Source organism: Paenibacillus sp. J22R160 (assembly GCF_059692135.1).
Genome location: NZ_JCAUAU010000007.1, coordinates 57,672 through 169,290 on the forward strand (window position 1 = coordinate 57,672; position 111,619 = coordinate 169,290).

116 protein-coding genes, 1 pseudogene and 1 riboswitch (1 of these 118 running past the window's edge) are annotated in these 111,619 nt (G+C 48.7%); of the genes and pseudogenes, 71 read left to right on the top strand and 46 right to left on the bottom strand.

Annotated features, from left to right (window positions below; translation table 11 throughout):
* Positions 1-6 precede the first annotated feature (6 nt).
* Complete coding sequence (locus AC58UW_RS17075) at positions 7-816, bottom strand: MBL fold metallo-hydrolase (protein ID WP_497421826.1); 810 nt, start codon at positions 814-816, stop codon at positions 7-9.
* A 203-nt stretch (positions 817-1,019) separates the two neighbouring features.
* On the opposite strand from AC58UW_RS17075, the gene AC58UW_RS17080 reads away from it, so the two are divergent.
* Entirely contained in the window at positions 1,020-2,318 is a 1,299-nt protein-coding gene (locus AC58UW_RS17080; RefSeq protein WP_497421827.1) for an NCS2 family permease, read from the top strand.
* A 42-nt stretch (positions 2,319-2,360) separates the two neighbouring features.
* On the opposite strand, the gene AC58UW_RS17085 is transcribed toward AC58UW_RS17080, so the two are convergent.
* A complete protein-coding gene (locus AC58UW_RS17085; protein WP_497421828.1) occupies positions 2,361-3,164 on the bottom strand; it encodes a hypothetical protein in 804 nt (267 codons plus the stop codon).
* 229 nt (positions 3,165-3,393) lie between these two features.
* On the opposite strand from AC58UW_RS17085, the gene AC58UW_RS17090 reads away from it, so the two are divergent.
* The 3 genes from AC58UW_RS17090 to AC58UW_RS17100 all read left to right on the top strand — a co-directional run bounded on the left by AC58UW_RS17090 (position 3,394) and on the right by AC58UW_RS17100 (position 4,904).
* Positions 3,394-4,155 carry a GTP pyrophosphokinase gene (locus AC58UW_RS17090; RefSeq protein ID WP_497422021.1) on the top strand — a complete coding sequence of 254 codons (762 nt, stop codon included), beginning with the start codon at positions 3,394-3,396 and terminating at the stop codon, positions 4,153-4,155.
* Positions 4,156-4,239: 84 nt separating this feature from the next.
* Positions 4,240-4,467, top strand: coding sequence for a DNA-binding protein (locus AC58UW_RS17095; protein ID WP_477498136.1), 228 nt, complete (start codon positions 4,240-4,242; stop codon positions 4,465-4,467).
* Positions 4,464-4,904, top strand: a complete 441-nt coding sequence (locus AC58UW_RS17100) for a DUF6526 family protein (protein ID WP_497421829.1) — start codon at positions 4,464-4,466, stop codon at positions 4,902-4,904. The genes AC58UW_RS17095 and AC58UW_RS17100 overlap by 4 nt, the downstream gene beginning before the upstream one ends.
* 182 nt (positions 4,905-5,086) lie before the next feature.
* Here AC58UW_RS17100 and AC58UW_RS17105 read toward each other — a convergent pair whose 3' ends face one another.
* The 6 genes from AC58UW_RS17105 to AC58UW_RS17130 all read right to left on the bottom strand — a co-directional run bounded on the left by AC58UW_RS17105 (position 5,087) and on the right by AC58UW_RS17130 (position 10,063).
* Positions 5,087-6,028 (bottom strand): FecCD family ABC transporter permease, encoded by a 942-nt coding sequence (locus AC58UW_RS17105; RefSeq protein WP_497422022.1) that lies wholly within the window; start codon positions 6,026-6,028, stop codon positions 5,087-5,089.
* A 50-nt stretch (positions 6,029-6,078) separates the two neighbouring features.
* The gene (locus AC58UW_RS17110) at positions 6,079-7,092 is read right to left on the bottom strand and encodes a FecCD family ABC transporter permease (protein ID WP_497421830.1); all 1,014 of its coding nucleotides are present in this window, start codon (positions 7,090-7,092) and stop codon (positions 6,079-6,081) included.
* Between the two features lie 4 nt (positions 7,093-7,096).
* The gene (locus AC58UW_RS17115) at positions 7,097-8,074 is read right to left on the bottom strand and encodes an ABC transporter substrate-binding protein (protein ID WP_497421831.1); all 978 of its coding nucleotides are present in this window, start codon (positions 8,072-8,074) and stop codon (positions 7,097-7,099) included.
* A gap of 108 nt (positions 8,075-8,182) precedes the next feature.
* Positions 8,183-8,980, bottom strand: coding sequence for an AraC family transcriptional regulator (locus AC58UW_RS17120; RefSeq protein WP_497421832.1), 798 nt, complete (start codon positions 8,978-8,980; stop codon positions 8,183-8,185).
* A gap of 457 nt (positions 8,981-9,437) precedes the next feature.
* Positions 9,438-9,716, bottom strand: a complete 279-nt coding sequence (locus tag AC58UW_RS17125; RefSeq protein WP_497374215.1) for a hypothetical protein — start codon at positions 9,714-9,716, stop codon at positions 9,438-9,440.
* Positions 9,717-9,952: 236 nt separating this feature from the next.
* Positions 9,953-10,063, bottom strand: coding sequence for a hypothetical protein (locus tag AC58UW_RS17130; protein WP_497421833.1), 111 nt, complete (start codon positions 10,061-10,063; stop codon positions 9,953-9,955).
* A gap of 113 nt (positions 10,064-10,176) precedes the next feature.
* On the opposite strand from AC58UW_RS17130, the gene AC58UW_RS17135 reads away from it, so the two are divergent.
* From AC58UW_RS17135 to lepB, 4 genes are all read left to right on the top strand, one after another.
* A complete protein-coding gene (locus tag AC58UW_RS17135) occupies positions 10,177-10,572 on the top strand; it encodes a hypothetical protein (protein WP_497421834.1) in 396 nt (131 codons plus the stop codon).
* Positions 10,573-10,807: 235 nt separating this feature from the next.
* Positions 10,808-11,005: a hypothetical protein gene (locus tag AC58UW_RS17140; protein WP_497421835.1), complete on the top strand. Its 198-nt coding sequence runs from the start codon at positions 10,808-10,810 to the stop codon at positions 11,003-11,005.
* Between the two features lie 21 nt (positions 11,006-11,026).
* The gene (locus AC58UW_RS17145; RefSeq protein WP_497421836.1) at positions 11,027-11,251 is read left to right on the top strand and encodes a hypothetical protein; all 225 of its coding nucleotides are present in this window, start codon (positions 11,027-11,029) and stop codon (positions 11,249-11,251) included.
* Positions 11,252-11,347: 96 nt separating this feature from the next.
* Positions 11,348-11,908 carry a signal peptidase I gene (gene lepB / locus AC58UW_RS17150; protein ID WP_497421837.1) on the top strand — a complete coding sequence of 187 codons (561 nt, stop codon included), beginning with the start codon at positions 11,348-11,350 and terminating at the stop codon, positions 11,906-11,908.
* A 60-nt stretch (positions 11,909-11,968) separates the two neighbouring features.
* On the opposite strand, the gene AC58UW_RS17155 is transcribed toward lepB, so the two are convergent.
* Complete coding sequence (locus tag AC58UW_RS17155; RefSeq protein WP_497421838.1) at positions 11,969-12,610, bottom strand: response regulator; 642 nt, start codon at positions 12,608-12,610, stop codon at positions 11,969-11,971.
* 158 nt (positions 12,611-12,768) lie between these two features.
* On the opposite strand from AC58UW_RS17155, the gene AC58UW_RS17160 reads away from it, so the two are divergent.
* The 4 genes from AC58UW_RS17160 to pdaA all read left to right on the top strand — a co-directional run bounded on the left by AC58UW_RS17160 (position 12,769) and on the right by pdaA (position 16,767).
* Entirely contained in the window at positions 12,769-14,322 is a 1,554-nt protein-coding gene (locus AC58UW_RS17160) for a sensor histidine kinase (protein ID WP_497421839.1), read from the top strand.
* Positions 14,315-14,743 (top strand): response regulator, encoded by a 429-nt coding sequence (locus AC58UW_RS17165; protein WP_497421840.1) that lies wholly within the window; start codon positions 14,315-14,317, stop codon positions 14,741-14,743. The genes AC58UW_RS17160 and AC58UW_RS17165 overlap by 8 nt, the downstream gene beginning before the upstream one ends.
* Entirely contained in the window at positions 14,740-15,858 is a 1,119-nt protein-coding gene (locus tag AC58UW_RS17170) for an HD-GYP domain-containing protein (protein ID WP_497421841.1), read from the top strand. The genes AC58UW_RS17165 and AC58UW_RS17170 overlap by 4 nt, the downstream gene beginning before the upstream one ends.
* Before the next feature lie 174 nt (positions 15,859-16,032).
* The gene (gene pdaA, locus AC58UW_RS17175; protein WP_497422023.1) at positions 16,033-16,767 is read left to right on the top strand and encodes a delta-lactam-biosynthetic de-N-acetylase; all 735 of its coding nucleotides are present in this window, start codon (positions 16,033-16,035) and stop codon (positions 16,765-16,767) included.
* Positions 16,768-16,848: 81 nt separating this feature from the next.
* Here pdaA and AC58UW_RS17180 read toward each other — a convergent pair whose 3' ends face one another.
* Positions 16,849-17,775 (bottom strand): peptidyl-prolyl cis-trans isomerase, encoded by a 927-nt coding sequence (locus AC58UW_RS17180; protein WP_497421842.1) that lies wholly within the window; start codon positions 17,773-17,775, stop codon positions 16,849-16,851.
* A gap of 267 nt (positions 17,776-18,042) precedes the next feature.
* Between AC58UW_RS17180 and trxB the strand changes: the two genes are divergently transcribed.
* From trxB to tpx, 3 genes are read left to right on the top strand one after another with little or no spacing between them, the layout of a single operon-like run.
* Complete coding sequence (gene trxB / locus AC58UW_RS17185) at positions 18,043-18,987, top strand: thioredoxin-disulfide reductase (protein WP_497421843.1); 945 nt, start codon at positions 18,043-18,045, stop codon at positions 18,985-18,987.
* A gap of 45 nt (positions 18,988-19,032) precedes the next feature.
* Positions 19,033-19,344, top strand: a complete 312-nt coding sequence (gene trxA / locus AC58UW_RS17190) for a thioredoxin (RefSeq protein ID WP_497421844.1) — start codon at positions 19,033-19,035, stop codon at positions 19,342-19,344.
* 58 nt (positions 19,345-19,402) lie between these two features.
* Positions 19,403-19,927: a thiol peroxidase gene (gene tpx / locus AC58UW_RS17195; RefSeq protein WP_497421845.1), complete on the top strand. Its 525-nt coding sequence runs from the start codon at positions 19,403-19,405 to the stop codon at positions 19,925-19,927.
* A 44-nt stretch (positions 19,928-19,971) separates the two neighbouring features.
* Here tpx and AC58UW_RS17200 read toward each other — a convergent pair whose 3' ends face one another.
* Both AC58UW_RS17200 and AC58UW_RS17205 read right to left on the bottom strand, forming a co-directional pair.
* Positions 19,972-20,874 carry a manganese catalase family protein gene (locus AC58UW_RS17200; protein ID WP_497421846.1) on the bottom strand — a complete coding sequence of 301 codons (903 nt, stop codon included), beginning with the start codon at positions 20,872-20,874 and terminating at the stop codon, positions 19,972-19,974.
* Between the two features lie 75 nt (positions 20,875-20,949).
* Entirely contained in the window at positions 20,950-23,259 is a 2,310-nt protein-coding gene (locus AC58UW_RS17205) for a UvrD-helicase domain-containing protein (RefSeq protein ID WP_497421847.1), read from the bottom strand.
* Between the two features lie 78 nt (positions 23,260-23,337).
* Between AC58UW_RS17205 and AC58UW_RS17210 the strand changes: the two genes are divergently transcribed.
* Entirely contained in the window at positions 23,338-24,240 is a 903-nt protein-coding gene (locus AC58UW_RS17210; protein ID WP_497421848.1) for a YihY/virulence factor BrkB family protein, read from the top strand.
* A 419-nt stretch (positions 24,241-24,659) separates the two neighbouring features.
* Here AC58UW_RS17210 and uvsE read toward each other — a convergent pair whose 3' ends face one another.
* A complete protein-coding gene (gene uvsE, locus AC58UW_RS17215) occupies positions 24,660-25,616 on the bottom strand; it encodes a UV DNA damage repair endonuclease UvsE (protein ID WP_497421849.1) in 957 nt (318 codons plus the stop codon).
* A 252-nt stretch (positions 25,617-25,868) separates the two neighbouring features.
* Positions 25,869-27,281, bottom strand: a complete 1,413-nt coding sequence (gene pyk / locus AC58UW_RS17220; protein ID WP_497421850.1) for a pyruvate kinase — start codon at positions 27,279-27,281, stop codon at positions 25,869-25,871.
* Between the two features lie 119 nt (positions 27,282-27,400).
* On the opposite strand from pyk, the gene AC58UW_RS17225 reads away from it, so the two are divergent.
* Positions 27,401-28,183, top strand: a complete 783-nt coding sequence (locus AC58UW_RS17225; protein WP_497421851.1) for an AraC family transcriptional regulator — start codon at positions 27,401-27,403, stop codon at positions 28,181-28,183.
* Between the two features lie 34 nt (positions 28,184-28,217).
* On the opposite strand, the gene AC58UW_RS17230 is transcribed toward AC58UW_RS17225, so the two are convergent.
* Positions 28,218-28,949, bottom strand: coding sequence for a DUF3105 domain-containing protein (locus AC58UW_RS17230; RefSeq protein ID WP_497421852.1), 732 nt, complete (start codon positions 28,947-28,949; stop codon positions 28,218-28,220).
* Positions 28,950-29,134: 185 nt separating this feature from the next.
* Between AC58UW_RS17230 and AC58UW_RS17235 the strand changes: the two genes are divergently transcribed.
* The 4 genes from AC58UW_RS17235 to AC58UW_RS17250 all read left to right on the top strand — a co-directional run bounded on the left by AC58UW_RS17235 (position 29,135) and on the right by AC58UW_RS17250 (position 33,713).
* Entirely contained in the window at positions 29,135-30,580 is a 1,446-nt protein-coding gene (locus tag AC58UW_RS17235) for a methyl-accepting chemotaxis protein (RefSeq protein ID WP_497421853.1), read from the top strand.
* A 52-nt stretch (positions 30,581-30,632) separates the two neighbouring features.
* Positions 30,633-30,742, top strand: a riboswitch (TPP riboswitch).
* 100 nt (positions 30,743-30,842) lie between these two features.
* A complete protein-coding gene (locus tag AC58UW_RS17240) occupies positions 30,843-31,439 on the top strand; it encodes an ECF transporter S component (protein WP_497421854.1) in 597 nt (198 codons plus the stop codon).
* Positions 31,426-32,925 carry an ABC transporter ATP-binding protein gene (locus AC58UW_RS17245; RefSeq protein WP_497421855.1) on the top strand — a complete coding sequence of 500 codons (1,500 nt, stop codon included), beginning with the start codon at positions 31,426-31,428 and terminating at the stop codon, positions 32,923-32,925. Before AC58UW_RS17240 ends, AC58UW_RS17245 begins: the two co-directional genes overlap by 14 nt.
* The gene (locus tag AC58UW_RS17250; protein ID WP_497421856.1) at positions 32,916-33,713 is read left to right on the top strand and encodes an energy-coupling factor transporter transmembrane component T family protein; all 798 of its coding nucleotides are present in this window, start codon (positions 32,916-32,918) and stop codon (positions 33,711-33,713) included. Before AC58UW_RS17245 ends, AC58UW_RS17250 begins: the two co-directional genes overlap by 10 nt.
* Before the next feature lie 16 nt (positions 33,714-33,729).
* Here AC58UW_RS17250 and AC58UW_RS17255 read toward each other — a convergent pair whose 3' ends face one another.
* The gene (locus tag AC58UW_RS17255) at positions 33,730-34,215 is read right to left on the bottom strand and encodes a YuzC family spore coat inner layer protein (RefSeq protein WP_497421857.1); all 486 of its coding nucleotides are present in this window, start codon (positions 34,213-34,215) and stop codon (positions 33,730-33,732) included.
* 153 nt (positions 34,216-34,368) lie between these two features.
* Positions 34,369-35,973, bottom strand: a complete 1,605-nt coding sequence (locus tag AC58UW_RS17260; RefSeq protein WP_497421858.1) for an S-layer homology domain-containing protein — start codon at positions 35,971-35,973, stop codon at positions 34,369-34,371.
* Between the two features lie 318 nt (positions 35,974-36,291).
* On the opposite strand from AC58UW_RS17260, the gene AC58UW_RS17265 reads away from it, so the two are divergent.
* Positions 36,292-36,867: a nitroreductase family protein gene (locus tag AC58UW_RS17265; protein ID WP_497421859.1), complete on the top strand. Its 576-nt coding sequence runs from the start codon at positions 36,292-36,294 to the stop codon at positions 36,865-36,867.
* A 248-nt stretch (positions 36,868-37,115) separates the two neighbouring features.
* Here AC58UW_RS17265 and AC58UW_RS17270 read toward each other — a convergent pair whose 3' ends face one another.
* The 5 genes from AC58UW_RS17270 to AC58UW_RS17290 all read right to left on the bottom strand — a co-directional run bounded on the left by AC58UW_RS17270 (position 37,116) and on the right by AC58UW_RS17290 (position 43,128).
* Positions 37,116-38,027 carry a pseudouridine-5'-phosphate glycosidase gene (locus AC58UW_RS17270; RefSeq protein ID WP_497421860.1) on the bottom strand — a complete coding sequence of 304 codons (912 nt, stop codon included), beginning with the start codon at positions 38,025-38,027 and terminating at the stop codon, positions 37,116-37,118.
* Positions 38,024-39,148 carry a carbohydrate kinase gene (locus AC58UW_RS17275; protein ID WP_497421861.1) on the bottom strand — a complete coding sequence of 375 codons (1,125 nt, stop codon included), beginning with the start codon at positions 39,146-39,148 and terminating at the stop codon, positions 38,024-38,026. Before AC58UW_RS17275 ends, AC58UW_RS17270 begins: the two co-directional genes overlap by 4 nt.
* 145 nt (positions 39,149-39,293) lie before the next feature.
* Positions 39,294-39,683, bottom strand: a complete 390-nt coding sequence (locus AC58UW_RS17280; RefSeq protein WP_497421862.1) for a hypothetical protein — start codon at positions 39,681-39,683, stop codon at positions 39,294-39,296.
* 102 nt (positions 39,684-39,785) lie between these two features.
* Positions 39,786-40,403: a PH domain-containing protein gene (locus AC58UW_RS17285; RefSeq protein ID WP_497421863.1), complete on the bottom strand. Its 618-nt coding sequence runs from the start codon at positions 40,401-40,403 to the stop codon at positions 39,786-39,788.
* A 133-nt stretch (positions 40,404-40,536) separates the two neighbouring features.
* Entirely contained in the window at positions 40,537-43,128 is a 2,592-nt protein-coding gene (locus tag AC58UW_RS17290; protein ID WP_497421864.1) for an Ig-like domain-containing protein, read from the bottom strand.
* A 268-nt stretch (positions 43,129-43,396) separates the two neighbouring features.
* On the opposite strand from AC58UW_RS17290, the gene AC58UW_RS17295 reads away from it, so the two are divergent.
* On the top strand, positions 43,397-45,133 hold the full coding sequence (locus tag AC58UW_RS17295; protein WP_497421865.1) for a methyl-accepting chemotaxis protein: 1,737 nt from the start codon (positions 43,397-43,399) through the stop codon (positions 45,131-45,133).
* Positions 45,134-45,193: 60 nt separating this feature from the next.
* Here AC58UW_RS17295 and AC58UW_RS17300 read toward each other — a convergent pair whose 3' ends face one another.
* A complete protein-coding gene (locus AC58UW_RS17300; protein WP_497421866.1) occupies positions 45,194-46,483 on the bottom strand; it encodes a glycosyl hydrolase family 18 protein in 1,290 nt (429 codons plus the stop codon).
* A gap of 188 nt (positions 46,484-46,671) precedes the next feature.
* Between AC58UW_RS17300 and AC58UW_RS17305 the strand changes: the two genes are divergently transcribed.
* The 7 genes and pseudogenes from AC58UW_RS17305 to AC58UW_RS17335 all read left to right on the top strand — a co-directional run bounded on the left by AC58UW_RS17305 (position 46,672) and on the right by AC58UW_RS17335 (position 49,669).
* The gene (locus AC58UW_RS17305) at positions 46,672-47,445 is read left to right on the top strand and encodes a hypothetical protein (protein ID WP_497421867.1); all 774 of its coding nucleotides are present in this window, start codon (positions 46,672-46,674) and stop codon (positions 47,443-47,445) included.
* A 10-nt stretch (positions 47,446-47,455) separates the two neighbouring features.
* Positions 47,456-47,911: a hypothetical protein gene (locus tag AC58UW_RS17310; protein ID WP_497421868.1), complete on the top strand. Its 456-nt coding sequence runs from the start codon at positions 47,456-47,458 to the stop codon at positions 47,909-47,911.
* A 110-nt stretch (positions 47,912-48,021) separates the two neighbouring features.
* Positions 48,022-48,231 (top strand): annotated as a pseudogene (locus AC58UW_RS17315) (YiaA/YiaB family inner membrane protein); the annotation flags it as partial.
* Positions 48,232-48,270: 39 nt separating this feature from the next.
* The gene (locus AC58UW_RS17320) at positions 48,271-48,474 is read left to right on the top strand and encodes a YiaA/YiaB family inner membrane protein (RefSeq protein ID WP_497422024.1); all 204 of its coding nucleotides are present in this window, start codon (positions 48,271-48,273) and stop codon (positions 48,472-48,474) included.
* 92 nt (positions 48,475-48,566) lie between these two features.
* A complete protein-coding gene (locus tag AC58UW_RS17325) occupies positions 48,567-49,046 on the top strand; it encodes a CBO0543 family protein (protein WP_497421869.1) in 480 nt (159 codons plus the stop codon).
* A gap of 10 nt (positions 49,047-49,056) precedes the next feature.
* Complete coding sequence (locus AC58UW_RS17330; protein WP_497421870.1) at positions 49,057-49,551, top strand: CBO0543 family protein; 495 nt, start codon at positions 49,057-49,059, stop codon at positions 49,549-49,551.
* Entirely contained in the window at positions 49,538-49,669 is a 132-nt protein-coding gene (locus AC58UW_RS17335) for a hypothetical protein (protein WP_497421871.1), read from the top strand. The genes AC58UW_RS17330 and AC58UW_RS17335 overlap by 14 nt, the downstream gene beginning before the upstream one ends.
* A gap of 1,561 nt (positions 49,670-51,230) precedes the next feature.
* On the opposite strand, the gene xylA is transcribed toward AC58UW_RS17335, so the two are convergent.
* A complete protein-coding gene (gene xylA, locus AC58UW_RS17340) occupies positions 51,231-52,550 on the bottom strand; it encodes a xylose isomerase (protein ID WP_497421872.1) in 1,320 nt (439 codons plus the stop codon).
* A gap of 153 nt (positions 52,551-52,703) precedes the next feature.
* Here xylA and AC58UW_RS17345 point away from each other — a divergent pair, with 153 nt between their 5' ends.
* The 3 genes from AC58UW_RS17345 to AC58UW_RS17355 all read left to right on the top strand — a co-directional run bounded on the left by AC58UW_RS17345 (position 52,704) and on the right by AC58UW_RS17355 (position 55,078).
* Positions 52,704-53,882: an ROK family protein gene (locus AC58UW_RS17345; protein WP_497421873.1), complete on the top strand. Its 1,179-nt coding sequence runs from the start codon at positions 52,704-52,706 to the stop codon at positions 53,880-53,882.
* A 94-nt stretch (positions 53,883-53,976) separates the two neighbouring features.
* Entirely contained in the window at positions 53,977-54,513 is a 537-nt protein-coding gene (locus AC58UW_RS17350) for a hypothetical protein (protein ID WP_497421874.1), read from the top strand.
* 58 nt (positions 54,514-54,571) lie between these two features.
* On the top strand, positions 54,572-55,078 hold the full coding sequence (locus AC58UW_RS17355; RefSeq protein WP_497421875.1) for a Crp/Fnr family transcriptional regulator: 507 nt from the start codon (positions 54,572-54,574) through the stop codon (positions 55,076-55,078).
* Here the strand turns inward: AC58UW_RS17355 and hmpA are convergent.
* Complete coding sequence (gene hmpA / locus AC58UW_RS17360; protein ID WP_497421876.1) at positions 55,073-56,287, bottom strand: NO-inducible flavohemoprotein; 1,215 nt, start codon at positions 56,285-56,287, stop codon at positions 55,073-55,075. The two genes, AC58UW_RS17355 and hmpA, sit on opposite strands and share 6 nt — an antisense overlap.
* Before the next feature lie 490 nt (positions 56,288-56,777).
* On the opposite strand from hmpA, the gene AC58UW_RS17365 reads away from it, so the two are divergent.
* Both AC58UW_RS17365 and AC58UW_RS17370 read left to right on the top strand, forming a co-directional pair.
* A complete protein-coding gene (locus tag AC58UW_RS17365) occupies positions 56,778-58,433 on the top strand; it encodes a beta/alpha barrel domain-containing protein (protein ID WP_497421877.1) in 1,656 nt (551 codons plus the stop codon).
* 21 nt (positions 58,434-58,454) lie between these two features.
* Positions 58,455-59,189 carry a metallophosphoesterase family protein gene (locus AC58UW_RS17370; RefSeq protein ID WP_497421878.1) on the top strand — a complete coding sequence of 245 codons (735 nt, stop codon included), beginning with the start codon at positions 58,455-58,457 and terminating at the stop codon, positions 59,187-59,189.
* A gap of 244 nt (positions 59,190-59,433) precedes the next feature.
* Here the strand turns inward: AC58UW_RS17370 and AC58UW_RS17375 are convergent, their stop codons facing one another.
* On the bottom strand, positions 59,434-60,069 hold the full coding sequence (locus tag AC58UW_RS17375; RefSeq protein ID WP_497421879.1) for an FMN-dependent NADH-azoreductase: 636 nt from the start codon (positions 60,067-60,069) through the stop codon (positions 59,434-59,436).
* A 247-nt stretch (positions 60,070-60,316) separates the two neighbouring features.
* Between AC58UW_RS17375 and AC58UW_RS17380 the strand changes: the two genes are divergently transcribed.
* The 5 genes from AC58UW_RS17380 (at position 60,317) to AC58UW_RS17400 (ending at position 65,235) form a co-directional block, all read left to right on the top strand.
* Positions 60,317-61,351, top strand: coding sequence for an agmatine deiminase family protein (locus tag AC58UW_RS17380; RefSeq protein WP_497421880.1), 1,035 nt, complete (start codon positions 60,317-60,319; stop codon positions 61,349-61,351).
* A gap of 6 nt (positions 61,352-61,357) precedes the next feature.
* Positions 61,358-62,233 carry an N-carbamoylputrescine amidase gene (aguB, locus tag AC58UW_RS17385; RefSeq protein WP_497421881.1) on the top strand — a complete coding sequence of 292 codons (876 nt, stop codon included), beginning with the start codon at positions 61,358-61,360 and terminating at the stop codon, positions 62,231-62,233.
* 3 nt (positions 62,234-62,236) lie between these two features.
* Positions 62,237-62,857 (top strand): LysE/ArgO family amino acid transporter, encoded by a 621-nt coding sequence (locus AC58UW_RS17390; protein WP_497421882.1) that lies wholly within the window; start codon positions 62,237-62,239, stop codon positions 62,855-62,857.
* A gap of 88 nt (positions 62,858-62,945) precedes the next feature.
* The gene (locus AC58UW_RS17395) at positions 62,946-63,371 is read left to right on the top strand and encodes a YkvA family protein (RefSeq protein ID WP_497421883.1); all 426 of its coding nucleotides are present in this window, start codon (positions 62,946-62,948) and stop codon (positions 63,369-63,371) included.
* Between the two features lie 346 nt (positions 63,372-63,717).
* Positions 63,718-65,235 carry a malate:quinone oxidoreductase gene (locus AC58UW_RS17400; RefSeq protein ID WP_497421884.1) on the top strand — a complete coding sequence of 506 codons (1,518 nt, stop codon included), beginning with the start codon at positions 63,718-63,720 and terminating at the stop codon, positions 65,233-65,235.
* A 615-nt stretch (positions 65,236-65,850) separates the two neighbouring features.
* Here the strand turns inward: AC58UW_RS17400 and AC58UW_RS17405 are convergent.
* Complete coding sequence (locus AC58UW_RS17405; protein ID WP_497421885.1) at positions 65,851-66,921, bottom strand: branched-chain amino acid aminotransferase; 1,071 nt, start codon at positions 66,919-66,921, stop codon at positions 65,851-65,853.
* Between the two features lie 128 nt (positions 66,922-67,049).
* Between AC58UW_RS17405 and AC58UW_RS17410 the strand changes: the two genes are divergently transcribed.
* Together AC58UW_RS17410 and AC58UW_RS17415 are read left to right on the top strand one after the other, a co-directional pair.
* Positions 67,050-67,946 (top strand): LysR family transcriptional regulator, encoded by an 897-nt coding sequence (locus tag AC58UW_RS17410; RefSeq protein WP_497421886.1) that lies wholly within the window; start codon positions 67,050-67,052, stop codon positions 67,944-67,946.
* A 32-nt stretch (positions 67,947-67,978) separates the two neighbouring features.
* Positions 67,979-68,995, top strand: a complete 1,017-nt coding sequence (locus AC58UW_RS17415; RefSeq protein WP_497421887.1) for a TRM11 family SAM-dependent methyltransferase — start codon at positions 67,979-67,981, stop codon at positions 68,993-68,995.
* Here AC58UW_RS17415 and AC58UW_RS17420 read toward each other — a convergent pair.
* Together AC58UW_RS17420 and AC58UW_RS17425 are read right to left on the bottom strand one after the other, a co-directional pair.
* Positions 68,992-69,600, bottom strand: a complete 609-nt coding sequence (locus AC58UW_RS17420; RefSeq protein ID WP_497421888.1) for a DUF3298 and DUF4163 domain-containing protein — start codon at positions 69,598-69,600, stop codon at positions 68,992-68,994. The genes AC58UW_RS17415 and AC58UW_RS17420 overlap by 4 nt on opposite strands.
* A 176-nt stretch (positions 69,601-69,776) precedes the next feature.
* The gene (locus tag AC58UW_RS17425) at positions 69,777-69,935 is read right to left on the bottom strand and encodes a hypothetical protein (RefSeq protein ID WP_497421889.1); all 159 of its coding nucleotides are present in this window, start codon (positions 69,933-69,935) and stop codon (positions 69,777-69,779) included.
* A 196-nt stretch (positions 69,936-70,131) separates the two neighbouring features.
* Here AC58UW_RS17425 and AC58UW_RS17430 point away from each other — a divergent pair, with 196 nt between their 5' ends.
* Positions 70,132-70,701 carry a pyridoxamine 5'-phosphate oxidase family protein gene (locus AC58UW_RS17430; RefSeq protein ID WP_497421890.1) on the top strand — a complete coding sequence of 190 codons (570 nt, stop codon included), beginning with the start codon at positions 70,132-70,134 and terminating at the stop codon, positions 70,699-70,701.
* A gap of 11 nt (positions 70,702-70,712) precedes the next feature.
* On the opposite strand, the gene AC58UW_RS17435 is transcribed toward AC58UW_RS17430, so the two are convergent.
* A complete protein-coding gene (locus AC58UW_RS17435; protein WP_497421891.1) occupies positions 70,713-71,105 on the bottom strand; it encodes an acyl-CoA thioesterase in 393 nt (130 codons plus the stop codon).
* A gap of 206 nt (positions 71,106-71,311) precedes the next feature.
* On the opposite strand from AC58UW_RS17435, the gene fumC reads away from it, so the two are divergent.
* Positions 71,312-72,697, top strand: a complete 1,386-nt coding sequence (gene fumC / locus AC58UW_RS17440; protein WP_497421892.1) for a class II fumarate hydratase — start codon at positions 71,312-71,314, stop codon at positions 72,695-72,697.
* A 78-nt stretch (positions 72,698-72,775) separates the two neighbouring features.
* On the opposite strand, the gene AC58UW_RS17445 is transcribed toward fumC, so the two are convergent.
* A complete protein-coding gene (locus tag AC58UW_RS17445; RefSeq protein ID WP_497421893.1) occupies positions 72,776-73,189 on the bottom strand; it encodes a hypothetical protein in 414 nt (137 codons plus the stop codon).
* A 35-nt stretch (positions 73,190-73,224) separates the two neighbouring features.
* Positions 73,225-73,728 (bottom strand): YtxH domain-containing protein, encoded by a 504-nt coding sequence (locus tag AC58UW_RS17450; RefSeq protein ID WP_497421894.1) that lies wholly within the window; start codon positions 73,726-73,728, stop codon positions 73,225-73,227.
* A 225-nt stretch (positions 73,729-73,953) separates the two neighbouring features.
* On the opposite strand from AC58UW_RS17450, the gene AC58UW_RS17455 reads away from it, so the two are divergent.
* The 6 genes from AC58UW_RS17455 to rsbW (AC58UW_RS17480) all read left to right on the top strand — a co-directional run bounded on the left by AC58UW_RS17455 (position 73,954) and on the right by rsbW (AC58UW_RS17480) (position 80,364).
* Entirely contained in the window at positions 73,954-75,093 is a 1,140-nt protein-coding gene (locus AC58UW_RS17455; RefSeq protein WP_497421895.1) for a SpoIIE family protein phosphatase, read from the top strand.
* A 137-nt stretch (positions 75,094-75,230) separates the two neighbouring features.
* Positions 75,231-77,132 (top strand): 1,4-alpha-glucan branching protein GlgB, encoded by a 1,902-nt coding sequence (gene glgB / locus AC58UW_RS17460; protein ID WP_497421896.1) that lies wholly within the window; start codon positions 75,231-75,233, stop codon positions 77,130-77,132.
* 7 nt (positions 77,133-77,139) lie between these two features.
* Positions 77,140-78,333 (top strand): glucose-1-phosphate adenylyltransferase, encoded by a 1,194-nt coding sequence (locus tag AC58UW_RS17465; protein WP_497421897.1) that lies wholly within the window; start codon positions 77,140-77,142, stop codon positions 78,331-78,333.
* A gap of 50 nt (positions 78,334-78,383) precedes the next feature.
* The gene (gene glgD / locus AC58UW_RS17470) at positions 78,384-79,478 is read left to right on the top strand and encodes a glucose-1-phosphate adenylyltransferase subunit GlgD (protein WP_497421898.1); all 1,095 of its coding nucleotides are present in this window, start codon (positions 78,384-78,386) and stop codon (positions 79,476-79,478) included.
* A 140-nt stretch (positions 79,479-79,618) separates the two neighbouring features.
* Positions 79,619-79,951, top strand: coding sequence for an STAS domain-containing protein (locus AC58UW_RS17475; RefSeq protein ID WP_497421899.1), 333 nt, complete (start codon positions 79,619-79,621; stop codon positions 79,949-79,951).
* Positions 79,948-80,364: an anti-sigma B factor RsbW gene (gene rsbW, locus AC58UW_RS17480; protein WP_497421900.1), complete on the top strand. Its 417-nt coding sequence runs from the start codon at positions 79,948-79,950 to the stop codon at positions 80,362-80,364. Before AC58UW_RS17475 ends, rsbW (AC58UW_RS17480) begins: the two co-directional genes overlap by 4 nt.
* Before the next feature lie 305 nt (positions 80,365-80,669).
* Here the strand turns inward: rsbW (AC58UW_RS17480) and AC58UW_RS17485 are convergent, their stop codons facing one another.
* Positions 80,670-81,128, bottom strand: a complete 459-nt coding sequence (locus AC58UW_RS17485; protein ID WP_497421901.1) for a Dps family protein — start codon at positions 81,126-81,128, stop codon at positions 80,670-80,672.
* A gap of 185 nt (positions 81,129-81,313) precedes the next feature.
* Between AC58UW_RS17485 and AC58UW_RS17490 the strand changes: the two genes are divergently transcribed.
* From AC58UW_RS17490 to AC58UW_RS17535, 10 genes are all read left to right on the top strand, one after another.
* Positions 81,314-81,769 carry a DUF948 domain-containing protein gene (locus AC58UW_RS17490; protein WP_497421902.1) on the top strand — a complete coding sequence of 152 codons (456 nt, stop codon included), beginning with the start codon at positions 81,314-81,316 and terminating at the stop codon, positions 81,767-81,769.
* 15 nt (positions 81,770-81,784) lie between these two features.
* Positions 81,785-82,153 (top strand): STAS domain-containing protein, encoded by a 369-nt coding sequence (locus tag AC58UW_RS17495; protein ID WP_497421903.1) that lies wholly within the window; start codon positions 81,785-81,787, stop codon positions 82,151-82,153.
* Positions 82,150-82,608: an anti-sigma B factor RsbW gene (gene rsbW, locus AC58UW_RS17500; protein ID WP_497421904.1), complete on the top strand. Its 459-nt coding sequence runs from the start codon at positions 82,150-82,152 to the stop codon at positions 82,606-82,608. The genes AC58UW_RS17495 and rsbW (AC58UW_RS17500) overlap by 4 nt, the downstream gene beginning before the upstream one ends.
* Positions 82,605-83,372, top strand: coding sequence for a sigma-70 family RNA polymerase sigma factor (locus AC58UW_RS17505; RefSeq protein WP_497421905.1), 768 nt, complete (start codon positions 82,605-82,607; stop codon positions 83,370-83,372). Before rsbW (AC58UW_RS17500) ends, AC58UW_RS17505 begins: the two co-directional genes overlap by 4 nt.
* Positions 83,373-83,385: 13 nt before the next feature.
* A complete protein-coding gene (locus AC58UW_RS17510) occupies positions 83,386-84,201 on the top strand; it encodes a PPK2 family polyphosphate kinase (RefSeq protein WP_497421906.1) in 816 nt (271 codons plus the stop codon).
* A gap of 94 nt (positions 84,202-84,295) precedes the next feature.
* Positions 84,296-87,091: a CHASE3 domain-containing protein gene (locus AC58UW_RS17515; RefSeq protein ID WP_497421907.1), complete on the top strand. Its 2,796-nt coding sequence runs from the start codon at positions 84,296-84,298 to the stop codon at positions 87,089-87,091.
* Between the two features lie 5 nt (positions 87,092-87,096).
* Positions 87,097-87,954 carry a CheR family methyltransferase gene (locus tag AC58UW_RS17520; protein WP_497422025.1) on the top strand — a complete coding sequence of 286 codons (858 nt, stop codon included), beginning with the start codon at positions 87,097-87,099 and terminating at the stop codon, positions 87,952-87,954.
* A 200-nt stretch (positions 87,955-88,154) separates the two neighbouring features.
* Positions 88,155-88,688, top strand: a complete 534-nt coding sequence (locus tag AC58UW_RS17525) for a DUF1003 domain-containing protein (RefSeq protein WP_497421908.1) — start codon at positions 88,155-88,157, stop codon at positions 88,686-88,688.
* A gap of 81 nt (positions 88,689-88,769) precedes the next feature.
* Positions 88,770-88,934 (top strand): DUF1328 domain-containing protein, encoded by a 165-nt coding sequence (locus tag AC58UW_RS17530; RefSeq protein WP_497421909.1) that lies wholly within the window; start codon positions 88,770-88,772, stop codon positions 88,932-88,934.
* Positions 88,935-89,012: 78 nt separating this feature from the next.
* Positions 89,013-89,393, top strand: coding sequence for a YflT domain-containing protein (locus AC58UW_RS17535; RefSeq protein ID WP_497421910.1), 381 nt, complete (start codon positions 89,013-89,015; stop codon positions 89,391-89,393).
* A gap of 127 nt (positions 89,394-89,520) precedes the next feature.
* On the opposite strand, the gene AC58UW_RS17540 is transcribed toward AC58UW_RS17535, so the two are convergent.
* The 4 genes from AC58UW_RS17540 to AC58UW_RS17555 form a co-directional block, all read right to left on the bottom strand.
* The gene (locus AC58UW_RS17540) at positions 89,521-89,721 is read right to left on the bottom strand and encodes a cold-shock protein (RefSeq protein ID WP_161406717.1); all 201 of its coding nucleotides are present in this window, start codon (positions 89,719-89,721) and stop codon (positions 89,521-89,523) included.
* 71 nt (positions 89,722-89,792) lie between these two features.
* Positions 89,793-89,993 carry a cold-shock protein gene (locus AC58UW_RS17545; RefSeq protein ID WP_028555458.1) on the bottom strand — a complete coding sequence of 67 codons (201 nt, stop codon included), beginning with the start codon at positions 89,991-89,993 and terminating at the stop codon, positions 89,793-89,795.
* A gap of 738 nt (positions 89,994-90,731) precedes the next feature.
* A complete protein-coding gene (locus tag AC58UW_RS17550) occupies positions 90,732-91,064 on the bottom strand; it encodes a hypothetical protein (RefSeq protein ID WP_497421911.1) in 333 nt (110 codons plus the stop codon).
* A 117-nt stretch (positions 91,065-91,181) separates the two neighbouring features.
* Positions 91,182-92,741, bottom strand: coding sequence for a copper amine oxidase N-terminal domain-containing protein (locus AC58UW_RS17555; RefSeq protein ID WP_497421912.1), 1,560 nt, complete (start codon positions 92,739-92,741; stop codon positions 91,182-91,184).
* Between the two features lie 186 nt (positions 92,742-92,927).
* Between AC58UW_RS17555 and AC58UW_RS17560 the strand changes: the two genes are divergently transcribed.
* From AC58UW_RS17560 to AC58UW_RS17570, 3 genes are all read left to right on the top strand, one after another.
* Positions 92,928-93,455: an NfeD family membrane protein gene (locus tag AC58UW_RS17560; protein ID WP_497421913.1), complete on the top strand. Its 528-nt coding sequence runs from the start codon at positions 92,928-92,930 to the stop codon at positions 93,453-93,455.
* 39 nt (positions 93,456-93,494) lie between these two features.
* Positions 93,495-94,940, top strand: coding sequence for a flotillin family protein (locus tag AC58UW_RS17565; RefSeq protein WP_497421914.1), 1,446 nt, complete (start codon positions 93,495-93,497; stop codon positions 94,938-94,940).
* A gap of 111 nt (positions 94,941-95,051) precedes the next feature.
* Positions 95,052-96,569, top strand: coding sequence for an HD domain-containing phosphohydrolase (locus AC58UW_RS17570; RefSeq protein WP_497421915.1), 1,518 nt, complete (start codon positions 95,052-95,054; stop codon positions 96,567-96,569).
* A 79-nt stretch (positions 96,570-96,648) separates the two neighbouring features.
* On the opposite strand, the gene AC58UW_RS17575 is transcribed toward AC58UW_RS17570, so the two are convergent.
* From AC58UW_RS17575 to AC58UW_RS17585, 3 genes are all read right to left on the bottom strand, one after another.
* The gene (locus AC58UW_RS17575; protein WP_497421916.1) at positions 96,649-98,034 is read right to left on the bottom strand and encodes a MerR family transcriptional regulator; all 1,386 of its coding nucleotides are present in this window, start codon (positions 98,032-98,034) and stop codon (positions 96,649-96,651) included.
* Positions 98,035-98,172: 138 nt separating this feature from the next.
* On the bottom strand, positions 98,173-99,462 hold the full coding sequence (locus AC58UW_RS17580; protein WP_497421917.1) for a hypothetical protein: 1,290 nt from the start codon (positions 99,460-99,462) through the stop codon (positions 98,173-98,175).
* Positions 99,449-100,015, bottom strand: a complete 567-nt coding sequence (locus AC58UW_RS17585) for an RNA polymerase sigma factor (protein WP_145667779.1) — start codon at positions 100,013-100,015, stop codon at positions 99,449-99,451. Before AC58UW_RS17585 ends, AC58UW_RS17580 begins: the two co-directional genes overlap by 14 nt.
* A gap of 298 nt (positions 100,016-100,313) precedes the next feature.
* Here AC58UW_RS17585 and AC58UW_RS17590 point away from each other — a divergent pair, with 298 nt between their 5' ends.
* The 5 genes from AC58UW_RS17590 (at position 100,314) to AC58UW_RS17610 (ending at position 104,080) form a co-directional block, all read left to right on the top strand.
* Positions 100,314-100,763 carry a hypothetical protein gene (locus AC58UW_RS17590; protein ID WP_497421918.1) on the top strand — a complete coding sequence of 150 codons (450 nt, stop codon included), beginning with the start codon at positions 100,314-100,316 and terminating at the stop codon, positions 100,761-100,763.
* 246 nt (positions 100,764-101,009) lie between these two features.
* Positions 101,010-102,239 carry an S-layer homology domain-containing protein gene (locus tag AC58UW_RS17595; protein ID WP_497421919.1) on the top strand — a complete coding sequence of 410 codons (1,230 nt, stop codon included), beginning with the start codon at positions 101,010-101,012 and terminating at the stop codon, positions 102,237-102,239.
* A 140-nt stretch (positions 102,240-102,379) separates the two neighbouring features.
* The gene (gene araD / locus AC58UW_RS17600) at positions 102,380-103,069 is read left to right on the top strand and encodes an L-ribulose-5-phosphate 4-epimerase (protein WP_497421920.1); all 690 of its coding nucleotides are present in this window, start codon (positions 102,380-102,382) and stop codon (positions 103,067-103,069) included.
* A gap of 185 nt (positions 103,070-103,254) precedes the next feature.
* On the top strand, positions 103,255-103,485 hold the full coding sequence (locus AC58UW_RS17605) for a hypothetical protein (protein ID WP_497421921.1): 231 nt from the start codon (positions 103,255-103,257) through the stop codon (positions 103,483-103,485).
* Positions 103,486-103,588: 103 nt separating this feature from the next.
* A complete protein-coding gene (locus AC58UW_RS17610; RefSeq protein WP_497421922.1) occupies positions 103,589-104,080 on the top strand; it encodes a GAF domain-containing protein in 492 nt (163 codons plus the stop codon).
* On the opposite strand, the gene AC58UW_RS17615 is transcribed toward AC58UW_RS17610, so the two are convergent.
* The 4 genes from AC58UW_RS17615 to AC58UW_RS17630 form a co-directional block, all read right to left on the bottom strand.
* Positions 104,073-104,522 (bottom strand): PilZ domain-containing protein, encoded by a 450-nt coding sequence (locus AC58UW_RS17615; protein ID WP_497421923.1) that lies wholly within the window; start codon positions 104,520-104,522, stop codon positions 104,073-104,075. The two genes, AC58UW_RS17610 and AC58UW_RS17615, sit on opposite strands and share 8 nt — an antisense overlap.
* An 81-nt stretch (positions 104,523-104,603) precedes the next feature.
* The gene (locus tag AC58UW_RS17620) at positions 104,604-105,692 is read right to left on the bottom strand and encodes a polysaccharide deacetylase family protein (protein WP_497421924.1); all 1,089 of its coding nucleotides are present in this window, start codon (positions 105,690-105,692) and stop codon (positions 104,604-104,606) included.
* Between the two features lie 118 nt (positions 105,693-105,810).
* Positions 105,811-106,452 (bottom strand): thiamine diphosphokinase, encoded by a 642-nt coding sequence (locus AC58UW_RS17625; RefSeq protein ID WP_497421925.1) that lies wholly within the window; start codon positions 106,450-106,452, stop codon positions 105,811-105,813.
* 89 nt (positions 106,453-106,541) lie between these two features.
* Complete coding sequence (locus tag AC58UW_RS17630) at positions 106,542-106,775, bottom strand: hypothetical protein (protein ID WP_497421926.1); 234 nt, start codon at positions 106,773-106,775, stop codon at positions 106,542-106,544.
* Positions 106,776-106,921: 146 nt separating this feature from the next.
* On the opposite strand from AC58UW_RS17630, the gene AC58UW_RS17635 reads away from it, so the two are divergent.
* Positions 106,922-107,656 carry a DUF554 domain-containing protein gene (locus tag AC58UW_RS17635; protein WP_497421927.1) on the top strand — a complete coding sequence of 245 codons (735 nt, stop codon included), beginning with the start codon at positions 106,922-106,924 and terminating at the stop codon, positions 107,654-107,656.
* Here AC58UW_RS17635 and AC58UW_RS17640 read toward each other — a convergent pair.
* Positions 107,653-108,354, bottom strand: a complete 702-nt coding sequence (locus AC58UW_RS17640) for a response regulator (protein WP_497421928.1) — start codon at positions 108,352-108,354, stop codon at positions 107,653-107,655. The genes AC58UW_RS17635 and AC58UW_RS17640 overlap by 4 nt on opposite strands.
* 319 nt (positions 108,355-108,673) lie before the next feature.
* Between AC58UW_RS17640 and AC58UW_RS17645 the strand changes: the two genes are divergently transcribed.
* Positions 108,674-109,603 (top strand): diguanylate cyclase domain-containing protein, encoded by a 930-nt coding sequence (locus AC58UW_RS17645; protein WP_497421929.1) that lies wholly within the window; start codon positions 108,674-108,676, stop codon positions 109,601-109,603.
* A 153-nt stretch (positions 109,604-109,756) separates the two neighbouring features.
* Complete coding sequence (locus AC58UW_RS17650; protein WP_497422026.1) at positions 109,757-111,391, top strand: S-layer homology domain-containing protein; 1,635 nt, start codon at positions 109,757-109,759, stop codon at positions 111,389-111,391.
* Between the two features lie 56 nt (positions 111,392-111,447).
* On the opposite strand, the gene AC58UW_RS17655 is transcribed toward AC58UW_RS17650, so the two are convergent.
* Positions 111,448-111,619, bottom strand: partial view of a spore germination protein GerPE gene (locus tag AC58UW_RS17655; RefSeq protein WP_497421930.1) — the final stretch only. It continues 290 nt past the right edge of the window; 172 of the gene's 462 nt are visible here — the last part of the coding sequence; its start codon lies beyond the right edge, outside the window; it ends in the stop codon at positions 111,448-111,450.

Genomic DNA, 111,619 nt, shown 5'->3' on the forward strand with positions numbered 1-111,619 from the left:
TTCCCGCTACACCTCCACAATCAAGCCGTCATAAGCAACCTCAATCCCATGAGGTTGAAAAATCTCAACTAAATCCTCATGCAAAAGCCCGGCATTGTGAGAGAAATGCGTCACGTAAACTTTTGCTCCCGGCTTCAATGCTCCGACTTCATCCATCCATGTTTTCGTTTCGAGTACGGCATCCACGTTCATATGATTGTTTCTGTGCCCGACTCGGCCTGTTGTGCATTCCAGAATGACTAGATCGAATTGCTTATCCTTCAACCAAGCCCACGTTTCATCTGGAAACCATCCGCTGTCGTTGCCATACAAGACCGTTTTTCCATTTTTTTCGATGGAATAGAGTAAGCATGTTTCAAGAGGATCGTGATCCGCCAGCAGCGGAACGATCGTGGCCGTTTGCGTCTGGACTTGCTGAAACGGGATCACACGGTGGAAGTTATAGTTGTGCTCCAGTCCATTCAGCGCTTGAAAAATGAGGCGTAAAGGAAGATCATGCCCGTAAACATGCATAGTATCCTCGCCTGATTGGGCATAACCTTTTGCGCGAATGGCCATATCCTCAGCGTATAGATGATCAGAGTGCGAATGGGTGATGAGCAAATCTTTCACACTGTTCATATCGAGTCCATACTGAAGTGAGTGCATCAAGGTATCGGGCGGGAAATCGACCTTCAAGTCATGGTCAAACATGACGGAGGTGCGGGAGCGAATGTTTTTCCCTCCGCGCTCGCGGGCTTGTTTGCAGGTGGGGCATTGGCAGAAGAGCGAGGGTATGCCCTCATAAGCCGCTGTTCCCAGAAAATGAACCTTCATGGATGAATCCTCCTTAGCGCGTAGACACTGTTGTTTCATGAACATTTAATGTTGTTTATTGTACAAATGTTGTTGAATTCTTGTTGTTTAGTGCCAATTGTATCCCCGCCTGGCAGCGCTGTCAATGGAGAAAAATGATTGCTAAGGTCCCAAACAAAGGGAAGAATAAAAAAACAAATCCCGGTGGTTGGAGGTAATCAGCAATGAACACGTTATTTAAGTTGAAAGAACGGGGCACAACGGTCCCAACGGAAATCATGGCGGGGGTCACGACGTTTTTGACGATGGTCTATATTGTGATTGTGAATCCAGGGATTCTAAATAAAGCAGGGATGGACTTCCATGGGGTGTTCATTGCAACAGTGCTGGCTAGCATTGTGGCGACGCTGATTATGGGGCTTTTTGCGAATTACCCGATCGTGCTTGCGCCTGGTATGGGGCTGAATGCGTATTTTGCCTTTAGCGTCGTGGGCGGAAGCGGTGTGAGCTGGCAAACTGCGCTTGGCGCTGTTTTTGTCGCAGGGGCCTTATTCATCGTGCTATCGTTGACTTCCTTCCGATATATGCTGCTGGACGCAATTCCCACAAGCTTGAAGCATGCCATTACTGCGGGTATCGGCTTGTTCATCACATTTATCGGCTTACAAAATGCGAAAGTCATCATAGCTTCCCCCGCAACGCTGCTAACATTAGGTGATCTTAGAGAACCCATGACGGCGTTGACGATCGTTGGCCTTATCGCTTCGCTGATCCTAATGGCTTACCAGGTGCGTGGCTTTTTGTTCTTCGGCATGTTGATTACTGCTATACTTGCTTGGTTTTCGGGATTGTTGACGATGCCGGAGACGTTCATTTCAGCGCCGACAGGGCTTTCAGCGACGGCTTTTCAACTAGATATCAGCGGTGTTTTTTCGGGCGGCATGTATGCTGTCATTTTTACATTTTTGTTGATTACGTTGTTTGATACAACGGGAACGATGCTTGGGGTCGCCGAGCAGGCAGGGCTTCTCAAGGACAATAAATTTCCGCGTTCAAGAGGCGCATTGCTGGCCGATGCGATAGGTACCTCGACGGGGGCTTTGCTTGGAACGAGCCCGACTTCCGCATATATTGAATCCAGTTCTGGCGTTGCTGTTGGCGGGAGAACGGGGCTGACGGCGATCACGGTGTGCGTATTGCTAGCCTTAACGTTGTTTTTCTCGCCAATCGTAGCTGTACTTGCCAGCATTCCGGCCATTACCGCTCCTGCCCTAATCATTGTAGGTTTCCTAATGATGAATGTGCTGCGCAAAATAGAGTGGCAGGATTTGGAGGAAGCCTTTCCAGCTTTTCTAATCGTGGTGCTGATGCCCTTGACCTATAGTATCGCAACAGGAATTGGCATCGGATTTATCGTATATCCGGTATTGAAGCTGCTCCGCGGAAAACGCAGCGATGTGCATCCGATTTTTTATCTATTTGCGGTGCTGTTCTTTATTCAGATTGTGTTTTTCAATCATTGAGTTTTACTGAGTTTTCAAAAACAAAATGTAACAGAGGACGCCCTAGCCGGTGTCTTTTTTAATAGCAGCTAGTTTATCGCGGACGGAGGTCTCCAGCTTATAGATTCGCTGTTTCTCCTCATTGATCTGACGCAGGAGGGAAACCATGGAGCTGAGGGTGCTTTGGACCCCTATCGCATCTCCTTTTTTGGCGCTCTTTTTAAAAGCGCTCCATAACGGGGACAAGCTTTTGCGAGACGAATTCACAGCGCTCATTTTTGCTTTAATCTGCACGTTAGTCGGATCGATGTCTTCGAGACGGCCACGCATGTTCTTCGTTGATTTGGAGGCCTTATCCTTGGCAGCTTGGTAGGCTTTCTCCTTCGATTGAATGTCTGCGCGCGCAAGTTGGGCAGGAACTTTCAATGCTGTAGCCTGCAGGCGCAGCAGAGTGTTCAAGCTTTTAATTTTGAGCGGCCGTACCTCTTCAATTTGTTTATTAATTGCGGTGTAACGGGATAATAATGGTTTGTAACGCTCTTTCGTTCGCAGAACATCCTCTTCAAGCTTGGCTAATTGGGCGGCATCGATTGCTTTCGACTGTTTGCCTAGTGCTGCTAATGCTTCTTTATTTTGGTTGTGCTGCAACGTAATCGAATGATCCCACTCTTGTTCTTGCTTCTGAAGGGTGAGCAGCTCGTCCTGCAAAGAGTGGATACGATTGGCCTGAGATTGACTCGAAGCGGCTAGCGTTTTGTCCAAGAGTCCAGCAGTGAAGTTGAATGGAGCTGCCGCTGATGCCTGCCCGGAATGGGCTGAGAATAGGACCAAAGCGGCGAGAAGCGAAGTGAATATTTTCAGATACAAGCCTCCTTAACTTTCGAGGAAATACAAAAAAGCACCAGCAAGAAAAGGACTAAGCCTTATCCTGCGGGTGCTTCCCAAAGTAAGTATTTACTCGAAATGTGATAGCTGTACTATATCAAGCGACCTTGCAAAGTGTCAATACGAACGCCAAATTTGCTCAGGGGCCATTCGTACTTTACACTAGGTAAGACTGGTAAAATAACCACGACCAAAGGATGGAACTGCCATGATGAATCAACTTTCTATGAATGATTTAAGACGATTTAAGCACGAAATTACGAGATTTATGATGACTTACAAATTCGCGCTAGATGCCATGGAAACCCGCGTAGAAATCTTAGTGCAGGAATTCGAGATGCTGCATGAATATAACCCCATCGAGCATACCAAGTCCCGCTTGAAGTCGCCGGAGAGTATTTTTCATAAGCTCAGCAGGAAGGGAGGAGACATGTCTTTTGAAGGGATTAAAGCCTGTGTGAAGGATATTGCCGGCATGCGGATTACATGCTCATTTGTCTCCGACATCTATGCCATCTCCAATATGCTCAAAAACCAAAGCGACTTGAAGGTGCTGGGTGAGAAAGATTACATCAAGCATCCGAAACCGAATGGCTATCAAAGTCTTCATCTGCTGGTGGAAGTGCCGGTGCATCTGACGGATCGCCAGGAAAGTGTGTGCATCGAAGTTCAAATTCGTACAATTGCGATGGACTTTTGGGCCAGCTTGGAGCATAAAATATTTTATAAGTTCAATGAAGGCAATCAAGCTGTGCCTGCGCGATTGTTGGAGGAGCTTAAACAAGCGGCCGTCGCTGCATCTGCGCTGGATCTGCAAATGGAACGCCTGCATGCGGAAATCGAAGAGATCAAAGAAGAGCAGACGTCCGACATCTTGGCCAGCGACGCGCTCAATAAGATTGTCATTAACAACCAGCAGTTTGCGCTGCCACAGGCGTTGCTTGAGCTTTTAAATGATGATGACGGCAGGTAAGATTACATCCTACAAATGGATGCGGTGTCTGAGCACTTCTGTGTTATAATTAAAGGATTGGAACAGAAGGGTGTTGCTTCGGACATGCAGGTATTTGAAGATTGGAATCAAAAAGTGAAATCAACGTTTAACGCGACTAGTAATGAAGTTGTATTAACGGTGATGGAAGCCGGGAAATCGTTAGGTCTCACGAAAGATCAGATGAAGCAATATGTAGACAAAAACAATTTAACCAAGGTGCCCATTATGAGGAGTGTTCATCGCTACTTGCTATTGAAAAGCGAAATTGATGAGATTGTGGGGAAATCATGAAAAAAGGCGAACAAACGTATGCGAATCACCGCAGAATGCATCCATTGTTTCACTTTGTATTCTCTTTGCTAGCGTTAGCTCTATTGGTTACGTCGATCATAGAGCTAATTAGATCCGTGCAATTAGGGGATCGCTTGCTGCCCTCGTTTCTTTTTCTACTCATTTCTATCATTGTGGTCATTGTATTCGTGCTGATTCGTTCCTATCCGTTGAAAGCTCAGGATCGCGCAATTCGTGCAGAAGAGAACCTCAGACACTATGTGCTGACCCAAAAGCTGCTGGATTCGAGACTAACGGTTGGTCAAATTGCTGCTCTGCGCTTTGCCTCTGACGAAGAGTTTCCTGCTCTGTGTGAGAAGGCGGCCGACGGGCAATGGTCGTCTGATACGATTAAGAAATCCATCAAGAGCTGGAGAAGCGACGATTATCGCATTTAGTTGTAAGTGAGAGACATATCCCTGAGGGGTGTGTCTTTTTTTGTTGAAAAATATCTATTTGGATAGAAAAATAGTTATTCGCGAAGTATGATGCGCGTGATTGCAGAACGGCTGCGCGGTTTGAATAAAAAGCGAAGGGGCTTCCCAGCATGGTCATTATTTGACATTCTGGGAGAGCCCCTTTATTTGTTGCGCAGACGTTCCTTGCGCAGCAGGTAAATAAAATATGGCGCGCCGATCACGGCCGTCATGATCCCTACAGGCACTTCGCGCGGGAGGATGATGATGCGGCCAAGCAGGTCGCCTAGCAGCATCAAATCCGCGCCGACGACAGCCGCCAGCGGGATCAGCCACTGGTGCCGGCTGCCGACGAGGCTGCGCGCGATGTGCGGAGCGATCAGGCCGATGAAGCCGATCGCGCCCACGGCCGACACGGAGATGCCGGCGAGTGCAACGGCAAGCAGCAGCAGCAGGAAGCGCTGCTTCGCGACGTTGAGACCCAGCGAGGCGGTGATGTCGTCGCCAAGCAGAAACACATTCAGCTTCGCAAAATTCGCCCACACGATGGGCAGGAGCACTGCGATCCACGGCAGCAGGGTATAGACATCGTGCCAGCTGCGGCTCCATAAGCTGCCGGATAGCCAGAGCAGCGCCATGTTGATATCGCTGGGGTGCCTGACAATCAAGTACTGTGTGCCGGCTTGGAACACAGTACCGATCGCTACGCCCACCAAGGCTAATGTGGAGGGGCTGAGCGTTAACCGGCGGCTGAGCAGCAGGAGCAGCAGGAAGGCCAGGAAGGCGCCGGTGAAAGCAGCAATCGGCAAGACGTAGCTTGGCGATTTGGGGAACAGAAAGATCACCGCTGCCGCCATGAAACCGGCCCCTTTGGTAATCCCCACGACGTCTGGGCTGGCCAGCGGATTTCGCACTAAGCCTTGCAGAATGACGCCGCCGACGGCTAAACCGAAGCCCGCTAGTATCGCAACTAAGACGCGGGGCAAGCGGACTTGATGCACGATGAAGTAAGACTGGCTTTGAGCATCCGTTAACCCGGACCACACTTCGCCAAACGGAATACGTACGGCGCCTACGTGGACATATAGCGCAGCTAATACAAACATGATAACCAGAGCCACGATCAGAGAGAGGGCGGATGTGTGTGTGAATCTTCTCACTTCGCACCTCCTTGCTTGCGTGCCAAGTAAATGAAATAGGGCGCGCCAATCACAGCGGTCACGATGCCGACCGGTGATTCGAATGGAAAAGCAATGAACCGGCTGAGAAAGTCGGCATAGACGAGCAAAATTCCTCCGAGCAAGGCGGTCATTGGCCCTAGAATAGGCAAGTTAGGTCCAATCATAGCGCGAGCGATGTGTGGAACTAGCAAGCAAATGAAGCCGATCGGGCCGCATAAGGCTACGGCAGAGCCGGCGAGTATGAGAACAAGCACGATACTGACGCCGCGCACGATGTTTACGCGCTGGCCTAAGCCTGCCGCGATGTCGTCATCCAGCAGCAGCAGCTTAAACGCTGGCAGCATGAGGGTGAACAGCACCATCCCGCCTATGAAGAAAGGCAGAATGATCCGCACATCCGACCACCCTGCTAGATTCAGGGAGCCGACCAGCCAGAAAATCATGGTGTCCGTGGCATGCTGATTCATAATGATGAAGCCTTCCGTCAATGAAGACATGAGGAAGTGGATAGTGATTCCGGCTAGTGCCAGACGCACATACTGCTGGCGTCCTGAGCCTGCTAACGACCAGATTAGCAGCGCGCTTAGGGCAGCTCCGACAAAGGCAAAGCCAATAAGTCCGAAGTTTCCGAAATGGGGCAAAGCGACAAGCCCGATCACAACGGCTAACGCCGCACCGGCATTAATTCCGAATATATGCGGGGACGCCAGCGGGTTTTTGGTTGTGAGCTGGGTCAACATGCCGGCCAAAGCGAGCTGCATCCCAACGATACACGCCATGATGGCGCGCGGTAGACGAAGCGTTTGGATATACAGATGGGCTTTATCGCTGCCCTGATAAGTTACTGCTTCGAACAAAGTGCGCCAGGAGACATAGGCTTGCCCCCACTTCAAGTTGCAAATCACGCCGATCAGCATCACGAGAACAGCGGCAGAAAATAGGAAGAGCAGAGGCCATTTCTGGCTCTGCTTCTCAGTTATAGGCTTCATTGGACTATTGCCCCAAATTCTTCACGACATCATCAAGAATCTTCTCGGATCCGAGGAATCCGCGCGATAGAGACCAGTCACGACGCTCTACAGTAAATACTTTTTTGTTAGCCACAGCGTCAATTTTCTGCCAAAGCGGGTTAGTTTCCCACTGCTTAACAATCGTTTCTTTCTCAGTTGGCATCAGGAACAGAACTTGCGGATTTGCTTCAACGAGCTGTTCAAGTGTAATTTGCGGATAGGCAGCAGCATTTTTTACTGGATCAGCGTAACCAAGCATCGCTAGGAAAGAACCGCTGTAAGCGTGATCCGAATGTGCGAAGAATCCTTTGGGATTCACAACAGCTGGAAGTACACGAAGGTTTGTAGCCGTTAGTTTCTTTTTCACCGTATCAACTTTAGCTTGGTGCTCAGCCAGACGTTTCTTGGCTTCATCTTCTTTACCAACAGCTTTGGCGATAATGTCAACGTTCTTCAACATTTGATTGTAGTCGGCTTGGAAATCATCCAATACAAGAACTGGTGCAATACCTTTTAGCTGAGCAATAGCATTCTTATGCTTGTTGATGTCCGCGATGATTAAATCTGGTTTCAAGGAGGAAATCAGTTCAATGTTCGGCTCGTAACGGGAACCTACGGACTTGTAGGTTTTGAGTTGGGCTTTGACAGAGTCCATCAAAAGATCCGGGCTGTCATCATCCGCAACACCCACTGGCTGTACGCCTAGTGTGACAAGGATGTCAGTGAATCCGAACTCCATAGCAACGATGCGCTCTGGTTTCTTTGGCAGTTCAATTGTTCCAGTAGCATCTTGCACAGTGATTTTACCGCCTGCTTGCGCGGCAGGCTGCCCGCTGGCTGCAGCCGGCGTAGTGGATGCTGCTGCAGATTCGGTATTCGTCGATTTGCCGCAAGCCGCAAGGCTTAGTGCAAATACGGTGATCAGTGCGATCAGGCTAAAACGTGTAAAATAGTGTTTCATTTGTTGACTCCCCCATGACAATGATTATTATTCTCATTTGAAATAATACGCTCAATTTCCGCGTAAGGACATGTCTAATTTGCATAATCGGCATGTCTAATTATTAGATTAATCTTGGTTAGCGACAAATTCCGACGGGGAGGTGCCGGTCTTCTTTTTGAATACTTTGCTGAAATGGAAATAGTCGATGAATCCGACACGTCCTGCCACTTCTTTGGCGAGTAGATCGGTGTGAAGAAACATTTGCTTCGCCTTCTCAATACGCAGGGTGTACAAGTAATTCATCATCGTCATCCCGGTTTGTTTTTTGAATAGAACCGTAAAATAGCCAACACTCATGCCTGCTCGTCTAGCCAGCATTGGGAGCGAAAGCTCCAACATGTAGTGCTCGTTCATATAGGAAAGGATTTCCTCGATGGATTCGCTAGATGACTTCTTGTCCTGAGTTAAATGGGATTCATATAAATAAATAAAAAGAATACGCTCCAGCATCATGCGCTTTCGAATCGTTTGAGCCGCAATTTCCTCTTCCGACAGAGGATGGATGTCCTCCGTCGTCCGTAGCAGCTCGTCGAGCATATAGTGGATTTTGATTTCACTTAAAGTAGTGAGCGGGCCGTGCAGGGACCACGGGTAACCGTCAGGGATCATCCGGTAGGTGATGACGATGTATTCAGCGGTTTTGGTTTTGGGGACCTGAATGGCGTAGGGACCATGCTCGGGATGGCAAGCATAAGCTTGCGAACAAACCAGTGGTTCCTGGTTACTCTGATGCAGCGTTATATGGCCTCGACGAACAATAATAAGCTGGTACATGCCAGCTGGACATCCAAGCGTAAGGGAGGTGCTGCAAGTCTCGATCTGCTCAATGAGCGGGACGAGGGGAATAAGCTGCTGAAAATTCATAGTCGGAATCCTTCCAATCCTAGTCATGCTTTTCTTTTGATAGTGACACAGAAAGGGGCTTGCAACAAGTGGAGAAAATGTGCAATTGTGCTTGGAGGGCGAGCTCCTCGACACACTCTCGAAAGGATGAGTTTAGGGGAGTGGAACATTTGCGGGAACTATGATCCGCTATTCGGGAGATCTGCGGCGCCTCAGCGAGAGTGAGAGAACTATGGTCCGCTATTTCGTCAATTCTGTCGACAATGTTAGCTATTGAGGGTAAATAGAGCACTGTAGTTCCGTCTGAACCATGAAAATGGATGATTTCATGTAAATAGCGGCCTGTAGTTCCCCATCGCAAAACAAATTAGGCGAAATTCCCTGATTACGCTCAAATGAAAAAGGCCATCCCAAAAGTAGAACATTCTACTTTCGAGACAGCCCTCTTGCCAAGCTGCTGGCGTGAGTTGCGCTCTGATTATAATGCGTAGACGCTTCTCATAATAATTTCGGGCAGTTCGGCTTGCTGAGCGTAGTACTGCTCAGGCGTGATACTGCCGCTGGATAGGCGCTCATCGAGCTGTTCTATGAGCTCGGCGAGCTGGAGATCGATTACTTTTTGGACATCGACCTTATTTGCTTCAGCGATGTCGGCCAGTGACAGCCCATTATATTGGGCATTGTAGATGTCTTCCTCGGAAGCTAGCCCAAGAACGTGGAGCAGGTCATATTTTGCAGCTATAAATTGTTTTTTCATCATCGATACCACCGTACATAGGTTATAGTCCAGCTGCTTGAACAGCTGGAGGCTTGTGTTCCCAAAGGGTCCTGCTCCAGTATATGCAGGAGTTCGCAATATGGCTTGGGGACTTACCTTATTACACAGGTTGGGCATGATTGAATCACGGAAAAAAACAAAAAAGAGCTATCCCACAATCTTGCAAGCAAGATCGCCTTGGGACAGCTCTTTGTGATGTTTTCCTGGTCCTTTTCTTAGCCCTGCCAAGCACCTATTATGATACCGCTAACGAGGTAGGCAACCAGATGGTAGCCGACGGTGATGAAGTACAGCGGGAGCTTGGCATTTTCGAATAAGTAATTCATGCCGATTTTCAGAGAGATACTTAGGCCGATAAGTAGGCCGACTGCGAGTCCTGTTAGCTGTAACGACGTACTCCAATGCCATTGACACGAAAAAAGGAAGCATTGCAGCTGACATGCCTGGCGAGTATGACAAAGTCGTAAATGATACTAACAACTTTAACAATGGCATTATCGATGCTCTTGGGTTTGTCGGTAAACTAGACATCACCCACGATGTAAACGAGCAAGGTAACAAATCCTTGAAAGCTTTGGAAAGCGATGTTGCTACTACGCAAACGCAAGCAGCGGCAACATTGACTACCAAAATTGAAACGACAAAAGCGGAACTGAATAATTTGCTGAGCCAAGAAAGAACGGCAGCATCACAAGAAATTAAAGATAACTTAACTGCTAAAATTGCAGCTAAATTAACAGAACTTCAAAAGCTTGCTGATGACCTGGAAGCAGCTAATATAAAACAATTACGAACAAAGGCGACGCTCTTGAAGCTTCTGGTAAAACAGCTCTAGAGAACATCGTACTTAACGGTTTGAAATAATAAAATGCCTTAAGCGGACTGGCCCCGGCTTCGAGGCCTTACGCTTACTTTGAGATGAGGGAGGAATGAAGATGAAGAGGAGAAATGAGAAGAAACGCAAGGTGAAATAATCCAAGCAGGTTGTCGCAGCCGGAATTGTTTCTTTAACTGTCGTTCTCACGGTATCCGCCGGAATTTCTTATGCGGATATGGATATTGCTGGTGCCATGGCTTCTTGGTTCAACAAGAAAACCGAGCAAGTCATCCGAGGCTTGGATCAATCCATGAAATCAGAGACTGATGCGCAGAAGGAATTGTTAAAGAAAGAATTGCAGCTTCGACTTGAAGCCTCTACTAGAAACCTTGAATCCTTCACAGATGCGCAGAAGCGTCTTCACTTACAGGCACTTGAGCAGCATGCATAAAGTCTGCTTGCCGCCACCGATGTGAAAACTGAGCAGGATCGCACTCAGATTTTGAATAAGCTGCAGGCCATTCTCGACAGCGCCAAGGGTGCCATGGACACATTAGCAGCCAGCTATGTGCCACCAGCTATCGTGTTCACACAGAGCCCGTGTCATTTTGGTACCGCCGCCGCCAATCGAACCCGTATTACCGCCTGTGACGCCACCTGCGATACCACTTACTTCTCCACCGCCGACGGTCATTAAGGATGTATATGGGCAGCAATCAGACGCGAGTGTAAGTCATGTCACGTACAATCAATCATAATTTAGCGAGAAAGCTAGTAAGGGTGGGAAAGCATCATGACAGACGAGATTTTGGAACGTAAGAAGTCAGTAGCGACTAAGCAAAAGAGTGAATTCTGGGGTTGGGTTCGATTCATTTTACTACTCTCACTAGCCTTTATATTGATTAATAACATGATAGGGCTTACGAGGGTTTCAGGTAATTCCATGAATCCGACGCTGGAAAGCGGCAATATTTTGCTAATGAATAAAGTATCGCTATTTTTTAAAACGCCGAAGTACGGCGATGTGGTGGTTATCAAGGATGAACGGTTAGGATTCAGCATTATTAAACGTGTCATTGCCGTCCAAGGCGATCGCGTATTCATTCGGGATGGCGTCATATATGTCAACGAAGCACCGCTACCTGAGCTGTATACAGCCGGCAAGTCGGAAAATATGGACGTACAGACGATTCCAAACGGCCGCCTGTTCGTAGTTGGAGACAATCGGAACCTGGGTGAGAGTAAGGATAGCCGTGATCCCTCGCTGGGTCCTGTACACATCAAAGATGTGAAAGGTTATGCGGTCTTCTCCTTGCTGCCGATGCATCAAATTGCTGAGCCTCTTGACCTGTAAAGCCAAAAAAGATCCGGCGGGTTATCCTTATCCCGACGGATCTTTTTTATGTGCGGGCAATTAGCGCTGCATTTCGAATTGAACCAAACCTTTGGATAAGGCGTATAAGGCGGCTTGCGTCCGATCCGCTAGTTCTAACTTGGCTAGCACCTGACTCACGTGCTTTTTGACGGTGAACTCTGTGATGTAGAGGGCGTTTGCGATCTCTTTGTTGGAGCGGCCCTTACCGAGCGACATTAGGACTTCAAGTTCTTTGGAGGTCAGTTCAGAAAGCTCCTGCTTTTCCCTGCCCGATTTATGATCCATGATGGATCCCATCAACACCGGATCGTAATACTTACGACCGCGAGCTACAACTTCAATGCTGTACAACAAGTCCTCTGGAAACGCTTCCTTTAGACAGACGCCTTCGATCTCCAGGGACTGTGCGAGCTGAAGCTCACTTTGAGTTATCGATGAGGTTAAGATTATATATTTACAAGCATGTCCGGCCTTGCGTGCCTCTTGAATAAAATCGATTCCGTTCTCATTGCCTAAATTCAAATCTACGAGCACAAGATCGGGTTTTGTCTGATCCAGAAGCCGTAGAGCCTCCTTCGCATTCGCAGCTTCCCCAACAATCTTCATGGATTGACCAGATGAAACAATGGTGCAAATGCCTTTGCGAACAAGCGGGTGGTCATCAAGGATAATCATATTCATCGATCGGGTTCCCTCCAAAATGATGCGATCTATGATATACTGAAACTAGGTACAATACCCTAGTTCTTATTACCTATAATTGTAGGCGACTGATTCATTGTATAACAAAAATAGTCGAAAGACCATTAAGAATTCATAAAGTTTAGGAGTATTTCAGCATGATTTTATCCGTCAAATCGGGCTTGTATGTATTTTTTGGAGGCAGATGGGTGCTGCTGTTGATGGGGCTCTTAATTTATACCAAATCGGGGAACGTAACACCGGGATTGCTGCTTGCTGCGGTTCTTTTTCATACGGCTTACAGTCTGTTATTTCTATTTAAAATGGAAAAAAAAGCGGTAATTGCGGCATCTGTTGTTGATATTGGCTTCGGGGTTTATCTGCTTTGGTTAACAGGGGGGTTGTCCTCACCGTTCCTAATTTACTGTTTTACCGGGCTTTTAATGGTTAAGCGGTTTATGACTTGGAGTAGGTTTTATCCAATCTCGTTCTGCTATGCGCTTCTCCTTCCAATGATCTTTGCTGTGACTTCTGAGGGGGCTGCGTTCATGTATCTCCTGGACCATTTTGATTACAGCTTTATTATGCTGGCTTACTTCAGTTTGGTAAGTTGTGCACACTACACCATACAAGTCGTGCGTAGACAATACCGCAAACTAGTGATGATATATTCCTCTCGCTTTATGGCACGGCAGCCGAGGAAGCAAGGAAGTATTTCTTATTTAGAAGGGCTGCTCAAGAAAATTTTGGATGAACGTGAAGTCATTCTCTGTATGGAAAGTAATCGACAGAACGAGAAAGCACAGAGCTGGAAGCATACTTATTTCACAAACTATATGAAGCAGAACGCATCACTGAACAGTCAGAGGATGTACGCCAAATTGCCATCTCCGACAGGTGAATTAGAATCCTGGTACATCCAGACACTGCTCGACCGCAGCGGGAAATCTTATGGTTGGCTGCTGGTGAAGGCGGAGAGAAACGAATTATCTATTCTGCACAAAATGTATATCCAATTCATGCTTATGAGGTTGGAAGCCATTCATTTCAGCGATGAAGAGCTGCTGGAAGCAGAAGAAGCAGCGGTCGCGATTGAGCGCGGTACGATTGCTCAGAACATTCATGACGGCATCACACAAGAGTTGTTTTTCATCTCCATTCAGCTGTTTCAGTTGAAAAATGCACTACCCGCGAATGCGCGCGAAGAAATGCTCCCTTACGTCACCGAGATCGAGAAGAAGGTGAAAGAAAGCCACCGCAATATCCGACAATTCATTATTGAACTTAAGGATGAAAAGAGAGCTTTTAATCTCCACTACGCGATTGAAAAACTGTTGCAGCGTATTACAGAACATACAGGAGTGAAGCCGATTTTTGAACATATTGGTTGGGTTTCGCAGGAACAGGTGGATATCGAAGGTGCGATCTATCACCTGGTGGAGGAAGCAGCCAATAACGTCATCAAACATGCTAAAGCGAAGCATCTTCACGTGACGATTGAAGTTACGAGTGTGCAATGGACGGTTATGATTAAGGATGATGGAATCGGAATGAAAACAGTGGATATGCATCAAGAGGGAAGGTTTGGCATAGGCGGCATGGAAAGCCGGATCAGAGCCTTGAACGGAAGCATTTCATTCCAATCAGAGGAGGCGGAGGGAACAACAGTTACTGCATTTATACCGCGCGAAAGGAGTATAGCTTATGTATAAAGTCATTATTGCGGATGACAGTCCCATTGTAAGGGCAGGTCTTCAGATCCTGCTGGATAGCTGCGGCGTTTATGCCGTAACAGGCGAGGCTACCAATGGCACTGAAGCTATTGAGCAGTCCTTGTCCCTGGTGCCGGATCTACTATTGACAGATCTCAAGATGCCAGGTATACCGATCATTGAAGGGGCGAAGGCGCTGAAGAGCATACACCCGGAAATGAAAATCGTGATTCTAACCGCATTTGATGAAAGTGAGGATATTTATCGTGCTTTTCAAGCAGGTGTGGACGGCTATCTAATGAAGGATACGAGCCCTGAGGTCATATTGTCTACCATTGACGAGGTCATGAAAGGATTATCTTATTTCCAAAGCAAAGAGTATGGAACCTATCCCGCCTCAAAAAGGAGTTCGCTCATATGAACTTGCAGCGCCTCGAGAATCAGCCTATCGATCAACTGATGATGTTCATTATCGCAAGCATGGCTTCTGTATGCACGATTAGCGGAATGCTCTATTGGCTCGTTATCAGAGACTCGGAATCTTATCTTTATATGGTAACCTCGCTCACCGTGTCGCTTTTCACTTGGGGAATTCTCGTCATTCAAAAGAACCTGCCCAAAGAAAATGTGTATACGAAGCTCATATCTCCGATCATTATCTTCGTAGTTGTGGTTGTGAGTACGCTGTACAACCCTTTATCCTTGTGGCACATGTGGGTGGCGATTGCCTTTTGCCCTATCCTCCTTAGTTTGCTGGTAGATTCCAAAATATATGTATACGGCTGCCTTCTTATTATGATGTACGTCGTGCTGCTCACTATATTCGGGCCAACCTCTGTTATAGTTGGAGACATTTCACCAATTATTGCGGCAATAACCAGAGGTGTATATACGTTTGGCAGTGCAATTTTGGGCGGTATTATTCTTATTTCGCGTAATCAGCATAAAAAGCGTGTCGAAGCTTTGGCATTCCAGCAGCAAAAACAGCAGGTGATTAACCTTCTGCAAAGTTTCATTCCCGTTGGAGAACGGAAAACCCAAACGTCGCGGAAAGAAATTGTAGAAATGAGCATGCTGCTCAAATCGCTGGTGAAGGCTTATGGAGGCTTGCGCGTGCAGGAGTGGGAGATTGATCTGCTGTCGCTTCTGCATTTTGTTAGCAGGGTCAAACTTCCGGATTATATGTTCGAAAAGGAAGGGAAATTGTCCGAATTCGAATTCGAGGTCGTTCAGGAGCACTGCTATATGGCGAAGGAATTATGTGAAGGCATCGCGGATTTTGGGGAGGTAGAGAAGGCTTTCCTGTACCATCATGAAAAAGTGGACGGCACCGGCTACCCGTATCGGCTTGCAGGGGACCAGATCCCGCTGCTGTCGCAGATGCTTGGATTAGTGGAGGTATTCCTGGCGTTAACGACGCCGCGTTCCTACAGGCAAGAGATGTCCCAGTTGGAAGCGTATGCAGAAATTCAGAAGTTTGTAGGGCATTCGTTCCGCGCGGATATCGTGGAGGTCTTCGGGAAAGTGATCGATTGAGCCGAATAGCTCAGAGGTGACCAACATCCAATATTAACCTGCTAGAAGCACGCCTACTCTGGTCTTTCCTGTGGAATATTAGTAACAGTCTATGAAGGCTCTACTCAACCACAAAAGGCAAGGAGTGAATCTGCACCCGTGAATTACATCCGTATCCTTACCGTCGTGATTGCGATGCTGCTCGGACAGGCCGCGCTCGTATCCGCTGATGGATCTTATCACTTCGGCTTCAAGAAGAGCGCCAACGGACAGCGTCCCTCCATTGATGAAGAAGGCTTCAAGAATCTGTTGAAGCAGCATGGGGCTATTTTTACAGGCGATCTAGCGGTCAAAGAATTGTACCTGACGTTCGATAATGGGTATGAGCAGGGGTATACCGGCAGAATTTTGGATGTGCTAAAAGAAAAGCAAGTGCCAGCCATCTTTTTTGTGACTGGCCATTACATCAAAACCGAGCCAGAACTGCTTAAGCGCATGGCGCAAGAGGGGCACTTGATTGGCAACCATTCTTGGAGCCACCCGGATATGAGCCAAATTTCCGCTGAGCGTATCAAGAAAGAGCTCGACCAAGTGAGAGACGGCGTGAGCGCCGTCACAGGGCAGAAGGAGATGCATTATTTGCGCACGCCGCGAGGCATTTTCAACGGCCAGTCGCTAGCCGTCAGCCAGCAGCTTGGCTACACGAACGTGTTCTGGTCCATTGCGTACCGCGACTGGGAGCCCAAGCAGCAGAAGGGTTGGGAGTATGCGTACCGAAATGTGATGGCGCAGCTGCACCCTGGCGCGGTGATTTTGCTGCATGCCGTATCCAAAGATAACACGGAGGCTCTCGCCAAAATCATTGACGATGCCAGAAGTCAGGGCTATCAGTTCAAGAGCTTGGACGAGATGAAAACTCGTACACCGTAATATGAAAAAGGATGCCCTCAGGGCATCCTTTTTTGGTGCTATTCGTGGGAGGCAGCCGCCTCTGGCTCCCACGCTAATTCTTTAAGCTCCTGCACTCTTGCTCAAATAGTTCTCAACCGTTGACTGCGATTTCTTATCCTGCAGCCACGTAGTCGAGAGGGAAGCCAGTTTCTGAGTGGTGATCGCTGACTTAATCTCCTCTTTCTTCTCCTCCATAGTCGGGGTAGAAGCTGCTTTGTGGTCCGTTACTTTAATGATGTCGTAGCCTGTGCCTGTCTTAACGGCGCCGCTGGTTTCGCCCGCTTTTAAAGCAAAAGCCGCGGTGTCGAAAGCTTCGTCCATGTTGCCGCTAGAGATGTAACCAAGAGAACCAGCATTGTCTTTGGTTGCCGTGTCTAAAGATTTGCTTTTGGCTATCGCGGCAAAGTCTCCGCCATTTTTCAAATCAGCAACAATCGCATCCGCCTCTTCTTTCGTCGCGACGGAGATGTGAGAGGCCTGAACTTGCTCCGGAACCTTCAAGGTTTCGAGGTTTTCATCATAATATTTTTTGATCTCATCGTCTGTAATCGTGATTTGAGGCGTTAATATCTTTTTCAAGAGCACTTGCGATTTCATGCTTTTCTTGAGATCGTCGATTGTCATGCCGTAAGAAGTAAGTGCTTGCTCGAACTCAGCGTCAGAGCCATAGGAGCCTTTTACATTGGCAATTTCTTTCTCAATATCTTCATCGGTGACGGTCATGCCTGCTTTTTGACCTTCTTGATTAATAAGCTCCTCCGAAATCATAGAATCAAGAGTCTGCTGACCGCCACTGGCAAGCATGGCTTGATATAACTGGTCAGAGTTGATGCTGACACCATTGACCTTGGCAACGGGCTCTGCCGCCCCCGCCTTCCCTACTTGCTTAGTTGGTGGGTAGAAGGCGATATATGCGATAAGGCAGATCAGCAAGAGTGCTGATACCCATTTCCATGTACGATTTGACCGTAGCTGTGTAGTATTCATAATTGCTCCCTTCAGAATGTGTCTCTGGATGACATGCTCCTATTATGCCTATTGAATCTGAAGCCCAGATGAAGCCTAACTGAAAGTTTCATGAAGGCTTAGCCGGTTTCTGGAAGTAGAAAGGATCATACCTCATTTTAAATTGTGCACAAATTAATTGTTGACAAAGTTAAGTGGACTTGATATGATTCTCTCATAAGGTTTGCATCAAATTAATTCGCTAACAAAACAATGGAAGGCAATAGTCCACAAGAAGGAGGCATTCCTATGCATCACAAAGCGATTATTATCGGAACGGGCCCAGCCGGATTAACGGCTGCCATATATTTAGCTAGAGCGAGCATCGAGCCGCTCGTCATCGAGGGCATACAGCCTGGCGGTCAATTAACAACGACAACAGAAGTAGATAACTTTCCTGGTTTCCCAGACGGTATTATGGGTCCTGAGCTCATGGACAACATGAAGAAGCAGGCGCTGCGCTTCGGCGCTAAGATCCAATCGGGGCGTGTGACAGAGGTGGATATGTCGAAACGGCCATTCACTTTATTTCTTGAAGGTGGAGGTCAATTGACCGCAGATTCCATCATTATTTCTACTGGCGCTTCAGCTAAAAAGTTAGGTATCCCTGGGGAGTCCGAGAATATCGGAAAAGGCGTCAGCACTTGTGCAACGTGTGACGGATTTTTCTTCAGGAATAAGAAGATTATCGTGATTGGCGGCGGGGATACCGCGATGGAAGAAGCACAATTTCTGACCAGATTCGCTTCTGAAGTCCGCGTTGTGCATCGCCGTGATGATCTGAAGGCATCGAAAATCATGCAGGATCACGCTCGCACCAATGATAAAGTGGCTTGGAGCCTGAATCGCACACCGCTTGAAGTGGAAGCCGGACCTTTAGGGGTAAAAGGGCTTAAAGTACGAAACAACGAAACAGGCGAGGAAGAGTTGCTTGAGGCAGACGGCATTTTCCTTGCTATCGGGCATACGCCGAATACAGGTTTCTTAGGCGGCCAATTGCCAACTGATGAACTCGGTTATCTGGAGGTCATTCCGGGAACTTCCAAAACGGCTATACCAGGTGTATTTGCCTGCGGCGACGTACAAGATCACATTTACCGACAAGCCATTACATCAGCAGGCAGCGGTGCTATGGCGGCACTCGATGCTGAACGATATATTTCAGAACTGTTTGCGCAAGTAAGCGGCAAATAACCATCAAATAACCATCAAATACTTAAATTCTAGGAGGAATCAGCCATGTCAGTTAACCAAATTTCCGATGCAACATTTCAAAGTGAAACAAGCAGTGGGACCGTACTCGTCGATTTCTGGGCGCCGTGGTGCGGCCCTTGTAAAATGATCGCTCCGATCTTGGATGAACTCTCATCGGAGGTTGGCGATAAAGCCAAAATCGTAAAAATTAACGTGGACGACAATCCGGAGTCCACTGCTAAATATAACGTAATGAGCATTCCAACTTTGCTAGTTTTCAAAGACGGGCAAGTGGTGGATCAGCTAGTAGGCGTGCAACCAAAAGAGAAACTTAAAGCTGTAATTGAGCAAGCATAATAACCTGTTTCCAGCTTCAAAACATACAAACTACATTAATCATTCAGGAGGCACTACAATGACACAAGTACAAGAGCGCACAGGAGTAGCAACAGTTGGAGGAAATCCAGTAACCCTGCTAGGGCCGGAGATTAAAGTTGGCGATCAAGCACCTGATTTCAAGGTGAATAAGGATCTTATGACAGAAGTGAGTTTGTCGGATTTTGCCGGTAAAATTAAGTTGATTTCCGTTGTTCCTTCCGTGGACACAGCCACTTGCGATGCGCAGACGCGCCGATTCAATGTGGAAGCTGATAAACTTGGGGATGACGTTGCGATCCTGACGATTTCAGTAGACCTTCCTTTTGCACAAAGTCGTTTCTGCGGAGCTGCCGGGATTGATAAAGTCGTTACACTTTCCGATTACAAACATCGTGACTTCGGCAAGGCGTATGGTGTATTGATTAAAGAGATTCAGCTGGATCAACGGGCAATCTTCCTTGTAGATGCTAACAACACAGTTCGCTATGTTGAATATTTAACTGAAATGAAAGAGCATCCGAATTACGATGCGGCACTTCAAGCGTTGAGAGAGCTTGTATAAATAACAAAAGGACGAAGCGGGATCATTCCTGCTTCGTCCTTTTTTTATACGTGAATGCCGGCTGACTGCTGGAGTCTAGCGGCAATTTTCATGAAATCCTCTGGGAAAATGCCTGGGGCGAACTCTTCCGGCGTATCGGCGTAATCTGGAATCGGACCGCCTTCCGGAATACCTTCCTTGACGATCAATTCGCCGCCATCCTCGGGATGGGCGCCTTTCCAGATCTGCTCCAGGTCCCTATAGTCCTCGTCGCTGAAACGATACAGAACCCGGTGAACCCCTTTTTCCTCATACTTGCGTGTTTCATTGAAAGCTTTGTTGTCCAGGCTCGGAATCGGTATCAGCTTGGTCACATCCGCGCCGGTAGCTACTTCAAGCGCCTTGGCGTAAGCTACAACGTGTACGCCTCCTCGAACCAGCAAATAGCCGATCATGGCGCGGGCGACGGGGTGACTCGTCATCTCGTAGACACGCATCTTGTGCGTGCGCGCTCCGCACTCCAAGAAGAAGTTATGCAGCAAATCTAGAATGAGATTGCCGCTGTTAAAGACATTCTCCCCGGTCCAAGCCTTGCCCATGGAGTCCATGGGGAGCGCATTTTGACCGGCAAAGATGAAATGCTGCGTATTGCGCACATCCTTAGCAGCCCCCAAAGGTGTTGAATCGGGGTCACCGGGCTTCGTTGAACCGGCTAAGCATAGATTAATCGCGTGGGTAACGAGCTCGACATGGCCGAATTCTTCAGCCGTAATGCTTGAAATGAGGTCATAAAAAGGCTTCAGCTTTGTCTTGTTTTTGAAATTAAACGACTGAAACATGTAATTGTTCAGCGTGGACATTTCGCCGAATTTACCGCCAAGCAGCTCCTGGACAGCGGCAGCTGCGTTCGGATCGGCTGTCGTCGGCTGCGGCAGTTCAATGGCTAAGCGATTAAATCTTTTGATCATAAGGATCCCCCTCCAACTGGTCAGATACGGATGTATTCTAACCAAGCTGGCGGCAAATCATGCAGCCGCCGTATGCTAGCGGGCGAGCGGGACGAGCCTGCTGCCCTTGACCATGGCCCCGCCGCACAAGGGGCACGCCTTCGCCGTTAGCCGCGCTTCCTGCGGCGAAGAAATGCGCGACCAGGCCTTGCAGCCGGCCTGGCCGCAAACCCACGCCGCGACCGACTCCGTCGCGGCTTGTTTAGGAGCAGCCGTCCGTGGCGCGGCTGCCTTAGTCGGAGCAGCCGCCGCAGGCTTGCGGCTGTCAGCCCCGTCCGCGCCAGGGAACGCGGACAGCAGGAAGCGGGAAGGCTCCGCCTTCTTCCCGCGGTAATACGCCGGCGAGCTGATGAGCAGCTCGGCCTTGGCTCTTGTGACGGCGACGTACGCGAGTCGCCGTTCTTCTTCTAGTGCGGCGGCGGTTTTGTCGCGCGGGGTGATACCTGCCAACTGAACATCGTTCAGCTGGTTCGCTTCCAGTGCCGAGCTATGCGGCATGTTGCCCTCAATGGCACAGAGCAAGTAGACCACCTTGAACTCGAGGCCTTTCGATTTGTGAATCGTCATGAGCGAAATTCGGTTCGCAGCATGGTCTTTTTGCAGTGCGCTCATTTCCGTGCGTTTTTCTGCGACTTCATGGATAAAATAAAGAAACTGCTCCACCGAGTCGAAACGCTTGGCAGAGGACTCCAGCTCGTCCAGCGTCTCCTTCAGCATTTCACGGTGATGCGTAAGCTTGCTGCGCTTATTGGTCTCTAGGAAAGTATCATAGAAGTCTTTGCGGATCGCTTGGATGGCTGCGAGCGGCTTCATTTCGGCGAGCGACTTGATGAGACGGATGCGGCTTTTGAGCTTTTCTTTCTGAAAATCCTTCAGCTGCGGCAAGCCCAAGAGGTGGATCAGTGGCCACTTTTTAGCCTGAATCGCCTCCTGTTCTTGAATAATCCGCATGCCTTGGTCACGCCCTATATATAATGAAGGTAGGACACCCTCTATCGCTTCAAAATTGCGGCGCTCATGAGCAATCCGAAGATGATCGATAATCGGCTTCACGATCCACTGTTCATAGAAAGAATCGCTGCTGCCATAGTCGACAAAAGGCAAATTATGCAGGATCAACTGCTCAATAATGGCCCTGCTGTTGCTCTGCGTCCGGTACAGAATGGCAAAATCCCCATACGCACAGCCACCTTCGGCGACTTTGACCCGAATATCGTTGATCAGCCAATCCGCTTCATCGTCACTGCTGGCCGGCCTTACATACAGCGGTTTCGTTTCACTTTGTTTGGTGGCGAGCAGTGTCTTATTTTTGCGTTGGACGTTATGTTGAATGATGGCATTGCCCAGCCCAACGATGCTTGAGGTGGATCGATAGTTAATATCGAGGGTGACCGTTGTCGCTGTGGGATACTGCTCATGAAATTGTAGAATAAATTCATTCCGAGCTCCGTTAAACGAATAAATGGTCTGGTCATCATCGCCGACGACCATCAAATTTTGATGATTTCGAGCCATCATTTTAATAATCTCATACTGCACAGTGTTCGTATCCTGAAATTCATCGACGCTGATGTAAGAAAATTTCCGCTCCAGCGAGCGCAGGATATCGCCATTGTCTTTCAGCAGCTGGTACGCAAGGATCAAGATATCGTCAAAATCGATCTTCATCTGCTCCATTTTCCACTGTTCATATTGCAGATAAATTCGCTTCATCTCCTGATCTTCTTCCGTATCTTCGGGAAGGTCGCTGACGTCGATCAGCTGCATTTTGTAGGAGGAAAGGATGGAGATGAGAACCTCGGGCTGGTAGGTATCCTGAAGTCCCATGCTCAGCATGATGCGTTTGAAAACAATCTGCTGATAACGGCCGTCGCTCAGAATCTCCTGATTGAATCCGTTCATCCGCAGCAATCGGAGGCAAAAGGCATGGAACGTCCTCACTTGCATTGAGTGGGTGATACTTGTATCTAAGCCAGGCAGGGAAGCGAGGCGCTCCCGCATTTCTTCGGCGGCCTTTTTCGAAAAAGTAATCAGCAGCACATTCGACGGATGCACCCGGTGGACGCGCAGCAAATAAGCGACTCGGCATACCAGCACCGTTGTTTTCCCAGAACCTGCTCCCGCTAATGTGAGAAGAGGGCCTTTGAAATGGCGCACAGCCTGTACCTGGGCTTCATTCAATAAAATGCGATGTTGTTCCAAATCACGGAAAAAATAAGCATCCCGATCCTCGTCGGGTACAAAATCCGAGCTATTCGTTAACCGTGCCATCTGCGCATGGGGAACCTTGCGCTCAGTGGCTGGTTTAGAGCTTATTGGAGTAGGGTAAATAGAAAGAGAGTTCATTGGTAATCACCTGTTCCTTGCAGGACTGAACTACCTATTTTATCACAATTCTTGAGCAATGAAAGGATAACTCCGCTGATGGTTATATCTAACTTGAAATTGCTCTGGCACCAATTCCAAAAGCACGATGCTACGGGGCTGGCTGCGCAGTGTGCCTACTATTTCCTGCTGTCGCTGTTCCCGTTTCTGCTCTTTATTCTGAGTTTGCTCGGGTACTTGCCATTCTCATCTGATGATGTGGTGACGCTGATCAGGGACTACATACCGGGCGCCGTCTCCAGCTGGCTTGAGGATACCTTAAGCAATCTGCTCGATGTAAAAAGAGGAGGGACGTTGTCCTTCGGGATCATCCTCGCCTTAGTGAGCGCTAGCGCGGCGATGAACGCCATCGTGATTGCCGTGAACAAAGCCTACGGCTTGCCGGAACGCAAGAGCTTTATTCACTCGCGTTTTCTGGCTGTTATGCTGACGCTGGGCATGCTTATTGTGATTGCTTCTGCGCTGCTTCTGAGTGTATTTGGTCATTGGATAGGGGACTGGGTACAAGCGCATGTCCATCTGGCTTCAACGAAGGTTGACATTTGGAACAATCTTCGCTGGGTTGTGAACTTCATCATCTTGTTCATTGTTTTTACAGGCATTTATTACATAGCTCCGAACACCTGTCTGACGTGTAAAAGTGTGCTGCCCGGCGCCTTATTCGCCTCCCTTGGCTGGCAAGGGACTGGGCTGGGCTTCTCCTTCTACGTGAATAATTTTACGAATTATAGCGCCACTTACGGCAGTGTCGGAGGGATTATCGTCCTTATGACGTGGTTCTATATTTCCGCGCTGCTCATTATTATCGGCGGAGAGATCAACGCCTTGAAGCATGTGAAGATGCAGGAGCAGATTCATACGGTTTCGTTGGATAAGCAGGATATGATGGATAAGCTGGATGGAGATGAGGGGAAGGATGAGCAGGATAGGATTATGCGGTGAAATATCCCCCGCTCAGCTTTCAAGAGCGCGCAGTTCCTGCGGCATTCAAGGCTGAAGCTCCACTTCGCTCTGCCGCGCCCCCACCCTCGCCGCCCCCGCCTCACCCGCTAAAATAACTGGAAAATCTCCCGTTAATCAGAGCCTCGGCGGCTAGAAAAAGGGGATAACTGGAGAAACTGCCTCTAAATCGTCGATGGAGAGGCAAATTTGGTGGATTTGGAGTAATTAGCGTTAGAAATTCCATCTACTTGCGCTAAATAGGATCAGGCGAGGAAAATAGCGGTAGTAATCGGCGTTAATACTAGTAAACAATCTATTTAGCAGCCCAGCCCCACTGGGCCAAAGCCTCACTTTCATAAAAAGACGGCAGAACCAAGCGGAACCCGCTTAGTCCTACCGTCTTTCTCTCACTTCCACCTCTACCACTCCAAAATGCCGCCATCAATCCGCTTAATGCCGCGGATCTTGCCCAGCTGCTCCGCCAGCTGGAACAAGGAAAGATCCTTCATCTTCGCCTCAATCATGACGTCAACACGGTCGAGTCCTGCTTCCTTGCAGCTTTTGAGAAAAGCAACCAGCTGCTCCGGCTCAATGTAGTCAGCGTGGGAGCGAAACTCCTTCGTATCTTTGGGAGACTTGGGAGAAGAGACATGGATTTTCATGGGGATATCGCCCCATGTTTTCGCGATCTGTGGGAGCAGCTCCTGAGGCGTGGCCTCCGAAGGATTGCACCAATCATGATGCAAATCCAACATGCAGGGACGCTGCAGCCTTTGGCTCACGGCGAGGGTTTCCTCGAGCGTGTAGGTTTTATCGTCATTTTCAAAAGTGAGCCGCCGCATGATAGACTCGGGCACCTCGGGGATCTTCGCAAACAGCCGCTCTGTCGCGGCTGTCTTGTCTCCGTACACGCCTCCGACGTGGATGTTGATGATGGCCGATTCATCAAGTCCCATCCCATCGAGAATCGCGGCATGATAGCGCAAATCTTGAATCGCTGCCGCTACGACCGCGTCGCTCCCGTTCAGCAGCGTGAACTGGTTGGGATGCATGCTGAGGCGAATGTCCTGGGCCTTCGCGAAGTCGCCGAGCTTCTTGAGCTCGTCTTTATATTCGCCGGCCACATCAATTTGCACATCAGGATGAGTGGCTAGTGGGATGAGCGACGAAGAGAGACGAAACAAGCGAACCCCATGTGCAGCATTGTAAAAAAGGATGCGCTGCGTTGCTTCAAGATTTTTGCGTCCGATATCAATCGCACGCTGAATGGCTTCCTCACGGGGACGCTGGGAGAACAGCTTGTAAGTGAATGTTGAGCTGGGGGTATTATTAAAAATCGCAAGCGCGATCGATACGAATCCGAGTCGGATAATCATGGGGCCTCCCGTTAAAAGTGCAAGATAAAGTTATTGTTAATGTGCCCCCTAACTGAGGGTTTAAGGCATTAAAAGTAAGAAAAGACACCTAAAAGGTGTCTTCATCTCTATCCGATTTAAATTTATCTATTTTATCTATTTCATCTATTTAATCTCTCTGATCCTTTTGTGATTTCTCTGATCTCTGCGTGGATCTCTCTATTGTATCCGATCTATCCGGTTTTCTCCAAACTACCCTCAAACCAAACCGCCTTAAACCCGCTCAACCTTCAAGAGGTTCGTAGTCCCTGATTTCCCTACAGGAACACCTGCGGAAACGACAGTAAGATCGCCCTTTTTCACATAGCCGAGCGTTTCAGCATGCCCGATAGCCGAACGAATCATCGCATCGGTCGAATCGCAGAACTCGCCATGGATCGGGATTACGCCCTGTACCATGCTAAGCAGATTGATCGCGTACTCGTTGGATGTCACCGCGATAATCGGTGCTTCCGGACGATACTTAGCGATCATCCGTGCAGTGAAGCCGCTCTCTGTCGGTGTCAGAATCGCTGCAGCTTTCAGCTTATTCGCGGAAGATACAACCGCTTGGCACAGCACTTCCGTCACTTCGTTGTTCGATTGCAGCTGTGCGTCGATCAAGGAGCTGCGCTCCATGGTTTGCTCAACGCGCTCGGCAATTGTCGCCATCATCGTCACGGACTCGATGGGATACTTGCCTGCAGCGGTCTCGCCGGACAGCATGACCATGTCACTGCCGTCAAGTACGGCGTTCGCGACATCGCTCACTTCCGCACGCGTCGGACGCGGGTTACGCTGCATGGAATCGAGCATTTGCGTTGCTGTAATAACCGGCTTGCCGGCTAGATTACAGGCACGGATCATATCTTTTTGCGCGATCGGCACTTCCTCGGTAGGGATTTCTACCCCAAGATCGCCACGCGCAACCATGATGCCGTCGGAGGCCTCGAGAATAGAAGCGAAGTTCGTCATGCCTTCTTCGTTCTCAATTTTCGAGATAATTGGCGTATTGCCTGCTCCATACTGCTCGAGAATTCCGCGAACTTCCTGAACATCATTTCCGTTACGGACGAAGGACATCGCGACAATGGAGATATTTTCTTCAACACCGAATTTAATGTGCATCACGTCACGCTCGGTTACACCCGGCAGAGAGGTGCGTACACCTGGCAAGTTCACACCTTTGCGCTGCTTCAGAACGCTTTGGTTCAAGACGCTGCAGATCACTTCTGTGCCATCGATGGATTCAACACGAAGCTCAATGGAGCCGTCATCAATGAGAACGAGATTGCCTGGCTTAACGTCCTGCGGGAGACCTGGGTAATTCACGGAAACACGGCTGCCGTCGCCAATGATTTGTTCAGTCGTCAAGACGATGCGATCGCCGGTTTTCAAATCATAAGAAGCATCTTTCAATTGTCCGATGCGGATTTCCGGTCCTTTGATATCCATCAGAATCGGAACGACAACACCCAACTCCTGAGCCGCTTGACGTACGCGCTGAATGCGTCCGCGGTGCTCATCCAAATCGCCATGAGCCATATTGAGTCGAGCTACGCTCATACCGGAGCGAATGAGTTCCTTCAGAGTCGGGATCGAATCGCAAGCAGGTCCCATGGTGCAAATGATTTTCGTTTTACGCATTGTTAAGGACTTCCTTTCGTAGTGGACGAATCAATTTTGGCTTCATTATATGCCTTTTTTCGACAAAACTCTATGAATTATAGTATGCTATATGAAATATAGTATTCAGGCGGTGGAAAATGAAGGTGACGAGTTACACGTTTGATAAAAGCAGCAATTGGTACGGGGAATCGCAGGAGGGTTGCCAGGATTGGACGCTTGTACTTGTTACTTACGGCCGCTGTGTGTATTGGATCGAGGAAAAGAAGCAAGTGCTGGAGAAGGGGCAGTGGCTGCTCATACCGAGCAGTATTCCCTTTTATGGACGAAGTGTTCCAACCATGCTGCACGAAAAATATGTCGTTCAATTTGATCCAGGAACCGTTCAAGCCTCTTTCCCGCTTTTCAAACTCTCCAGAGCCGCAAGTCGAATCACAAGTAAATACGAACTGATTCTCGACCGGCTGCGACACATCCATCAGCAATGGCAAGACAAACAGCCCTATTATCAGACGCTGTGTGAAGCGCTGCTAACAGAGCTGTTCGTTTATTTGCATAGAGAGTGGGATCAGGAGGCTGTCACGAGTGCTACACTCCAACTGGTTGAGCATATGAAGAGCTACATCCAGAACCACTACCGGGAGCATGTCACCAAGGAGGAGTTGGGTGCTTGCATTAATAGATCGCCGAATTACGCGGCGACACTTTTCAGCAGAGTGACCGGCCAGACGATCAGTGAATGCGTGCATGCAGCCAGGATCAAAACCGCCGTATACATGCTTAGGCATTCGGCATTGACAGTGACGGAAATATCCGATTTCATCGGGTACAATGACCCGTCTTATTTTTATCGCGTGTTCAAAAGGTTGACTGGACTTGTACCGACTGACTTGGTCTCTGACCGCGAAACCGTCCGTAAATAGCGTGGGTCAGCCTTCGATGACACAGCTCTCATCGTTACATTGTTCCTCCGCCACGACGCACTTCAGGCGGGATCTTCTCAGGACCTTTATCAATATTCTGGTAAATAAACGTACCGACACTGGCTTCATCAAATTTTGGTAGCTGCATCGTTTTCGTCCAAGCGGTTACGACAACCTCTTTATCGCTGGGCACATCTGGATTAGATACAGCTAACACACCAGCGCCAGCTTTCTTGAAGCGACTTAAATAATCGAGCCGGTCCTTCAACTCTTGAGGCGCATCTGGATGGTAATAGATAATGATGTCGCCGTGCTCCAAATTATGGACAAGCATCGCATACGTCGGTCTTTCTTTGTAAAAGCCGAATTTCAAGTCATGCGGACTGTGCGTGCCTGAGGTTGGAATTTTCATCTCGTAGGTCAGCATGCCCTCATCGTGGCCGCGGCCGTAATCTTTATCCGTAGTAACCTGGATCGGCGCATTATAATTAAGTTTTTCTACGCTGTATGTGTTGGATGAGGACTGGATCAGAGAAGTACCCACAGAGCAGACTGCCAAAATTATAAGGGTATGGGAGAGAATCAGCCATGTTTTGCGTTTTTTTTGCAGAGCTTGCTTCTCTGCTTTTTTCAGCTTGCTTGTGTTCGCTTTGTTCGTTTTAGCGGCTATCACGTAGCCGATGATGGCCAAAATGAAAAGGGCTGCCCCTATATAAAGCAAAATAGCAATAAGATCTGGTCCGTTCTGCATGGTGGAATTGTCCATTGATATGAGCTCCTTTATGTTTATAATCCGTCTTACACTACATATTGTAGTTTCGATAGAGACAAGAAGTCAAATTTTTTGTAAAGATCCCGTTTTCATCATGAGAAAAGGAGGATTTTCCCATGGTAATGTTGAATCATGTAATAAAATGTCTATTTTTGTAGAATAAAAGGAGGAGCGACCAAATGACAGCACAGATGCTAGAATTACATAAAAGAAACGGCTTGATGGTAAAGCTATTGTGGGCATGTTTGGTGTTAGGAATGGGGGCTTCCTATAGATCGATGGGAGTAGTGACGACCCTACTGGCTTTCGGAGCGCCTATCGCGGTAATATGCACGTTTCTTATCTGGAAAAAAATCGGGATCAAATACACGAAGTATATCATTGCGATAGGCCTTAATGTGATCTCCTATTTCTTTATGGCGCATAGTACCGCTTTGTCTGGCATGCTTATCTTATATTTAAGTTTAGCGCTCACCTCCTTGTATATGGATTATAGGCCGATGCTGCTCAATGGTGTGCTCGGAATCATTAATTTGAACTATTTCTGCTCCACATTGTCAGGTCCAATTGACTATATTGCACTCAATGCTTTTTATGTGCTCACAATTATTACGCTTATTGGTCAAGGTCAGATCGGGAGTAGACTATTGAGCCGTGTAGCCCAGAGCGCTCGGGAGTCCGAGGTGTCACGCATGAAGACGGAAGAGGTTCTGACAGGGGTACGCACGACAACAGAAGCGCTGGGAACTTCTAGTAATACGCTTCATGAAAATGCATCCGTTACTGGCAGAATCACAGAAGAAGTCGTCGCGGCTTTTCAAGAGATTTCCATCGGTATTGAATCTCAAGCAACTTCCATTACAGACATCACAACGGCAATCCAAGAAGTGAATGAGACCGTAGAGATGACCTCTTCCGCATCGGACACAATGAGCAGCAGATCTCGGGATACAGCCCGCATGACGAATGAAGGCAAGAGTCAAATGGAAGATCTGACGCATAAAATCAAGGATATAACCGTGATCGTATCGGAAACGTCGAACATCATGAATGAAGTAAACGAAGAAAATGTGAAAATTGGAAATATCGTGACAACGATCGCTGATATCGCTAATCAAACGAATCTTCTATCGCTCAATGCTTCCATCGAGGCTGCAAGAGCTGGGGAACATGGTAAAGGTTTTGCAGTGGTTGCTGGTGAAATTCGGAAGCTTGCGATGAACGCACACGTAGCTTCGACGGATATTTCAGAGATTCTGGGCTCCATTCAACAAAAGGTGGAAACAGCTGTCGAGAAAGTGGCCATCGGTAAAATAGCGGTAGAATCGGGCAAAAAATCAGCGGAAAGCGTTGAACAATTATTCGAGGTCATTCATACGAATACAGCTGAAGTTATGGAGCAAGCAGAGAATTTGCAGCGCATGAATCAGCAATTACAATTGTCGTCCCAGAAGGTTGCCGAGGAAATGACATCTGTCGCAGCGATAACCGAAGAGTCCGCTGCTTCTGTGCAGCAAGTGCTAGCTAGCGCGGAAGTACAGCAGAAACGGGTGGAGGATATTGTAGAGAGCATCCGCCAGTTGTACGGATTAACGCTGGATTTAAAGCTTTTGATTGAAAAATAATTTCGCAAAGGCATTGCCAAATATCGGTTAATCCGATACAGTTAAGCCAAATGAATAGCAACACGGGTGCTTGATGAAGTCAGGCTGAGATAGTGGCCCTATGCCACTGACCGTTAATCTGATCTGGGTAATGCCAGCGTAGAGAATTGGAGTGCCTTTCTGCACTAATTTTATGCCTGCCGCATCCCGGTAGGCTTTTTTTGTCGTGTTCGCCTATCTCATTTGACAAATTGTATCCAAGAAAAAGGAGTGGGAAGAAGAGATGGCACAAAAAGAAACAGGAGCAAAAGGATTAAAATTGACGGATATATTGGTCACGATCGTGATCGCAGCGGTATTTGGGGTGATTTATCGCATATGGGGTCCGATATATGAGTTGATAAAACCGATCGGTCTGCACGCCGAGCAGTTAAGCTACGGTATGTGGTTCATGGCGGCCACATTTGCTTTTCTCGTAATTCGGAAGCCAGGAGTCGCATTATTGGCGGAAGTTGCAGCCGCGACGATTGAAGCGCTTTTTGGAGGAACATGGGGGGCATCGACACTTGTGTACGGCATTCTTCAAGGACTTGGCGCAGAGCTGATTTTCGCGCTTTTCCTGTATCGTCGGACTAATGTGAGTGTAACCGTTCTAGCGTCCCTCGCATCCGCAGCACTTTCCCTGCCCATAGATAAATACTATGGCTACATTGATCAGCTATCATTCTGGAATTTTTGCTTATTTATTGGGCTTCGACTCGTTGGTTCTGCTATTATCGCTGGCATATTCGCCTTTTATTTGGCTAAGGCATTGGCTCGCACTGGGGTACTTAACTTGGTTCGTCCCGTTTCGAAGAAAGATTACGATGCACTGGGGTAAAGCGAATGAACGAAGAATCGGCGTTACCAATCTGCGCTTAAAATACCCCGGTGACGAGGCTCCCCTGTTATTTCAAGGGGTATCCTTTTCCGTGATGCCGGGGGAAAAGGTGCTGCTGCTCGGGCCAAGCGGCTGCGGCAAATCGACGCTGCTGCAAGTGCTGAGCGGGATCGTCCCCAATATTATCGAGATTCCGCTTAAGGCGGATAAGCTTCTCACGCCAAGCCGCTGGGGGTATGTGTTTCAAGACCCGGATGCTCAGTTCTGCATGCCGTATGTGGATGAGGAGATTGCTTTCGTATTGGAAAATAGACAGGTCCCCCGTGAGGAAATGCCGGTTCGCATCGCGCATTATCTGAGGATGGTGGGGTTGCAGTTAGAAGATGCTCATACCTTAATCAGCCAACTGTCGCAGGGGATGAAGCAGCGGTTGGCGATTGCAAGCGTCCTCGCTTTGGAGCCGGAAGTGCTTTTTCTAGATGAGCCTACGGCGTTATTGGATGAAGGGGGGACTGGGCTTGTTTGGGAGACGATCCGGTCCATTGGCGCTGACATGACCTTAATCATTGTCGAGCATAAAATCAGTGGTATTCTCGATCTCATCGATCGTCTGATTGTCCTCTCTCCAGATGGCGAGATACTGGCTGACGGCTCACCACAAGTCGTCTTTGAAAGCTACAAAAAGCAGCTTGCCGACTATGGCATTTGGTATCCTGGCGTCTGGGACGACAGTCACATGGGACGCTTAAGCAGGAGTAATGCGGTTGTGGACGCTGATGCAGGAAATCGGCAGCCGATCATGTCCTTTCGCGATTTTACCGGGTTTCGCGGCGGAGAGATCAAGACCTCTGTGGATAACTTGAGCGTTTATCCAGGTGACTGGATCACGATCACCGGTGCTAACGGCGCTGGCAAAAGCTCGCTCCTACTCGCCATTATGAGGCTTATCCCAACCAAGGGCAGCTGCTGGATCGAGGGAGTGAAGGGCAGCCAAATCGAACATCTCGCTGAGCAAGTCGGCTTTGTGTTCCAGAACCCCGAATTCCAATTCGTGACGAATTCAGTGGAGGAAGAGCTGCTCTACTCCTTGCCGGAGACGGAGGAGGGGAAGGACACGCAGCAGGCCGCTCTGGAGGAGCTGCTGCGGCAGTACGATCTGCTCGCGCTGCGCAAGCGGCACCCGTTCCAGCTCTCGATGGGCCAGAAGCGCCGCTTAAGCGTAGCTTCTGCGACGGTTCGCAGCCCTCGTATCCTGCTGCTGGATGAGCCCACCTTCGGGCTCGACGCACGCGGTACGATGCGCATGCTGGGGCAGCTGGAACGGCTGCGCGCAGGCGGGACAGTCATCGTGATGGTGACGCACGATGAGGAGATCGTCAAACGCTGCGCCACGCGCGTTTGGCAGGTTGAAGCCGGCTGTGTGAAGGAACAGTCTGCGACTTTCGCAGCACACGCCAAGGAAGGAGCGCCGATGGTATGCAAATAACGTTCACGTACCGTGAAACTTGGCTGCATCGGGTCAATCCGGGAGTGAAGCTTGTCCTGTCGCTGCTTCTGTTTGTTCTTGTTGTATTCACGCATAATCTGAATACAATGATGTATTTAACAGCGGGCGCGCTGGTGCCGCTGTTCGTATATTCAGGCCAGCCGCTGCGGCGTCTGCTGCTGTATGCTTCGCCGTTCCTGCTCATCTTTCTCTCCTCTGCGGCGGGAATGATGATGTTCGGCAATGGAGAGACGGAGTGGTTTCGCCTCGGGTTCATCCGAATCACGGAAGAAAGCTTCTACCGCGGTCTGCATCTGGGCTTCCGGGGCCTGCAGGTCGCGGCAGTCGGCTTGCTATTCAGCTTGACGACGCGGCCGGTTGCCCTGTTTTATACGCTGATGCAGCAATGGAAGGTGGCGCCGAAGTACGCCTACAGCTTCCTTGCCGCTCTGCGTATGCTGCCGCTTATGCTGGAGGAATTCCAAACGCTGCGGTATGCGCTTAAGGTGCGGGGCAGGAAGCGGAGACGCAACTGGCTGACAGGTTGGTATACGACAATGCGCATGTATGCTATTCCGCTCCTTGCGCAGAGCATCCGCCGCGCTCACCGAACAGCCGTGGCCATGGAAGCGAAACGTTTTTCTAGTCACACCAAACGAACCTATTACTATCAATCCAGCTACTCCAAATTAGATATTTATTATCTGGTTTACTGGTTTCTACTTGTTGTATTCGCGCATTGGGTGGGGACGGCATGGCCGATTTGGGATGCTCTTGACGTCCGGTAGACGGAAGTGGACTAAGCTATTGCCCCCATTTGAGCGACAATGTAACCTCGCAGCAAGGTATGTCATTCGTTTGGGGATCAATAGTAAACTTAATGGAGCTTGGTGAGTAACTGGTCACAACAACCGATTTGCAGCCGAAGGAGTGGACAATACGATCCACTTCTTTTTGATTTCCCTGCTGGGCATGCGTCATTAACTCGCGAGCGATGGCCGGTTCAGCCAGCTTTTGAATGACGAGTGAAGCGTCCTTAAGCAGATGCTGAGAAGACGCAACCGAGTTGGAAAGCATTTTAGAATCGACGTTTGGATAATCACGGGGGATGTTCGTATTCGAATATAAATTGGGGTAATGCTGCTCCCAACCTGCCCAAACTTCCGACTGATCAAGATCAAGATGCTCATAGTGGCCATAAGGTCGCTGATAAGGGGAAGCAGGAGAAACAGTCGTGGAATGAGGATATAAAAGCTGTTGATGAAAGTAATAAACAGGGTAGTTGTACATGGGACGGGCCCCTTTACTTGAGAATTGAGCTTGCGTGCGCTTTAGCAATATATGTGGAATAGGCACGTTGGTGCATCAGCGGCATTGGACGCAAAAAGGGCCACCCTCAAGTAGATTAACTACTTAGGGCAGCCCTTTCGTCTGTTGATATAATTATTTGCGCGTCAAAGTAACGAAGCTTGTTGCTTTTTGGCCGGATGGAGTTACAGCCGTTACTTCAAAAGATGCTACATTACCTTCAACTTGAATTTTACCGTCAGCATCTACCTTTACAGTACCTACAGGGTCAGTTCCATTACCTTGTACATCGTTGGTAATAAAAAGTGTGCCCAGCGCAAAGTTATAATCCGCAATCTCCGTATTTTCATATGTGATGCCATAATTGTCTGTCAGGGAAAGATCCATATCGATAAATGGATTAATCACAGCTTTGGCAACGCCGTTATCATCCTTCATTTCTTTACTAATGGAAGTTTCGCCTGCTTTAATTTCTGTTGCATTAACAGCGTCGCTAGTAACAGTCACCGTTACGTGCAGTTGTTTGGGATCGTCGTTACCAATTTGAACAGTTACACTGATATCTGCTGTTCCTGCCTTGTTTCCGATTACGTATGCGTGATGGTCATCTGAAACGGCAACTTTCGCAACGCTAGTGTTAGAAGAGAACACAGATTTTACAATACCTGGCATAGCTATAATGTCACCGCTAGCGTCTTTAACTTGAATTTTAATTTCTTTAGCAAATTTGCTTAGTGTTGGATCTTCAGCAGTTGCCTGATTGATCGAACCTGTTGCCGTACTTGTTAATCCGCTATCGATTACGGAAGCCAACGTGTAATTGCCAACAATTGAAATATTGCCAGTGTCAGTTGCAGCTACGCTGAAGCTTCCAGATGCCGTTTTAATCGTAGAAGCGTCTAGTCCGCCAAGTGTTACGGTGTAATCTCCTGCTGGAAGCGCAGCGTCAACAACAATGGTAGCTGTAAGGCCATCTGCCGACCATGTCGTTTTTGCTGGAACTGTAGTAGTGGCATTTTTTAGTGTGAATGTTGCTTTGGTTGTGTCCACTTTTTTATTCAGAGAAACTGTGACTTGTTTATTGTCGGATGAAGCTTGAACTTTTGTAATCGAAATGAGTGTTTGGTTGTCAAAAGCTTGCTGCGCCGCGTAAGAGCTTTGAACGAGGTCAGCGCGGTTAGCTGCTTGATCTCCGGATTTTCCAGAAGGATGAATACCTAGCTCTGTTGCCTGTTTCACGGCATCCGTATACCAAGGTGTACCTGTTACGGACACTTTTTTACCTAATCCTTTAAGAAGCAAGGTGTCGAGCTGACCTGCAGTTACGGAGTCACCAGGGACGAAAGTTGTATCGGTAACACCGTCAATAAGGCCGGCTTTTTTCGCAGCTTCGATGTAAGGAATTGCCCAACCGTTAGCGGAATCATCTGCATGAACGTCAGTAAAGCTGGACACCTTAACTGAAGTATCTACTTTAATGTCATAAATGAGCGTTGCTACTTTTGCAAATTGTGCACGAGTCATATTTTGCGTGATGCCGAACGTGTTGTCGGATACGCCTTCGAATATATCGGACGCCAGCATAGCATCGATTTTGGCTTTTAATGAAGCGTCGATCGTAGCCAAGTCGGTGAAATCAGCACTAGTTTTGCCAGCAGCAGAAGCAGGGTGAGTTAGCGCAGCGGAAGTGAACAAAGAGAAAGCCATAGCAGCTGTTGCGATCATTGTTAGTTTTTTCATGTAGTACCTCCTAGGATTTAAATTCAATATGAAGTTATGAATCTAGCAAGCAATCGTGCGTCGTTCTGTTGCTATAACTATAGCTTGCCTGATAGCCCATGTCATTGTCAAATTCTTGGCAGTTGAGGTGGTAGAGTGCTAATAGGGATATTAAAGAGGGCTCGGCGAACATCATTCGTTAGGAGTCCTTTCTTTGTTGCTTCTTGCCTTAAATTTTTGAACAACCAGTATGTTTGCTGTTGCAGAATCTTTCATGTCACAATAGACTTAGAATAAGAATAAAATGAAGTGTAATTCACAGAGTGGAGTGGGAGAAACATGGACATAAAAGAAGCAATCCGCAATCGCCGGAGTATCGGGAAAGTCAAACAGGACCCTGTTGACAAAGCGCTGATTGAAGAGATATTGGAAGCAGGCACTTGGGCACCAAACCATGGCCATACCGAACCGTGGAGGTTTTGGGTGATGACAGGTGAAGGTCGCGGACTGCTAGGGAAGGGCTATGCGGAGGTAGCGGCGTCTGAAGCCGATCCGGCATTGACTGAGGAAGAGTTGGCTGTGCTGAAAGGCGCTCAGGCGAAAAAAGCATTTCGCGCCCCAGTGGTCATTGCCGTGGCGATAACACCTTCGACACAAGCCGTTGTGCCGGAGATTGAAGAATACGCAGCTGCACATGCCGCTGTCCAAAATATGCTCCTGACCGCGCACGCGCTTGGTCTGGGAGCGATCTGGCGGACGGGAGCGCCGACCTATCATCCGAAGATGCGCGAAGCTTTCAGCCTCGGCGCGAAAGAGGAGCTTGTCGGCTTCGTCTATCTCGGCTACCCGGACATGGCTCCGCCGAAAGCAGCGCGTACCCCATTCGCGGGAAAAACGCTTTGGGTCAGCGAGTAGCGTTCGCTGAAAATAACTGCAAAAAGTGCAGCAAATTCCACGTGTTTGTGCGACTTGAGAGGGAATCATGTCATTCATACATCAAATTTTCGGGTTAAAGCCCTGCACGGGGCGATTTGACGGAATTAGATGTAGGTTTTACATGATTTGGCCTTGAGTCGCTGGCACGGGCTGAATTTGCTGCACTTTTTGCATGTAGAAACCCCTCCATTCCCACAATTATCTTGGGAATGGAGGGGTTAGGTCTTTTAGTTCTTTAGCGCAACCGCGACCTTCGCGGCGGTTGCGGCATTGTGGTACACCAGCGCGATATTCGTCTCCAGGCTGCGGCCTTCGGTCAGCTGCTTGATGCGCGCTAGCAGGAAAGGCGTGACCTTCTTGCCGGTCACGTTCTGATCTTTGGCTTCAGCAAGCGCCTGCTGGATGAAGCTTTCGATCTCGACATGGTCCATGGCGGATTCCGCAGGGACCGGATTGGCGATGATGGCGCCGCCGACAAGGCCCAGCTCCCACTTCGTGCGGAGCATGGCCGCGATGCCTGCTGCCTCATCGAGGCGGAAGTCTACGCCGTAGCCGCTTTCGCGAGCGTAGAAGGACGGGAACTCGCTCGTCTTGTAACCAACCACGGGAACGCCGTGGGTTTCCAAATATTCGAGCGTAAGGCCAATATCGAGAATGGACTTCACGCCTGCGCAGACAACGGCAACGTTCGTCTGCGCCAGTTCAGTCAAGTCGGCGGAGACGTCCATCGTCACTTCGCCTTCTCGGTGAACGCCGCCAATGCCGCCGGTAGCGAACACTTCAATGCCCGCCAGCGCAGCGCCGATCATTGTGGCTGCGACGGTTGTCGCGCCGATTTGGCCCGACGAGAGGATGTAGGGGAAGTCGCGGCGGCTGACTTTTTCCACATGAGGATTCGTTGCGAAAGCTTCGAGCTCCTGCTCGTTCAAGCCGATCTTGATCTTACCGTCCATAATCCCAATTGTAGCCGGAACGGCACCGTGATCGCGGATGATTTGTTCGACCTTTTTGGCCATTTCTATGTTTTGCGGGTAAGGCATACCGTGAGAAATGATCGTGGTTTCTAAAGCCACGACTGGTTTATTGTTCGCCAAAGCCTCTTTAACTTCATCAGTAAACGTTAGGTAAGTTGTATTCATAAGGGGGATTCGTCTCCTTTGGTCAGGTGAAGTAAGGTTTGTTGCAATCGTTCTTCCGTCAGCTCGCTTGCGACAGATTGATCGGTTTGCAGCGTTATATGGGAAGCAGCGAGTCCGTAAAGGCAGGATTCCATATAGGTGGCTTGCCGCATGACCCCGTAAGCAATACCGGCGACAAAAGCATCGCCTGCGCCCGTGACCTCCACGACTTTGGTCGGAAGGGGCGGGACAAGCCGCTCGCCTTCCTCGCCGGCATACATCACGCCTTGACTGCCGAGCGTTAGGAAGACGTGACGGACGCCGCGTGCGCGGATTGCTCCTGCAATCATGCTGTAATCGCTGCTGTTGCTGCTGTTGTTGCCGGCCGCGATACCTGCCAGCTGACAAGCTTCCTCCAAATTGGGGAAAATCGCCGTTACCCCATGCAGCTCTTGCGGAAGCCTTTTGGCTTTTTCCGAAGATACGGGATCGATAAATAACGGGAGGTTTTCTTCCCTGCACCGATCAATCAGTTCGCCAAGAGTCTCAGCAGGTAAATTCGTATCTGCAATAATAAGCTTGGCAGAAGCCACATGCGGCCATTTGTCCCGGAGCAGGGCAGGTGTACATTTATCGTAGATGTCCATATTTGCAAAAGCGAGAAACATCTCGCCTGTCGCGTCGAGCAGTGCCGTGTACGTCCCGGTGTTTTCACCCTGGAGTACAATAGCTTGACTGACGTCAACGCCACGTTTCCGCGTTTCTTCTAACACCCATTGGCCGGCTTTGTCATCGCCAACAACCGTGACCAGCGCCGCCTCGCAAGCTAGTCCCGCCAGCGTCTGGGCGATATTGCGCGCAACGCCGCCGCAGGACTCTGTCACGGTGACTGGATTCGAAGAGGCCAGGCGAATGGCTTGCTTGCTAGTCGCTTTGCTATCTAGGTTCGCCCCGCCGATACACATGACCGTACTCTCATCCGATGTCACATAAGCTCGCCCGCGGATCGTCCCTTTCTTGGTTAGGGCAGCGATGTAGCCGGCGACAGCCGACCTTGAAATACCGATGATGCTGGCCATTTCATGCTGGGAGATGAATGGATTTTGACGAATGAGCGCTAGAATTTGCTGTTCACGATCCATGAAATGGCTCCTTTCGATCGTTGACTATCTTTAGTTTATAATAGCAGCGGACAAATGTCCAACAGTAAAACAATTGTTTGCGATGCGTTCGCAAAATGAAAAGGAGCCTGCTTCCCGAAACCGGAAACAGTGCTCCTTTAATCGCTTATTCTGAATGCGAAGACTCCGAACGGCTTCGGATGCCCAGCAGCCCTAGCAGTCCCAACAGGCCGACATAACTCCATCCGCCCCAGCCTTTTTTAGCGTCTTCCTGCGTTTGAACCATTAAAGCTTTCATCGAGGTTGGCGGTGTAAGTCCATATGCCGCGGCATGTTGATTCATATCCGTAGTCATATGCAGCCTTGCATCTGCGCCAGGCATACCGAATGGATTTGTCTGATAAAAAGTGGGTGAACCTTGCTTGGCCGCCTCCCAGCTTTCAGGGCTAGAGATCACTTGCTGATTATGAGGATGCTTACGGTATTGATGCGCTCCAAGCAGGACGGTAATGCATAGAAAAGAAATTAAAGCTAGTTTCATAAATCGGGGAAACATGTTCCATACCTCCAAGCACTTCTTGAATAGTGGTCTGTAAATGCAGGTATGGTTATATTCCCCTATGAACGAAAACTTATGTATCAATAAATTAGGACAATTTTATTGATTAATGAATTTCTCAAAAACGAAACCGAAATCCTTCACTTTATACTGCTTATGCGTGCTTACGAGCCAGTCGAAGGCATTTTGGTTTACCTGCTTGAATTCCTCGGAAAGCTTCTGTCCCTCGGTTTTCGTCGTACGGTTTAGTGTGGAGGAAGCGAGCTCGATGCTTTGCTTCGCATAGTCAAGGAAATGCTCATTTTCCTGCGTGATGTCCGAAATCTTAATCAGAGCTTTATACAGGTCTTTCAGTTCTTCAACATGCTTTTTGTGCACATCAATCGAGAAAATGACGGAACCCAGCACGAATTTAATCTCCACATCGAGATCCACCGTGCCTGCTGTTTCCAGGGAAACTTGGGAAATAGCATATTTGCTGTAAGGGTAGCGGTGCAGCACACGTTTCTTGCTAACGGCGCTTGTGCCGTCGAGATGAATTAAGGCTTGGTTCGTGAAACAGTATTCATCTGTTTTGGATTTAATCAAAAAGAAAATCTTCTCGTTATCCTCATGCAGAACGTAATCATCGCTATCTACCTTATCGTAATTTTCAGGCTTAATCACTGAACCTACATCACTTAACCCCAGAATGTCAGCTGCTACTCTACCGAACATAATATCAATCCTCTCCTGAGCAAATAATTACTTAATAAGTATAGTATAAATTATGGAATTCAGGCGAGTGTTATAACTTAAAAAAGGGCTACCTTTGAGTAGAAGCATCTACTTGAGGAGCCCTTTGTTTTATTTACTTGGTAACTGTCACTTGAACCGTTGTTCTCATGTTAGAATATGTCACCGTAATTCTCGCAGTTCCTTTGCCGGTTGCTTTGATGATGCCGTCTTTCACATCCGCGATCATGATATTCGACGATGTCCACAAAGCTGGCTTCGTGACATCCTCTTCGGATCCGTCCGTGTATGTGGCTAGAGCTTCAATTTTGGCTGTGCTGCCTTCTTGGAGCTCGACTTTGACAACATCGGTTTTCAAATATTTCAACGAGTCGATTTCCACTGGAATGGCGACCATTTTGCCGCCGAAGGATCCTGTGATCGTCGTTTTACCTGAAGCTGTAGGTGTGAAAAGTCCATTTGTAACGGTACCCAGCTTATAGGAACTTACTTTCCATGTCGCCGATTCCGTGACATCTTTGGTTGTGCCGTTCGACAGCGTCGCGGTCAACTTGATTTGGACTTGATCGCCTCGTTTTGTCACGATGAAAGTCTTATCTGCAACGAGACCTGCAACTACACCGATTTCAACTGGGATGGAAATGTTTTTGCCGCCATAAGTTGCTGTGATGGTTGCTTTCCCTCGTGATACCGGGGTTACAACCCCTTTGGAAACTAACACAATCGCGCTGTTGCTTGTTTTCCACTCTGCCTCATTGGTAACAGTATGCGGTGCGCCCGAAGAGTCCGTAGCCGTCAGAACGATAGTACGTGTTTCATTCATGTCAAAGACTAGATTAGCTACATTCGCAGTAAGATCACTTGCCATATCGACTTGAACGGGAACAGTCACTGTTTTGTTGTCTAGCTGAGCTGTCAATGTAGCTTCTCCAGAAGCGATAGCCTTCACTACTCCGCCGTCAACCGTCGCGGATTTCACATTGCTGCTGGTCCAGATTACGTCGGAGGAAACATCTTTCTTCGTTTCATCTGTATAAAGAGCTTCGGCTGTCAAAGTAACCGAGTCGCCTTTTTTCAAAATCAGTTTTTCTTGGCTGACCTTAAGGCTCTTCAGAACGCCTACAGATACTTGAATGACTGCTGTGCGGGTTCCATATTTCGCCGTCAAAGTCGCTGCGCCGGTTGCAAGACCGAAGATTTCACCATTACGTGCTTCGGCAACATCCTTGGAGCTGCTTGTCCACTCGGCTTTATTCGTGACATCGACTTCGCGACCGTCTTTGAAAGAGGCCATCAATGCGATTTTATCGGAACCGCCGATTTGTAAATTAACGGTTTTTTTGGTTGGTTTGATGACCGTAGGGATATCGACTTCCACTTTGGTGGTCGTTGTTTTGCCACCGTATTTCGCCGTTATTGTCGCAACACCGGCTTTGTAAGTCGTGATTTTTCCTTTGGTGACGAAAGCAACATTCTCATCATCCACGCTCCATTCAGCACTTTGTGTAACTTCTGCGCTTGTGCCGTCGGCATACGTAGCATGAAGGACTAGGAGCTGTTCTTGTCCTGTTTGCAAGGAAACAAGATCCGTATCTACAACCAATCGGCGCGGAACTTCAACGTCTACATTGGCCTCAACGGCTTTATCCCCGTATTTCGCATAAATTTTCGCTTCGCCGATCGCGATCGCAGAGAGCTTACCTTTTGAAACTTGGACGATATCCTCGTCACTGGACGCCCACTCGGCGCGATCCGTGATATCTTCCGTTTTGCCATCGGCATATGTAGCGGTTAACTTCAATTCACCTGTAGTATTTTTTTTCAGAAGCATATTCTGCTTATCTAATTCAAGTTTAAGGGTGCTATCTACGTCAACGGTGATTTTCGTAGATTTAGTGCCGTAAGTTGCCGTTAAGTTGGCCGTTCCCACACTATAGCCCGTAACCTTGCCTTTGATAGCGTCAGCGACAGTGGCTTTATCTGTTGTCCAAACAACTTTCTCTGAGACATCAGCAATGTCGCCGTTCGGATAAGTAGCCATAATTTTAATAGTAGCTGTTCCGTTCAGCAGCAAGGATACGCTTGCGCTCTCAGCGTCAATGCGTCGAACAACCTCAACATCGACAGGCAGGGTGAGTGATTGATTCATATATTTGACGGTTACCGTTGCGCTTCCGGGATTTTGCCCCTTAACCAAACCGTTGGTAACCGTAACGATGGAGCTTGTATCGACCGTATAGTCTGCTTTATTCGTCACATTCTCGGATGTGCCGTCATCGTAATAGGCGGTAATTAATAGCTGTTCTGTGGCATTAAGACGCAGCTCGAGAGAGCGTTTGTCTGTCGTTAACGATTTTACTTTTTTGCTTACCGTGACATTGACGATTTCGGTTTTACCCATGTAAGTAGCGGTAATAACGGCTTTTCCTTCTTTTTTGGCGGTCACTACACCTGCATAGACGGAAGCAACATCTGTTGTGCCGGAATTCCAATCCGTTTTGACCGTTGCATTCTCGGTAGATCCACTTACGAAAATAGCGGTTGCTGTTAGATTCGCAGTATCCCCAACTTGCAAAGCAAGCTCATTCTTGTTCAGGACGAGTTTGGAAATCTCATCAGCGGCAAAGGCGTTTCCTGCGACTAAAGATTGACTGGCTAAAATGAAGATGAATACCAAGGATAACCACTTGCTGTGTCTGAACCTCACGTTAATAATCCCTCCGATATCGTTCCGTAATAAGTTATGAATAAAAAACTGGGAACCTATTTAGTATCGGATATTAAGGGGACGAAATGAATAGCTGTCACAATATCTACCGAATTTTAACCTTGGGATGATAAATATAGCTTCTTTTTTCATAAACCAACAAAAAACAATTAATTAAAATAAAATAAATAAAATTTAGTCGTGTTTATTGTTTACTTTTTGAATGACCTGTATATTAAAAGCAGATTACTCATGGGGAGATGAGAAAGTGAAGAAGATCAGGTTTATGAACATCGTTGGAAATTTAAAAATTAGCATGAAAATATTGGCGTTGAATGTGTTGGCTGTCGTATTCCTCATCGTCCTGACGGTGACGAGCTTCTTTTTTCTCAGTGATATCAACAAAAAAGCGGAAAAAATGTACGAAAGCGATTATTTGCCAACAACTTGGATTAATGAAGTGGAGAGCAACGTTCATACCATGAATGATAGGCTCCTGGAACATATCTTAACGCCGGACAGCCACTACAAGGACGTCTTGGATAATGAGATTAACAAAACTCGCGTTAAAACAAATCAGTTATTGAAAGATTATGAAGTTTCCCTGGAGGGGGAACCCGTAGGGACATTATGGATGTCTAAGTTAAAGGCGGCATTAGTTGCCTATGAGGAAGATCAGCAAAAAGTGGAGGCTCTGTCGGCATCAGGGAAGACACAAGAGGCTTATCAGTACTATAAAACACGTATCAAAAGCAAGATGGAAGACATCCACGGTTATGTGGAGAGCTTGCTGAATGACCGGCTGGAAACCTCGGAGACATTAAACAAAGAGCGTAATCAGCAATATCAGCGTCTGATCTGGATATTGATTGTGTCCTCGATTTGCGCGATCGGCATCTTTTATGTGATAGGCAGATGGCTGTCTAGGCTCATTGTCAGACCGCTGCATGCTATGCAGAAGCTCATGGCCGAAGCGGAAGCAGGTAATCTTTCTATGTCTTTAGATCGTGTTGTTTCGAATGATGAAGTTGGCAATTTACAACGCTCGTTCCAATCCATGCTAGTCAGCTTGCGGGCATTCATCGGGAATGTTCAGCAAGGGGCGCATGTCCTCACACAGCAGGCTGAGCAGTTCGCCAGCAATGCCGAGCAAAGCAAGCTGGCTGCGGAAACGATTGCTGTTTCAACAGACTCCTTGTCGCAAGGCATCCAAGAGCAAGTAGCGATTGTTACAGAGACGTTATTTACCATTCAGGTTGTGAAATCGGAGATGGCTGCTATTAGCGGAGACAGCCGTGATATGGCGCAGCTGGCAGAATCGGCAGCAGATGTATCATTAGCCGGAATGGAAGCTGTTGAGAGAATGAGGGAACGGATTGGGCTCGTTTCCGATAAAGTTTCGGCGGCAGGGACCATTGCGAACGAACTGCGCTACAGCTGTGGCCAAATAAGCTCCATCATTCGCGTTATCACGGAGATTGCGAAGCAAACTAACTTGTTGGCCCTGAATGCTGCTATTGAAGCTGCCAGAGCGGGGGATGCAGGCAAAGGATTCAGCATTGTAGCGGGAGAGGTACAGAAACTGTCCGGACAAACGAATGAGGCGGCGAAACAAATTGCAAGTCTTCTGCATGAGATTGAGGGCAAAGCAGGGGATGTGGACATGGCAATGAGTCAAGGTATGAAGCTGACGGAAGACGGTGTGATCGCTTCGCAGCAAGTGAATGATTCGCTATTGTCGATGAAAGAAGCATTTGGCGGGGTCTTAATGAAAGTGGAAGATGTAAGCACAGCGATCGTTCAAGTAACATCCCGCAGCGACGAAGTCGTCACGCATATGGAGCGCGTTACGGAGTCAGCGAATATAGGAGCGGCTGCGAGCCAGGATTCAGCAGCTGCCAACCAAGAGCAGCTCGCTATGATGGAGGAGTTCTCCACCTCCTCTAGGATGTTGTCCAACATGGCAGGGCAGCTGCAAGAAGCGGTTGACCGCTTCCGTGTGTAAATAAGTTTAAGGATAGAGTCGTCAGCAGCCTTCTGACACTCTATCCTTTTTTTATGTTCGTTAACCACGTTTGACGACTTTGAAATTTTCCTCCAGCAGCAGCCAGTTTTGAGGGAATCTAAGCCCTAGCTTCCAGTAACTGATGCCACGCAAGCCAAGCTCTTTCAGCAAACGGAACTTTGCCTGAATGGAGCGGGCATCCTCAAACCAGACCGTATGCTCTTTGCCAGCATCATCCCAATAATTGAAGTGAGGAGCCTGCGCTGTATAATCGTATAAAATTTGCGCGTTGTATTTGCGAGCCAAATCAATCGCGGCTTGCGGGGAGACAGCTTTGGCGAACGGGCCGCCTTTTACGAAGGGCAGGGTCCAGTCATAGCCGTACAGGTTTTGACCCATCATCACCTTAGACGCTGGCATTTCACTGATGGCATACTCGAGTACTTTGCGCACGGGACCAATGGGGGAGACCGCCATAGGGGGACCGCCGCTGTAGCCCCACTCGTACGTCATAATCACGACGAAATCTGCGATTTGGCCATGCGCCCTGTAGTCGTGAGCGGAGTACCACTCTCCAGCTTGGGCTGCGCTTGTTTTGGGCGCGAGGGCTGTGGACATCAGGTAGCCTTCTTGATGAATTTGACCAGCCGCTTTCCGCAGGAAGCGGTTGTAGGCATCACGATCATCCGGATATAGATGCTCAATATCAAAATGAATATCCTTGAAGCCGAGCTCCTTAGCCGTGGATAGGATGGTTTGGAGCAAGCGGTTCTGAACGGTCTCGTCCGTGAGAATAATATGCCCGAGCTCTGCGCTGAACTGATCATTCTCCAGGTTGGTCACAACCATCATCAAGGTAGCCCTATTCTGCGAAGCGATTCCCCCAAGATCGTCGAGAGGTGGAGGCTGCAAGGTGCCATCTCGCTTAATGCGGAAGGAGAAGGGGGCTAAGTAGGTAAGATGTGGAGCTGCTTCCTTAGCGGCTTGAATCAGGGCAGGTGACACTTCGTTCCCCCGTGATTCCAAGTAGGCATTTACTTCGGCCTGCGTGCGGGGAGTTGGCGGGATATATAGTCGGAAGCCAACAGGCAATGGCCGATACAGAGTGAGTCCATTGATAGATGCGAGCTCGTGGAGGTCAAGACCGAGCTTATGGGCAATCGAATAGAGGCTTTCGTTGGGCTGCACCCAATAGTACGAGCCTACGATTGGAATGACCAATGCCTGTCCGATGACCAGTGATTGGCTGGGCGTCATCTCATTGGCTGTTGCAATCGTATCCACGGACACACCGTATGTTTGCGAAATGCGATATAACGTCTGTCCTCTTTGGACAACGTGGATTTGCATGGGGATTCCTCGCTTTCTTTTGTAAGCAAGGAACCATATCCGAGCCTACTTTTTTCTTTATCATATTCCGAGTGAGGCAGGTGGGTGTATGTCTATAAGCAAACAATTGTCGAAAACGGATGCATATCTTGCTCACTAGCGAAGATAATAGAATAACTGGAAACTTATTCTTCATAAGGATGCTGCACATGCCACAGAAACCACGCCGTCAAATTGCGTTCGTCAGTTTATTAGGCATTACCCAGCTGCACTTGCGGAATCCCTATATCATTGCTTGGTGGTCTGCTGCTTTTCCAGGCTTTGGACATTTACTGCTATCCAAGTATTTTCGCGGATTTATGCTGATTGGTTGGGAGATGCTGATTAACAGCCAGATGCACCTGAATGAAGCTATTGTGTATACCTTTACAGGACAATTCGAGAGGGCCAATGAGGTGTTAAACATTCGGTGGATGTCCCTTTATGCTCCTGTTTATTTATTTTCTATCTATGATACTTATCGCACGGCTGTGGATATGAACCATCAATATTTGCTTGCCAGGCGGGAAAACGCACCGATTGAACCCTTCAAAATGTCTGGAATGGAAATAAACTATCTGGACAAACGCTCCCCTTGGTTAGCGATTGTCTGGTCCCTGCTGATGCCGGGAATGGGGCAGCTCTATACCCATCGTATTATTAATGCTTTCTTTGTTCTCGGGAACTGGATCCTTGTATCTTATTGGTCTCATTTGCTTGAAGGAATTCATTATCTCCTATATTGGGATCTATCTAGAGCGGGCAGCGTTCTTCATATGCATTGGATTCTCTTTCTGCCTTCCATTTATGGGTTCGCCGTTTACGATGCGTACATTAATACGGTTGAGTACAACAAGCTATTTGATCATGAACAGGCCGTCATGTTAAAAAATGGCTATCAGCCTGGGCAATTTTCATTTCCTAAATCACCGCTTCGAAAATGAGGAGGATACCATGCATGTCATAGCGTCATTTGAACATTCAATTTATTTGGAGTTGGCGATAACGGCTGTTGAAGAAGCGGGTATTCTCAAGGAAAATATTTATGCGGTTCCGCTTCAGGAAAGACCAAGCAAGAAAAGGATGTTCGACAGCATCCATGGATCTGACGGCGTTAGTTTATTTGATGCAGGCGCGGCATTGGCTACAGCCTTCACGGTCATAGGCTCCACTTATGGGTTTGTGTTAAAAGGAGGAGCGATTCTTTGGGGGCTTATTGGCGCGGCTGTGGGGTTCATGTTAGGGCTCCTTATTGATATTTTGCATAAAAAGAAGAAAGGTGTGAAGAATCCAGCACCGGGCAAGAAGACCGAAGTGGTCGTCCTCGTCAACTGTACCAAGGAGGAGGCTAAGTATATCCAGACGATGTTTTGGGAGCATATGGCGCTAGGTGTGGCTGTCTGCGATTGATGGGTACTATTGGTAAATAGTACTATTTGGAATGTTTCCATTCTCCTATAATAAGTATCAAGAGCAAGATACTAATTGGTTGCAGCGGCAACAACAGGAGGATTTCAGAGATGACATTCAACACGCGGAAACGGAATACAACAGCATTTACTTTTATGGCCTGGGCATCTTTTATCGGCGCTTTTTTGGCCATGTTTATCGGTATATATACGTTAGAGGAATCACTTAGTGTAAAAGGTTATTTTGCGGTATGCGCCTTATTCCTGACGATGTCGGCGTTTGTGTTGCAAAAGGTCATCCGCGATAATTTAGAAGACAGCTACGATTCCAGGAAACGCAACACATCGGCTTTCACCTTCTTGGCCTGGAGCTCCTTCGCACTTGCGCTGTTGGGCATGTTCATCGGCATCATTAATCTCGAGCAACTGCTTTCTGTAAAAGGGTATTACGCAGTTAAGGCCTTATTCCTTACCATGTCTTCCTTCGTGCTCCAAAAAACAGTGCGTGACAACAACAACGATGCGCCGCTGCAACCTGCAGAAAAGATGATCGAAGAGCTGTAAGTTGAAGCTCTTCTTTATTTATCTCGGGGATAATTGGAAGCAATTCGGGCATATTGGGAATTAGGAGATTTCATGCAGAAAGGCTGAGAACCATGACAGTAGAACGGGTTATTTTGATCATCGTTTGGATCGTTTGTCTCATTATCATACCGATCAAAATACCGAAACATCGAACTCGGGAGGCCGTTCTGTTATTCCTATTTACGCAGATGATCACTTGGATCATGAGCTTGCTGTTAGTCGAATGGCAGGCCATTGAGAATCCAGTTCGCGAATTTCCGATTGCCTCGGGGAGCAACTTCACCAATAATTATCTCTTTTTCCCGCTGGTTTCAACACTGTTTTCACTATATTATCCAAGTCGGAAGTCGAGTGCAAACAGGTTTTTTTATCATCTTCGTGTCGTCTTGTTCTTGGCGATCTATTTAATGTTAATTTCCAGCTATACAGAAATTCTGAAATATGTGCATTTCAATATTGTCCTTCATGTGGTTCTCTTATGGCTGGTCTTGAATGCGGTAAGAAGGTATGCGGAATGGTTTTTTCAAAGGAAGATACAGAAGGAAAGGTAGAACGACGGGTATGAATGTTAAGGTAGACTATCTCATTATCTTAGCTGTGTGGGCGATTTCTGCCATTGGAATGCTCCTTGTGCCCAAACGCTACCGTCGTAAAGCGCATGTTGCTTTTCTATTTCAGCAGTTTTTAAACTGGATTCTAGGTCTTATCGTTGTGGAACACAAGTGGCTGGAATATCCGGTAAGAGAGCTTCAGCGCAATTATTCGAGTCTAACGTTTGAATTTATCGGGTACCCGATCATTGCCGTTTATTTGAATATTTATTATCCGAAGGTGAAGAAGGGATGGGCTCGCTTTTTCTTCGTGCTGGCCTTTCCGACAGCGATTACGGTGATTGAAGTTATCCTTGAAACGCAAACCCAGGTGATCAAATATCATGCTTGGAGCTGGTATTGGACTTTTATTAGCATATGGGTGACTTTGCTGCTTTCGCTTGTGTTTAATCGTTGGTTTTTTGGGCGCGTTGATGGGGCGGGACAACCGGATGTCCCGCGTTGAAGTGTGCTCGACGCTCGAAAAGTCTGCGTTAACGCTGGAAAACAAGCTTAATTACTGCGTGGAAGTCCCGCATCAAGGCAAACAATTCTCCTCGCTAACGGCGGAGTCTCGCCTGTAGTAATGGCTGGCTAGCCCGCCCGCCTATGTTGCACTTTCTACAACCATTTGGCTACTATTGCGAGGCTTGAGTAAGCTACATTGCACTTTCTGCAACCATTTGCCCTCAAAAGTCAAGTTTGAGCACAAATCCGGTGATTTCATTGCACTTTGTACAATGAAGGCTAGGGAATGCCGCGTAAACCCTAATTATGTTGTACAAAGTACAACATAGAGGAAATTGAGCACTAAATACAAGTTTAACTGTCACGGGAAGCCACCGCTCCCGCCGTGATTTCCCGCTGTAACGTTGTTTTTCAGCGCTAAAGTGCGCTCAACGCTCGAAAAGTCTGCGTTAACGCTGTAAAACAAGCTTAACTACTGTGTGGAAGTCCCGCATCAAGCCAAACAATTCTCCGCCAACGGCGGAGTCTCGCCTGTAGCAATGGCTGGCTAGCCCGCCTATGTTGCACTTCTACATCCATTTGGCTACTATTGCGAGGCTTGAGTAAGCTACATTGCACTTTGTGCAACCATTTGCCCTCAAAAGCCAAGTTTGAGCACAAATCCGGTGATTTCATTGCACTTTGTACAATGAAGGCTAGGGAATGCCGCGTAAACCCCTAATTATGTTGCACAAAGTACAACATAGAGGAAATTGAAGCACTAAAAAACAAGATTAACTGTCGCGGGAAGCCCGCTCCCGGACGGTGTAAAATTGTTCATGTACCAAGATTTGGAGCCTAGCCAGGCAGCAAAAAAGTAGGGTATTCTCGGGATTGCGACACCACCAAGAAAGGAACCCTACTCATGCCTACTATACAACAAACAATGCTTTCCGATCTATTTGAAAATCTTGTCACTGCTCCCGCTGTGATTTCCCGCTGTAACGTTATTTTTCAGCGCTAAAGTGCGCTTAACGCTCGAAATGTCTGTGTTAACGCTGTAAAACAAGCTTAACTACTGCGTGGAAGTCCCACATCAAGCCAAACAATTCTCCGCCAACAGCGGAGTCTCGCCTGTAGCAATGGCTAGCTAGCCCGCCTATGTTGCACTTTCTACAACCATTTGGCTACTATTGCGAGGCTTGAGTAAGCTACATTGCACTTTCTGCAACCATTTGCCCTCAAAAGTCAAGTTTGAGAACAAATCCGGTGATTTCATTGCACTTTGTACAATGAAGGCTAGGGAATGCCGCGTAAACCCTAATTATGTTGTACAAAGTACAACATAGAGGAAATTGAAGCACTAAAACCAAGATTAACTGTCACGGGGCCCGCATCCGCCATGCCTCCTCGCTGTAACGTTGTTTTTCAGCGCTAAAGTGCGCTTAACGCTCGAAAAGTCTGCGTTAACGCTGTAAAACAAGCTTAACTACTGCGTGGAAGTCCCGCATCAAGCCAAACAATTCTCCGCCAACGGCGGAGTCTCGCCTGTTACAAAGGCCCAGCCCGCCTATGTTGCACTTTCCGCCTTGCAGGAGCATAGAGCAGACAAAAAAACTGCCCCCCAGGTCATTTCTGACCCTAGGAGACAGTCTAATGCTTACCCGGCGCGAGCACCGCCCATCCAGGTAAAGGTAATTATGAGTTAATGAGGTACTGATTAACCGTAGCCTTAATTAATTCCAAACGGCCGGATTGGTTCACAATGTTGTGGCTGTTCTCCAGCGCGTATGCTTCCAGTGTTTTGAAGTTTGCTTTGCCGGAAACGATATCCGCGCCGATGCCGGATTTAAAGGAAGCGTAGCGCGTGTCAAGGATGTTATCGAACACGCGGTCCTCGATCATTTTGGCAGCGACTTGCAAGCCGCGCGCAAAGGAATCCATACCCGCGATGTGAGCATACACCACATCAATAGGCTCGAAGGACGTACGGCGAACCTTGGCGTCGAAGTTCACGCCGCCTCTGCCGATTCCGCCTTCGTTAAGAAGGATTTCGTACATCGCGAGCGTTGTCGCGTACAGGTCTGTCGGGAACTCGTCAGTATCCCAGCCGAGCAATAGATCGCCTTGGTTCGCATCGATGGAACCAAGAACGCCGTTAATGCGCGCAACGCGAAGCTCATGCTCGAAAGTGTGACCAGCCAGCGTAGCATGGTTAGCTTCCAGGTTTAATTTGAAATACGGAAGCAGATCGTATTTTTGCAAGAATGAAAGCGTTGTAGCCGCATCGAAATCGTACTGATGCTTGGAAGGCTCTTTCGGCTTAGGCTCGATCAGGAATTGGCCTGTGTAGCCGATTTCTTTGGCATAATCAACCGCCATGTGCAAGAAGCGGGCAAGGTTGTCGAGCTCCAGACCCAGATCCGTGTTCAGCAGTGTTTCATAACCTTCACGACCGCCCCAGAAAACATAGTTCTCAGAGCCGAGTTCTTTGGCATGATCCAAAGCTTTTTTCACTTGTGCAGCAGCATAAGCAAAAACATCAGCATTGTTAGTCGTAGCAGCACCATGCACGAAACGCGGGTTCGTGAACATGTTCGCTGTGTTCCACAGCAATTTTTTGCCTGTAGCTTGCATTTTGTCTTTGATTAGACCTACGATCTCGTCCAGGTATTGATTCGTTTCTTGCAGCGTGCTGCCTTCTGGTGCGATGTCGCGGTCATGGAAAGCGAAGTAGTCAACATCAAGAATGTTCAGCAGTTCGAAGCATGCGTCAACGCGCGCTTTAGCCAGCTCAAGGCCAGAATACTGATCCCAAGCGCGAACGGCTGTGCCGCTGCCGAACGGGTCAGAGCCATTAGCAGAGAAGGAGTGCCAGTAAGCGATTGCAAAACGCATATGTTCACGCATGGTTTTGCCAAGAATCACTTGGTCAGGGTTATAAAATTTAAATGCCAGCGGGTTCGCCGATGTGCGGCCTTCGTATTTAATTTGTTGGATGTTATCAAAGTAGCTCATGAATTCAGCCTCCAAAAATGAGTTTATAAATGCTTATGCAGTCATCATAGCATCATTCGCAAAGTTTGTAAATTCATTAAACAAACTTAGTTAGTGCGTGAGGATGTCATTCGTGTTAAAATCAGTTCAATTACAGCGGTGTGGGGGCTAGTTATGAAACAAACAGGCGATTTGAATTTAGTGAAAAAAATAAATAAATCCATCGTGCTGCACCATATTCGCACGGATTCGCCCATATCCCGCGCACGGATCGCGGAGATTACAGGGCTTACGAAGGCGACAGTATCCAGCCTAGTGAACGAGTTGATCGAAAGCAGCCTAGTCGATGAAATCGGCGCCGGCGAGTCTAGCGGCGGGCGTAAACCGATGATGCTGCTGTTTAATGGGACGGCAGGATATGCCATCGGCGTCGATCTGGGCGTCCATGATATACTGGCTGTTTTGACAGACTTAACGGGCAAGGTGATCATCGAAAAAAGAATACAGCATGACAACGCGTCCGTTGAGGCTGTCATTCAGCTTCTGAAGACAACGATCCGCGAGTTGATCGACAGTGCGCCGGAGAGCACTTATGGCATCATCGGCATCGGCATTGGCGTACCGGGCATATGCGATGATGACGGCAATTTGCTGTTCGCGCCTAACTTAAGTTGGGAGAATGTGCCTCTGCAAAAGGATATCGAGGAAGCGTTCAACATCCCAGTTGTTATTGATAATGAAGCGAATGCAGGAGCTGTAGGAGAGAAACAGTTCGGAGCGGGGAAAGACACAGCGAACCTGGTGTATATCTCTATCGGGATCGGAATCGGCGCCGGCATCATCATTAAGGGAGAGCTGTACCGGGGAGCGACCGGATTCTCCGGAGAGATCGGGCACATTTCGATCCAGCACGACGGGCCGAAGTGCCGCTGCGGCAGCTTAGGCTGCTGGGAGCTGTATGCCTCCGAACATGCGCTGCTTGAGCAAGCCCGCCTAGAGATCGGGGAGCCCGCCGCCCAGCTAGATATGCTGCTGAGCAAGGCCGAAGCTGGAGATCAGAAGGTCATCGCTCTGTTCGAGCGGCTTGGCTATTACCTCGGAGTTGGTGTCGTTAACATCATTAACAGTTATAATCCCGAGTTCATCATTCTCGGAGGCCGGTTGGCCGGAGCCGAGAAGTGGCTAATGAAGCCGATGCTCCAACTATTGGAGAAACGCTCCTTGCCGCTTCCGCGGAAGCTGCTGAACGTGCAGTTCTCCCAGCTTAGCGACCGTTCGACGGTTCTAGGTGCTGCGTCGTTTGCAGTAGCGAAGTTTTTTGCTTCAACGACGGTTTCTATAGATGGGAATTAGTCATTAACGTGGTTAATAATGAATGAGATATAAGAAATTGCATTTGACCCTCTATCCGATCTTTTGTAAAATAAGAAGGGTTTTGAAGCGTCTTATGACTCACAATAAAGGACGGAAATCAACGATGCTTTTGCGATCGCTCGTCGTTTGCTGCTATTTAATGGGTGCTTATTGGGCATCTTATCATTTTCCATCGCTCCGGATGGTCTTTTATCCAACGCTCGGTGCTTTCAGCTTCTTATTCATGCATCGTGTGGATCAAATTAAAGATGTCGGGCGAATTACGATGGGGGCGATTATTGCGGTTACCCTTGGAAGCGTGATGTACAGCATTAGTCACGGCACGCTCTCGTTTTTTCTTACGGCCATTATTACGATTTCACTTATTCAAGTTTTAAAATGGAACGCAGCTCCGATCTTGTCGGTGTCTTTCATTCCTTTTTTCGCACATACGACTTCGATTTGGGCTCTGCCCTCGGCCGTTTTCGTTTCACTGATTGGGCTAATCATGTTTGTGTGGCTCATTGGCAAAGTCGAGCAAGTGCCGGTCATCTCCAAATGGTCGGAATCCTTCTCGCAGTTCCTCAGCAAACTGACGCCAACGCCAACGGCTATAAAAAAAGAACTTTAAACAAAAAGCGACCAGCCTAAGAACGGCTGTCGCTTTTTCTCGTAGAGGAGACGGAAGGATGAAACTGCACAAAGGAGAGACGCTGTTTCGCCAAGGGGAATCAGGGAGCTTGTACCGGCTCAAGAGCGGACTGCTCAAAATTGTCCGTGTACACGAAGACGGCCATGCCACACTCGTCAATATTATTGTGCCAGAGGAGACGATTCCTCACCATTCTCTGATTAGCCCCAAGCCTTATTATGGGACGGCGGTCGCACTGGTAGCTAGTGAAATTGAAACCTTTCCTTCTGAGGAATGGTACCGTGAGCTGGATGACAATCCTGAACGCTTTCGCATCATTGCGCAGCAGCTGCAAGAGAAGCTAAGGATGATGCAGCAGCGCATTGATCAATTGACCGAAGTAACACCGACGGTGAAGTTGCAAAAGCTAGAGCAGTGGATGCACAGTTATCTAGGTACCACGGTTTTAACTGATGTGCTAACGCAAGAAGAGATCGGCCAATTAATCGGGCTGCGGAGGGAAACTGTGAACCGGCTCCTACGGGAGAAAGTTGTGAAATTATAAGCTTCCGGCAGGACCGAAGAACTCAAAGTGTCGATCCTCTTCAGGAATCCCCCACTCACGCAGGGCGCTGTTTACAGCTTTCATGAAAGGAACAGGACCGCAGAAATAGAAGCTTGCCTCGGACGCAGGCACAACGCTTTGAAGCCAGTCCAGACGAATATGACCTTCTTTATGAAAAGAGTTCTCTGCCCGATCCGAAGCTGTTGGCTTATCGTAGCACCAATAATAGCTCAGCGCTTGATGCTGTAAGGCCAGCTCCTCAATATGCCCCTTGAAGGCATGATGCTGACTATTCCGAGCAGCATGAATGAACGTCACTTGGCGCTCGGGATTCGTGGCGGCTAGTGTTTGCAGCATGCTAACCATCGGTGTCAATCCCACTCCGCCGCTGATGAGCACGACAGGACGGGTATCTTGCTGATCCAAGGTGAAATCTCCAGCTGGCGCTGAGAGCAGCACACTATCGCCTTCCTTTGTCTCTTTATGCAGGAAGATTGAAGCTTTCCCGGCAGGTCGGTCTGTCATCAAATCTTCGCGCTTCACTGAAATCCGGTAATAAGGCTTACCTGGAGCGTCCGAGAGGCTGTACTGGCGGATATGGGTGTACGCATCGCCAGGAATCTCAAGCTTGACGCTGATATATTGCCCCGGTTCAAATGTCGGGAGTGGAGTCCCGTCCTCAGGCATAAGATAGAAGGAAGTAATCACATCGCTTTCCTTCACCTTCCTAGCAATTCGAAAACGTTTAAAGTCCGACCAGCCGCCCATTTGAGTTTCTGTTTGGTGATACATATCTGCTTCCACTCCGATAAAAGCATCAGCGATGAGGCCATAGGCTTCGCCCCAAGCTTGAAGAATCTCTGGCGTAGCCGCATCTCCAAGCACCTCTTGAATGGCGGCAAGGAGATGCTGGCCGACAATCGGGTAATGCTCCGGCTTCACCCCAAGACTGCGGTGTTTATGAGAAATCTGTTTCACAACGGGCAAAATGGCTTCAAGCCGGTCAATATGCAGCGCAGCCGCGTAAACCGCATTGGCCAAAGCCGTTTGCTGTCTGCCTTGTTTTTGATTAGCATGGTTAAATATGTTGAGCAATTCGGGGTGTGAAGTGAATAACATTTCATAGAAACGTTTCGTAATGGACGTACCATGTATTTCTAATACAGGAACTGTGGATTTAATGATCTCGATGGACTGTTGACTTAGCATAGGGAATCGCCTCACTTCAGAGAGTTTTGGTGGTTATGAGGTAAGTATATGAAAAAGCAAATGGCTGAGCTGTGATTGTAATCACATGAAAAGACAACAATCTGTGTCTGTATTCATTTCAATCTTTTTCGCGTTATACTAGAAATGAACAAATTTCCATATCATTATAAGAGACAGGAGCGCATAGATGCCTGACTGGTCTTATCATTCGATATTTAAGCCACTTTTGTTTCGTTTGCCATCCAAGATCGCTAGGGACTTCACTTTACAGACGATGGGCGCGTTAAGCCGCATGCCGGGCGGTACTTTTGTCATCAAAACGATGGGACATTTCGAGCAGTCGGCCGTGCTGAAAGACGAAATCGCCGGGGTGCCCATTTCGTGCCCCGTCGGCTTGAGCGGAGCGCTCGATCCAGAGGGCACCGCGCACAAAGCGCTGGCCCAGCTCGGGATCGGCTTCATCGAGCTCGGCCCCGTCACGGTGCGCGAGGTGCGCTGCGGCGCGCCTATCGAGCGCGTCCCCGAGCAGCAAGCCATCGTGTACCCCGATGGCTACGCCAACGCTGGCGCAGAGGCTATCGCCCAGCGGCTGCGCAAGGGCACGGGGCATCGCCTGCCGCACTTCGTGCGGCTCCGGCCGATGCCGGGCAGCACGCCGCGCGAAGCGCTGCTTCAGCAGCAGGAGCTGCTGGAGAAGCTGTCGCCGTACGCGGCGGGCTTCTACATCGATGGCCTCGCCGAAGGCTGGCCGCCGGACGAAGCTGTGGCGTACCTCCGCGAGGTACGCCAGTTAGCAGCAGCAGCGGGCAAGCCTGCGCTGCTGTATGTGCCGCCGCAGCTGCCCGAAGGGATGCTGCGGGAGCTCACCGCCCAGCTGGCGAGCTGGAGCGGGGTCGTCGTCGGCGAAGCGCTGCGCGAGGAGGACAGCCGCCGCATCTGCGTAGGCGGCCGTGCTGTCCTCAGCGCACAGCTGAGCCTGGTTCGCCGGCTCCGCGCAGCTGGGGCGGCTACGATCGTTGCGGCTGGCGCTGTCAGCCAGCCGCAGGATGCTCTAGAGCTGCTGTCCGCAGGCGCGAATAGCGTGCAGCTGCACAGCGGACTGGTGTACGCCGGGCCAGGGTTGCCAAAGCGAATAAACGAAGCGATTCTTTATGAGCGCATTCGTGAAACCGAGGAGCCGGAGCCGCCGTCGTTCTGGGCGAATTGGGGCTGGATGAGCCTGCTCGGTATTGGCATGATGATTGGCGGTGTGCTGGCTTGGCTGATCGCCTCAACCAGCGTGCTTCTGCCTTATGATGAAACCTTCCTTGGCGTGAGCCGAAGTGTCATAAATCGATTTAATGGGCATATTATACATTTCATGTCCCATGACCGTATTACCTTAGCGGGGACAATGATCTCACTAGGCATCTTTTATTACCAACTTGCTGCACATGGTTTGAGGTTAGGCTCGCACTGGGCTCGCACCGCGCTCCTTGCCTCATGTACGGTAGGCTTTAGCAGCTTTTTCCTCTATCTCGGCTACGGCTATTTCGATCCGCTGCATGCCATCGCGGCCGCCGTGCTGCTTCCCATGCTGCTGCTAACCTTGCGCGGGTTGAAGGATTATCCCTCGCGGAAGCCGCCTGGCTTACGGAATGACGCCGTCTGGCGCAGAGCCCAGTGGGGGCAATGCTGCTTTGTCGTGCTTGGATTTGGTCTGGGGATTGGCGGGCTGATTATTGCTTTCGTTGGGGTCACCCAAGTGTTCGTACCGACCGATTTAGCGTATCTCGGTGTAACCGCTCAGATTCTTGCAGATTGGAATGAGCATCTTATTCCGCTTATTGCGCATGACAGGGCAGGTTTTGGGGGCGCATTATTTTCATTGGCTGTAGCGATTGCAGGTTCGGCCCTCTGGGGAGTGAACCAAGGCGAAAGCTGGCTGTGGTGGACATTTCTGTGGGGTGGAGTACCAGGCTTTACAGCGGGGTTACTGGTCCATTTTCATATTGGCTATACAGATTTCATTCATTTGCTTCCTGTTTACATAGCTGTGCTGTTGTATGCGTTTGGTCTATACCTGATGTACCCTTATTTGGTTTGGAGGGCAGGTAAAGAGGCGGAAGTGCCAGTGACAGCAAAACCAACAGAGGAAACATTTTAACCTAAAGGCAGGTGCAGCTTGATGGAGAAACTAGCCCTTATTTCAGATATCCATGGCAATATGCCTGCATATGAAGCGGTCATGCACGATATTCAGGAACGGAATGTGACACAAATCATTTGTCTCGGCGATCTCGTCGGCAAAGGACCGCATTCGGAACAGGCCGTGGATCGTGTACGGGAAACCTGCGACGTGGTTATCAAAGGGAATTGGGATGATTTCATCGGAAACAATACGACGGACCCTATTTTACTTTGGCAGCAGGAACGGCTGGGGAAAGAAAGGACGACGTATTTGAAAGGGCTGCCTTTTTCCTATGAATTTTGGATGAGCGGTAAGTTCGTGAGATTGTTCCACGCTTCACCAAGGAGCGTCTACGAACGCATCCAGCCTTGGGATTCTATGGAAAGCCGCTTGTCGATGTTCGAATCCTCTGAAGCTTGCGGAGATCCTAGGGAAGCGGACGTGGCAGGTTACGCCGATGTCCACAATGCTTTTCTGCAAATTCTCAAGGGTCGGATGCTTTTCAATACAGGCAGTGTAGGCAATCCGCTAGATATGACGCAGGCATCCTATGTCCTCTTGGAAGGTCATTATCACAGCAAACAGCCTGGTACATTTAATCTTCAACATGTAAGGATTCCCTACGATATTGATCTTGCTGTACAGCATGCCAAGGATGAGCAGATGCTTGATGCCGATGCTTATATTCTAGAGTTGCGAACGGGGCAATACCGGGGCCGTAAAAAAACATAAACCAAAAAGCTAAGCAAACCGTACACCGGTTTACTTAGCTTATTTTGTAATGAGGGAACTATGGTCCTCTATTTCCATGAAAAGCACAGTTTCCACAGGTAAGGGGAACTGCGTTCCTCTATTCCGCTAAATTTATCTGAAAAAAGCACAATCGAGGATAAATAAGAGTCTGTAGTTCCGCTCAGAGAGGAAACTGCTTGTTTTCCTCCAGATAGAGGACTCCAGTTCCCCGAGTGAAAAAGCGCTAGAAGCTCTTAGCCAATTCCTTCGCACGAGCAATCGCCTCTTCTTTAATTTGCTGCGCTTTGTCAGCATACTGGTTGTGTCCCTCCACGAAAAGCCCTTGGAAGTCAGTAATTCCAAAGAAGGACATAATGATGCCAAGATAACGATGACCCGACTCCATAGCTGCCGCTGGACCTTCGGAATACACACCGCCTCGGGCTTGGATGTGCAGGGCTTTTTTGTCTGGCAGCAAGCCAACGGGTCCACTTTCCGTATATTTGAAGGTTTTGCCTGCTGTACACAGCGAGTCGAGATAGGCTTTCATGATTGGAGGAAAGGAAAAGTTCCACATCGGAGTCACGAAAACGTATTTATCCGCAGCGACAAACTGGTCGGTTAATTCGCCGAGCCGAGCCACCTTGGATTGTTCGTCTTTGCTAAGCGATGAAAATTCTCCTCCACTCCTTAGTTTTCCCCATCCGCTGAACACATCAGCGTCAATGTGAGGTACCGAGATTTTGTATAGATCGATTGGAATCACTTCGTCGTTAGGATGAGCCTCCCGATAAGCATCGATAAAGGCTTTCCCTACAGCCATACTGTAGGAAGTCTGATGATCGTGAGGGTGTGCGGTGATGTGTAAAATAGTTGCCAAGTTGGGTCATCCTCCTAATGTGTTGTGAGCTGTTCAAGCCTTTTTAATGTTCATTAATCGGAAGTAAACTATACAAAGTTAATTTTGGATAAAGTTTAGTTTGGAGGAGCCTTGCTTGCATGACGTTCTCAAAATTGTAAACCTCTGTACATTGAGTGGAGGCTTTATTTGTTATATGATGAAAGACGGTGCTTTTTGGTCTTCAAATTCGTATATAAATTTTATATAAAGTGAGATGGATGAATGGATGAAACCTAAGGATTTACTCTATAAAATGCCCGCAGAGTGGACAACACATGAACGCACATTCATTTCATGGCCTGTTCAAGCTTCGATGGTGTACCCGGAAGATCATGCTGTTGTTACCAAAGGCTATGCAGATTTGGTCAAAGCCATCGCGGAATTCGAGCCAGTGACGGTCATTGTTAACCCAGCAGAAGCAGAGCAAGTCAAGGCGATGTTTACTGAGCCTAACGTTGATTTCCTGACGATTGAGCATAATGATGCATGGTTCCGTGATAATGGCCCTACCTTTTTGCTGAACGAGCAGCAGGAGATCGCCGCGGTTAATTGGAAGTTCAACGCGTGGGGCGGCAAATATGCGCCTTGGGATCTGGATGATAACGTCGCTCCACAAATTTTGGAGCATCATGGGGTGAAGCGTTTTGACGCTCCGCTAGTGATGGAGGGCGGCTCCATTCATGTCGATGGAGAAGGTACGCTTTTGACGACAGAAGAATGCTTGCTTAATACGAACCGTAATCCGGAACTCAGTCGTGAAGCGATTGAAGAGCTCGTTAAGAACTTCGTGAATATCGAGAAAATCATCTGGCTGAACAAAGGACTCGACGGCGACGAAACGGACGGTCATGTCGACAACATCGCCTGCTTTGCTGCTCCTGGCAAGGTCATTTTGCAAGTATGTAACGACCCTTCCGATGCCAATTATGCGATCACACAGGAAAATCTAGAGATTTTGCGCAATGCGACAGATGCCAAAGGGCGTTCCTTCGAGATTATCCAAATTGAACAGCCACCAATCACATTTTTTGAAGAGCAGCGTTTAACGCTAAGCTATTTGAACTTTTATTTTGTAAATGGCGGCATCATTTTGCCGGTGTTCGGAGGGACAGCAGAGGAGACGGATCGCCGAGCAGAAGAAGTGCTGAGCGCGGCATTTCCGGATCGCCGAATTCGCAAAATCAACGGCATGTCCATTATCAAAGAGGGCGGCAACGTTCACTGCACAACGCAGCAAATGCCAGCCAGCCAGAAAGGGTGATGCATCGTGAGAAACGTCAAAGTAGCAGCGACACAAATGAGCTGTTCCACAAACATAGATGAAAACATTCGCAAAGCTGAGGCATTGGTTCGCCAAGCGGCTGCGAAGGGCGCGCAAATCATTTTGATTCAAGAACTTTTTGAGACGCCATACTTCTGCCAAAAAGAAAAATCCGATTACTACGTGTACGCTACGGAGTTGGAGAACAATAAAGCAATCAATCATTTCCGCGAGATTGCCAAAGAGCTTGGGGTCGTGCTGCCGATTTCTTTTTATGAGAAAAAGAATTATGCACGCTACAACTCGCTAGCTGTAATTGACGCCGATGGTCAAGTGCTCGGTACTTACCGCAAAAGCCATATCCCGGACGGTCCGGGGTATGAAGAAAAGTTCTATTTCAATCCTGGCGACACCGGCTTCAAAGTGTGGAAAACCCGTTACGCCAAAATCGGCGTAGGCGTTTGTTGGGATCAGTGGTACCCGGAAGCTGCAAGAGTGATGGCTTTGATGGGCGCGGAGCTGCTGTTCTACCCAACGGCAATCGGCTCTGAGCCGCAGGATGGCTCCATTGATTCGAAAGATCACTGGCAAATGTGTATGCGCGGACACGCCGCGTCGAACTTGATGCCGGTTATTGCTTCGAATCGTATCGGCAAAGAAGTGGATGAAGATTCCAGCATCGACTTCTATGGGTCCTCCTTCATTGCCGGACCGCAAGGCAACATGATTGAGGAAGCAGGCCGCACGGAAGAAACGGTGCTTGTCGCCGAATTCGACCTGGATCAGTTGGAAATTCAACGGATCGAGTGGGGCATTTTCCGCGACCGTCGTCCGGATCTTTACAAAAAAATTGCTACCTACGATGGAGATCAGGTGCTGTAATTTATGCTCATTCCATTATTGAAAGGTATTTTACTTGGGCTCTCGATCGCGGCGCCGGTCGGACCCATTGGTATTTTGTGCATTCGAAGAACAATCGCCTTGGGCCGCTTGCATGGCTTTTTGTCAGGGCTGGGTGCTGCGACAGCGGACGCTTTCTACGGCTTTATCGCGGGATTCGGGCTGACATTGGTTACCAGTTTTCTCCTTGACCAAAAAGTGCTGCTGCAAGCAGTAGGCGGTTTATTCCTGATCTACTTGGGTGTGCAAACCTTTCGATCCCGGCCTGCTACAGAAGCGGCCAAAGCTTCAGGCGGCACGCTGCTCAAATCGTATGCGTCGACCCTCATGCTCACCATCACCAACCCGATGACCATCATGTCCTTTCTCGGCGCTTTTGCAGGTTTAGGCATGGGGGGCGCGCAAACTGGCATGGCTGCGGCCATCGCCTTGGTGGTTGGCGTATTCGCCGGCTCCGCCTTGTGGTGGCTGGCGCTGAGCTTCGTGATCGGGATGTTTCGCGATCGCATCCATGTTTCCGTCTATCGCTGGATTAACCGGATATCGGGTGTCACTTTAACCATATTCGGCCTTGTAGCCATTATCGGGCTGCTCCTTGAGGGGTAGCCTTTTATGTTGCGCGTATGAGAGGGTGTCATTTCGCTCATAGCCATCGATAGTGGTATAATGGAGATAAGAATGGAGTGATCGCGAAATGGACGCTTCTAAATATCAAAAGTATTTTAACCCGGACGATTTCTGGTCCAAGCTGAAAAAAGGCGCAAAAAAGGCAGGAAGCAAAGCGATCTACAGCGGCTTGCTGCTTTATTATGCGGTTGAGAGCCCCAGAACGCCGCTAAAAGCTAAAGTACAAATCTACGGGACACTTGGCTATCTCATTCTGCCGCTGGATCTTATTCCAGATTTGCTGCCGATTGTTGGCTATGTCGATGATTTGAGCGCGCTTGGATTAGCCCTCGCCGTTGTCGCGAAGAACATTGACGACGACGTGAAACTCAAGGCTAAGAACAAGCTGAGGGATTTTTTCGGGGATGAAGCTGTGAAATCTAAGGATATCATTGATATTGACGGGAAACTGGTAGTTGATCAGGAAATGAAAGAAGCACCTGAGCAGTTGTAGGAGTTCATGTCGATCTAAACAGAAAGTGCCCCGCAGTCAATTACTGTGGGGCCAAATACTATCATTTACTTCCATGCAAGTTGTAAAGATAGGCACAACTGGTTTGGAAATTGCTTTCGTGGAAGCTTATTAGCGCTATGCAAGTATTATCCTGCAAGGCTTCTTGCCCTTTCTTCTTGTCGTACAGCTTATAACTATCATATAATAGTTAAATAAATATTTTATAAATAGGATTAGTTTTGATCCAGAAAAGATGTGTGACTAGCTTGCTCCCTGGCTTGCTGTAGCGTCTTACCAAGAACGCCTACATCCTTTCTGCAAATCTTAGGGTATAAGGACGGTTAAAATGAGCAACAGACAAATTAAAACAGATGTTATCTTAATTGGTGCCGGAATCATGAGTGCGACCTTGGGGTCACTGTTGAAAGAGTTAGTGCCGGAATGGGAAATTACAGTGATTGAGAAGCTCGCAAGCGCTGGAGAGGAAAGCTCTAACGAATGGAATAACGCGGGAACGGGACATTCTTCATTATGTGAGCTTAACTACACCGTCGAACAGCCCGACGGATCCATAGATATCAGCAAAGCTATCAAAACGAATGAAGAGTTTCAGGTTTCCAAACAGTTCTGGTCTTATCTGGTCAATAGCAACCTGATCCGTAATCCGCAGGACTTTATCGCACCGCTGCCTCATATGAGTCTAGTACAAGGGGCGCAAAATGTTGAATTTTTGAAAAAGCGCTTTGAAGCACTGACAAGCAATCCATTGTTTCAAGGGATGGAATTTTCCGATGACCCGGCTAAATTAACGGAATGGATTCCACTTATTATGAAAGACAGAGAATTGAATGAACCCATTGCGGCAACAAGAATTGAATCAGGCACTGATGTCAACTTTGGCGCGTTAACGCGTAACTTGTTTGCTCACCTAAAGGGTCAAAACGTCGATATCAAGTACAAACATAGCGTGGATGATATGAAACGTACGAACGACGGCTCTTGGGAGTTGAAAGTGCGGAACCTCGATAGTGGTAACGTTGATCACCATACAGCGAAATTTGTCTTTATCGGCGCAGGCGGCGGAAGTCTGCATTTGCTGCAGAAATCCGGTATTCCAGAAGGAAGAGGGATCGGCGGATTCCCGGTAAGCGGCATATTCATGGTGTGTCAGAAACCGGAAATTGTAAATCAGCATTTTGCAAAAGTATACGGCAAAGCGCCGGTGGGTGCTCCTCCGATGTCGGTTCCGCATCTGGACACTAGATTTATCGATAAGAAAAAATCATTGTTCTTTGGACCGTTTGCCGGCTTCTCACCGAAGTTTTTGAAAACCGGGTCCATGTTTGACTTAATTACTTCTGTAAAAACGGATAACCTCGTAACGATGCTTGCGGCAGGCAGCAAAAACATGTCATTAACCAAATACCTGATCAAGGAAGTTATGTTATCCAAAGAGCAGCGCATGGAGGCTTTGCGTGAGTTTGTCCCGAACGCCCAAAGCGAAGATTGGGATTTAGTCGTCGCTGGCCAGCGCGTACAAGTTATCAAAGATACGGCTGCAGGCAAAGGAACGCTTCAATTTGGTACGGAGCTTGTTAGTGCCGCTGACGGTTCAATAGCTGCATTGCTAGGCGCTTCTCCAGGGGCATCTACGGCGGTTTCCGTTATGCTTGATCTAATCAAAAAGTGCTTCCCGCAACAGGTAAAAGCGTGGGAACCGAAAATTAAAGAAATGATTCCTTCATTTGGCGTGTCGCTATTGAAAAACCCTGAGCTTATCAAACAAATTGATTCTTCAACAGCGCGGGCGCTTGGTCTAGTTGAGAACTTGCCATTGCAGGTAGCAAGCCGCACAGTTTCATAAAGTGACTTAGGGGTTAAGCAGAAGCTTGACCCTTATTTTATTTTTCTTGATACAGGTCATTAATTGACCCAATGCTTGCCGATGTATGGAAATTAGCAGCCTTGCTATTGCAAGAGCAGGAAAATCTACCTCTAATCTACGCTGATCCGGCCCGAGGAATGCAATAGCAGGAGAACCTCCTGCTAAATCGTCCATAACGGGCGGAATCTGCTGGATCTGCTCGGATTAGCTGGAGCAATTCCAGTTATTTACCTAAATGCTGCCAAGATGCGGAAATAGCAGGAGTAATCGGCGTTAATTTTAGGGAAACGATTCATTCGGTAGTTCACAAGCTAGCAACGTGTTCTCCTACAACCAGCAAGTTCCTTGAGATAAAGCTTTAGCGGAATTCTCGCTAAGTTTATTGAAATTTGTTATTGGTTAGTGAGGTGGAAGTTGGCTATATGGTGGGTGAATAGTGCGTCTGGATGGTGCTGGATGGGAAAGTAGCTAACTCGAAACCATGGCGGAATGCTATCCGTAAGGGTTAATATTTGTTTCTGCTGGGAGAACGATAAAAAGAACCTTTCAAACCACCTAAGTGGAAAGAAAGGTTCTTCAATATGTCCGGTATGTTTAGCAAGTGACCATCCAACCGTGCGTATCCGCGATACGGCCATATTGGATGCCTGTAATCGTGTCGTAAAGCTTATGGACGAGCTCCCCGATCTCGCCATTGTTAATGACCATCGGAGTGCCCTGCCACAGCAGGCTGCCAATAGGCGAGACGACGGCGGCTGTGCCGGTACCGAAAGCCTCTTCCAGCGTGCCATTTTCATACGCTTTCACGATTTCGTCGATGGAGATTCTCCGCTCCGTGACGGGGATGCCCCAATCGTTCAGCAAGTGGATAATGCTTTTGCGGGTAATGCCCTCCAAGATAGAGCCGCTGAGGCTTGGTGTCACAACTTCCCCGCCAATTTTGAAAAAGACGTTCATGCTGCCGACTTCCTCCAAGCTCTTCTTGTCGATAGCGTCCAGCCACAGCACCTGCGCGCAGTCATGCTCCTTGGCGAGCACTTGCGCCTTCAAGCTAGCTGCGTAGTTTCCTGCAGCTTTGGCGCCGCCAGTACCGCCGTGAACAGCTCTAGCGTAGTGGCTCTCTACGAGGATTTTGACGGGGTGAAGCCCTTCCTCATAGTAAGCGCCAACCGGCGACATAATGACAACGAAGGAGTAACGGGAAGAAGGGCGCACGCCTAAGCCAGCCTCGGTAGCAATTACGAAGGGGCGAATATAGAGGGACGCGCCTTGCTTGCTCGGTACCCAGTCGGCATCGATACGAACGAGCTCCCGAATGGCGTTCACGATGAAGGTCTCATCGATCGGGGGCATGTTAAGCCGTTCACTGGAACGATTAAGCCGTTGGGCATTTTGGTCGGGACGGAAAATTTGAATCTCGCCGCTTTCGGTCCGAAACGCTTTTAACCCTTCAAAAACAGCTTGCCCATAATGAAAAATCATCGCGGCAGGGTCATAAGACAGCGGGGCATAAGGAATGATCCGAGGATCATGCCAGCCTTGTCCTTCCTCATAGTCCAGTACAAGCATATGGTCTGTGAAGAGGCGCCCAAATCCTAAGTCTTCCTGGATGCCTGGTTTTGTTTTGAGGTGCGGATTGCGTTCAAATCGAATTTGTCCATACATAGCAAGTAACCACCTTTCGTTTACGATCTTAACCGTTATTCTATACTATAGAAAAATAACAATCATTGATCAATTGTGAAATTTCAATTACGATCATAGTTAATCGCTATGAACGGGGGCTTATGAGGATGGATTATCGGTTATTGGCCTATTTTTTGGCCGTTTGCGAAGAACTGCATTTCACGAAAGCCGCCGAGAAGCTGGGAATCAGCCAGCCGACGTTAAGCCAGCAAATTCGCGCCTTAGAGCAGCGGATCGGTTCACCCCTTTTTCAGCGCATCGGCAAGAAGGTTTACGTAACAGAGGCGGGAGAAATCCTGCTTAAGCACAGCCGGAATATTTTCCATGAGCTGGAGCAAGCGCAGGCTGCATTCGATGAGATTCAAGGCATGCAGCGGGGCCGGCTGCGTATTGGCTGCTCCGGCAATCATCTGCTGACGGCTACGATTATGGCATTTCATGCCGAGTATCCGAAAATAGAGCTGTCGGTAGCCGAGCTTGCCACCGAAGAGACGATAGAAGGGCTGCTGAATAATCAGCTGGACCTAGGCGTTGTTTTTTTGCCGGAGGAGGATGAACAGCTTATTCGCATTCCCTTGTATAAGGAAAAACTGCTGCTAGTCGTCTCGAAAGATCACCCGTTGTCCGGCGCCGAGGCGATCCGGCTTGAGGATCTCGTACAGCTTCCTGTAGCTATGCTGCCGAAGAAATTCTACGTCCGGCATATAATAGAGGCATGCTGCGAGCAAGCGGATTTGCTATGTAAGCCGGTGTTGGAGTTGTCCACGCTGGAATCTTTGCTGCAAATGGCTAGAAATAATGTGTGCGGCGCGGTTTTGCCCGGCTCCTATGTAGCAAGCATTCAGAGCAGCGAGATCCGCTGCGTTCCGATTATAAATCCTGTGCCGCAAAAGGACGTTGGCATCGTATATCGCAAGGACATGTTCCTGTGCCAGACGACCAAAACCTTCATGAAGCAGGTCACGCAGCAATTTCTAAGCGATAGCAAAGACTTTACTGCCTAACACAGATTCACATGTACAAATGAGGGATACTTATGGAACATATCTATATTTACGCCTGCCATGAAGACGAGCAGGCGCTATGTCAGTTAGAGCTGCGCACCTTACTGGGCGCAGGAACCGAGCTCGGCGCGGGCTACGCCGTCAGCCCGCGCAAGGTGGAACCGAGCCGCAGCCCGTTCCTGAAGCTGCGGCTGGATGTGGTGTGCGAGGCCGGCAGCCTGCCGGAGCTGGCCTCGCAGGTCCAGACGTTGACCGTGCGCGGGTCAACGTTCAAGGCCACGTTCGCGGAGACGGACACGCCGGTCAGCTATGACCGGCGGCGGGACGTCGAACGCGAACTAGGCCGGCATCTCCGCGGCAAAGCCGAGATGCGGAAACCGGAGCAGTGGTTCGCCGTGACGCAGCTGGGAGGCCGCTGGTTGTTCGGCGACTGCTCCTACGGCGAAGCCGTCTGGCTTCTGCATCAACAGAAGCCGCAGAACTATTCCACCGCCCTGAGTACGCGCGTAGCGCGGGCGGTGGTGAACATCGCCGTGCCCGTCATAGAGGGCACGCGGGTCATTGACCCGTGCTGCGGCATCGGCACGGTGCTGGTGGAAGCGATGTCGATGGGCATCGACATCGTCGGCAATGACATGAACCCGCTGGCGGTGCGCGGCGCGCGGGTGAATCTGGCCCACTTCGGCATGCCGAATGTGGTCACGCTCGCAGACATGCGGTCGCTGGGCTTGCCAGCGACTTTCCCTGCCTCTGCGGCTCCTGCCACCGTCGCCCCTGTCCCTGCCGCCACTGCCACCGCTGCCCCCACTAGCAGCGCGCAGAGCCGCTATGACGCGCTGATCCTCGACATGCCGTACAACCTATGCTCGAAGCTGCCGGAGGACGAGCAGCTGCAAATGCTGCAGTCAGCTCGCCGCTTGGCGCAGCGTGCAGTCATTATTACGACGGAGCAGATCGATCCGCTCATCGAGCAGGCGGGCTTTCACATAGCAGAGCGCTGCGCAGTCAACAAAGGGAAGTTCAGCCGGCAAATTATCGTCTGCATTTAGCTAAACATTTTACCCAGCGGGCCATCTTCGGCAATGATGTCTTGAATGGCATACACAGAGATAGGAAAATAAAGAAAACCGTACACATAGGCTGCCAACTCATAGACTTGAAAATAGATGACGAGCGATTTATCGGCAATATAGAAATCCTGATCTGGGCGAATTTCTTTAAAATCAACCAGCAGCGGAATATCCCGCAGTTTAATTTCAGCTGTAATCATCTCGCTTAGCTTGGCGACATAATCGCTGCCCGGTTTAAATAAATCTTTGAGCGCATAAGTCTTACCGGTTTCTGTATTGAAAGTTAAGGCGTTTTGAATCGTGAGGCCATGAGCGCCGCCGGAAAATGCATAATTCCATAAGGTTAGGCTAAGCACACCGCGCTGATTGTTTTTCAGTTCATAGTAAGCGGTAACGTCTGTCTTGGGATTTTTCGGATAGCCTTGCTCGCGAAGCTGCTTATTAACGGCATTAACAATCGCTACGTTCATAGCGTGCTCCGCCGTGTAAGGCGTGTGATGAATAACGGCGGGGTATAACAGTTTTAATTTGTCCCGAAGCAGCTGATACGTTTGTATACCTACGGGGTGATCTAATCCGTCCATGCTTAACATCCATCCCTAACGTTTTTGATACAATTTATTCTGCGGATGGGCGTTTGGTTCATGGGGACGGAGGTGGAAGGGCTAGTCCTGCTAGATAAAAAGAGCTCTCCCAAGGTCTAGATTGACCTCTCGGGAAAGCTCTTTTTGTGTTTGTCTCATGTAAAAATAGCGGTGTACTACTCTTCAGAGGACGTATCCTCGTTGGTATTAGCCGTTGAGCTTTGCAATTGGGAGCTTAGCTCCTCCAGCTGCTGCTGTGCTTCGCTGTCCTCCGCATTGGCCTGAGCCGCATTGATGGCATGGCTTACCACATCATTTTGATTGTTCGTTGACATGAACACTCACCTCCTCATTTTTCTACCAGCTAAGTATGTCTCCAAGCTTCCTGAATTATACAAATAATTTCCAAGTTTTTTTATAATGTCTAGCGGGAGGCCATAGGTAATAACTATAAAGCATGTCTAAGAAATGTATTTCACAAATAGAGTAAGGAGGAGCATAATAGAAGAAAATGGAAGGGTGGAGTGCGCAATGGGGAAATCATTTGAGGCTATGCTGCCAGAGCATGAGGCGTTTATTGCAAAGCAGCACATCTTTTTCGTAGGATCGGCCCCGCTGTCGGGGGAAGGGCATGTGAATTTATCGCCCAAAGGTCATGACGTTCTGCGTATTATTAATGCGAATGAAGTGGCTTATTTGGACTTAACGGGAAGCGGGAATGAAACGAGTGCGCATCTCGAAGAGAATGGACGAATTACGGTGATGTTCACGGCATTCGAAGGGCCGCCGATGATTTTGCGCTTATATGGGCAGGGGCGCGTCATTCTGCCGGAAACCCCGGAGTGGGAGGCGTTAGCCCCCATGTTCACGATGCTGCCAGGTGCCCGGCAAATCATCACTGTAAAAGTCCATGAGGTGAAGACCTCCTGCGGCTACAGTGTTCCCTTTTACAATTATGAGGGAGAGCGCAATACGCTGCAGAAATGGGCTGTGACCAAAGGCGAGGACGGTCTGCTGGCCTATTGGCAGGAGAAAAACATGATCAGCATGGACGGCATGCCGACGCCGCTTGGGGCAAAGTTATCCACAAGCAACCATTAACGGATTCTTTGTCAGCTAAAATGTTTCCGCAGCGCTTCGGGCGCTTCCACGCTTTTGCGTGTTGAGCTATCCATCGTAACGCTGGTTACCAGAGCATCTACGCATAGTTCACCATGCTCGTTATAAATTTCTTGCTTCAGCACGTAGCTGGAGCGTCCCATTTTATCCGGGCGGCAGGTTATGGTGAGGTGTTCACCTTGCTTGCATTCTTTTTTGTAATTAATGTTGATGTTCACCGTTACGGTTTGAATGCCCATCGAGCCAAAGGTCTCGTAGGACAGCTGGGAAAGCTCGTACCATTCCTCACGGCCCCATTCCAGATACTCCAAATATTTAGCATTGTTAACGTGGCCGTTCACATCGATTTCCGTTGAGCGGACGATGATATCAAGTCTGGATTCCATGCGTGAGAGCTCCTTTGTATACCCTTGTCCAGGGCAAGTGTTTTGTTAGTTATCCTTGATTATAGCTCGGTTGCTGGGGAGAAAACCAGTTTATGGCTCATAGCGTTCCATCATTGGGGCAAACTATGCTTCATGTGTTTGATGCTAGTCATTGGCTGGTTAACAGAAGGTATTGGCGGTCAGCGCCTACAAAGGAGGAAGTTTGGATGGAGCAGCAATTTCGGATTGAACGAGATACAATGGGAGAAATCAGAGTACCTGTGGATAAGTTGTGGGGGGCTCAGACGCAGCGCAGTTTTGAGAATTTTAAAATTGGGACCGAGCGGATGCCGGAGCGGTTAATAGGGGCTTTTGCCTTGTTGAAAAAAGCGGCCGCTATTGTCAACCGTGAGCTTGGCGGGTTAACCCCGGGGAAAGCAGAGGCCATTTCGCAGGCGGCGGACGAAATCGTGCAAGGCCGATGGAGCGGCGAGTTCCCGCTCGTTGTCTGGCAGACCGGCAGCGGCACGCAGTCGAACATGAACGTCAATGAGGTGATTGCGCATCGCGGCAGCGAATTGCTCGGGGATGGGGCGCGCATCCATCCCAATGATGACGTGAATCGTTCACAGAGCTCGAACGATACGTTCCCGACCGCGATGCACGTTGCCGGCGTTCTCGCGGTGGAGCAAGAGCTTCTGCCTGCGCTCGAGCTTTTGCAGGCAACGCTGCGCAGCAAGATGGAGGCATACGCCTCCATCGTCAAAATCGGCCGCACCCACCTGCAGGACGCAACCCCGCTGACGCTGGGGCAGGAGATCAGCGGCTGGTGGGCGATGCTGGAGCAGAGCGCGCGCATGGTGCGCAGCAGCGTCGATACGATGCGCGAACTGGCCATTGGCGGCACCGCGGTGGGCACCGGGCTGAACGCGCATCCAGAGTTCGGCGCTAAGGTAGCCGAAGAGCTCTCGCGCGAGACGGGCACGAGCTTCGTCACGGCCGCGAACAAGTTTCATGCGCTGACCAGCCATGATCAGATCGTTTACGCTCACGGCGCGCTGAAGGCGCTCGCGGCGAACTTAATGAAGATAGCCAACGATGTGCGGTGGCTATCGAGCGGTCCACGCTGCGGGATCGGTGAAATCACGATCCCAGAGAACGAGCCCGGCTCTTCGATTATGCCGGGCAAGGTCAACCCGACCCAGAGCGAAGCGATGACGATGGTCGTGTGCCAAGTGATGGGCAACGATGCGGCCATCGGCTTCGCCGCCAGCCAGGGCAATTTCGAGCTGAACGTGTTCAAGCCCGTGATCATCCACAACTTCCTGCAGTCCGTGCGGTTGTTGGCGGATAGCATGCGCTCGTTCAACGACAACTGCCTCGTGGGGATGGAGCCGAATCGCGAAGTGATTCAGCGCAATCTCGAGCAGTCGCTCATGCTGGTTACCGCGCTCAACCCGTATATCGGGTATGAGAAAGCGGCCAGCATTGCGAAGCAAGCCCACAAGGAAGGGCTGACGTTGAAGGAGTCAGCGGTGCGCAGCGGCTACTTGACGGCGGAGCAGTTTGACACCTATGTGCGGCCGGAGGACATGGTGCAGCCGAGGGCGTGACGCCCATTCGGGCGAAGGAGTCCCCATCCTCTGCACGCAAAAAGGTTGGACAGGATGAATATCCTGCCCAACCTTTTTTTATTGAATCGGATCCGGGACCAAATTCTTCTCGATCAACTCGCTGTTGGTCTTCATGTGTTTCATTTCATTGCCGAGCTTCTTGATCTCTTCCAAATCCTGGGCCATGGAGCTGTTGTTGGCTTCCTCCAAGGTTTTACCCGAGGGACCGTTGCACAGCCGTTCTAATTCAATTAGCTTGTCCAGGGCGGCCCGCCGGACTTCCAACGGTACGAATTTATGGTCCGGAAAGTCAGCCTCATGGAAGTGCACGGTGGTATTTCCAAGCTCGGAGGTGAGCATTATCAATGTAAGCGGATAGGAGGCTGCTGTAGCCTCACTATAAATATTGTATTGATAGACGGCCTTCTCCGTATATTTCACACGTTCTAAACCTAGATCGGTTAGCTGTCGATGCAGCATGCCTTTATCCATTTCAAACCACTCCTTTCAAAAGGTGGCTAACGAGTTTAGTGCCGATTGTTCGAGTACTCGGGTTTAGTCGACTGCATAGGCTGGGCAATTTCCTGCACCTTGGTACTAGCTTTTTCGGCGATGTCTCTTGTTCTCTCACTTGCTTTCTCGCCAATGTCCCTTGCTTTCTCACTAGTTTGCTCGCTGATGTCCCTAGCTCGCTCACCAAACTCGCGTGCTTTCTCACTTGCCTTCTCACCAAACTCCTGTACCCTAGCGCCAGCCATTTCGGCCAAGTCCTGCGTTTTATCGCTTAGCTTTTCCGCCATCTCTTCGGTTTTGTCACCGGTTTTAGCGGCCATTTCCTTTGTCTTCTCTCCAAGAGCTGAAGCGAACTGGGTTGTTTTATCATATAAATTTCGATAGGTCGTTGTGAGGTTGTCTCGCAGCTCTGCTCCCTTTTTCGGGGCTAATAACAATGAGGCTACAGCGCCTACCGCACCACCGATTACTAGGCCTAACAATAGTCCGCTTCTGTTTGTTTCGACTGTTTCACTCATGAGTCATCTCTCCTTCGATTGGGGTATAGTGGGTCATGCCTTATACTAGGTTGTAACCCTATTCCATCGTTTTGAAACAGGTAGGGGGATTTTTATGCGGGGCTGTCCGCTGGTAATGATTGAAATTTTTGCATGCGGGTAGTAAGTAGGGAAGCTCTTTGTTTTTGAACTATGGTACACTAGGTGAGGGTTCCAGTTAACTTTTACCCGAAAGGGGTTAGGACGATGAGCATTGTCATTGTGGACGATAACGCGACAAATTTACTAATTATCGAAAAAATTCTGCTTAAAGCCGGATACCCGGATCTCCAAATGGTTTCCTCGGCGAAAGAGCTGTATCAGTTATTAGATATGCATTCACCCAGCCCGGCGGAGGTGCCGGTAGATTTGATTCTGATGGATATGATGATGCCGGAGATCGATGGCGTAGAGGCCTGTCGTACGATTCAAGCGGATGAGAGGCTGCGGGATATTCCGATTATTTTCGTGACGGCGATGGGGGATTCCAATAAACTCGCAGAGGCTTTGGATGCTGGAGCGCTTGATTATGTGATGAAGCCGATTAATAAGGTGGAGCTGCTCGCCCGAATCCGATCGACGCTCCGTTTGAAATATGAGAAGGATTGGCATAAAGAGCGGGATAAGCGGATTAAATATGAGCTGGATTTGGCGAAACAGGTTCAGCGAAGCGTGCTCAGCAGCCCCATAGAGAGGGAGGATATCCGAATTTCTGCGGTCTATAAGCCGTCGTCGGAATTAGCAGGGGACTTCTACGCGTGGTATCCGATTGGACCGAATCGGTATGGGGTTATTTTGCTGGATATGATGGGGCACGGGATTTCGTCTTCCCTGGTGTGTATGTACATTTACTCGGCTTTGAAGGATACCATTACGCACATTTGCGATCCAGAGCGTGTGATGCGCGAGCTGAACGGACGAATGAATCAGCTGCATCAATCGGACAGTTTGATCAATTATTATTTTACGGCGATCTACATCGTGTTAGATACGGAAGAACGGACGATTGAGTATGTGAATGCGGGGCACCCGGCAGGCATTGCGATGTTGGACGGCGAGGTGAAGCTGTTAACGGATGGCTGCTGTGCCATTGGTTTTTTTGAAGGAATTGAAGTAACGAAAGGCGTCATTCATTATGAGCAAGAAGCGCGTATTGTTTTATTCACAGACGGTCTATCGGAATGGCTGGATGATGAGGAACAAGATGGTATCGCGAAAATACGGCAAGGTCTGCAGTCTTCTGTCAGCGCTCACGACCCAGAGGAGCTCGTAGAGCGCATCTATCCGCATGACAAAAGCGGGGCTCCACAGGACGACATGTGCCTGGTCATGATAAGCATTTCGTAATTGGCACTCATTGATAGAAAATGGATACATGCACGAGTTCGTCCCGAAATTGGGCAACTTGTGCATTTTTTGTTTCAATAGGCGCAAATGGGGGTAATAGCAGGTATGAAATCAATCGATGGCGGGGAGGAAAATGGATGACTACGATGACCTCAGGAGCCAGTTCAGATGCTTTATATTTGTTGCATGAGGGTACGCAGTATCAGAGTTACCGGTTTCTGGGCTCTCACGTGGAGGAAAGAGAGGCTGTGAGGGGTGTCCATTTTGCCGTTTGGGCGCCTAATGCGAAGCAAGTGAACGTATCGGGCAGCTTCAACGGTTGGGATGGCCGGAATCACGGGATGGCGAAGTCAGATGGCGTGTGGACACTTTTTATCCCCGAGCTGCAGGAAGGTACTTTATACAAATATGAAATCATTACATCAAATGATGATTGTTATTTGAAGTCAGACCCCTACGCGTTTTCATCCGAACTTAGACCGGGAACCGCTTCCATTGTGACTTCTTTGGAAGGTTACGCCTGGCAGGATGAAGATTGGCTTGCAAGGAAGACTTCGCACCAATTTTTGCAGCAGCCGCTTCTGATCTATGAAGTGCATCTGGGCAGCTGGAGGCGCAAAGAGGACGGCGGCTTCTACAGTTACGGGGAATTGGCCGACGAGTTAGTCGACTACGTCGTGGAACATGGCTTTACGCATATCGAGCTTATGCCGCTTATGGAGCATCCGCTCGATAAATCCTGGGGCTATCAGATAACGGGCTATTACTCGGTGACGAGCCGTTTCGGTACACCGCAAGAGTTCATGTATTTGGTTGATCGCTGCCATCAGAGGGGGATCGGCGTCATTATGGATTGGGTTCCGGCGCATTTCTGCAAAGACGCTCACGGCTTATCCCGATTCGACGGAGCACCGCTTTATGAATATGCGGACGGCCGTAAAGGCGATCATCCGACGTGGGGGACCCATGTTTTCGATTATGGAAAGCCAGAAGTGCATAGCTTTTTAATCTCCAATGCTTTGTTTTGGATGGATGTTTATCATATTGACGGCTTGCGTGTCGATGCGGTGTACAGTATGCTGACGCTGAATTTCGACAGGCCGGAGGAAGACCGCATCACGAATGCCGAGGGTGGCGAGGAAAACTTGGAGGGCATTGCTTTTCTCCAAAAGCTGAATGCCGTCATATTCGCCAGATACCCGAACGCCTTGATGGTGGCGGAGGATTCCAGCTCATTCCCGGGAGTAACGAAACCGGTTGAATTGGGAGGACTAGGCTTTAATTACAAGTGGAACCTAAGCTTTACGTGGAACACACTCGACTATATGAAGAAGAATCAAGAGGAACGCAGCGCAGTGGAGCCGCAATTGACGGAATCGCTGCAGCAGGCGTGGAACGAGAATTATATCCTCCCCTACGCGCATGACGAGATGGCTAATTCTGATAAATCCCTGCTAGGTAAAATGTCGGGAAGCGACAGTTGGCAGCGATTCGCCAATCTGCGTGTACTGTACGCCTATCTGATCGGGCATCCGGGCAAAAAGCTCCTGTTCATGGGCAACGAATTCGGTCAGGAGCAGGACTGGGACTCGGAAGCGGCACTCACGTGGGACGTGCTGCAGGATCATGAACATGAACAGTTTCAACATTTTGTGAAAACCTTGAATCATTTTTACATATCGGAGAAGGCTCTATGGGAGCGGGATTATGATCCTGATGGGTTTGAAGGGATTGACTTTGAGGACAGGGCTGATGGTTTGGTGCTGTTTGGCCGGAAAGGGGAGGAGGGCGAAGCTCTCATCTTGGTCTGCAACTTCAAACCTGAGACACACGAAGATTATCGCATTGGGGTTAAGGGACCAGCGCAATACCAGGAAGTATTTAACAGTGATCGCTCAGATTTCGGCGGATCGGGTGTGATTAACGAGTCTGCACGGACTGCGGAAGAGTGGGCGTGTCAGAATCAACCTTACAGTATTACGGTAACGATACCGCCGCTGGCGGCTGTCATTTTCAAAAAAAACCAAATGGAAGGATGAGACGATGATGAAAAAGCAGGAATGTGTGGCTATGCTGTTGGCAGGCGGTGAAGGTAGTAGGCTTCGTCCGTTAACGAAGTATATGGCGAAGCCGGCGGTTCATTTTGGTGCGAAGTACCGAATGATTGATTTTGCCTTAAGCAATTGCCGCAATTCAGGGATCGGTACGGTTGGTGTGCTGACGCAGTATAAGCCATCTATTCTGCATGCGCATATCGGGAGCGGGGAAGTTTGGCAAGTGGACGGTGGGAATAGCGGAAGCAGCGGCATCTCCATTCTGGAACGGCAGGTCGGGGCACCCAATGCGTATAAGGGAACGGCAGATGCGATCTATCAAAACTTAGCTTATTTGCAGGAGCATAACCCGAGTTATGTGTTAATCCTCTCTGGCGATCATATCTATAACATGGATTATCGGACGATGCTGGAACATCATCAGGCAACCGGTGCAGATGCGACGATTTCGGTTATGCCTGTGAAATGGGAGGAGACTAGTCGGTTCGGGATTGTTAGCAGAGATGAGCAGCATCGGATAACCGCTTTTACCGAAAAGCCTTTCAAATCGGCCAGTAACTTGGCTTCCATGGGGATTTACGTATTTAACTGGGAGTTCCTGAAGTCCTGTCTGGAGCAGGATGCGGATAATCCGGCTTCAAGCCATGATTTTGGTCATGACATTATTCCCGGGCTGCTGGCTGCGGGTGCGCATGTATCGGCTTATCCATTTGAAGGATACTGGAAGGATGTCGGTACGATAGAAAGCCTGTGGGAAACTCACATGGATTTACTTGGTTATTATCCAAGGCTGCAAATGAATCAGGAGGCATGGCCTGTCTGGACGGCGAAGCGTGAGCTCCCCAAAAGCGAAGTAGCGCTTGACGCGCGGGTCAATAATGCCGAAATTGGAGACGGAGTCTCTATTTACGGCAACGTCAGTCACTCGGTTCTATTCGATGGCGTGACGGTTGGCGAGCACAGCCGGGTGCTCAACAGCGTCATTATGCCCGGCGTTCAGATCGGGAGGCATGCCCTTATCCTTAATGCCATTATCGGGGAAGGATCGATTATTAAAGATGGGGCTATTGTAGGCAAGCCGGGGAATCCAGGTGTTACAGTTGTCGGTGAGAGATCCGTCATTGGCCGTCACTACCCAGCCTCCATACCTGCTAAATTGACCGGTACGCGGCTGAATTTCGTTTAATATCTCGTCTAGCTTGCCTGACCAAGCCGAATTCAGAGGAGGAATGCCATATGGAGAATGTTCTTGGCCTGATTAATCTGATGAATGAAGAAGATGACCTGTCAACACTTACTCGTGACCGTTGTGTGGGCGCAGTGCCTTTTGCCGGCCGGTACCGGTTAGCGGACTTTGCCCTTTCCAATATGAGCAATGCAGGTATTCATGAGGTTGTGGTGCTGGCGACTCCGAAGGCGGAGTCGCTGCTCCATCATATGGGTAACGGGCAGCATTATGGGTTGGAGGCGCTGCACACGCTGGCTGCTGAGCGTGGTGACCAACTTCAATTGGATAACCATTTAGCCTACTTGAAATCGAGAGCTGAGAAGTACGTTTTGCTTGCACCCAGCCGTATAATTTATCATTCTCATTATGATCACATGATCAATTACCATCTCAGCAGCGGAGCGGATATTACGGTACTCTTCAAACATTTGACGGAAGTGGACCGCCATGCGCATATTGGACATGCCTATAACTTGGAGATGAATGATCAAGGCCGCGTTGTTCGTGTTTCTCACACCTACCATGCGCTGCCGAGTCTCGCCCCGCAAAACATTGATCTGGATACGATGGTGTTGGAGCGAAAGCTGCTGATTGATCTTATTGAGATGAGCATGAAGCCCGGAAGAGACATGGATCTGAACCAAGTTATTTGGGAGCAATTAACTCAGCTTCATGTACAAGGTTATGCCAACCATGGCTACATGGCGATCATGGATTCCGTCGACAGCTACTACGCGCACAGCATGCAGCTTCTGCAGCCGCATGGATGGAGGCAGTTCATGAAGCATCAGGAGTCTGTGTATACGCGAAAAGAGGACGAGGCTGCGATCTCTTGCCATCAGCAAGCCTTGATTCGCAATGCGTTCGTCGCACCTGGCTGCCGAATAGAAGGCTACGTGGAGAACAGCATCTTGTTCCCCGGGGTTACCGTTCATCCGGGGGCACACGTTAAGAATAGCGTGATCATGCAGGATTGCATGATTCAGGCGGGCGCTTATTTGGACCGCGTTATTTTGGACAAACAGGTTGTGGTGGAGCAGGGGGCTGTGATTTGCGGTCAGTACGCCCATCCCTTTGTAGCGGAGAAGAGCGGGGTGTTGTAAGAGGAAGCTGGCCTTCATGGCCGGCTTAGTCGCATGTTCTTGAAGAGCCTGGTAAATCAGGCTTTTGGCTGTAAAGCTTGTGTAAAGCTTAGGCGCTTGTTACACTTGAAAGAGCAAATCACATAGAGGGAGTGTGGCTCATGTCAGTAGAAAAGTTCCAGGTTGATCAAGAAGAATTGGAGAAATCTATACAGCTTCATATCCGTGGTGAACTCGATTTGGCAGCAGCTTTAACGTTCCGTCATGCGCTCGAAGCAGTTGTTCATAGGACCGATAAAGCGTTAGTTCTAGACGTAGGTGAATTAACATATATCGACAGCACGGGGATTGGTATTGTGGTCTCTGCTTTGAAAATACGCGATGAGCTGAAAGCGCCTTTCGCAGTGCGCCATATTCCATCTGGTATCAAAAGGCTTTTTGACCTTACGGGCATCTCCGGATTTCTTAACGAAGGGATCGAAGGAACCGCATGAACGTCGTTCGTCTGCACATACCCGCAGCAGCGGAGTACCTGGACATCGTCAGGCTCAGTCTCTATGGAGTTGCCTCTAAGTTGGGGTTTTCCTATGAAGACATCGAGGATATGAAAGTAGCGGTTTCGGAAGCCTGCAACAATGCGGTGCTTCATGGGGAGACGTCGGCCATTCTAGGGCAAATCCAAATTAGCTATGAGTTCGGTGAAGACAGGCTGATTGTAAAAGTGAAAGATGACGGCCCTGGCTTTGATTATCAAAGTCAACAAGCGCAGTCGGAACCGCCGGCTAGCCAGACACTCAGCGAACTGCAGTCCGGAGGCCTTGGCATATACCTCATGCAAGCGTTGATGGATGAGGTGACGGTGAATACCGAGCAGGGGACGGAAGTCACGCTCGTTAAATATGTATAAAACAAAGGGGCTATCTCAAAAGGTCAAGCATGACCTGATGGAGATAGCCCCTTTGTTGGTTGTGGGAACTACGGTCCGCTATGTTCTGGTAAAACGACGCTGCCACCGGGGAATGGGAACTACGATCCTCTATTTGATTCCAATAAGCTCTGATGTGAGCTTATTGGGGGAAATAGGAGCCTGTAGTTCCGTCCGGGGCCTGAAAGCAGCCAATTTAGCTTGGATAAGGCCCTGTAGTTCCCCTTGGATCGACCCGGACTCTGCCGGGGCCAGGCCTAGGCCTAGGCTTAGGTCAACCCGGCCCCCTAGCGGCCGAGGAAAGATTCCAGCATCCAGCTGTGCTTCTCCAGCGAAGCGCGAATCCCGATCAGCATGTCAGCTGTCGGCTGATCCTTGCTCTCTTCGGCAAGCGCGATGCCCTCAGTTAGCTCCGAGCAGATCAGGGTGAAGTCGCTTGCCAGCTGCTTCACCATCTCCGTTGCGGAAGCTCCCTTGCTCGCCTCTTCGATGGAAGCAAGCTCCAGATGCTCCTGCAGGGTAGCTGTTGGCACGGCGCGCAGCGAAAGCATTCTCTCTGCGATGGCGTCCAGATGCAGCGCAGCCTCTACGTACAATTCCTCGAATTTTAGATGCAGCGTGAAGAAATTTTCGCCTTTTACATACCAGTGATAATTATGCAGCTTCATATATAGAATTGAGAAGTTCGCTACCTGCTTGTCCAACGTTTCTGTTATGGCACTTGCTTTCATTGCGGTTTTTACCATTTGAATTTCCTCCATTCGTGTTATAAGTTTGTTTCCTTGTTCCTATCTTGTCTTTACCCGGTAGGTTCCCAATTGAAACAATCGTAGAAACATCTGGAAATTGTTGAAGGGCTGTTTCATTTCTCGGCAATGCGGGTAACGATAAGTAATCAAGCAAACTAATCAAACGAACAGGGGTGATTGACATGTTAGTCGAACTTAGCGCAGTCCTTGCAGCCATTGCTTTCGTATTCCTTGTCTTCTATTTGATTCAAACCTTGAAATCACTGAAGCTATCCTTGGATCAGATCACTCTGACAATGGGGCAAATGAAGGACGAGGTCACACAGATTTCTTCCGAAGTACAGGACGTTATTCTCAATACCAATGAGATGGCTATAGATGTTCGTGCGAAGCTGGCAAAGCTGAATCATCTGTTCAGCTCAGTGAACGACGTCGGTCAAGTCGTCCACGAACTTACGTCTTCCATGAAACAATCAGCTACAGGCTTCATCGACGCGGTGAAACAAACGCGGTTGCCGAAGGATGCGCCGACGTTAAGCCGCAGATGGCAAACCATTTTGCAGGGGGCAGCAGTCTCGATGGAGATGTGGAAGAAATTTAGAGCAAAAAAGACACCTCATATGAGCAGCATGAAATAGAAGGGAGCTATCTTTGTGAACATACGTAAATTTACAGTTTATAAGCAATCGAATGGGGAAGAAAATATTATATACTTAAGCGGGGAGCTTGATTTGTCAGCAGCATCTGAGCTTGCGGCCGTCCTGGATTCTGTCGTTTCCGAGGGCGATCAGCACTTAACCTTAGACCTTAAAGAGTTACGTTATATTGACAGCACAGGGATAGGTTTAATTGTCTCGGTGCTCAAAGTAAGAGCTGCGATGGGCGCATCCTTCCGTATTCAGCATATTCCCGTCAGAATTCAGCGTTTATTTGAAATCACGGGCATTGCCCGCTATTTTGTGGACGGTGAACTGCAAATGCATAATCATGGCAGAGCAGAAAGGAAAGAAGAAATTATATGAACCCATACATCGGCCTTACGATCCCGGCACAAGCGGAATATTTGGATATTGTTCGACTTACGTTATACGGTGTAGCCTCTAAAGCGGGCTTCTCCTTTGAAGATATTGAAGACATGAAGGTTGCTGTAGCAGAAGCGTGTAATAATGCAATCCTGCATGCTTATGAGCAAGGGCAGTCAGGAACCATTGAGATTCAGTACGAGCAGCAGGACGGATTTTTGCAAATTAGCGTCAAGGATGAAGGGAATAGCTTTCATTACGTGCAAGCGGAATCCGATGCCGCTGCTCTGCATCATAAATCCATTCATGAAGCGGCGGTGGGAGGGTTAGGTTTGTTCCTCATGCAGGCTTTAATGGACGAAGTGCAGGTGTTAACGGATAGCGGCAAAGGCACTCAGGTTGTTTTGAAGAAGCAGCTAACAGGGCAGATGAATAGAAAAGAGGAAATGGTATGAATGTGAATGCATCATCCTCCAAGCCTCTATATGAGATGTATGTGAAAATGAAGATTTACAAAGAGACAGCTTGCCAAGAGACGGCTACGGCACTGCTGCTGCACTATGAACCTATCGTTCGTATGGCAGTCGGCAAGATGTCACGGAGCCGTCCTGATTTATATGAAGATCTGTTTCAAGTCGGGCAGATGTCTTTGCTGCGGCTGTTCACCCAGTACGACAGTACACTGGATACTCCTTTTGAAGCCTATGCAATGAAGAGCTTGATCGGTCACCTGAAGAACTATTTGCGTGACAAGTCATGGTACATACAGGTTCCGCGACGAATTAAGGAAAAAGGAGCTCTCGTCCAGCGTGCTTTGGATGAGCTTACCGTCAAGCTCGAACGTTCGCCGAATATCGATGAAATGGCGGCTTATTTGGAGCTGAGCACGGAAGAGACCATAGAAATTCTGGCAGGCCGTGACTATTATCATTACACCTCGCTGGATACACCGCTTAACAGTGAAGGCGACAGTGCGACGATCGGAGATATGATTGCCGGGTCGACCGACGAGTATCAATCACTGGAAAGACGAATGGATTTGGAAGAAGCGATGACCTGCTTGAAAGAGGAGGAGAGGAAAGTCATTCATCTCATCTATCAGGAAGGGCTCTCACAGCGTCAAATTGCGGATCAGCTAGGGATATCCCAGATGAGTGTTTCCCGCATTCAGAAGCGGGCAATACTAAAGTTGAAGGCAGTACTTACACCTAATCCTTAGAGGAGGCCGCCCTATGCCAAATCAGCATTTTAAATTAGAATCCGGAAAAAAATTCCGTTTAGCGAGTATCGACCCTAATGCTACAGGGGCCAAACATGAAAGGGAAGAAGCAGAAGCTGAAATGAAGCGCTTGAAAGAGCAGCTGGAAGATTTGCAAAATAAGCTGTACGCCGGGAAGAAGCAATCCGTTCTCTTTGTCATTCAGGGAATGGATTGCAGCGGTAAAGACGGCTTAGTGAAGCATGCTCTCGGAGGCTTGCATCCGCAGGGGTTTAAGGTGAACAGTTTCCGTGCGCCTACGGAAGAGGAAACTGCGCATGACTTCTTATGGCGCGCTCATCAGATTGCCCCTGCCAAAGGGATGATCGGGGCCTTCATTCGTTCGTATTACGAAGATGTGCTCATCACGAGAGTCCATAAATGGATTAGCGAGTCGGAAGTAAAGAGCAGATTCAAGCATATCAACCGCTTTGAGAAATTGTTAGAGAGCGGCGGCGTGAAAATCGTGAAGATTTTTCTCCACATCTCGAAGGATTTCCAGCTTGCCAGACTGCGGAATCGGCTGACAGACCCTACAAAGCATTGGAAATTTGACAAGAATGATTTGGTAGAGCGGGAGTCATGGGCCGAATATGAAGAAGCCTATGAAGCGGTATTTAAGCATTGCAGCTCTGAATCGGCACCATGGTACATTGTGCCGGCTAATCACCGCTGGTACCGGGATTGGGCTGTGCTGCAAATCGCCGTAGAAGCACTAGAGAGCATGAATCTAGCCTATCCGGAATCCGATCCGGGGCTTGATTTAATACTAGAAAAACTACAGGAATAGATGTAGTTTTTCTCTCTATCTCCGCATTTATGGTATAGTTAGAATAGTAGAATGTTTAACAAACGTTCTCTATGAACTGTACTAGGAGGCAGCTATGGGCAAATTTTTTCGTATGAATATACGTGCAAAAATTATAATGGGATATGTATTTATTATCATATGCTTAGGGATTGCCCTTCTCATTGTGAGCGGTCGAGTCAGCTCGCTGCAGAAGGAAGTGGATTTCGTCTCCAGCCATGATTTGGAAGCGCACGATCTTATCTATACAATACAAAAAAATATGGTCGATATGGAAACCGGCATGCGGGGCTACATCATTACAGGGGATATTCAGTATTTGGAACCCTACGATACAGCCAACAAAACATGGCTCGATAATTATAATAAACTTCTGCAGTTAGTCAGCTATAACACCTCTCAGAAGGAGAGTTTAGAGCGAATTAAGCCAACGATCCAAAGCTGGATCCGCACGGCTGGCGATAATGTGATTTTATTGAAGAAAGAAAACAAACAGGCGGCAATTGACGAATATTTTAAGCAAAACTCAGGAAAGAAACTGATGGATCAACTGCGCACACAGTTTGATTCTTTTCTAGAAGCTGAAAAGCAGCTGACGACGGATAGAGCCGAGCAGCTTGCTCAAAGCAACAAAAATCTTAAAATTATTCTTTTTACCCTTCTGGGTGTCATTTCAATTTTTGCTATAGTCGTAGCACTCATCTTATCTAACTCTATTACGAACACGATTATGCAAGTTACTAGAATGATTCGTTACATTACATCTTCCGAAGGGAATCTGGCGTCAAGAATTGAGCTGACCAGCCGTGATGAAATCAGGGAGCTGGCAGAGGCCACCAATGATATGTTGGGGGACTTGGAGAAACAAAACTGGATTCAAAGGAATATCGCCGAGGTCGCCACTTTGTATCAGGGGATTAATGATATCAGCTCTTTGGGTGGAACCTTTATAAGCAAGCTGGCGCCAATGCTTGACAGTGTATATGGGGTTGTCTACCTTCGAGAACATGTCGGGGAGGAAACTCGCTATGTGAAAATAGCAGGGTACGCGGCGTCAGGGAAGGATCCTTCCGCGGCTGTTTTTCGGTTGGGGGAAGGTTTGGTAGGTCAGTGTGCGATGGATCAGCGTATTTTCCTAATCGATAATCTGCCAGAGAATCATGTGAAACTAACGTCCGGTTTAGGTGATTCTGTCCCTCGCACCTTGCTGGTAGCGCCTATTCTTGTGGATGGCCGCACAGAGGCAGTAATCGAGTTAGCGTCTCTTCATACGTTCCAGGCTCAGCATTTGACCTTGGTTGATTCGCTGCAGGAGAAATTCGGTTCGGCTATTACGAATGTGCGCAGCCGCATGGAAGTAGAGCGATTGCTATCCGAGTCTCAGATATTGACGGAAGAGCTCCAAGCACAATCCGAGGAGCTTCAAGCTCAGTCTGAGGAGCTGCAGATGCAGCAGGAACAGCTGCGCATGACCAACGAGTTCTTAGAGGAGCAGAACCATTTCTCTGAGCAAAAGGCGTTGGAATTAAAGAAAGCGAAAGACGAGCTGGAGGATTATTCGCTTAAGCTGGAGACAAGCTCCCAGTACAAATCCGATTTTCTTGCAAATATGTCGCACGAGCTGCGGACGCCGCTGAACAGCATCATGATTTTGTCCCAGATGCTCGCGGAAAATAACGGCGATTTGCAAATGTCAGAGATTGTGGAGTACTCACGCGTGGTCAATGCCGCAGGGAAAGATCTGCTGGCGCTGATTGACGATATTCTAGATTTATCCAAAGTCGAAGCGGGCAAAATAGAGATAATGACGGACGATTTCAATGTGACCGAACTGCCGCAATTGATGAAGCTGATGTTTGCCCCGGTTGCGGAGAAAAAGGGGCTTGATTTCGACGTCATATTAGAACCGGATGTGCCATATGTCATTCAGACGGACGGTCAGCGTCTACAGCAAATCTTGAAGAACCTGCTCTCTAACGCGTTTAAATTTACCGAAAAAGGCTCCGTTATGATGAAAATAGCGCTTGCCGACCCCGTTCGTGTGAAGGAACTCCTGCACAGGGACCCGGCAGAAAAGGTGCTTGCGATCTCGATTACGGATACCGGTATCGGGATTCCCATCGACAAGCAGCAGGTCATTTTCGAAGCGTTCCGCCAGGTGGATGGCACAACAAACCGCCAATTCGGCGGAACAGGGCTTGGTTTATCGATTTGCCGCGAGTTTACGCGTCTGCTCGGAGGCTCTATTGTTGTGAAAAGCGAGGTGCACAAAGGCAGTACGTTTACGCTCTACGTGCCTAACGCGATCGAAACGGAGCAGAACAAGGAGACGCCTGATCATGACCCTCATCAGGGAGAAATTGCCGCAGCCGTTGAGGAGCGAACGATTATTTCCACGCAAGCCGTGGAGCCGAGTCCTGACGTTGCGCCGGTTGAAACGATCATCTCCGACGTGGAAATCATTCATTCGGATGCGCAATTGTTCCACGGCAAACGAGTGCTGCTCGTCGACGATGATGCGCGTAACGTTTTCGCGCTCGTTACTGCGCTGGAGACGAAGGGAGTTACCGTGGATGTGGCGGATCACGGGAAAGATGCCCTGGAGATGTTAAGCGAAGAGGACGATTACGATCTCATTTTGATGGACATCATGATGCCGGTCATGGACGGTTATGAGGCCATGCAGGCGATTCGAGGAGATCTGCACATGCGCGAGCTGCCGATCATCGCCCTTACGGCCAAAGCGATGAAAAGTGAGAAAGAGAAATGTATGGAGGCCGGCGCTTCCGACTATATCACGAAGCCGCTAAATATGGATCAGCTATTTTCGCTCATGCGTGTATGGCTAACGAAGCAGGTGAAGAAACATTGAATCATATGCCCGTGGAGGAGCCAGTTGATTTGGAGAAGCCGCCTTACGAGGATGAACGGCAAAACATTGAGATTAATCTCCTCTTAGAAGGCCTGTATCAAATGTACGGGTTTGATTTCCGCCACTATGTCCGTTCCTCCTTACGGAGGCGGATTCTTAATCGTATGAAAGCAGAGAAGCTGCCGAATGTCACCGCGCTATTGGAGAAGGTTCTGCATGAGCCTGGCTTCGTGGATCGCTTGCTGAATGACATGTCGATCCGCGTCACCGAGATGTTCCGGGATCCTAGCTTTTTCCGTGCTTTTCGTAATAGGGTCGTGCCTCAGCTTAGGCACTATCCCGAAATTCGCATCTGGCACGCTGGCTGCGCAACGGGGGAGGAAGTGTACTCCATGGCGATCCTAATGCAGGAAGAGGGACTGGCGGAGAAAACGAAGATCTACGCAACGGATATGAACGAGAAAGCGATTGACGCCGCGCAAAAAGGGGCTTTTCCGCTCAAGCAGATGCAATATTTCACTAAGAACTATTTGGATTCTGGCGGGACCAAAGCCTTCTCCGAATATTACACAACGGATCATCAGTATGCCTATTTCCAGCCGGTCATGAAGGATAACTTGATGTTTGCGCAGCACAATCTGGCAACGGACGGCTCTTTTAACGAATTCCATGTGATATTGTGCCGCAATGTCATGATCTACTTCGATCATAAGCTGCAGACACAGGTACACAGCCTGTTTCACGGGAGCTTAGTAAAGGGAGGGTATCTGGGGTTAGGCAAGAAAGAGTCCATCCTTTTCGTGCCTGAAGGTGTGCAATATGAGGAGTACGTGCCGCAGGAACGTATATACCGTAAGAAATAAAACCACTTAAGACGATGAGGGTATCGTCGTGAGTGGTTTTATTTTGTAACTGCGCCGTAGCCAGGAGCGCCGAGGCAGAGGCCACCCAACGATGAGAAACATCGTTCGAAGCTCTGCCGGTCCGCTCTACCACGCCTGTTTCGCCTGCAGCTGCGGCGGTTAAACTATGTTTATAAATCACAAGAAAGAGGGGATCCACAATGAGCACAGAAGATGATCATCTATCTCCAAATGAGCGCATGCCCGACAAACTGATTCAAGAGTTGGAAAGCGAAACGCATGCCAAGCTTAACATAGAGCAATTAACCCGGATTACCTCTATGGTTCGAGAGTATCAAGGGAATATCAAGTCGCATTTGACGCAGCAGCAGGCCAAAAAGTCGTCCTGGGCGGACCGCATTGCCGATCGTATCGCGCTTTTCGGCGGAAGCTGGACGTTCATCTTGCTGTTCGGTCTGTTTCTGGTGAGCTGGATGGCGCTCAATCTGACGCGTTTTGCCTACGATAAGCCGCCGTTCATTCTGCTCAATTTGATACTCTCCTGCATTTCAGCATTTCAAGCGCCAGTTATTCTCATGAGCCAGAATCGCCAGGCGAGTCGAGATAAGCAGGAAGCCATCCTTGATTTTGCCATTAACTATCGGGCTGAACAGGAGAATATGGAGATGAAAGAGCTGCTCGAACGGATGGATCAGAGGCTGGAGAGAATGGAGCGAGAGATTTTCAAGCAATAAAGTGTTTCATTTTAAGGCCAAGCGGTTAATAGATATCATAGCCAAGCAACACAAATTATCGATGAAAAGAGGGTGTTTCCTATGTTAGGTTGGGCCATCATGTTTCTAATCATTGCTCTCGTAGCTGGTGTATTCGGATTTTTTGGAATTGTTTCAACGGCGGTAGGAATTGCCAAAGTATTGTTCTTCGTATTCCTGATCATGTTTGTCGTATCGCTGATTTTCGGCAGACGCAGAGGCATCTAGTTCGCAACTAGTCTACATTTAGCCCACAGTAACAATCGCTTTACCCAATAAAATGAATTCGAAAGAGGAGGAATTACCATGAGTACGTACACAAGAGTGAGTGTGACAACTAATCTTCAAGAAGCACAGGAAAAAGTACAGCAACTGTACAGGGAAGGCTTTTCGAGAGAACACATTTATGTACTGACGCACAGTGCTGAAGGTACCGATTTCGTCGCGAATTATACGGGTGCAGAGCAGATTACGTTGGAGGAGGAAGGTATGCTGACGGCCATTGCGAATCTTTTCCGTTCCCGCGGCGATGAGCTTAGGGCGAAGATGAAGGCACTCGGCGTACCTGATGTAGAGGCTAGTCGTTTGGAAGGTGAGCTGGATAGAGGGAAAATCCTTGTTCTGGCGAAGCCCTCCAGTGAGTACACAGCCTATGATGAAGCAGATTTTCAACGTACGATTTTATAAAAATGGACAAGGGAGACTCCTTCGCGGGTCTCTTTTTCCTTATCATAGAGATAATAGCAAAGCCCTAATCGCCTCCATTACGGAGACAATTAGGGCTTCGGGTACTGCCGTAGGCTGCAATTACTAATTATCGCCTGCTGCTTGTGTTCGATAAGGTTGGGAGCATCTTTGAATCCTTGACCATGGCAGAATGACAAATCGGACATTCCGGACTTTCGGCGAATGAAAAGTTATCTCTCATCCAACATGAGCACTGTTCCGTGCTGCAGGTCCAAATGTTCGTTTGCTCTTCGGGCACAGGTTCCATCGATTTCTTTGAAAAGTACATATGAACTCCTCCTTGTCATAATAGACTCAGACTCAGACTCGCAAGCAGTGTATAGCAATATGTGGTAAGGACTACAGCTTGACTACATTTTCAGCTTGCGGTCCGCGGTTACCTTGAACAACTTCAAATTGTACGCGTTGGCCTTCATCCAAGCTTTTGAAACCTTCCCCCGTGATAGCGCTGAAGTGAACGAACACATCATTGCCGCCTTCCATTTCGATAAAACCAAATCCTTTTTCTGCGTTAAACCATTTTACCGTACCTGTTTCCATGTAGACATAAACCTCCAATAATTTGTTCCTGCGTATTGCTTCTGGATCATTCAGATCCTGACAGCTTGTTAACGCAGCTTTGATAATATATCCAATTAGAAGGGAGCTTATTCCAATTTCATGAAAAATTCATTTCAATCTAATTGACGCGCTGCCAAAAGTTGCAGATGGTGCTGGCGCCGTGCTCACCATTCAACGTTCCGCAGATATGATGCGCGAAGCTAGCTAGAGCCAAGGGAGTACGGCTTCACACGCACCTCGCTGAGACGAAGAACCAGGAAGCCTATTCGCTTGAAACTTTATCGGTTCGCTTGAGGTAGGGAAGGCGGCAGATTTAACTGCAGGGAAGCAGACAGACCCCAAATCATGGTTGGTAATGTCCGGCATTAAACGTCCGGTGGATTACACCATCGTGGCTGGGAAGGTCGCCGTCGAGAACGGCAGGCTTGTTGGGGAAGATGAGGAACGGCTCGCGAGGGACTACATGTAATTAACGCCGATTACTCCCGCTATTTTCATCAATTACTCCAAATTTACCCAACTAACTGGATTTTCTACCGCTATTTTCGCTAAATCCGCCCCATTCCGGCCAGCTGGCGACGATTTAGACGTAGCTTCTACCGCTAATTCATTCCCTGCCACTGTGCAGCACACATTAACGGTAGTTTTTCCCTCTATAAACTGAAAAAAGCCCGCACCTCAAGGTCTTTATAGACCAGATGAGGGCGGGCTTTCATCTTAAGCAAGCAATAAAATGACTAGCAATTCGAAGAGGACTAACGTCAAAATTTGATTGTATTGAGCAGGAGTATAAATGGGTCTATGGTGCCCGTGAGGCTGAGCATGCGGGGTAACCTGCAGATAAGCATGGTGCCCATCCACGTTCACCAGTACACCTTCATGCGTATGCCCGTCTAAGGTTGTGACGCGAATCGTACGTCCGACATGGGGGTGAAGAGCACCCATAATCATGTTCCTTTTGTGCATCATTTGATGTTGCCAGTCGGGATCTGCTTGATAAAGAACTTGGGGTCCGTGATGTCCAGGGTGTTGCGACGGATTCATATACATAGCTTTCGCTCCTTTTTCGTACGTCTGCGCGTAGCGGTAGGCTTATTGCCTAGGTTCACTACAGACTATTCAGCCGTCCGAAAAAGGTGCGTTTGCCTATGCGTTTATTCCAATGGGCTAATCGCGTTTAATTGTCACCACACGAGTCTCATCGTTGAAGGATACTTGACCGCCAAGCGACTCCGCGATGAAACGAATCGGCACGAAGGTAGATCCATTATGGAGCGTTGCAGCACTTTCCAGCTCGATGGAAGCACCGTCAACATTCGCGATCTTGCTGTCCAGTTTCAGGATAATCGTCTTACCGGATAACAAGTCTTTGATGGTGACTTCCTGCAAGTCGCCGTTCCAGCCAACCTCAGCGCCGAGCTTTTCGGAAATAAAGCGTACCGGCACCATTGTTTTATTGTCTGCGTTAATGAAAGGCTGAGGTGTATCGCTTGTTGAAACAGCCCCGCCATCTGTCAGCTTCAAGTTAACTTCCTTCTTCGTTACTTTCACATCTTCGCGAAGCAGTTTGTAGAAAGCAGACTGTTTATCCAAGTTATCCAGCACGCGGTAGATGGAGGAAGCGTCCGTTCCAACTTGTACCGCACCGCCGGAGATATCAATCGTTGCGGCTGTAACTGGCTTATTCATATCCCAAGTTTCACTTGTGAAGGAGAGTTTAAGTCCTGCAACGCCAGTGCCCTTATCCGGAAGCGGCATGTTCACCGCAAGTGTTTGCTTGCGAATGAATTTGTCAGCATCGATGTAAATATCAGCTTGCAGCGTGGATTTAGCGTCAAACAAGCCTTTAACGGGCATTACACCCTGCTCCGCATCCCCGGTGATGGCCTCTTCGAAAGAGGCTGCCGTTTTCTCCAGGAAGCCACGGATAGGATCATATACGAGTCCGACTGCTAGTTGTTTGTTGCTCAAAATCTTTAAGGCAAAGTCTGCGGAACCCGCCTTGATTTGTTCTTCAATAACAGGTGACAAAGCATCGTACAATTGGTTCAACAGCTCTTTTAATCCAGCTTCGTCTGCCAGTATATTGCTGAACAGTTTACGGAGCAGGGAGGCCAGCTCAGTGCCGTTTAGTTCAATATGTGCTTGCTGGAGGGAGAGGTCAGCGCCGTTAACTTTGTCCGTAACCGCTGAGACCGTAATGTTCGAAGGATTTGCCGTATTCGCTAAAATAAGTCCAATAATCGAAGGCTTAATCTCGGCTATTTTGTTCCCGAACTGCTCCTGAATAACGGTTGGCAGCATTTTCGTGAAGGTTGCATTCGATCCGCCTAAGAGATCATAAACAATCGGTTTTTTCGCACCTTCGATATTCAAAATAATTTTCGTGCCTTCAGCAGCAAGCTTGAATGGGATGGAGCCTTTCCCGTATGTAATTGTACCGTCTGCAGAAATCTGCTGTGCGTTCTGTGTTTTCACGTTCGTGAGCTCAACTTTTACATGTTGCAGAGCGCTGAGCGACTTCTGCTCTTCAGCTGTTAGCTTGGAGGTGTCGCCGGGCACTAGCTCGATCTGCAGAGTTCCTTTGGATTCGGAGGACTTTACGGCTGCGCTGTTTTTAATCGCCTCTGCAATGTCTAAGCCTTGCACAGCTTGGCAACCTGTCAGCGTAAGCAGCAGGAACACCATGGCGGCGGATACCCACCAAGTCATTTTCTTTTTGTACATGATCTAATCTACTCCTTAGTTTTAATAGAAATAACAAAAAGACGTCCAATAATTATACGCGATGCACGGAAGAAGGATTCGCATGTAAACGGATTATTTTTTAACCGAAACCTTTTATTACCAATTTCGTCTATATTTATTAGATGGAATATGCTTCCTGAAGGAGGCCACAAGGAGGTGACGTCTATGATGACTTTGTTTGCTGTATGTTTTTTTGTCGGCCTTGTACTTACTGTTCTTGTTACATTTTTTGGCGGCGATTTCTTTGAAGTCCACGGAGATACCGGAGGAACCCATGGTCATGGGGGACCGTCCTTTTTCAATTTGTCTTCCCTTTTAGCGAGCTTAACGGTATTCGGCGGGATGGGGTATATGCTGAATGAGGTAGGGATGACCAGCAGTTTACTCGTCCTGCTCATTGCTATTGGCGCCGGACTTTTCGTGGGCTGGTTGTTCTTCCTTTTCTATGCCAAAGTCATCTATAAGCATGATGACAGCATGAGAGAAAGCGATTTTGCGCTCAATGGACAATTAGGGAAGCTGATTGTACCTATTAACGGGAAGGGCATCGGCGAGATGGTGATTGTGATGCAGGGGACCAAACGGTCTATTAGCGCGCGATCCGAGCTTGGAGAATCGATAGCCAAAGGAGCGAGGGTGGTCATTCTTCACGTGGACAAAGGAGTTGCTACAGTAAGTCAATTTAGTGACTAGGCTTGAGGGTACTACTAACTTCCGGGAGGTTATTCGATTATGTTAACGATTTTGTATACGGTTGCTGCGATTGTGGTTGTTGTTTTCATTTTACTTACTACGATTGTTAGAGCTTATAAGAAAGTTCCGCCGAATGAGGCGATGATTGTGTTCGGTTTAGGCGGCAAACGCGTCGTACAGGGCGGGGGAACGTTCGTCATCCCAGGCTTTCAGAGCTTCAAAACGATCTCCATGATGCTCATGAGCTTCGACGTCAAGCCCGATCAGCCGATGTTCTCCCAGCAGGGGATACGACTCAAGATTGAGGCGGTTGCCCAGATCAAAATTCAAAGCGACCCAATTGCGATCGGCACGGCCTCCGAGCAATTTCTGGATCATACGCTGTTGGAACGCGAAATGATGATTCTTCATTCCGTAGAAGGACATCTGCGCGGTTTAGTAGGACAATTAACAGTGGAATCTATTCTTAAGAATCCGGATGAGTTGAACAGCAAGATGAGGGAAACGTGCTCGGAGGATTTGGATAAAATGGGGCTGAGCCTGATCTCGTTCGTCCTCAAACGTGTGGCGGATGATCAAGGTTACATTGAGAACCTTGGCGTGCCGGAAGTAGAACGCATCCGTAAAAGCGCCAGCATTGCCAGAGCTGAGGTCGAACGTGACATTCAGATCCGACAAGCCGATACGGAAAAAGAATCAGCTATTCGCAAAGCGGAAGCGCACCAACTTAAGATCGAGGCCGAAACGGTTGCATCGGCGAAAGAAGCGCAGTATCGCAAAGAGCTTAGCATGCGGGAAGCGGAGTTCAAACAGGAAACGACGAGCCGGCAGGCCGAAGCGGACTTGGCCTATGAGTTGAAGCAGAAACAGATTCAGCAATCGCTCGTGACGGAACAGGTGCGGATTAGGCAGATGGAAGCTGAAGCCAATAAGACCGTTCGGCAGATTGAAGTTGAGCTGAAGCAAAAGGAACTCGAGGCGTCCGTCATTAAGCCGGCCGAAGCGGAGAAACAGGCTGCGATTATGCGCGCCGAGGTGAGCAAGCAGCGGCAAATTCTCGAAGCCGAGGCTGATGCCGAGTCGACGAGAAAGCGCGGTGAAGCGACGGCCGAGGCGGAGCTCGCCAAAGGGAAAGCGAATGCGGAAGTCGTTCGCTTGGCAGGTCTCGCTGAAGCGGAGGCGCTGGAGAAGAAGGCGGAGGCTTACAAGCAGTACACGCAGGCGGCAGTGACAGTAGAGATTCTTCGCATTCTGCCGGAGTTAGCGGAGAAGATTGCTGCGCCGCTGAGCAACGTGGACAAAATCACGGTGATCTCCCAAGACGGCGCAACATCTGGCGTGAACAAGATTACAGGCGACATTGTCAAAATGATCGCTCAAGTGCCTGAAATTACTCAGACATTAACAGGTCAGAGTGTGACGGAGCTCGCGCGCGCCTTCCTTGGCAAGGACATTGCAGCTAATTTGAATAAGGAAACGGAATGAATCTAATTGATTGTCCTTGGCCCCTAGGGCTGAGGGCATTTTTTTATAAGCGTAAAGAGTCGAATTGCTATACAATAGGGACTAAGTTTAGAGTGAAATGAGGCATCCATCATGATTATCTACCAAAGGTTTCTGCGAGATTTGATCCGCAACTATATCATAGGCTCGGGTATTGCTGTTGTTGTGGTGGGCGGGGTCATTATTTCAACGACATTATCCATTTCGAATGCAGAATTGGTGCGTATTTTCTTCATCATGACCATTTCCCTAGGTGTAATGTTGTTGGCGGAGCTGCTGGTGTTTCGCCGGCACATGCAACCGATTCGGGCCCTGCTGGAGCAGGAGGCTCCGGACCTAACAACCATCCGGGGCGCTTATTTGCAAACGCACCGCTTTCCTGCACTCTCCGTGAAACGGATTCTGGGTCCGCATTTTCTGGGGCTATCGATTCCAGCCATGACGATGGCGTCCATCGGGATTGCGATGGGCTGGCTGTCACTGCCGGCATATTACATTGGGCTTGCCGGAATCGGTGCCGTGCTTGTGGCGAGCATGCATGCTTTGCTTGAGTTTTTCACGACATCCCAGGCGATCCGGCCGGTTCTTATACATATACGCGAGGTCGGTCAGCGCCTTTACGGCGAGGATGTCTCTTTGGATGGGCGCGTGATTGTTTCCATTCAACGTAAATTCCAGCTGAGCGCGTTCTTGATTGGAACGATGCCGCTGTTTCTATTTAGCTTAGCGACGCAAATTCGTCTTATCTCTCAGTCGTCGGATTTTACGGTGGATTACTGGAAGTGGGCGGGCATTATTTTACTGCTTGGCGTGGGGTTCTCCTCTCTTGGGGCACGCATGTTGAATAGAGATATTCAACAGCCTATCGGTGATTTGTATCGGGCGATGAAAGAAGTGCAATCCGGGGATTTGCAGGTTAGGGCTTCGGATCTATATTCGGATGAATTTTCAAGACTGGTTGCGGGCTTTAATCATATGGTCAAAGGGCTTGAAGCGCGGGAGAGCATGAATAATCAGCTGCTGCAGAGCTATTATTCCACCTTAGCTGCAGCCCTCGATGCTAGAGATGCTTATACGGCAGGGCATTCCACACGCGTCGCTCAGTACTCCCTTCTAATTGGAAAAGCTGTCGCTTTAAGCGAGCAGGAACTTGATTTACTGAACAAAACAGCGCTGCTGCATGACATAGGGAAGATTGGCGTGCGCGATGATGTGCTGCTGAAGGAAGGTCGATTGACGGAGGAGGAGTTTGAGAAAATCAAGCGGCATCCGGTGCTGGGCGAATCGATTTTGAAGCAAATAGAGCCGGCGGAGGCGATGGCGCCTTTGCTTCCAGGCGTGCGCTCGCACCATGAGCGCTATGACGGCAAGGGATATCCGGACGGCCTGAAAGGCCAGGAGATCCCGGAATTTGGGCGCATTATTGCGGTAGCTGATGCGTTCGATGCCATGACCTCCGATCGTCCCTATCGGAAGGGGATGGCTGTTGAGAAGGCGATGGCCATTCTCGCGGAAGGCAAGGGGACGCAGTGGGATCCCCGATATGCGCAGACGTTTATTGATGTTTTCATGAGCTCGAATCAGGCGAAAATGACATCCAATGTAAGCTGACCGCATGAAACAGCAAGAGCATAAATAATAGAGCCCGCTAACAGCGTGAAAGCTCTATTATTTATGCAATCAATGACGATTAATTAATGACCGGATAGCCTAAGAATTCGGCAATCTTATCAAGTAATCGTTGCTGTGCGGTCATTTTTTGAAACATGTCCTCGTATTTTTTGTTTAGATCTTCTTTCAATTCAGACTGTTTATCGTTGGTGTGTTCTATTATCGCAGTAACATTCTGAGTGAGGATTTGGATCGCGTGACGGAGTTCAATGACTTCTTCAGAAATGACATCATCTCGTTTCATGAGAGAACCTGAAGCCGCTTTCAGTTCCGTAACATCCCCGGTAATGCCTTCAAACTGCTGATTCAGTAACTGCGTTGTGGCATTGAGAATTTCACCTTTGATGTCTTGCTCGGAAGCTTCTTTTATTTGTTGCTGGATGATATGGATCACATTCTGAAGTCCTTTTATTTTAATAGAAGCACCTTCAAATTGCTTGTGCAGTAATTCAATTGTAGTAGCAACTTCACTTCGGATGTCCTGTTCAATTAGCTCAGCTATCTTGTTCACGAGAATCTGATTGACGCTGCCCAGCTCCGTTACTTCTTCCGTAAGGGCATCACATCGGTTGCCCAGTTTCTGTACTTCCTCAGAAACTCCCTCGAATTGTGGACTCAGTAGCTCCGTTGCAGCGGAAAGTATGTCACTTTTGAGGTCCGTCTCCGAAACTTCGGGTTTTGCTTGTTCTTGTTCTTTTGCAAGACTTTGGATCTCATTACGCAGTTCCGATATTTCATCCGAAACACTTTGGTATCGCGTATTCAATGCTTCAACTGTGGTTATCAAGCTTTCTTCACTACTTGTTTGTTCTGGCGTTTTTACGACCTTCTGCATGAGAGAGTGGACGATGGCACTTAGCTCTGTGAATTTATGACTTAACAGGTCGAACTGAAAGTTGGAGTGATCCATAACTGGTGATGAAGCCTTGCCAGCCGCAATTGATGCTATACTTGCCTTCTGATTGAGGTTATCTGTGTAGTCCTTTAACTTTTCTGGTGTTTTATTCGATTCTATTTTTTGCTTGAGGAGCTGCACCGAATTACGCAATTCTAATGTGTCATTACTAAACTGCGAGCTCGATTTGTTAACAGCTGGCGTAGGTAAATTGGAGCCAGAAATAGTAGGGGACACAGGAGGCGCAGACTGTATTTCTTTGGGAAGCGTGAGATCCTCCTTATCGCGCATTTCCTGTAACTGTTCTTTAATCAACCTAAGTGGCTTGTTGGCATCTTTCATTCTGGCAATGACCCGAAACATTTCGATGGCTTCTTCTGTGTACCTGAGGGATCCGTCAACAGCTACGATCGGAAGAAACTCGCGAAAGTGATTGGACCATTCTACGACAGATGCACGTGTTTTTCCAATTTTACCAGCGATTTCAGTGAGCTTATATGATCTTTTCATTGTCCTTTATCGTCATCCTTTCGGCTTAAGTTCTTTAGGCTTAGGCATTTAGCTGTAACATTGTATTCAGGACATGAAACAAATGACAATAAAAAAAAGGCCCGTTCCCAGTATCTGGTGAACGGATCCTTCACATGCTTATTCAATCGACGGCATACGCTTATCCATCTCTGGTGCTAAATATTGGCCAACCTTATCAATCCATTCCTCGACGTAATGATCTGTGGCCCACTGCGCCATGACAAGCTGCTCGCCGGGGAGCAGATCCAGCATGAGCTGCGGATCATTGCCTGGTGCCTGGCCGTAGGGATAGAACTTGAGCTTGCCGTCCTCAAAGATGACGAGCATATCGTTCATCGGCGAAGTCAGAGCGTCGGTCGCTTGCGGCCAGGAGGACTGAATCCCGTTCCAGTTGCAGCACAGATCGTCGTGGTTGACGACCTTATCGGGCAGCTCTCGCGGGAAGTCATGCAGCGCGTAGCTGTCTGGTACTGCCGCTGCGGTCGTAGCACGCGGCGTTTCAGCGACCTTGCCGACCCAGTGACCCGGTTCGCGCTGAACCGTCCAGCTTTGGCCAGAGACCTCGCCGCGTAAACTGCTGGATATACTTGCAAGCACGCCGTTGATGTTCGTGTTAGTGCCGAAGACATCGGCGATAGACACATGATTCTTGTCCACCGGTTTGTTGTAGAACTGCACGGTGTGGCCTTCTTTTAATTGCGGCAGGGTGCGGACCCAGATGCGATCCGCCTGATAGGGTGCGCCGCCTCGCAAAGTCTGTTCCGACTCGGCAATAGACACATATTGATTCCCCGCAAACAATAGGGTTTCAGTCCGATTGAGCTGCTCGTTTTCTTGATCTGGGAAAGCTTCGGGTTTCACGGGCTGATCCGCCAAATGAGCGGATAAATAGTGAAATTCATCCGATTTGGTTCGATGGACCAGCGAATCGATTTTCCAGAAGTTTTGCTTATAAGGCATGAGAATTCCTGTGCCTTCGGACGTTTTCTGCAGCTGCCCGCGAACAGGTGCGATCAGCATCGTGCGATAGGTACTATAGCGCATGGGTTTCAGTACGCGCCCTGGCTCGCTGGCAGCTTCATGCTCGGTCCTTAAGCCAATCAGCAGAGCCGTGGTAATCGGCGCAGGAGAGAGGCTTAAGGACGCTGCTGTTGCTGTGACTGCTGCATCTGTTGCAGGTGCGGCGTCACTTTGGGTATGTAGCGTATTCCAAGGGAAAAGCATGATTGCGGCCGCGATCGCACCGATGCCTACGAAGCAAAGCACGGGTTTGATCCTTGGCTTCGTTCGTTCTTTGCGCTCAACCGCTTCTTCAATGTCACGCTGAAGCTTGGTAGTAAAGCCGGGGCGCTCAAGCGGTCCTGATTCCAATTGTTTGCGTAAATCATCCGGATCAGGATTGTTCAAGAGCCTCACGCTCCTTCAATTTGACCACCTTCAGTCTGGCGTGGTGAAGCCGTGATTTAACGGTTCCCTCCGAAATATTAAGTATAGACGCCATTTCTTTCGTTGAGAGCTGATAGTGGGCATGCAAAATAAGAATTTCCCTATATTTCGGAGGCAGGGAAATTACTTTTTTCCAAATGTCACTGGCATATAATTTCTCCATGGCTTCTGTTTCAGCGGAGTTCGATGTACCTGCTGATTGAATGAAGCCAACAAGGGTAACTTTGCGCCAGAAAGCTTTGCGTAAATAGTCATAAGTTGTATTGCGTGTAATCGTAAGAAGCCAGGTTTTAACCGAAGCCTCGCCGCGGAATGTAGTAAGATTGCGATAAACTTTTAGGAAGGCATCTTGGGCAATATCATCAGCTAAATCTGAGTTGCGGCAAATGCTGAAAGCGTAATTCCAAACGTCATTTCCATAGGTCTCCATCAAATTGCGAAGAATTACTTTCTGATCTGTCGTTTCAGATACGTACTTTAAATACTCAAATACATGGACACCGGTCGTCTCCATTCTCTCACCTCACTGAATTAGACGCTTGCAGGATAGAAAAAGTTCGCAAAACGCCCAAAATATTTTACGGCACAATCCCATGTCTATAACATTCGAAAGGATATTGCCGCAAGAGTCGGAGAATGAAGTTAAATTTGGGGAAAGAGATAGGTCGGAATCTAGAATCGCAGTTATTGGTATTTTTTATGCAAATAATAGGCCGAATGTGAATTGCAGTCTTGACAATATAAGGCATTAGCACGCAATATGTAGGAAGGAACCTGCATGTAAATCAGGTCCTTCGGAGAGGAAGAACACGATGAATTTCGTTGAGCATGTCATGGATCACCTGCGTTCCGGTGTCATTAATAATTACCCTCAACCCGTTGCTTTGAATATGGGCTTAGTGTATACCGTTAAACTGGAAGATAAAAGGACGAACTTAATTTGGCTGCCTTTTGAGTATACCGGTCTTGCGTACGTGGATATGGGGCGACAAGTCAATGTGCATCCTTACTATAGAGGCGTGATTTTTGAGGAGATTGAGCTTTCTCGGGGAACGGATCTTCACAAGCCGCAAACAGAAGAGGCCTTTGTGAAAGCCGTGTTTCTGAAGAGCTTTGAGATGCATCAGCTGCTGCTGCAGGAGAAGTATGCTTACCTGCAGGGGAGCGCGCCGGACTTCTTAACGAAAATGTTATACATAACCGATTGGCTGCGATACTATAATTCAATGAAAACTGTAGGCGCTGGCAGAAAGTTCGGCTAAGCGTTGGAATAGTAGGACTATATTTTCTACGTGTGTAGAAGATATGGTCCTTTTTGGTATGCAGAAAGACGGAGTCAGCTGCTCTTATTCAAGCCGGCCCCTGCGGCTATAGACCCAAGCCTGCTAGTGCTTGGCACTGCTCTTTACAAGGCTTTAAGGCTATTCTCAAAGGCTAATAGAAGCCTTATCCTAGAGAATGGTACAAGTTGGTGTCAAAAAATTTGTAGAGAAGCGGAGAATCTTAACATGGGGCAGTTGAATAAATGGATAGCCATAGCAGTGGTTTGCTGTGTAATGACCATAGGGGTTGGACAAACAAAAAGTGAAGCGGCTGGCCTGACAGACATACGTGGTCACTGGGCTGAGCAGACGATTACCCAGATGGCGCAGCAGGGGCTGCTGGACGGCTTTCCGGATGGGACATTTCGGCCAGATGATGCAGTGACGGCTGATCAATTTGTGAAAATCGTTTTACTTGCGTTTACCGATAAGTTTCCGAATGGCGAGCGCAATTGGAAATCAAGCTTTTTGCAAGCATTAAGCGCGGGCAATCAGAGCATTTTGAAGCAGGATTATCGGGATTTCACGTTTAAGCCAAGTACGGTCGGGTATTGGGCAAAGCCGTACTTGGATTTGGCTAGCGATCTTCATTTCATTAGTAAAGGACAGTTCACTGATTATAAGTCGAAGCTAAAACGCGAGGACGTAGCTGAGATTCTGTATTATTTGCTGAAGGAAACCGAGTATTTGGAAGATGAGGTGTATAGCCTCAAAGCAGCTTCCCAATTCGGCGATTTGCAAAGTGCGACGTCCAGACAGCAGAAATTTATCGGCGAAGCGATGACGAAGGGGATTATGGAAGGATACCCGAACGGATATTTTGGTGTGGGTCGTGATGTGACCCGTGCGGAAGCTTTGCAAATTATTACTCGATTGCAGACGAAGTCCAAGCGGATCAGTGTAAAAAACGAGGGAGGCGCTTTCATTAAAGTCGTTCCAACCAAGGATGGCAGCTACAAAAAGCTCATATTCCCTGATCAGCGCATGCTTGACGCCTATAGCATGATGGAGGATGCAGGCAAGCTGCGGGGGACGAATTATGATTTGGAAGAAACAACACTCCGCCTGTTCCGGGACGCGGATGCCAAAGCGCTCGCTGTGAACGGGGCGACGGCTGGTGTGCGTAACAGTAATGAGGCCTCGCTGTGGCTAGATCCTCAATTTTCGACTTATGGCGTAACGGTTCGCCTTGAGGAGGGGACACTGGCCCGCAATATAGAAAGCATCCGAAAGTTTACGGATTTCCTGTTTGGTTATGATGCGGACATCTTCTATCGCCAATTCACAGATGCGTGTGAGCGCGCTGCGGCGAAGGGCGTATTGGAAACAACGACGAAGCAAATTGGCAGTTTCTCCGTGGAGACGCGGCTTGAGCCGGATGGCAAAACCATTATTTTTTCAATTATACATACTTAATCATTAACGGCATAAAAGAGTGAGGTGTACATACAAGTTGTACACCTTAAACTTTATCTCCCCACTATCTAGATAACATGTACGTACAAGTGTATAATAGTACATTATACGTACTTTCATTCGGAAGGTGTTGAGGACACGTGCTGGAGAATTTGAAACAAGCGGTACTGGAAGCAAATTTGGATTTGCCCAAATATCGGCTCGTAACATTTACGTGGGGCAATGTCAGTGGGATTGACCGGGAGCAAGGGCTTGTCGTGATCAAGCCAAGCGGTGTGCCCTACGAGGACTTGAAGGCCGAAGATCTCGTTGTCGTCGATCTGGAAGGCCGAATCGTGGAAGGCACGATGAAGCCTTCGTCGGACACGCCGACCCATTTGGCGTTGTACCGCGCATTCCCGGCCATTGGCGGGATTGTCCACACGCATTCGCCATGGGCGACAAGCTGGGCGCAGGCTGGGAGAAGCATCCCTGCGCTGGGCACAACCCATGCGGACTACTTCTACGGGGAAGTCCTCTGCACGCGTCTCATGACGGAGGCTGAAATTAATGGAGCCTACGAGCTGGAGACGGGCAACGTCATCATCGAGACGTTCCATAATCTCGACCCGGCGATGGTGCCGGGCGTGCTGGTGAACTGCCATGCCCCGTTCAGCTGGGGAAAGGACCCGCACAATGCGGTGCATAACGCAGTCGTGCTGGAAGAGGTCGCGAAGATCGCTTACCACACCTTCCAGTTGAACCCAGTGATCCAGCCTATGGATCAAACGCTGCTGGATCGGCACTTTCTGAGAAAGCACGGAGTTAACGCGTATTACGGGCAACAATAAACGAAGGACAGTCGGCATCTCGCGAATGCTGACTGTCCTTTTTTTGAGTTTCCCTTGTGGATTACAGCTCCTTTAGTTAGCTGTTTGCTTGCATAATCAGACCTTGGAGCAAGGAATGGGAACTACCCATTAAGGCAGGCGCCTCATCTGAAATAGATGGATATTCTACCGTTAATCTATGCTGCTTGGCAGCAGGGAACGAAATAGCGGTAGAAACTCCAGCTAAATCATCATCAGCTACCCCAAATCGGGTGAACTCGCTGAAATTAGCGGTAGAAAATCCAGTTGATTGGATAAAAGTGGACGTATCGCAGGAAATAGCAGGAGTAATCGGCGTTATTTATAAGTCATCCACCCACTCGCCGTCGCTACCAAGGGAACGATTCGATTTAGGTAAGGAAGCCGCTGTCAACTGAACATAGGGCGGGTGGTGAAGTAAATCTTATCCTTTGGCGGAAATGTGCACTTTTTGGTATGATGAGAGAGCAAGAATGTTAAGGGGAAGAAGGATGATAAGTCATGTTTGCAAATTCAGGTTATGAAGGAACAAGAGAAGAGAATTATACCTTGCTGATTCAGCAGGTTAAAGCATTGATAGATGATGAACCGAACCGAATTGCCAATTTATCGAATGCAGCGGCGCTGCTCGGACAGTTCCTGACAGATGTGAATTGGGTAGGTTTCTACTTGGTGGACAAGACGCAAGAGAAGGAAGAGCTCGTTCTGGGGCCTTTCCAAGGGCTGCCGGCATGCGTTCGGATCCCGTTAGGTAAAGGAGTTTGCGGTACGTCTGCTCAGCTTCGGGAAACGGTGCTTGTACCGGATGTTCATGCGTTCCCGGGTCATATCGCCTGCGATGCCGCATCGCAATCGGAAATTGTCGTTCCCATCCTTCACGGCGATGAGTTGATCGGTGTGCTGGATATTGATAGCCCTAGTCTCAACCGGTTTGATGAACTCGATCAACGCTATTTGGAGCAGTTCGTGCAGGCGCTCGCTGCTGCTATGTAATGTCGTAGGTCATTGAATAAATATCTTCCATATCATCATCAGAACAAAAACTGCAGCTTGCCAGCACGCTGGTATGCCTTAAGCGAGAACCTAACATAATCAGGTGACTAGTCAACTGCTGTTCGATAGTCGGATCTGCGATGCTGAATGCAATCCCGTATTCATAGAGGGAGGGCTTCAGCATCGTTTTTCGTTTAATGATGCCTAGTACTTTCATTTCTTGATGAAACAGATGGAAAGTAAATTCCAATAGCAAGCTCATCTCGGTAGGAAGATTCAAAGGTGTGTGCATACGAATGCCGCCTGCGCTAATATCCCTTATCATGATTTTGGAATGCTTCGTGTCGGCAGCTTTATTCTTGATCCCTATAATTTTGAATAGGGCGGTTAAGGGTATTTGGAGATGCAGCCTGAAACTGGAGCGTTTATTTGGATGTGACATGGAGATGCTCCTCTTAATTAATAGGCATATTATACTATAAAAGTAGATGTTTTGAACCGTATATCTACAAAGAAAAGCCCCTTATTTGAGCTTAAGGAGCTTGGCTTCGAATGTTTGTAAATCTTCCTCGCCATTAACAAAAAGCCGTTTAAGCAGGAAAGGGGACTGCTCGTTTGTCGCCAATCCTTGATCGATTGTAAAAGCATATCGAAAACCGTGCTGCTTAAGAAGCTTAAGCGTCGTTTGGTTGCGTTCGCCATACGGATAGCAAAAAACATCGGCTTTCGTTCCCAGCTGCTTCTCAATTAGCTTTCTGGCTTCTACGATTTCGTACGCCTGCTCATCCGCCGTCAGCTTGGGTAGGTGAGGATGCGTCATGCCGTGCGGCTGAATATCCCAGCCTCCTGCCTGCATCTTCTTAATCTGCTCCCAATTGAGATAGCCGTCCTGTTCCGTCATGCCTGGGGACACAAAGAGAGTGGCAGGGAACCCGTATTTAGCCAGAATCGGCATAGCTTGCTCATAATTATCGATGTAGCCGTCATCGAATGTAAGCAGCACCGGCTTCTCTGGGGCTTTCTCGGATTTGTCTCCTTCCAGGAGACGAATAAATGCCTCAAGTGAGAGCGGGGTGTAACCATGATCGTGCAAATATGCCATTTGCTCTGCCAGCTTATCCGGTGTTATGACGACAATATTCCCTGGATCGATCGCTACACTGTGGTAGTTGAGCACGGGAATACTGACTTTGGACGAAGGCTTGCCCGTGTTCTTTGGCGGAACGATCGGGACATAAGTGTTCGTGGTAACGGAGGGGGGAGCCGGTTTCGTGTCCACGGAGAGTGGAAGAAACAGGGTATGCCCTGCGTTGGAATCTTGCTCGAGTACAGCGCCAGGTTCAACGCTAGGCGAATCACCAGACGAAGCATCAGACACCGCATCAGGCACCGTAACAGGATCGGCTTCTACTTGAGGCCCGTCCGCTTGCAGAGCGGGGAGCTCTGGCTGCACGTCGGCAGCAGCCTCGTTTGTGTAGGAAGCCGCTATGTTGGCTGCCTCTTCAGTCCCGTAATTCGCGGCGGGAAGGCAGCTAACTAAGAGCAACAGCAATATCGTGAAAATCCCGATAAATAACGAATACAACAGGATTCCCTTTCTTCGAAAGCTCATAGGCACACCAACCATCTCTAGAGGAATATTTGGAATATTCTATTACTCTATTTGTAAGCAATGGTTGGGAGAATTATACCTAATCCGTAGAAGAGATTACTGGAAATATAGAGCTTTGTTAATCTTTACTTTGAATAACCAGGAGGAGGCCTGTCTGAAGCTCGATGAGACCTTCCGGTTCCTTGAGTATGTTACTGATCCCGAGGGATTGGCCGACCTCTAGCGTCGCTTGATGAAGCGGATACGCGAAGCCGTGGAGTGTAATACCTGTAACTTCTAGGCTAAGCGGAAGCAGAGAGATGTGCGGATAGCTTCCGCGTTCAATGCGGGTCGTTTGATTCATAACGATAATTTGGTTATTGGCATCGATAATGGAGCAGGCAATGCCGAGCTCGGTACCTTTGCGAAGCAGATGCACATTAGCTAGCGAATGGTCAAAGCGAGTGCCCAGGGCACCAAGCAGGATGATCTGTTCAGGCTGCTCAGCAAGAGCCCAATTGAAGGCCATTTCTGTATCGGTCAAATCTTTATGTACAGGATCGCATTCAATAAACGAAACGCTTGAAGAACGAATAAGGCTTAACTCTTCAGCTGTTACTGAATCGAAATCCCCGAGTGAAATATGAGGCTTATAGCCATGCTGAATCAAATACAAGGCACCGCGGTCAGAGCCAACTAGCACGTCGTTTTCTTGAATGACACCTAGAGCCCAATCGCCAAGCGTACCGCCAGTTACAATAATTATTCGGTTCCTGTTCATGCTTGTTCCCCCAGCGCTTAATATCATCCCCTTAGTATACCATATTGAGGCAAAAAACCGAGCTGCATCCTAGCAGCCCGGTTCTAAGATTAAGTTCGGTTATCAACGCGCTTGCGCATAGGATTAAGCTCCGTTTGGTCGTGATCAATCTCGGCTTCTTCCGCAAAGCCCTGCAATTCCCAAGTCGTTCTGCCCAGCACGAGGTCCGCAGGAAATTCATCACCGCGTTTGAGGGTAACCTCTTGCCCTGCCTCATTGGCATAAATACCGTCTGTCTCCACAATATCGCCTGTCATCGGTTCCATTGTTTTGTCTCTAGCCATGCCGTATTCCTCCTTTCCTGTTGCTTATCCATACCATTTCCAAGGGTGGAGGAAATTATGAGTAGAATCATGTAGAATGATAAGGTTGTCATATACGGAATACACAGGTATACATACTTTTGTCAGGCAGAAAGGAAATGAACAGAATGGCATTATGGGGAACGATCGTGAATGCAGCCGCCATTATCATTGGGGGATTATTAGGGCTGCTTCTGCCGCGTATCTCGGAAGGCATAAAAAGCACAGTCATGCAGGGCCTGGGGCTCGCAATTACTGTGCTGGGGATTACAATGGCTCTGAAATCGAGTCAAATCGTACTTGTCATATTAAGTGTCGTCATCGGTGGTATTCTTGGAGAGCTGCTCCGTATCGAATACCGGTTAGGTCAGCTTGGTGACTGGCTGCAAGCCCAAATGCGCAAAAGCTCTTCACAGCACCACGGCAGCGTCTCGGAAGGGTTCGTGACTTGTACGCTGATCTATTGCATCGGAGCTATGGCAATACTGGGTCCGTTGGACAGCGGCCTGCGGCATAATCATGATATTTTATACACGAAATCGTTGTTGGATGGCTTCCTATCCATTATTTTCGCATCGACGTTAGGCGTAGGCGTGATCTTCTCAGCGGTATCCGTTTTCATCCTGCAGGGAACGATTGCTTTGGCTGCAACTGTAATTGCCATGGCATTTAGTCAAGCATCCCTGGACGCGATGATCATTCAAATCACAGCCGTTGGCGGTATTCTGGTCATTGGCGTAGGTATCAATATTCTTCAAATTAGGAAAATAAATGTCGCGAATATGCTCCCGGCACTTGTTATAGCGGCAGCCGCTGTGCCTTTACAGAATTACTTCTCCGCTTGGTGGGAGCGATTGTTCTAGACCACAGAACCGTTGAATTTGTAGCCGACACCGCGAACAGTGATAATGTACCGAGGTTCAGTCGGATTCACTTCAATTTTCTTGCGGAGATTGCTGATATGTACAATGAGCGTTCGCGGGTCGCCCATACTATCCAGGCTCCAGATAAGCTCAAACAAGTGCTCGATTTTGTAAACCCGGTTAGGGGTCTTGGCCATAAGAGAAAGTAAGTCGAATTCTTTGGCGGATAGCGAGATGGTCTGCCCATTCACGCGAACGATGTGGCTGACTAGATCAATCTCAAGTCCAGGGAATTTCACCAACTGTGGATCATCCTGGTGCTGTTCGCGGATCGAATTCCGACGTAGAAGGGCCTTCACCCTTGCAACAAGCTGACTAGGGCTGAAGGGCTTCGTCATATAATCGTCGCCACCCATACTCAATCCGAGAATAATATCGATATCCTCGCTTTTACAGGAGATGAACAAAATTGGCGTATTGCTGGTTTTGCGGAGCTGTCGGCAAACTTCTATGCCATCAAGTCCTGGCAGCAGAATGTCCAGAACAATAAGATCGGGCTTGTATTCCTTGACGATATCAAAAACATCTTGTCCATTGTTGGCACTGATGACTTTGTATCCTTCTCTCGCTAAATAGAGTTGGATCAGTTGGACAATTTCTTGTTCATCATCCACGACTAAAATTGTTTCTCCTGCCATACTAGAAATCCTCCTCAGTAACGGAACGGCTCATGATGGGAGCGGAGAACCCGCTCACAAATATTACCTTCATTATAGAACGATTCTCCTAACAATTTCTATCCTTTTATTGCCATATGATGAGATTTGCTGCGGTTTCTAGTAGAAACAGGGCACTATGTCCTATGCTTGTTCCCGAATTTTAGCGAATTATGAGGGAATTAGACGGAAACCCGTATAATTTGACGCAAATTTTAGCTGACCTTTATGAAATCTTTATGTTCCCATGCTAATCTACCCTTGTCTCTATGCATGAGTAGAGAAGGGGGCGACGAAAGTAATGAGTCATTCGGCTGATTTTAATCCCGTCACACATACCTGGCTGCAGAAGGATAACTTCGTACGCCAATTCATCGAACAGGCTTGGGACCTGTTTTGCATCTTTGATATTCATGGAAATTTAACCTATGCGTCCAAGAGCTTTAATCCCGTGATTGGCCTTATCCCTAAGGACTTTCAGCAAATTGTAGACTTTATCGATTCCGAATATCGGATGGATATACATAAAATGTTTATCAAAACCTTGCAGACGAGCAGCAGCAGTAAGCTGGAGTTTCGTACGAAAGGGACTGGCGAGAGCTTCAACTGGTTCGAGTGTACCGCGATGCCGATCTGTAATGAGGAAGGAAATCTCGCAGAGATTTGTTTCGTGCTTAATGACATTACGCTGCGCAAAAATCATGAGACTCGGCTAATCGCCATGGCTTTCCATGATCCATTGACGGGCCTTCCGAACCGGAGGCTGTTCAAGGAGCAATTGCAGCAAATGTTTTTGCAGGCTAAACGAACGAATCGGCCTTTTGCTCTTTTATATGTAGATATCGATGATTTTAAAATGATTAATGACACGATGGGCCACGATGTAGGGGATGCCTTCTTGCAGGACTTTGCTCATCGCATCCAAGGCTGCCTTCGCGAAGTTGATTTGTTTGCCCGGATGGGCGGCGACGAGTTCACGATTCTGCTGCCGTCTGTAGATTGCGAGGAGCATGTGGATAGTGTGGCTAAGCGAATCCTGCATTGCGTGGATCAGCCATGGGATGTTCAAGGCCATCTGTTTAGAGCTACGATCAGTATGGGAATTACGATGTATAACGCCGACACATCGGAGGCGTCGCATATGTTGAAAGAAGTAGATATTGCGCTCTATCAAGTGAAGGGCAAGGGCCGAAATCACTTCCAATTTTATCAAGAAACGATAGATACATAGATAGCTAGCAACTACCGTTATAGGGGACACATAGCCCGCTGTATAGCGGTTTTTTTGCGTTCACCAATATTTACAACTAGCGGTTTAATGCGCTTTCTAAGATGATAGAGTAATGACGTTATCAGAAAATGCTAGAGAAGGGAATGAGTGTCAATGCCGAAGAGTAAGCGATGGCGTAAATTCGTTGTTACACTAGCAGCAGCAGGGATACTGACGATAGCAACAAGCTCAGAACCTCACGATGCTCTGGCCCAAGCTAGTTCGGTGCAGGGTAAATTCAATATGTCATATATGTATTTCGGAAGCCCGAGTTCCTATACCTCACAAGTGGATAAAAGCGGGCAAACCCTCGATGTTGTTGCACCTAGCTATTTTTATATAAACACAGAGGGCAGCTTGGAACTATCCGATTCTCTGCTAGCTTCTTTCATTGCAGACATGCATCAGAGGGGAAAACGGGTTGTTCCGTTTCTTAGCAATGATTTTGATCGGTCACTTGGAGAAAAAGCGATTGATAATCGCGAAGCGTTGGCGGATCAAATTGTTAAGGCCATTAAGGATAACAACCTCGATGGGATTCAGTTCGATATCGAAAATGTGGATGCGGCTTACCGGGATAAATATACCGAGCTGGTGAAAATCATTCGCGGCAAACTAAGCGGCGATAAGGAAGTCTCCGTCGCTGTCGCAGCCAATCCAACGGGCACAACACAAGGTTGGACAGGTTTGTATGATTATAAGGCGTTAGCCGCTGTGAGTGATTATTTAATGGTTATGGCTTATGACGAAAATTATCCTGGTGATCCGACGCCTGGACCTGTGGCGAGTTTGCCCTTTGTAGAGAAGTCGATTCAATATGCGATTTCACAGGCGCCTGAGGATAAAATTGTGTTGGGGATACCGTTTTACGGAAGGTATTGGAATCAGAATGCAGCTGATAATGGAGCAGGTGTTTCCGCGCAAACCCTTAGCGAAATTACCCAAAAGTATGGAGGGACGGTTCGTTTTGATACCGCTAGCCAGTCTCCCGTTGCTTCTTTTACCATTCGTCCAACGGATGAGCCATTTAGTATTAACGGCAATAACCTAGAGCCAGGCGATTACACGGTTTGGTTTGAGAATGAACAATCGTTGAAGGAGAAGCTGAAGCTGGTCAGCAAGTACAAGCTGAAGGGTACCGGAAGCTGGAGCCTCAATCAGGAGACAGCGGATACCTGGGATTATTATGGCTTGTGGGCGGATGGGTTCTATTTCACAGACGTACAGCAGCACTGGGCGAGAGAAGCCGTGCTCGCCGCAGCGAACCGCGGCTGGATGCTAGGCACCGCCGCAGACCGGTTTGCGCCAGAAGCGGCGCTCACAAGAGCAGAAGCCGCGACGATCATCGTGCGCGCGCTCGGCTTGCAAGACGAGGCCGCCAGCGGCGCCTCGTTCACGGATGTGCCTGCTAGCCACTGGGCCTGGCAGGATATCCGGATCGCGAAGAGCAGCGGGCTGATCCAAGGGATCAGCAACGAGCGCTTCGCACCGGATCAGATCATTACGCGGGAAGAGATGAGCATGCTGCTCTCCCGCGCTTTGCACTTGACTTCGCAGGGCGGCTCAGCCCCTGCGAAGAGCTTCTCTGACGTGCCGGCAGGCAGCTGGTCGGCGGAGGCCATTGCTGCGATGAGCAGCCATGGCCTTGTCGACGGCTATGCGAACGGCACGTTCCGCCCTAGCGCGTCTTTGACGCGCGCGGAGATGGCTGCGCTGCTAAGCCGCGCGCAGCCGCTGCTCACGAAGTGAGCACGCCAAAGAACCGCTTCCACCGATCAGGTGGGGGCGGTTCTTTGTTTGTATCTTTACAAGCCAGGCGGTGGCTTGATAGCGGGCAGGACTTCGCCGATGACGTCCTCGGAGCCCAGCTTGATAAAGGTTGTTTGCTCTTGGGGGCCGGGCTTGTCGGTGACGAATTGACGGATGTTTTTGATGCGAGATTCGCTTCCGATCAGGCGGTTGCTGCCGATCTGGAGC

Excerpts from the sequence above, each read along its gene's own strand:
- AC58UW_RS17075 (WP_497421826.1), bottom strand. The coding sequence starts at position 816 with ATGAAGGTTCATTTTCTGGGAACAGCGGCTTATGAGGGCATACCCTCG.
- AC58UW_RS17080 (WP_497421827.1), top strand. The coding sequence starts at position 1,020 with ATGAACACGTTATTTAAGTTGAAAGAACGGGGCACAACGGTCCCAACG.
- AC58UW_RS17090 (WP_497422021.1), top strand. The coding sequence starts at position 3,394 with ATGAATCAACTTTCTATGAATGATTTAAGACGATTTAAGCACGAAATT.
- AC58UW_RS17095 (WP_477498136.1), top strand. The coding sequence starts at position 4,240 with ATGCAGGTATTTGAAGATTGGAATCAAAAAGTGAAATCAACGTTTAAC.
- AC58UW_RS17100 (WP_497421829.1), top strand. The coding sequence starts at position 4,464 with ATGAAAAAAGGCGAACAAACGTATGCGAATCACCGCAGAATGCATCCA.
- AC58UW_RS17105 (WP_497422022.1), bottom strand. The coding sequence starts at position 6,028 with ATGTTTGTATTAGCTGCGCTATATGTCCACGTAGGCGCCGTACGTATT.
- AC58UW_RS17110 (WP_497421830.1), bottom strand. The coding sequence starts at position 7,092 with ATGAAGCCTATAACTGAGAAGCAGAGCCAGAAATGGCCTCTGCTCTTC.
- AC58UW_RS17115 (WP_497421831.1), bottom strand. The coding sequence starts at position 8,074 with ATGAAACACTATTTTACACGTTTTAGCCTGATCGCACTGATCACCGTA.
- AC58UW_RS17120 (WP_497421832.1), bottom strand. The coding sequence starts at position 8,980 with ATGAATTTTCAGCAGCTTATTCCCCTCGTCCCGCTCATTGAGCAGATC.
- AC58UW_RS17125 (WP_497374215.1), bottom strand. The coding sequence starts at position 9,716 with ATGAAAAAACAATTTATAGCTGCAAAATATGACCTGCTCCACGTTCTT.
- AC58UW_RS17130 (WP_497421833.1), bottom strand. The coding sequence starts at position 10,063 with ATGAATTACTTATTCGAAAATGCCAAGCTCCCGCTGTACTTCATCACC.
- AC58UW_RS17135 (WP_497421834.1), top strand. The coding sequence starts at position 10,177 with ATGCCTGGCGAGTATGACAAAGTCGTAAATGATACTAACAACTTTAAC.
- AC58UW_RS17140 (WP_497421835.1), top strand. The coding sequence starts at position 10,808 with ATGGCTTCTTGGTTCAACAAGAAAACCGAGCAAGTCATCCGAGGCTTG.
- lepB (WP_497421837.1), top strand. The coding sequence starts at position 11,348 with ATGACAGACGAGATTTTGGAACGTAAGAAGTCAGTAGCGACTAAGCAA.
- AC58UW_RS17155 (WP_497421838.1), bottom strand. The coding sequence starts at position 12,610 with ATGAATATGATTATCCTTGATGACCACCCGCTTGTTCGCAAAGGCATT.
- AC58UW_RS17160 (WP_497421839.1), top strand. The coding sequence starts at position 12,769 with ATGATTTTATCCGTCAAATCGGGCTTGTATGTATTTTTTGGAGGCAGA.
- AC58UW_RS17165 (WP_497421840.1), top strand. The coding sequence starts at position 14,315 with ATGTATAAAGTCATTATTGCGGATGACAGTCCCATTGTAAGGGCAGGT.
- AC58UW_RS17170 (WP_497421841.1), top strand. The coding sequence starts at position 14,740 with ATGAACTTGCAGCGCCTCGAGAATCAGCCTATCGATCAACTGATGATG.
- pdaA (WP_497422023.1), top strand. The coding sequence starts at position 16,033 with ATGCTGCTCGGACAGGCCGCGCTCGTATCCGCTGATGGATCTTATCAC.
- AC58UW_RS17180 (WP_497421842.1), bottom strand. The coding sequence starts at position 17,775 with ATGAATACTACACAGCTACGGTCAAATCGTACATGGAAATGGGTATCA.
- trxB (WP_497421843.1), top strand. The coding sequence starts at position 18,043 with ATGCATCACAAAGCGATTATTATCGGAACGGGCCCAGCCGGATTAACG.
- trxA (WP_497421844.1), top strand. The coding sequence starts at position 19,033 with ATGTCAGTTAACCAAATTTCCGATGCAACATTTCAAAGTGAAACAAGC.
- tpx (WP_497421845.1), top strand. The coding sequence starts at position 19,403 with ATGACACAAGTACAAGAGCGCACAGGAGTAGCAACAGTTGGAGGAAAT.
- AC58UW_RS17200 (WP_497421846.1), bottom strand. The coding sequence starts at position 20,874 with ATGATCAAAAGATTTAATCGCTTAGCCATTGAACTGCCGCAGCCGACG.
- AC58UW_RS17205 (WP_497421847.1), bottom strand. The coding sequence starts at position 23,259 with ATGAACTCTCTTTCTATTTACCCTACTCCAATAAGCTCTAAACCAGCC.
- AC58UW_RS17210 (WP_497421848.1), top strand. The coding sequence starts at position 23,338 with ATGGTTATATCTAACTTGAAATTGCTCTGGCACCAATTCCAAAAGCAC.
- uvsE (WP_497421849.1), bottom strand. The coding sequence starts at position 25,616 with ATGATTATCCGACTCGGATTCGTATCGATCGCGCTTGCGATTTTTAAT.
- pyk (WP_497421850.1), bottom strand. The coding sequence starts at position 27,281 with ATGCGTAAAACGAAAATCATTTGCACCATGGGACCTGCTTGCGATTCG.
- AC58UW_RS17225 (WP_497421851.1), top strand. The coding sequence starts at position 27,401 with ATGAAGGTGACGAGTTACACGTTTGATAAAAGCAGCAATTGGTACGGG.
- AC58UW_RS17230 (WP_497421852.1), bottom strand. The coding sequence starts at position 28,949 with ATGGACAATTCCACCATGCAGAACGGACCAGATCTTATTGCTATTTTG.
- AC58UW_RS17235 (WP_497421853.1), top strand. The coding sequence starts at position 29,135 with ATGACAGCACAGATGCTAGAATTACATAAAAGAAACGGCTTGATGGTA.
- AC58UW_RS17240 (WP_497421854.1), top strand. The coding sequence starts at position 30,843 with ATGGCACAAAAAGAAACAGGAGCAAAAGGATTAAAATTGACGGATATA.
- AC58UW_RS17245 (WP_497421855.1), top strand. The coding sequence starts at position 31,426 with ATGCACTGGGGTAAAGCGAATGAACGAAGAATCGGCGTTACCAATCTG.
- AC58UW_RS17250 (WP_497421856.1), top strand. The coding sequence starts at position 32,916 with ATGCAAATAACGTTCACGTACCGTGAAACTTGGCTGCATCGGGTCAAT.
- AC58UW_RS17255 (WP_497421857.1), bottom strand. The coding sequence starts at position 34,215 with ATGTACAACTACCCTGTTTATTACTTTCATCAACAGCTTTTATATCCT.
- AC58UW_RS17260 (WP_497421858.1), bottom strand. The coding sequence starts at position 35,973 with ATGAAAAAACTAACAATGATCGCAACAGCTGCTATGGCTTTCTCTTTG.
- AC58UW_RS17265 (WP_497421859.1), top strand. The coding sequence starts at position 36,292 with ATGGACATAAAAGAAGCAATCCGCAATCGCCGGAGTATCGGGAAAGTC.
- AC58UW_RS17270 (WP_497421860.1), bottom strand. The coding sequence starts at position 38,027 with ATGAATACAACTTACCTAACGTTTACTGATGAAGTTAAAGAGGCTTTG.
- AC58UW_RS17275 (WP_497421861.1), bottom strand. The coding sequence starts at position 39,148 with ATGGATCGTGAACAGCAAATTCTAGCGCTCATTCGTCAAAATCCATTC.
- AC58UW_RS17280 (WP_497421862.1), bottom strand. The coding sequence starts at position 39,683 with ATGTTTCCCCGATTTATGAAACTAGCTTTAATTTCTTTTCTATGCATT.
- AC58UW_RS17285 (WP_497421863.1), bottom strand. The coding sequence starts at position 40,403 with ATGTTCGGTAGAGTAGCAGCTGACATTCTGGGGTTAAGTGATGTAGGT.
- AC58UW_RS17300 (WP_497421866.1), bottom strand. The coding sequence starts at position 46,483 with ATGCAAATCCACGTTGTCCAAAGAGGACAGACGTTATATCGCATTTCG.
- AC58UW_RS17305 (WP_497421867.1), top strand. The coding sequence starts at position 46,672 with ATGCCACAGAAACCACGCCGTCAAATTGCGTTCGTCAGTTTATTAGGC.
- AC58UW_RS17310 (WP_497421868.1), top strand. The coding sequence starts at position 47,456 with ATGCATGTCATAGCGTCATTTGAACATTCAATTTATTTGGAGTTGGCG.
- AC58UW_RS17325 (WP_497421869.1), top strand. The coding sequence starts at position 48,567 with ATGACAGTAGAACGGGTTATTTTGATCATCGTTTGGATCGTTTGTCTC.
- AC58UW_RS17330 (WP_497421870.1), top strand. The coding sequence starts at position 49,057 with ATGAATGTTAAGGTAGACTATCTCATTATCTTAGCTGTGTGGGCGATT.
- AC58UW_RS17335 (WP_497421871.1), top strand. The coding sequence starts at position 49,538 with ATGTCCCGCGTTGAAGTGTGCTCGACGCTCGAAAAGTCTGCGTTAACG.
- xylA (WP_497421872.1), bottom strand. The coding sequence starts at position 52,550 with ATGAGCTACTTTGATAACATCCAACAAATTAAATACGAAGGCCGCACA.
- AC58UW_RS17345 (WP_497421873.1), top strand. The coding sequence starts at position 52,704 with ATGAAACAAACAGGCGATTTGAATTTAGTGAAAAAAATAAATAAATCC.
- AC58UW_RS17350 (WP_497421874.1), top strand. The coding sequence starts at position 53,977 with ATGACTCACAATAAAGGACGGAAATCAACGATGCTTTTGCGATCGCTC.
- AC58UW_RS17355 (WP_497421875.1), top strand. The coding sequence starts at position 54,572 with ATGAAACTGCACAAAGGAGAGACGCTGTTTCGCCAAGGGGAATCAGGG.
- hmpA (WP_497421876.1), bottom strand. The coding sequence starts at position 56,287 with ATGCTAAGTCAACAGTCCATCGAGATCATTAAATCCACAGTTCCTGTA.
- AC58UW_RS17370 (WP_497421878.1), top strand. The coding sequence starts at position 58,455 with ATGGAGAAACTAGCCCTTATTTCAGATATCCATGGCAATATGCCTGCA.
- AC58UW_RS17380 (WP_497421880.1), top strand. The coding sequence starts at position 60,317 with ATGAAACCTAAGGATTTACTCTATAAAATGCCCGCAGAGTGGACAACA.
- AC58UW_RS17390 (WP_497421882.1), top strand. The coding sequence starts at position 62,237 with ATGCTCATTCCATTATTGAAAGGTATTTTACTTGGGCTCTCGATCGCG.
- AC58UW_RS17395 (WP_497421883.1), top strand. The coding sequence starts at position 62,946 with ATGGACGCTTCTAAATATCAAAAGTATTTTAACCCGGACGATTTCTGG.
- AC58UW_RS17400 (WP_497421884.1), top strand. The coding sequence starts at position 63,718 with ATGAGCAACAGACAAATTAAAACAGATGTTATCTTAATTGGTGCCGGA.
- AC58UW_RS17405 (WP_497421885.1), bottom strand. The coding sequence starts at position 66,921 with ATGTATGGACAAATTCGATTTGAACGCAATCCGCACCTCAAAACAAAA.
- AC58UW_RS17410 (WP_497421886.1), top strand. The coding sequence starts at position 67,050 with ATGGATTATCGGTTATTGGCCTATTTTTTGGCCGTTTGCGAAGAACTG.
- AC58UW_RS17415 (WP_497421887.1), top strand. The coding sequence starts at position 67,979 with ATGGAACATATCTATATTTACGCCTGCCATGAAGACGAGCAGGCGCTA.
- AC58UW_RS17420 (WP_497421888.1), bottom strand. The coding sequence starts at position 69,600 with ATGGACGGATTAGATCACCCCGTAGGTATACAAACGTATCAGCTGCTT.
- AC58UW_RS17425 (WP_497421889.1), bottom strand. The coding sequence starts at position 69,935 with ATGTCAACGAACAATCAAAATGATGTGGTAAGCCATGCCATCAATGCG.
- AC58UW_RS17430 (WP_497421890.1), top strand. The coding sequence starts at position 70,132 with ATGGGGAAATCATTTGAGGCTATGCTGCCAGAGCATGAGGCGTTTATT.
- AC58UW_RS17435 (WP_497421891.1), bottom strand. The coding sequence starts at position 71,105 with ATGGAATCCAGACTTGATATCATCGTCCGCTCAACGGAAATCGATGTG.
- fumC (WP_497421892.1), top strand. The coding sequence starts at position 71,312 with ATGGAGCAGCAATTTCGGATTGAACGAGATACAATGGGAGAAATCAGA.
- AC58UW_RS17445 (WP_497421893.1), bottom strand. The coding sequence starts at position 73,189 with ATGGATAAAGGCATGCTGCATCGACAGCTAACCGATCTAGGTTTAGAA.
- AC58UW_RS17450 (WP_497421894.1), bottom strand. The coding sequence starts at position 73,728 with ATGAGTGAAACAGTCGAAACAAACAGAAGCGGACTATTGTTAGGCCTA.
- AC58UW_RS17455 (WP_497421895.1), top strand. The coding sequence starts at position 73,954 with ATGAGCATTGTCATTGTGGACGATAACGCGACAAATTTACTAATTATC.
- glgB (WP_497421896.1), top strand. The coding sequence starts at position 75,231 with ATGACTACGATGACCTCAGGAGCCAGTTCAGATGCTTTATATTTGTTG.
- AC58UW_RS17465 (WP_497421897.1), top strand. The coding sequence starts at position 77,140 with ATGAAAAAGCAGGAATGTGTGGCTATGCTGTTGGCAGGCGGTGAAGGT.
- glgD (WP_497421898.1), top strand. The coding sequence starts at position 78,384 with ATGGAGAATGTTCTTGGCCTGATTAATCTGATGAATGAAGAAGATGAC.
- AC58UW_RS17475 (WP_497421899.1), top strand. The coding sequence starts at position 79,619 with ATGTCAGTAGAAAAGTTCCAGGTTGATCAAGAAGAATTGGAGAAATCT.
- rsbW (WP_497421900.1), top strand. The coding sequence starts at position 79,948 with ATGAACGTCGTTCGTCTGCACATACCCGCAGCAGCGGAGTACCTGGAC.
- AC58UW_RS17485 (WP_497421901.1), bottom strand. The coding sequence starts at position 81,128 with ATGGTAAAAACCGCAATGAAAGCAAGTGCCATAACAGAAACGTTGGAC.
- AC58UW_RS17490 (WP_497421902.1), top strand. The coding sequence starts at position 81,314 with ATGTTAGTCGAACTTAGCGCAGTCCTTGCAGCCATTGCTTTCGTATTC.
- rsbW (WP_497421904.1), top strand. The coding sequence starts at position 82,150 with ATGAACCCATACATCGGCCTTACGATCCCGGCACAAGCGGAATATTTG.
- AC58UW_RS17505 (WP_497421905.1), top strand. The coding sequence starts at position 82,605 with ATGAATGTGAATGCATCATCCTCCAAGCCTCTATATGAGATGTATGTG.
- AC58UW_RS17510 (WP_497421906.1), top strand. The coding sequence starts at position 83,386 with ATGCCAAATCAGCATTTTAAATTAGAATCCGGAAAAAAATTCCGTTTA.
- AC58UW_RS17515 (WP_497421907.1), top strand. The coding sequence starts at position 84,296 with ATGGGCAAATTTTTTCGTATGAATATACGTGCAAAAATTATAATGGGA.
- AC58UW_RS17520 (WP_497422025.1), top strand. The coding sequence starts at position 87,097 with ATGCCCGTGGAGGAGCCAGTTGATTTGGAGAAGCCGCCTTACGAGGAT.
- AC58UW_RS17525 (WP_497421908.1), top strand. The coding sequence starts at position 88,155 with ATGAGCACAGAAGATGATCATCTATCTCCAAATGAGCGCATGCCCGAC.
- AC58UW_RS17530 (WP_497421909.1), top strand. The coding sequence starts at position 88,770 with ATGTTAGGTTGGGCCATCATGTTTCTAATCATTGCTCTCGTAGCTGGT.
- AC58UW_RS17535 (WP_497421910.1), top strand. The coding sequence starts at position 89,013 with ATGAGTACGTACACAAGAGTGAGTGTGACAACTAATCTTCAAGAAGCA.
- AC58UW_RS17540 (WP_161406717.1), bottom strand. The coding sequence starts at position 89,721 with ATGTACTTTTCAAAGAAATCGATGGAACCTGTGCCCGAAGAGCAAACG.
- AC58UW_RS17545 (WP_028555458.1), bottom strand. The coding sequence starts at position 89,993 with ATGGAAACAGGTACGGTAAAATGGTTTAACGCAGAAAAAGGATTTGGT.
- AC58UW_RS17550 (WP_497421911.1), bottom strand. The coding sequence starts at position 91,064 with ATGTATATGAATCCGTCGCAACACCCTGGACATCACGGACCCCAAGTT.
- AC58UW_RS17555 (WP_497421912.1), bottom strand. The coding sequence starts at position 92,741 with ATGTACAAAAAGAAAATGACTTGGTGGGTATCCGCCGCCATGGTGTTC.
- AC58UW_RS17560 (WP_497421913.1), top strand. The coding sequence starts at position 92,928 with ATGATGACTTTGTTTGCTGTATGTTTTTTTGTCGGCCTTGTACTTACT.
- AC58UW_RS17565 (WP_497421914.1), top strand. The coding sequence starts at position 93,495 with ATGTTAACGATTTTGTATACGGTTGCTGCGATTGTGGTTGTTGTTTTC.
- AC58UW_RS17570 (WP_497421915.1), top strand. The coding sequence starts at position 95,052 with ATGATTATCTACCAAAGGTTTCTGCGAGATTTGATCCGCAACTATATC.
- AC58UW_RS17575 (WP_497421916.1), bottom strand. The coding sequence starts at position 98,034 with ATGAAAAGATCATATAAGCTCACTGAAATCGCTGGTAAAATTGGAAAA.
- AC58UW_RS17585 (WP_145667779.1), bottom strand. The coding sequence starts at position 100,015 with ATGGAGACGACCGGTGTCCATGTATTTGAGTATTTAAAGTACGTATCT.
- AC58UW_RS17590 (WP_497421918.1), top strand. The coding sequence starts at position 100,314 with ATGAATTTCGTTGAGCATGTCATGGATCACCTGCGTTCCGGTGTCATT.
- AC58UW_RS17595 (WP_497421919.1), top strand. The coding sequence starts at position 101,010 with ATGGGGCAGTTGAATAAATGGATAGCCATAGCAGTGGTTTGCTGTGTA.
- AC58UW_RS17610 (WP_497421922.1), top strand. The coding sequence starts at position 103,589 with ATGTTTGCAAATTCAGGTTATGAAGGAACAAGAGAAGAGAATTATACC.
- AC58UW_RS17615 (WP_497421923.1), bottom strand. The coding sequence starts at position 104,522 with ATGTCACATCCAAATAAACGCTCCAGTTTCAGGCTGCATCTCCAAATA.
- AC58UW_RS17620 (WP_497421924.1), bottom strand. The coding sequence starts at position 105,692 with ATGAGCTTTCGAAGAAAGGGAATCCTGTTGTATTCGTTATTTATCGGG.
- AC58UW_RS17625 (WP_497421925.1), bottom strand. The coding sequence starts at position 106,452 with ATGAACAGGAACCGAATAATTATTGTAACTGGCGGTACGCTTGGCGAT.
- AC58UW_RS17630 (WP_497421926.1), bottom strand. The coding sequence starts at position 106,775 with ATGGCTAGAGACAAAACAATGGAACCGATGACAGGCGATATTGTGGAG.
- AC58UW_RS17635 (WP_497421927.1), top strand. The coding sequence starts at position 106,922 with ATGGCATTATGGGGAACGATCGTGAATGCAGCCGCCATTATCATTGGG.
- AC58UW_RS17640 (WP_497421928.1), bottom strand. The coding sequence starts at position 108,354 with ATGGCAGGAGAAACAATTTTAGTCGTGGATGATGAACAAGAAATTGTC.
- AC58UW_RS17645 (WP_497421929.1), top strand. The coding sequence starts at position 108,674 with ATGAGTCATTCGGCTGATTTTAATCCCGTCACACATACCTGGCTGCAG.
- AC58UW_RS17650 (WP_497422026.1), top strand. The coding sequence starts at position 109,757 with ATGCCGAAGAGTAAGCGATGGCGTAAATTCGTTGTTACACTAGCAGCA.